This window comes from Micromonospora sp. WMMD714, assembly GCF_029581315.1.
Classification (GTDB): Bacteria; Actinomycetota; Actinomycetes; order Mycobacteriales; family Micromonosporaceae; genus Micromonospora; species Micromonospora rifamycinica.
The window spans coordinates 574,348-689,690 of sequence record NZ_CP120744.1 but is presented as its reverse complement, the minus strand read 5'-3'; the positions used below and the strand labels follow the sequence as shown (position 1 = coordinate 689,690).

Sequence of the window (115,343 nt, the reverse complement as noted above, 5' to 3'; positions counted from 1 at the left end):
TCGGCCATGCCAGGTCCGGGGTCGGCTGCACTCCGCCCGGAGCCGGCCTCACTCCACCCGGAGCCGGTAGCCGCGCTTGACGACGGTCTGCACCACCCGGGGTGCCCGCAGCCCCACCCGCAGCCGGGCCACCGCCATCTCCACCGCGTGCTCGTCGGCCCCCCGGGGCAGCGTGCGCAGCAGTTCGGTCCGGGACAGCACCCGGCCGGGCTGGGCGGCGAGCGCCCGCAGCACCGCCATCGGCGCGGGGGCCAGGGGCCGCAACTCCCCGTCGATGACGGCCGCGTGCCCGCGCAGGGTCAGCAGGTGCCCGGCCGCCTTGACGGTGAGGGTACGGCGCGGCAACTCGTCCACGATGGTGCGGACCAGCGCGCCGAGCCGCGCCCGGCTCGGCGCGCTGACCGGCACCCCCCGGCGCACCAGCGGTTCGGCGGTGACCGCGCCGACGCAGCTGACCAGCACGTCCCCGCGCAGGGCGGCGAGCACCGTCTCGGTGCGGTCGCCCGCGGCGCGCAGCAGCGCCTCCGCCGCCGGGGCCGAGGTGAAGGTGACGGCGTCGACCAGCCGGCCGGCGACCAGGTCGATCAGCCGGTGCAGCGGGGCCGGGTCGGTCGGCGGGGCCCACCGGTAGACGGGCACCTCGATCACGGTGGCTCCGGCGGCCTCCAGCGCCTCGGTGCACTTCGGCTGCCGGTCGCCGTGCAGCTGCATGGCGATCACCTGCCCGGCCACCCCACGCCGGCACAGGTGCTCGACCACCTCCTCGCAACTCTCCGAGACGGGCGACCACTGGTCGTGCAGGCCGGCGGCGCGGATCGCGCCGCGCGCCTTGGGACCGCGGGCCACCACGTACGCCCGGGACAGCACGGCCTTCAGCGGCTCGGCCAGCCCCCAGCCCTCGGCGGCCTCCAACCAGCCGCGCATCCCGATGCCGGTGTTGGCCATCAGCACGTCCGGTGGCCGGTCCAGGCAGGCCCGGGTGGCGTCCCGCAGGTCGGTGTCGTCGGCCAGCGGCACGATCCGCAGGGCCGGGGCGAGCACCACCCGGGCACCGCGTCGTTCCAGCAACGCGGCCAGTTCGTCGCGTCGCCGGTCGGCGGTCACCCCGATGGTGAAGCCGGCCAGTTCGTCCCGCATCACTCCTCCTGTCGCAGCCGCACCTCGACCAGGCCGTCCCGGCAGCGGACGTCGTACCGGGGCAGGGTCACCCCGGGCAGGTCCAGGCAGAGCCCGGTTCGCAGGTCGTACACCTGCTTGTGCAGGGGGGAGGCGACGGTGGGCACCCCGCCCCGGCTGCCGACGATGCCCCGCGACATCACGTACGCGCCGCTGAGCGGATCGAGGTTGTCGACCGCGAACAGCTCGTCGTCGAGCCGGAAGAGCGCCACCTGCACCCCGTCGACCAGGGCGGCGACGCCCCGCTCGGGCTCCAGCCGGTCCAGTGGGCAGACCGGGGTCCAGCTGACGGTGGCCGTGTCGCTCATCGCCGTACCTCCGGCAGACCGAGGGCGACCGGCTGGCGACGCCGGGCGGGCGCCCCGTCGGGTGGCGCGGCTCCCCCGGGTGGCGCGATGCCGACGGTGGCGCGGGTGTCGCGCGCCGGCACCGGCTGGCCGCGTTCCACCGCGAAGGTGATCGACGGGTCGGGCACGTCGGGGGCGTTGACGAAGGAGGTGAAGCGGCGCAGCCGTTCCGGGTCGTCCAGCACGTCGCGCCACTCGTCGGAGTAGGACGTGACGTGCCGGGCCATCGCCGCGTCGAGTTCGGCGCAGAGCCCGAGCGAGTCGTCGACGATCACCGACCGGAGATGTTCCAGCCCGCCGTCCATCGCCTCGATCCAGGCGGCGGTGCGTTGCAACCGGTCGGCGGTGCGGACGTAGAACATCAGGAACCGGTCGATCAGTGTGATCAGCTCGTCGGTGGACAGGTCGGTGGCGAACAGGTCGGCGTGCCGGGGGCGGAAGCCGCCGTTGCCGCCGAGGTAGAGGTTCCACCCGGTGTCGGTGGCGATGATGCCGAAGTCCTTGCTGCGGGCCTCGGCGCACTCCCGGGCACAGCCGGAGACCGCCGACTTGAGCTTGTGCGGGGCACGCAGCCCCCGGTAGCGCAGCTCCAGCGCGACGGCCAGGCCGACCGAGTCCTGCACCCCGTACCGGCACCAGGTCTCGCCGACGCAGGACTTCACCGTGCGCAGCGCCTTGCCGTACGCGTGGCCGGACTCGAAGCCGGCGTCGACCAGCCGCCGCCAGATCTGCGGCAACTGCTCGACCCGCGCGCCGAACAGGTCGATCCGCTGCCCGCCGGTGATCTTGGTGTAGAGCTGGAAGTCGCGGGCCACCTCCCCGATCACGATCAGCTTGTCCGGGGTGATCTCGCCCCCCGGGATCCGGGGCACCACCGAGTAGCTGCCGTCGCGTTGCAGGTTGGCCAGGAAGTGGTCGTTGGTGTCCTGCAACGACGCCTGCTCGCCGTCGAGCACGTGGCCGGCACCCAGCGAGGCGAGGATCGAGGCCACCACCGGCTTGCAGACGTCGCAGCCCCGGCCCCGGCCGTGCTCGGCGACGAGCTGCGAGAACGTCCGGATGCCGCGCACCCGGACGATGTCGAACAGCTCCTGGCGGCTGGCGTCGAAGTGCTCACAGAGGGCGGTGGACTGCTGCACCCCGGCCGCGTCGAGCAGTTGCTTGAGCATCGGCACGCAGGAGCCGCAGCTCGTCCCGGCCCGGGTGCACGCCTTCAGCGCCGGCACGTCGCACGCCCCGCCGGCGATCGCCGCGTCGATGTCGTCCCGGGTCACCGCGTTGCAGGAGCAGACCTGCGCCGCCCCCGGCAACGCCGCCGCCCCGGCACCCGCCCCACCGGCCGGCGCCAGCAGCGCCAGCGGGGGAGCGGGCAGCGGCCCGCCGACACTGGCCCGCAGCGTCGGGTAGGCGCTCGCGTCCCCGACCAGCACCCCACCGAGCAGCGTCCGCGCGTCGTCGGAGAGGACCAGCTTCGCGTACGAGCGGGTGACCGGGTCGGTGAACGTGACGTCCAGGCAGCCCGGCGTGGTGCCGTGGGCGTCCCCGAACGAGGCCACGTCCACACCGAGCAGCTTGAGCTTGGTGGCGCTGTCCGCGCCCGGGAAGGTGGCCGCGCCACCGAGCAGCCGGTCGGCCACCACCTCGGCCATCGCGTACCCGGGGGCGACCAGCCCGTGGCAGGCGCCGTCGACGGCCGCGCACTCGCCGACCGCCCAGATCCGCTCGTCGTCGCTGCGGCAGCTCCCGTCGACCAGCACCCCGCCGCGCGGGCCGAGCGGCAGCCCGGCGGCGCGGGCCAGCTCGTCGCGGGGACGGATGCCGGCGGCCACCACCACCAGGTCGGCGGCGACCGTGCCGCCGTCGGAGAGGTCCAACGCGGCGACCGTGCCGTCCGGGCCGGGCCGCAGCGCGGTGGTGCCCACCCCGAGGTGGGTGGTGACGCCCAGCTCCTCGACGTAGCGCCGCAGCATCGCGCCGCCCGCCTCGTCGACCTGCACCGGCATCAGCCGGGGGGCGAACTCCACCACGTGGGTCCGCAGCCCCAGCAGCCGCAGCGCGTTGGCGGCCTCCAGGCCGAGCAGGCCACCTCCGATCACCGCGCCGGTCACCCGGCCGCGGGCGTGCGCCCGGATCGCCTCCAGGTCGTCCAGGGTGCGGTAGACGAAGACCCCGGGCAGGTCGGTGCCGGTCACCGGGGGCACGAACGGGTACGACCCGGTGGCCAGCACCAGCGCGTCGTACGGGTGCTCCCCGGCTGCGGTGGTCACCACCCGCCGGTCCCGGTCGATCCCGGTCACCGGGTCGCCGAGGCGCAGCTGCACCCCGTCGTCCGGGGTGTGCAGGTTCAGCTCCTCGGCGGTCACCCCGTCGAAGAAAGCGGACAGCCGCACCCGGTCGTACGCCGGGCGGGGCTCCTCGGCGAGCACCGTCACCTGCCAGCGCCGGTCGTGGTCGCGGGCGCGCAGCGCCTCGACGAACCGCTGGCCGACCATGCCGTTGCCGACGACGACCAATCGTCCACCGGTCATCGGGTCACCTCCTCGTGGTGTCATCACGGTCATCGGGTCGTCCCCACCGAGTCCACCTCGGACAGCCAGTCGACGATCCCGCCGACGGCCGGCCGGCAGCCTCCGCAGCCGGTGCCCGCCCGGGTCGCGGCGACCACCTCGTCGACCGTCCGGGCACCGGCCCGCCAGCAGCGGACCAGGGTGCCCTTGTCGACGTCGTTGCACTGGCAGACGGTCGCCGCGTCGGGCATCAGCGCCGGGGAGGCGGCGGGCGTCGCGGGGGCGACCCCGAGCGACCGGCCGAGCAGCAGCGCCCGCCGGTCGGTGGGGACCGGGCCACCCCGGTCGAAGAGCTGCACGACCGTGCCGACCGACGGGTTGTCACCGAGCAGGATCGCCCCGGTCAGCCGGTCGTGGTCGATCCGCAGCCGGGCGTACGTCCCCCGGGCCGGGTCGGCGAAGGTCAACTCCTCACCCGGCCCGCCGGTCGGGTCGCCCATCGCGGCCAGGTCGATCCCGGCGGCCTTGAGCCGGGTCACCACCGGCCGGGGCCGGTAGCGGGCCGTGTCGTCCTCGCCGGTGAGCAGCCGGGCCACCACCCGGGCCTGGGCCCAGGCCGGGGCGACCAGGCCGGTCGGACCGCCGGCGGGGCGGGCGCAGTCGCCGATCGCCGAGATCGCCTCGTCACCGGTGCGCAGCCGGTCGTCGACCAGCACCCCCCGGTCGACGGCCAGTCCGGCGGCGGCGGCCAGCCCGGTGTCGGGGCGGACCCCGCAGGAGAGCACCAGCAGGTCGGCGTCCAGGTGGGTGCCGTCGGCCAGGTGCAGCCGGACCCGGTCGGCGTCGGTGGCCAGCCCGGTGGCCGGCACGCCCAGCCGGCTGGTGACGCCGAGCCCGGCCAGGGTGTCGGCGAGCACCGCGCCGGCGGCCGGGTCGAGCTGCCGTTCCATCAGGTGCGGGTGGGGGTGGACCACGGTCACCGTCAGCCCCCGGGCGGCCAGCCCGCGGGCCGCCTCCAGGCCGAGCAGACCGCCCCCGAGCACCAGCGCGGTGCGGGCGGTGCGGGCGGCGGCGAGAATGCGGCGGCAGTCGGCCAGGGTGCGGAAGACGGCCACCCGGGCCGGCAGGGCGGCCGGGTCGAGGCCGGGCAGCGGCGGCACCACGGCCCGGCTGCCGGTGGCGAGGACCAGGTGGTCGTAGTCGATCCGCTCGCCGTCGGTGGTGCGGACCGTCCGGGCCGCCCGGTCGATCGCGGCGGCTGCCACGCCGGTCCGCACGTCGGTGCCCTGCCCGGCGACCTCGGCCAGCTCCACGTCGGGCTCGTCGATCTTGCCGGCCAGCAGCGTGGAGAGCATGATCCGGTTGTACGCCCGGTGCGGTTCCGCCCCCAGCACGGTGACCTTCCGGTCGCCGTTGCGCGCGTGCAGCTCGGTGGCGAGCCGGGAGCCGGCCATCCCGTACCCGACGATCACGATCCGCCCGGTCATGCCCGCTCCACCCGGACCGCGCAGATCTTGAACTCGGGCATCCCGGAGATCGGGTCGACGGCGTCGTTGGTGACCGAGTTGGCGCGGGCCGCTCCGGGCCAGTGGAACGGCGCGAAGACGGTGTCCGGCCGGATCGTCGGGCTGAGCCGGGCCGGTGCCAGCAGCTCACCCCGGCGGGAGGCGACCCGGACCTCGTCACCCTCGGCGACCCCGAGCCGGGCGGCCAGGTCGGGGTGCAGCTCGACGAAGCCCCGTGGGGCGGCCCGGCGCAGCGCGGCGACCCGCCGGGTCTGCGTGCCCGACTGGTACTGGGCCAGCACCCGCCCGGTGGTGAAGTGCAGCGGGTAGTCGGCGCAGACCTCCTCGGCCGCCGGCCGGTGCTGGACCGGGTGGAACCGGGCCCGGCCGGACGGGGTGGGGAAGGTGTCGGCGAAGAGCCGGGGGGTGTCCGGCCCCGCCGGGTCGGGGCACGGCCAGAAGACGCCGTCGGACGACTCGATCCGGTCCCAGGTGACCCCGGCGTAGTCGGCGACGCCCCCGGCGGAGGCCCGCCGCAGCTCGGCGAAGACCGCCCTCGGGTCGGTCGGGAAGCGGTCCGGGACGGTGCCGTCCGCCACCCCCGCCGGATCACCGCCGGTCGGGGCGGTCCCGTCCGGCATCCCCGCCGGACCGCTGCTCGTCGGCTCGCCGCCGGTCGGGCCGGCCGCGCCCACCGGGGCGGGGTCGTCGAGGCGGGCGGCGAGGTCGGCGAGGACCGCCAGGTCGGTGCGGACGCCGGGCGGTGGCTCGCGCAGCGCGCGGCGACGCAGCACCCTACCCTCCAGGTTGGTCATCGTGCCGTCCTCTTCGGCCCACTGGGCCACCGGTAGCACCACGTCGGCCAGCTCGGCCGTCTCGGAGCGCAGGAAGTCGGCCACCACCAGCAGGTCCAGCCCGCGCAGCCGGGACTCGATCCGGGCCGCCCGGGGCGCGGAGACCACCGGATTGGAGCCGAAGACCAGCAGCGCGCGGGGGCCGCCGGGGGTGCCGAGCGAATCGAGGAGCTGGTAGGCCGGCACGCCGGGACCGGGCAGCTCGGCGGGGTCCACCCCCCAGACCGCGGCGACGTGGGCACGGGCCGCCGGATCGTCGATCTTGCGGTAGCCGGGGAGCTGGTCGGCCTTCTGGCCGTGCTCGCGTCCACCCTGGCCGTTGCCCTGGCCGGTGAGGCAGCCGTACCCGGAGTGGGGGCGGCCGGGCAGGCCGAGGGCGAGGGCGAGGTTGACGTACGCGCTGACCGTGTCGACGCCCTTGGCGTGCTGTTCGGCGCCCCGGGCGGTGAGGATGACCGCCGAGCCGGCGGTGCCGAGCGCGCGGGCGGTCTCCTCCAGGTCGGCCACCGGCACCCCGGAGAGCCGTTCCACCTCGGCCGGCCAGTACCCGGCGACGGTACGGCGTACCGCGTCGAAGCCCTCGGTGCGGGCGGCGACGTACTCCCGGTCGACCAGGCCCTCGGTGAGCGCGATGTGCAGCAGCGCGTTGGCGACCGCCAGGTCGGTGCCGGGCAGCGGTTGCAGGTGCAGGTCGGCCTGGCGGGCGGTGGCGGTCAGCCGGGGGTCGACCACGATCAGCCGGCCGCCCCGGGCCTGCTGGTCGGCCAGGTGCCGCATCAGCGGCGGCATGGTCTCGGCCGGGTTCGCGCCCACCAGCAGCAGGGTCTCCGTGCGGCCCAGGTCGGTCAGCGGGAAGGGCAGCCCCCGGTCGACGCCGAAGGCGCGCAGCCCGGCCGCGGCGGCCGAGGACATGCACCACCGGCCGTTGTAGTCGATGTGCCGGGTCCGCAGCGCCACCCGGGCGAACTTGCCGAGGGCGTACGCCTTCTCGTTGGTGAGCCCGCCGCCGCCGAAGACCGCGACCGCGTCGCGCCCGTGGTCACGTCGGACGGTGCGCAGCCCGGTGGCGATCCGGTCCAGCGCGACGTCCCAGTCGGCGGGGCGCAGTTCGCCGGACGGGTCACGGACCAGGGGGGTGGTCAGCCGGTCGGGGTGGTCGAGCAGCTCGGCGGCGGTCCAGCCCTTCTGGCACAGCCCGCCCCGGTTGGTGGGGAACTCCCGGGGCCGGACCTCGATCCCGCCGCCCCCGTCGTCCCGCAGGACCATGCCGCACTGGAGGGCGCAGTACGGGCAGTGCGTCTCCGCCTCCCGGGGAGGTGGCCCCGTTCGCGTCGCGGCGCGTGCACCGTCTGTCATGTCGGGAAAGCGTGCCGCCGGGCGGTTTCCGACCCGCGTCCCTTCTGTTTCGGTCCTGTCAAGAGCGGCTCACACCGCACAGGGGAAACGTGTCGGCCGGTAGGGTCTATAATGTGAGACAGTTTTCCCATGATGCGAGAGGAGCTGAGTATGGACGTGACGGCGGCCTTCGATGCGGTGGCGGGCTCGTACGATCAGGCCCGTCGCCGGCTCGTCCCCTGCTTCGACGACTTCTACGCCGCCGCCATCGAGGTGGCCGCCCCACCGCTGCGGGCCGCGCTCGCCGCCGGGCGTACCCCCGAGGTGCTCGACCTGGGCGCCGGCACCGGGCTGCTCTCGCTGCTGCTCACCGCCGCGCTGCCCGGCGTGCGGGTGACCCTGGTCGACGGGGCCGCGCGGATGCTCGCGGTGGCCGCCGAGGGGCTGGCCGCCCGGGGGGTGGCGCACCGCACCGTGCTGGCCGACCTGGCCGACCCGCTCCCCGCCGGCCGGTACGACGCGGTGGTCTCCGCGCTGGCCGTGCACCACCTCGACGACGACGGCAAGCGGGCGCTCTACCGCCGGGCGGCCGACGCGCTGCGGCCCGGCGGGGTGTTCGTCAACGCCGAGCAGGTGGCCGGTCCCACCCCGGCCCTGGACCGCCGGTACGACGAGGTCTGGCTGGCGCAGACCGCCGCGCGCGGCTCGGACGACGCCGAGATCGCCGCCGCCCGGGAGCGGATGCGGCACGACCGTCCGGCGGCGGTGGCCGACCAGTGCCGTTGGCTGGCCGACGCCGGCCTGGTCGACGTGGACTGCTTCTACAAGGCGTGGCGGTTCGCCGTCTTCGGCGGCCACCGCCCGGCCGCCTGACCCGCCCGGCCGCCTGACCCGACCGGCCGCCTGACCCGACCCGCCCGCTGGCCCGCCCGGCTGGCTGAGCCGCTCGGTCGGCCGGGTGGAATGACCGGTGGTCATACCAGGGGTAGGATCGGTGGCATGACCGCGAAGGTGACTCTCTCGTTCTCGGACGAGACGATCGAGCAGGCCCGCCGGTTCGCCAAGCGGGAAGGCCTCTCCCTGTCCGCCTGGATGGACCAGGCCGCCCGGGAGAAGGCGCTACGGGAGGTCTTCACCGCCCACGCCGAGGCGGTCGGCCGGGCCGGGCTCGACCTGGAGTCCGCCGCCCTCGCCGACGCCCGCGAGGTGGGGATGGTCGCCGACGTGCTCTTCGGTGGTCGCCCACGTGCTGCGTAGGGGAGAGGTCTGGCGCATCGAGGGCGCCCGGGAACGGCTCGGGCTGGTGATCAGCTCCGACGTCTACAACTCCACCGACGTGCCGATCGTGATCGTCGCCGAGGTGGTCGAGACCGCGCTGCTGCGCGACTCTCCGCTCGCCGTGCCGATGGGCGCGAACGTGGTGATGCCCGACCGGCTGTCGGCGCCGATGAAGAAGTGGTTCACCGAGTGCGTGGACGTCGCCGACACCGAGACCATGCGCCGGGTCACCCGGGCACTGCGTATCCTCCAGGAACTCTGACCGTCGCTCCGCCGGGCCGTTCGACCGCCGTCCGGTCGGCCATCGCGTCGCGCGACGGCCGTCCGGTACGGCGATCGTGTCGCTCGGCCGCCGTCCGGTCCGGCCACCGTGTCGTCCGGCGGCTGCTCCGTCCGGTCGCCGGGCCGTTGCGTTCCGCGGGCCGTCTCACCACCGGATCCGGGCCGAGGTGCGATCTCCGTTTCCGGAACGACCCGGAGGAGGCACCCTCCGGGAAATCAGGCCTGCCTAGCGTTCGGCTCACCACGACCAGCAGGAGGAGTCGCCGTGAGCACGCTCGCCCGCAGCACCGCCGCCGATCCACCGGCCACCGGCACCGACCCGCAGGCCCCGGCCACCGACCCGCAGGCCCCGGCCACCGACCCGCAGGCCACCGCCACCGCCTCCGCCTCCGACGGGGCCGCCGTGACCGGGGCGGCCGTGACCGGGGCGGGTCGGCGGCACCGGATCGACGACTGGCGTCCCGAGGATCCCACCTTCTGGCGGACCACCGGAGCCCCGATCGCCCGGCGCAACCTCTGGGTGTCGATCTTCGCCGAGCACGTCGGGTTCTCGGTGTGGAGCCTCTGGTCGGTCACCGTGCTCTTCCTCGGCCCGGCGTACGGCATCGACCCGGCCGGGAAGTTCCTGCTCACCGCCGTGCCGGCCGCGCTGGGGGCGGTGCTGCGGCTGCCGTACACCCTGGCGGTGGCCCGGTTCGGGGGGCGGAACTGGACGATAGTCAGCGCGCTGCTGCTGCTGGTACCGGCGGTGCCGATGGCGATGCTGCTGGAGCCGGGGGTGTCGTACTCGACGCTGATGGTGCTGGCCTGCCTGACCGGGGTCGGCGGCGGCAACTTCGCCTCGTCGATGGCGAACATCAACCTGTTCTTCCCGGACCGGCTCAAGGGCCGGGCGCTCGGGCTCAACGCGGGTGGCGGCAACCTCGGCGTGCCGGCCGTGCAGCTGGTCGGGCTGGCGGTGCTGGCCACCGCCGGGGCGGCGTACCCCCGGTTGGTGCCGGCGGTCTACCTGCCGCTGATCGTGCTGGCCGCGCTCGCCGCGGCCCGCTGGCTGGACAACATCCCGGACGCCCACAACGAGCCGGGCGCGCTGCGCGAGGCCGCCCGCGACCGGCACACCTGGGTGATGTCGCTGCTCTACGTGGGCACCTTCGGCTCGTTCATCGGCTTCGGCTTCGCCTTCGGTCAGGTGCTCCAGCTCCAGTTCGCCGAGCGGTTCCCCACCCCGGTCGACGCGGCCTGGCTGACCTTCCTCGGGCCGCTGATCGGCTCGCTGATCCGGCCGCTCGGCGGGCAGCTCGCCGACCGGCTGGGCGGGGCGCGGGTGACCTTCTGGAACTTCGTCGCGATGGCCGCCGGGGCCGGACTGGTGCTCTACGCCGCCCGGGAGCGGTCGTTCCCGCTCTACCTGGCCGGGTTCCTGGCGCTGTTCGTCTTCTCCGGCATCGGCAACGGGTCGACGTACAAGATGATCCCGGCGATCTTCCGGGTCCGGGCGGTGGCCGAGGCGGAGCTGACCGGCGACCCGGCCGCGGCGCAGCGCCGGGCGCGACGGCGCTCCGGGGCGCTGATCGGCATCGCCGGCGCGGTCGGCGCCTCGGGTGGGGTGCTGGTGAACGTGGCCTTCCGGCAGTCCTTCCTCACCTCGGGCAACGCGGATGCCGCCTACCTGGCCTTCATCGGCTGGTACGCGCTCTGTTTCGTGGTCACCTGGGCGGTCTACCTGCGGCCCGGCCCCGGGAAGCTGGTCGGTGTGTGACCCTTGTCATGCGGTGGAATCGTCGGCCACGCCGGCCGACCCCCCGTTTTGACCAGCCGCTGGGGTGCCGGGTATCGTTGCCTGCTGTTGTACGACATCCAGAGGCGTGCCGCTCAGGTACGCTTGGTCGTTCGTGCGCGCTGGTCCGGCCGGGAAGCCTCTGGTCACCTCGGCGCGCGACCCCAGACCGACGACGAGACAAGGTAGACCTGTGCGTACGTACAGCCCGAAGCCGGGTGAGATCGAGCGTCAGTGGCACGTTATCGACGCCTCTGATGTCGTGCTGGGCCGCCTGGCCACCCACGCCGCCACGCTGCTGCGCGGCAAGCACAAGCCGACTTTCGCGCCGCACGTCGACACGGGCGACTTCGTCGTCATCGTGAACGCGGGCAAGGTGGCGCTGACCGGCAACAAGCGGCAGACCAAGGTCGCCTACCGGCACTCCGGTTACCCGGGTGGCCTCAAGCAGGTCGGCTACGACGAGCTGCTGACCAAGCGGCCCGAGCGGGCCATCGAGCTGGCTGTCAAGGGGATGCTCCCGCACAACAAGCTCGGCCGTCAGCTGATCAAGAAGCTGAAGGTCTACGCCGGTGCCGAGCACCCGCACCTGGCGCAGCAGCCGGTGCCGTTCGAGATCAAGCAGATCGCGCAGTGAGCGAGGGCGAAGGAAACAGCATGACCGACATCATCGAGACCGAGGTCGCCCCCGAGGCCACCGAAGCGCCCGCGCCCGTCGCCCGCGCGCCGCATGGTGACCGGCCGATCCAGACCGTCGGCCGCCGCAAGGAGGCCATCGTCCGGGTCCGTATCGTCCCGGGCAGCGGCAAGATCACCTGCAACGGCCGCGACCTCGAGGCCTACTTCCCGAGCAAGGTGCACCAGCAGCTCATCAAGGACCCGCTGGTCACCGCCGAGAAGCCCGAGATGTTCGACGTCATCGCCAACCTGCGGGGCGGCGGCACCACCGGCCAGGCCGGTGCGCTGCGGCTGGCCATCGCCCGCGCGCTGATCGTCAGCGAGCCGGACGACCGCCCGGCCCTGAAGAAGGCCGGCTTCCTCACCCGGGACGCCCGGGTCAAGGAGAGCAAGAAGTACGGTCTCAAGAAGGCCCGTAAGGCTCCGCAGTACTCGAAGCGCTGATCACCAACGGCGCGTTGTACTTCTGACGAACGGCCGGGTCCGCCTCCCCTCCGCGGGAGGTGGCCCGGCCGTCGCGCTTTCTCCACTCATCGCAGTTGCACCGGAGGTTGGCGGGTATGGGGCGGTTGTTCGGCACGGACGGCGTACGCGGGCGGGCGAACGTCGATCTCACCCCGGAGTTGGCGCTCGCCGTGGCGGTGGCCGCCGCGCACACGCTGGCCGAGTCGGACCGCAGCCACCCGCCGCTGGCGGTGGTCGGGCGGGACACCCGGGCCAGCGGCGAGATGCTGGAGGCCGCCGTGGTCGCCGGCCTGACCAGCGCCGGAGCGAGCGTGGTCCGGGTCGGCGTGCTGCCCACCCCCGCCGTGGCGTTCCTGACCGCCGAGGCCAAGGCGGACCTGGGTGTGATGCTCTCCGCGTCGCACAACCCGATGCCGGACAACGGGATCAAGCTGTTCGCCGCCGGAGGGCACAAGCTGCCCGACGAGATCGAGCTGCGGATCGAGGCGGCCGTCGAGGCGAACGCCACCACGGCCTGGGACCGCCCGGTCGGCGCGGGGGTCGGCCGGGTGCACGACCTGCTCGACGGAGCCGACCACTACGTGCAGCACCTGGTCGGCACCGTGCCGCACCGCCTCGACGGCATCAAGGTCGTGGTCGACTGCGCCAACGGCGCCGCCGCCGAGGTCGCCCCGGTCGCCTACCGGGAGGCCGGCGCCGAGGTGATCGCGATCCACGCCGAGCCGGACGGCCTCAACATCAACGACGAGTGCGGTTCCAACCACCTCGACGGGCTGCGGGCCGCCGTGGTCGAGCACGGCGCGCACCTGGGCCTCGCCCACGACGGCGACGCCGACCGGTGCGTGGCGGTCGACGCCGACGGCGCGGAGGTCGACGGTGACGAGCTGATGGCGATCCTCGCCCTGGCCCTGCGGGATGCCGGCGAGCTGACCCGGGACACCCTGGTCGCCACCGTGATGAGCAACCTCGGCCTGCGGCTGGCCATGTCCGCGCAGGGCATCCGGCTGGTCGAGACCAAGGTCGGCGACCGGTACGTGCTGGAGGAGCTGCGCGCCTCCGGCCTCGCCCTCGGCGGCGAGCAGAGCGGTCACCTGGTGATGCCCGCGCACGCCACCACCGGGGACGGTGTCCTCACCGGCCTGCACCTGATGGCCCGGATGGCGGCCACCGGCCGGTCCCTGGCCGAGCTGGCCTCGGTGGTCACCAAGCTGCCCCAGGTGCTGATCAATGTGCCGGTCGGCGACCGGACGGTCGGGGCCGCCGCGCCCGCCGTGCGGGCCGAGGTCGAGCGGGCCGAGGCCGAGCTGGGGGAGACCGGCCGGGTGCTGCTCCGCCCGTCCGGCACCGAACCGCTGGTACGGGTGATGGTCGAGGCCGGCACCGAGGAGACGGCCCGGTCGGTGGCCGAGCGGATCGCCGAACACGTCCGCACCGCCAGCCCCGTCACCTGAGCCGGCACCGGTCAGGCCTGCCGGTGCCGGTGTGCCGGCCGCCGGGTGATCGCCACCGCGCGGCCCGCCGCCGTCGACGGGCGACCAGGGTGCTGGTCAGTGCGGGTCGGCCGGGGTGACCAGGGTGCTGGTCAGTGCGGGTCGGCCAGCGTGCGCAGCCGGGTGACCGCCTCGCTCAGCACCTCGGGACGCTTGCAGAAGGCGAACCGGACCAACCGGCGACCGGCCTCGGCGTCGTCGTAGAAGACCTGGGTGGGTACGCCGACCACGCCGCAGCGCTCCGGCAGGGAGCGGCAGAACTCCAGCCCGTCGCGACCACCGAGACCGGTGATGTCGGCGGTGACGAAGTACGTCCCCTCCGGGGTGAGCACCGCGAAACCGGCGTCGGTCAGACCGTCGATCAGCAGGTCCCGCTGCCGCTGGAGGGCGTCCCGGAAGCCGGTGTAGTAGTCGTCGGGCAGGGCCAGTGCCACGGCGACCGCCGGTTGCAGCGGTGCCGCGTTGACGAAGGTGAGGAACTGCTTGACCCGCAGCACCGCCGAGACCAGCGCGGCGGGGCCACTGACCCAGCCCACCTTCCACCCGGTGCAGGAGAACGTCTTGCCGGCCGACGAGATGCGCAGGGTGCGTTCCCGCATCCCGGGCAGGGTGGCCAGCGGCAGATGAGCGGCGGCGGCGTCGGTGAAGACGAGGTGCTCGTACACCTCGTCGGTGACCGCGTACACGTCGTGCTCCCGACAGAGGTCGGCGACCAGCGCCAACTCCGGCGCGGTGAAGACCTTCCCGGTCGGGTTGTGCGGGGAGTTCAGCAGCACCAGCCGGGTACGCGGCCCGAACGCGGCCCGCAACTCGGCCGGGTCGAAGGCGTACCGGCCGTCGTCGCCGGGGCGCAACGTCACCGGTCGCCGTACCGCGCCGGCCAACGCGATCGACGCCGCGTACGAGTCGTAGTACGGCTCGAAGCAGACCACCTCGTCGCCCGCCTCGCAGAGCGCCAGGATGCTCGCGGCGACCGCCTCGGTGGCCCCGGCGGTGACGATCACCTCGCCGTCCGGGTCGTACGTCAGGCCGTGGAAACGGTGCTGGTGCTCGGCGACGGCCCGGCGCAGCACGGGGATCCCCGGTCCGGGCGGGTACTGGTTCTGCCCGGAGCGCAGCGCCTCGGCGGCGGCGGCCAGCATCTCCGGCGGCCCGTCGGTGTCCGGGAAGCCCTGGCCCAGGTTGACCGCCCCGGTCCGGACGGCGAGCGCGGACATCTCGGCGAAGACGGTCGTCCCGAACGGGCGCATCCGGGCCACCAGCGGGTCGACATCGGTCGGCGTCGTCACGCCCGTCAGCCTACGGCTCGGGCACGCCCGGTCCGCACGGCGCGGGGTCGCCATTTCCGGGACGGTCGCGGGGCTGCGCCCGTCCGGCGTGCCTCGAGGCGGTGGGCGGGCCGGCGGACCGGGCCGGCGTGACGTGGCACCGGTCAGCCGGCGGAACCCACCGCACGGTGTGCCCCGCCGGACCGCGGGTGGGCACGGCGACGGGCGTGGCCGGTCGGTGCGGCTGCGGTGGCCAATCGGGCTCGGGATCGTCGTAGTCGTAGTCGTCCCCGGTCGTCGACTCCGGCACGAGTTGACCCAGCAGCGCACCGCCCCCGCAGGCGCAGGCACAGAAGCCGAGGACGAGCACCACGACGACCGCCACCACGATCGCCACCACCTGACCGGTGGAACTCCGGCCGCCCGGCGGCGGGTACCCGGGGTGGGCGAACGGCGGCGGGTAACCCGAGGGTGGCCACCCGTGGCCGGGTAGTCCGCCGGGCATCGCGCCGGGCCTGGTCGGGTCCACGCCGGCCCAGCCCACGGCAGGTGGCCCGCCGGGCATGCCGCCGGGTGAGGCCGGGGCCGTGCCCGCCCAGCCCCCGGCGGGCATGCCGGGAGGAGCCGGGGCGGCCCGACCACCGGTCGACGGCGGCCCGGGCCACGGGTCGGGGGCCGCCCAGGGTGGTGGCACCGCGAGCGGATCCGGCGCAGGCCAGGCGGACGCGTCAGCCGGTGCGCCAGCTGTCGGGTTGGGCGTCGGGTCCGAGCCGGAGCGCTCCGGCTGAGCCGGGGCTGGGCTCCCGCCAGGGCTCGCGGTGCCCGCCGCGTCGGCGGGGGATGGCGTGTCGCCGGCTGCGGGTGAGGGGTCGCCGGGTGGGGGCGCGTCGGACATGGTCGCTCCGGGGACGCGAGGGTGGGAAAGGGGCGAGCGGGCCGTCCCTGGGCCGTCCCAGGGTCGCCGAGAGACTGTCGTACGGTCGGGCGGTCCGCAAGCCCGCGTCGTCGAACGGGTGGGGCGGGCGTCCGGTTGTCGCCGGTCACCGTCCGTTCGCTCAATTTCGGTGATTGTTTACCCGGCTTCTGCGCACGCGCGATGAGCGAAACTGGGTTAGGCTGCGGACCATGTGTGGAATCGTGGGTTACGCCGGCTCGCGCCCGGCGCTCGGCATCGTGCTCGACGGGCTGCGCCGGCTGGAGTACCGGGGGTACGACTCGGCCGGGGTCGCGATCGTGTGCGACGACGAGCTGCTCACCGAGAAGAAGGCCGGCAAGCTGGCCAACCTGGAGAAGGTGCTCTCCGAGCGGGCCGCCAGCAACCCGGAGGACTGCGCCGCCAGCCCGGTCGGCATCGGCGACGGCACCACCGGCATCGGGCACACCCGGTGGGCGACCCACGGTGGGCCGACCGACCGTAACGCCCATCCGCACGTCGCCCCCGACGGCCGGGTCGCCGTGATCCACAACGGCATCATCGAGAACTTCGCCAAGCTCCGCGCCGAGCTGGAGGACGACGGGGTCCAGTTCACCAGCGACACCGACACCGAGTGCGCCGCGCACCTGCTCGCCCGTGCGCTCGCCGAGCTGCGCGCGGCGGGTGGCACCGACGGCCCCCAGCTGCTCGCCGCCGGGATGCGGGTGGTCTGCCGGCGGCTGGAGGGCGCCTTCACCCTGCTCGCCGTGGACGCCGCCATCCCCGGTGCGGTGGTCGGCGCGCGGCGCAACTCGCCGCTGGTGGTCGGCCGGGGTGACGGCGAGAACTACCTGGCCAGCGACGTGGCGGCGTTCATCGAGCACACCCGCGAGGCGGTCGAGCTGGGCCAGGACCAGCTCGTCCTGATCACCGCCGACAGCATCGAGATCACCGACTTCGACGGGGAGCCGGCCACCGGCAAGGACTTCCACATCGACTGGGACTCCTCGGCCGCCGAGAAGGGCGGTTACGACTGGTTCATGCTCAAGGAGATCGAGGAGCAGCCGCAGGCCATCGCGGACACCCTGCTCGGCCGGCTCACCGAGAGCGGCGAGATCGCCCTGGACGAGGTCCGCCTCAGCGACCAGGACCTGCGCGACGTCGACAAGATCTTCATCGTCGCCTGCGGTACCGCGTACCACTCCGGCATGGTCGCCAAGTACGCCATCGAGCACTGGACCCGGATCCCCTGCGAGGTGGAGCTGGCCAGCGAGTTCCGTTACCGCGACCCGGTGCTCGACCGGTCCACCCTGATCGTGGTGATCTCGCAGTCCGGCGAGACGATGGACACCCTGATGGCGTTGCGGCACGCCAAGGAGCAGAAGGCCCGGGTGCTGGCGATCTGCAACACCAACGGCTCCACCATCCCGCGTGAGTCCGACGCGGTGCTCTACACCCACGGCGGCCCGGAGATCGCGGTCGCTTCCACCAAGGCGTTCCTCACCCAGCTGGTCGCCTGCTACCTGATCGGCCTGCACCTGGCCCAGGTGCGCGGGATCAAGTTCGCCGACGAGGTCGGCGCGGTGGTGGCCCAGCTCCAGGAGATGCCGGGCAAGCTGCGGGAGCTGCTGGGCCGGATCGAGCCGGTGCGGGAACTGGCCCGGGAGCTGAAGTCCGAGCCGACGGTGCTCTTCATCGGCCGGCACGTCGGCTACCCGGTCGCCCTGGAGGGTGCGCTCAAGCTCAAGGAGCTGGCGTACATGCACGCCGAGGGGTTCGCCGCCGGTGAGCTGAAGCACGGGCCGATCGCCCTGATCGACAAGGGCACCCCGGTGATCTGCGTGGTGCCGTCGCCGGTCGGCCGGGGCATGCTGCACGACAAGGTCGTCTCCAACATCCAGGAGGTCCGGGCCCGGGGTGCGCGGACCATCGTGATCGCCGAGGAGGGCGACCAGGCGGTGGTCCGCTACGCCGACCACCTGATCTACGTGCCGCGTACGCCGACCCTGCTCGCGCCGCTGGTCACCACCGTGCCGTTGCAGGTGCTCGCGGCCGAGATCGCCGCCGCCCGGGGGCACGACGTCGACCAGCCGCGCAACCTGGCGAAGTCGGTCACCGTCGAGTAGGACACCGGTCATCGGCCGAGCACGATCCGGGCCATCCCGTCCAGAGCGGGGTTGCCGGGCTCCCAGTAGCCGGTGTGACCGTACCGGCCACTGGGGAAGGTCCGGCCGCCGAAGCCCGGATCGCTCGGGTCGTGCCCGAACCACAGCTGGTGGTCGTCCGGGCGGAGCAGCCAGGCGGCGCTGGCCAGCGGCGAGGTGGCCAGCACCGCCCGGCCGGCCAGGTCGCGGGGCGGCTCGACCAGCGCGATCACGTCGTCGCGGGCGGTGCTGGCCCAGACCCGGTCCGGCGGTAGACCGAGCGCGTCGGCCCGGTCCACCCCGACGCCGGGTGAGCCGACGAAGGCCAACGCGTCGGCGGCCAGCCCGTGGTCCCGGGCGGCACTGCCCACCACCAGCGAGCCGTAGCTGTGCCCGAGCACGGTCTGCCGGGCCGCCGGCCCGTCGTGGGTGGCGCGCAGCCCCTCCTGGAACCGGTGCAGCGCCGACCCGGCGTCCCGGGCCTGGGCCGGCGATGAGGCCTCGGGCAGGAAGTCGGGGGCGTCGTAGTCCAGCCAGAGCACCGCCGCCGTCTCCTCACCCGGGGCGATGGCGGTGCACCTGGCCTGCACCCGGGCGGCCCGGCCCAGCTCACCGGGGACGTCGGCGAGGTCGCTGGTCATCCCCGGCACGTAGGTCAGCACCCGGGCGGCCCGGTCCGGGTTGCCCAGCGCGACGATGGCCCGTCCGTCGCCGGCCGGATCGAGGCCGAGCAGGTACGCCCGGGGTGTCCCCGTCGAGGCCAGCCGACCGGCGAGCCGGTCCAGGACGGCCAACGCCCGGTCGATCCGCCGCAGCGCGGCCCGCTCGCCCGGCCGGCGGGCCGCCAGCGACAGTCGTTCGGCCAGCAGCGCCTCCCGGTGTCCCGCCAGCAGCAACCGGTTCGCCTGGTCGCGCGCTGCCGCCGGCACCCCGTCACGCGGCCCGGCCCAGGTCGGTTCGTGGAGCACCAGCCACCGGCGCTGGGCCGGGGTGAGGCCGGCCCACCAGGCGCGGACCGTCGCCGGGGTGGCGTCGTGGGCCGGTCGCCCCGGCGGCGGCTGCTCGACCCAGCCGGTGCGGGCCGCCCCGGCCAGCTCGGCCAACCGGGCGGCGGCCTCCCGGTCGGCCGCGTCGGCCAGGGTGAGCGCCCCCCGCAGGGCCGCCGCCACCTGACCCACCGCCGCCGGGGAGACCGTCCCCGCCCCGGCGGGTCGTGGGTCGGGGTGGCCCGGCAGCGCGCCGGACTCCGGGCCGCGCCAGGCCTGCGGGGCCGCCCGTGCCCCGCCGTGCCGGTCGACCGCCACTCCGGTGCGGTCGGCGACCGCCACCGCCTCGGCGAGGCGGGCCTTCGCCACCCGGAGCCGACCGGCGAACTCGGCGAGCGCCTGCTCGGTCTCGACCAGCGCCGGCAGGATGGTCGTCAACTCCGCCCGCAGCCCGCCGAGCCGGACGTCGGCCGCCGTGGCCGCCGTGCCGCGCCAGCCCGTGCGGAGCGCCGCCGCCCGGTCGGCCAGCCCGGCCCGCCGCCGCCTGACGGGCGCGTCCACCCCGCGCCAGGCCACCCCCGCGGCGTCCCAGTCACCGGGAGAAGCGGTCCAGAGCTGGGCGTACCCGATCATCGGGGTCGGCCGACCAGTCGCCCGGCGGCCCGGTCGTCGGCCGCCGCGTACGCCTCGGCGGCGGCGCGCAGGGCGGCGCCGGTCTCCGCCACCCGGACGCCGAGCGCCCCGTGCCAGGCGTGCACCGCCGACTCCAGCCCGGCCAGCGCCGTGCCGGCCCGCCACCCCGGCGCGGACGGCACCAACCCGGGCCGGCCCACCAGCCCCTGCGCCAACGCGTGCGCCTCGTCGGCCAGCCCGCCGGCCGCGACCCGCAGCACCGACACGTCGACCTCCACCGGTTCGTTCGTCATCGCCCGCCTCCCGTGCCCACCTCGTCGGCCCCTACCGGTGACCGTGCCCAGACGCTAGGTGACCCGGCGGCTGCCGGCGTGGCCCTGTGGACGACGGGCGGCGGTCGCACCCGGGGGGTCGTCCACAGGCCTTGCCTGCCGCGCCGCCGATGGCTAACCTGCCGCCCCCACCGTCGGTAGGGTGATCCCGGCCAGGACGGGCGCGCGTCGACCGCGACGGGCGGGTCGTCCGGGTGATCGACGGGCCGCCGGTGCGGACGGACCGGCCGACGGGAGGACGGGGCGGGATGAAACCGGTGTGGCGGGTGGCGGACGTACGCGCGGCGGAGGCCGGTCTGATGGCCACCGTGCCGCCCGGGACGCTGATGCAGCGGGCGGCGGCGGGGCTGGCCCGGCGCTGCGCCCTGCTGCTCGCCGACCGGGGCGGGGTGTACGGCGCGCGGGTGCTGCTGCTGGTCGGCTCCGGCGACAACGGCGGCGACGCGCTGTACGCGGGCGAGCGGCTGGCCCGGCGCGGCGCGCAGGTCGCCGTGTTGCCGACCAGCCCCGGCCGGGCGCACGCCGAGGGCCTGGCCGCGCTGCGGGCCGCCGGGGGACGGTTGGTCGACGCCCCGCCCGCCGTGGTCGACCTGGTGCTCGACGGGATCGTCGGGATCGGGGGCACCGGCGGCCTGCGGGAGAATGCCGACCGGATCGTCGCCGACCTGCCCGCGCTGCGGGGTCGCGACGGTGGCCGGGCGACCGTGGTCGCGGTGGACGTGCCCAGCGGGGTGGCGGTGGACACCGGGGACGTGCCGACGGACGACACGGGTCGGCCCCGCGCCGTGCGGGCGGACGTCACGGTGGCGTTCGGCGCGCTGAAGCCGGCCCTGGTGGTCGGCCCGGCGGCCCCGCTCGCCGGTCAGGTGGAGCTGGTCGACATCGGGCTCGGCCCGTGGCTGCGCGGGGATCCCGCACTGCGGGTCACCGAGTGGTCGGACGTGCGGGCCTGGTGGCCCCGCACCGGGGCGTCGGCGGAGAAGTACAGCCGGGGCGTGGTCGGGGTGGCCACCGGGTCGCGCACCTACCCGGGGGCGGCGGTGCTCTCGGTGGGTGGCGCGCTGGCCGGCCCCACCGGCCTGGTCCGGTACGCCGGTGGCGCCCGGGACGAGGTGGTCCGCCAGCACCCGTCGGTGATCGCCACCGACCGGGTGGCCGGGGCTGGCCGGGTGCAGACCTGGGTCTGCGGCTCCGGCCTGGGCACCGACGAACAGGCCGGTGCGGAGCTGCGCGCGGTGCTGGCCGCGCCGGTGCCGGTGGTGCTCGACGCGGACGCGCTGACCCTGCTGGTGGACGGCTCGCTCGCCGACCGGCTGCGCCACCGGGACGCCCCGATCGTGGTCACCCCGCACGACCGGGAGTTCACCCGGCTGTGCGGCGAGGAGCCGGGGGCCGACCGGGTCGCCGCCGCGCTGCGGCTGGCCGCCTGGATGAACGCGACGGTGCTGCTCAAGGGGGACCGCACGGTCGTCGGCACGCCGGACGGCCGGGCGTACGTCAACCCCACCGGCAGTCCCGCGCTGGCCACCGGGGGTACCGGGGACGTGCTGGCCGGGCTGCTCGGCGCGCTGCTCGCCGCCGGGTTGGCCCCGGAGCGGGCGGCGGCCGTCGCGGCGTACCTGCACGGGCTGGCCGGTCGGGAGGCGGCCCGGGGCGGCCCGGTGACCGCGCCGGACGTGGTGGCCGCGCTGCGCCCGGTGGTCGCTCCGCTGCTCTGACGGCACGGGTGCGGCGGTCGGGGTCGGCGTCCGGCGACCGGGTGATCACCGACGCCAGTAGGCTGGGCTCATGTGGCAGGCCGAGGTACGCGTCGATCTGGACGCGATCCGTGCGAACGTGGCCCGGCTCCGGTCGGGCACCAGCGCCGAGCTGATGGCGGTGGTGAAGGCCGACGGGTACGGCCACGGCATGGTCCCGTCGGCGCGGGCCGCGCTCGACGCGGGGGCGGACTGGCTGGGGGTGTGCACCCTCGACGAGGCGTTGACCCTGCGCCGGGCCGGGATCACCGTGCCGGTGCTCGCCTGGCTGCTCACCCCGGGGCTGCCGCTGCACGAGGGGGTGGCGGCCGGGGTGGACCTGGCCGCCGCGAGCCTGGCCCAGCTCGACGAGATGGTCGAGGCGGGTCGGGTCGCCGACCGGCCGGCCCGGCTGCACCTCAAGATCGACACCGGGTTGTCCCGGGGCGGGGCCACCGTCGCCGACTGGCCCGCCCTGCTGGAGGCCGCCGCGAAGGCCCAGGCCGACGGCCTGGTCGAGGTGGTCGGCGTGTGGAGCCACTTCGTGTACGCGGACTCGCCCGGCCACCCCACCACCGACCGGCAGTTGGCGGTCTTCCACGAGGGGCTGGCCATGGCCGAGCGGGCCGGACTGCGCCCCCGGTACCGGCACCTGGCCAACTCGGCGGCCACCCTGACCCGGCCGGACACCCACTTCGACCTGGTCCGGCCCGGGCTCGCCGTGTACGGGCTGTCGCCGATCGCCGGGCAGCAGTTCGGGCTGCGCCGGGCGATGACCGCGCGGGCCCGGGTGATGCTCGCCAAGCGGGTTCCCGCCGGCACCGGTGTGTCGTACGGTCACACCTACACCACGGCCGAGGAGGCGAACCTGGCGGTGGTGCCGCTCGGCTACGCCGACGGGGTGCCCCGGCACGCCTCCAACGTCGGCCCGGTGCAGCTCGGCGGGAAGCGGCGGACCATCTCCGGCCGGGTCTGCATGGACCAGTTCGTCCTCGACTGCGGTGCCGACGAGGTGGCCGCCGGTGACGTGGCGACCCTCTTCGGCAGCGGCGACGACGGGATGCCGACCGCCGACGACTGGGCCGAGGCGGTCGGCACGATCAACTACGAGATCGTCACCCGGTTCGGCGGGGTCCGGGTGCCCCGGGTCTACGACGGCGAGCGACGGTGAGCGCGGTCAGCCGGTTCCGGGTGCCCCGGCCGAGGACCGCCGCCGGGCGGGTGGCCGGCGTGGTCGGGGCCGCGGTGGGGGTGGCCGCCGCCGGGCTGGCCGCCGGGGTGGCCACCGAGCGCGCCCTGGTCCGCCGGCTCAAGGCCGACCCCGCCGATCCGTACGCCGGGGAGGACTTCGGCGCGCAGCGCTACGACGAGGCGTACCGGCTGCAGTTGCCGGACGGCACCGACATCCACGTCGAGGTGGTCGAGCCGACCCGACCGGTGCCGGGGCACCCGACGGTGGTGCTGGTGCACGGCTTCTGCCTGGACATGGGGACGTTCCACTTCCAGCGTCAGCTGCTGGCCGAGCGGGGCGACTACCGGATCGTCGCGTACGACCAGCCGGGGCACGGCCGGTCGGGCCGGTTGGAGACCGGTGAGTACGACCTCGCCGCGCTCGGCCACACCCTGCGCCGGGTGATCGACCGGACCGCCCCGGAGGGGCCGTTGGTGCTGGTCGGGCACTCGATGGGTGGGATGACCATCATGGCGTTCGCCGAGGCGTACCCGGAGCTGTTCGGTGACCGGGTGGTCGGCACGGTGCTGATGGCCACGTCGGGCGGGTTGCTCGCCGAGACGAAGCTGGTCGCGCCGGCCCTGCTCGGTCGGGTCGGCTCGCCGGTGCTGTTCATGATGAACAACGCCACCCGGTACGGCGGGATCGTGATCGACCGGGCCCGCAGGTCCACCTCCAACGTGGCCTGGCTGCTGACCCGCCGGTACGGCTTCGGCACCCCGAAACCGAGCCCGGCGCTGGTGTCGTACGTGGAGCGGATGAACTCCCGGACGTCGGCCGACACGGTGACCCGCTACCTGCGGACCCTGGCCACCCACTCCCGGTTCCCGGCACTGGCCGCGCTGAGCGGCACACCGGTGCTGGTCGTGGTGGGCGACAAGGACATGATCACGCCGGTGGTGCACTCGGAGGAGATCGTCCGCCGGCTGCCGCACGCCGAGTACATCAAGATCCAAGACAGTGGGCACGTGGTGATGCTGGAACACGCCGACGAGGTCAACGCCGCGCTGGAACGTTTCCTGGAGGCGCTGTGACGGTGCGCGTCACGTTGCCCACCGTCGAGGACACTCGGGATTTCGGCCGGCGACTGGCTGCTGTGCTGCGCGCCGGTGATTTGCTGCTGCTCACCGGCCCGCTGGGGGCCGGCAAGACCGCGCTCACCCAGGGCCTCGGCACCGGCCTGGGGGTACGCGGCGACGTCACCTCGCCGACCTTCGTGATCGCCCGGGTGCACCGGCCGGATCCGGCGCGCGGCGGCGCGGTGGCCATGGTGCACGCCGACGCGTACCGGTTGGGCGACGCGACCGACCCGCGCGCCGAGATCGACGACCTGGACCTGGACGCCTCGGTGGACGACTCGGTGACCGTGGTCGAGTGGGGCGAGGGGCTGGTCGAGCAGCTCGTCGACGCCCACCTGCGGGTCCGCATCGACCGCCGCGACGACGACACCCGGGTGGTCGAGTTGGAGCCGGTGGGCGGGGACTGGGCGCGGCGGCTGGCCGCCCTGGGCTGAGGGGTGTCGTACCCGCTGCCTAGAGTTCCGGGGACTTCGTTGCGAAAGGTTGCCGATGCCCGACGACACCCCCACCCTCGACCTGCTGGCACTGCTGCCGCCGGCGTGGCGTGCCGTGCTCACCCCGCACCTGGACCCGGCCCGGACGGCGGCGCTGGCCGACTTCGTCGCCCGCGAGTACGCCACCCAGACCGTCTTCCCGCCGGTGGAGGATCTCTTCTCCGCCTACCGGTTGTGCGAGCCCGAGCAGTGCCGGGTGCTGATCCTAGGTCAGGACCCTTACCACAAGGCGGGGCAGGCGCACGGGCTGAGTTTCAGCGTGCGCGAGGGGGTCGCGGTGCCGCCGTCGCTGCGTAACGTCTTCAAGGAGCTGAGCGAGGACCTGGGGGTGCCGAAGCCGCGCAGCGGCAACCTGGACGGTTGGGCGGCGCAGGGGGTGCTGCTGCTCAACGCGGTGCTCACCGTCCGGCAGGCCAGCCCCGGCTCGCACGGCAACAAGGGGTGGGAGGAGTTCACCGACGCGACCATCCGCGCCCTGGACGCCCGGGACGAGCCGGTGGTCTTCCTGCTCTGGGGCGGCTACGCCCGCAAGAAGGCTGCCCTGGTCACCAACCCCCGGCACGTCGTGCTGGAGGCCGGTCACCCGAGCCCGATGAACCCGCGTGGCTTCCTCGGCAGCCGCCCGTTCAGCGCCACCAACAAGGCCCTCGCCGATGCCGGTCTGCCCCCGATCGACTGGGAGCGCTCGGCCGGCTGACCCACCCGCCGCCTCACCCTCACCACTCGCCGCCTCGCCACCCACCTCTCACCCCTCACTCCCCAGCTCTCGCCACCGCACATCGCCGGCTGACGTCGGCGGTGTGCGGTGGCGGAGCCCCCGCACTGGGCAGCAGCGTCGACGCCTACCGCCCGGTTCGCGCGCCGGGGCCGACGGCCGAGGCCGGGTCGCGGGCCGACTTGCGGTCGTGGGCCGAGGCCGGGTCGTGGGCCGAATCGCGGTCGTGGGCCGAGGCCGGGTCGTCGGTCGAATCGCGGTCGTGGGCCGAGGCGGGGTCGTCGGTCGAGTTGCGGTCGTGGGTCGAGTTGCGGTCGCCGGTCGAATCGCGATCGTTGGTCGCGGCGGGGTGGTCGGGTGTGGCGCGGTGGTCGGCCGATCGGCGGCGGTGTCGGCGCAGCAGGGCGGCGGCCTGCGGGTCGGTCAGCTCCACCGTGACCAGCGGCACCACCCGGTAACTGCGCTCCCCGTGCCGTACCTCGATCGCTGCGGGAAGCTCGTCGCACATCTGGGCGCGGATCTCGCCGTACCGGGTCGACCAGTAGTGCTCGCCCGGCTCCTCCGGGGCCAGGTACAGCCCGCCGAACTCACGCCACCGGGCGTTCCACCGCTGCCCGTAGGCGGCCTGCAGCCAGGCGGTGAACCGGGCGGAGTCGCGCCACCGCACAGCGATCTCGACCGCGTCGGCCGGGACCGGGGCACCCTGGAGCAGGGCGGCGGTGCCGCCGGTCAGCAGGTGGGGCAGGTCGCCCAGCCGGTCCAGCAGCCGATCCAGCCCCAGTTCGTCGATCCGGTCGGCGAGCGACCGCGTGGCGAGGGCGTCGATCCGGGCGTCGAGGTGGCTGTCCAGCTCCTCGACGGTCACGGCGAGCTGCCGACCCAGGGCGGCGAAGAGGCGTTCCACCAGCGGCATGCCCGGCACCCGTTCCCCGCGCTCGATCCGGGCCACCGCGCTCTGACTGGTCCCGGCCCGATCCGCGAGTTGCTGCTGGGTGAGCCGTTGGGCGCTGCGCTCCCAGCGCAGCATGGCGGCGATCTCCGTGGTGAGGCGACTACTCTCAGGCATCCCCGCATGATGCTGTGATGGGAGTGAGTGGTATGCCTGGCTGTCATATTTATGACGGACAGGCATACCCCTGAACATCGGATATAACTTCCCGCCGCCCGTCGCCCGTCGCCCGTCGCCCGTCGCCCGTCGCCCGTCGCCCGTCGCCCGTCGCCCGTCGCCCGTCGCCCGTCGCCCGTCGCCCGTCGCCCGTCGCCCGTCGCCCGTCGCCCGTCGCCCGTCGCCCGTCGCCCGTCGCCCGTCGCCCGTCGCCCGTCGCCCGTCGCCCGTCGCCCGTCGCCCGTCGCCCGTCGCCCGTCGCCCGTCGGGGCCGGCGGCCGAGGGGCGGGGCGGGCTGTGACCGGGTGGCCCAGGTGGACGGCTAGGCTGGCTTACCGTGCTCGTACTGGTGGTGGACTCCTCGACTCCCGCGGTCACCGCGGCCCTGGCCGAGGTCACGGCGGATGGCGTCGCGCTGCGGGCGCACCGGTGCACGGTCGACGCCCGCGCCCACGGTGAACTGCTCGCCCCGCAGGTGGAGGCGGTGCTCGCCGACGTCGGCGCGCGGCCGGCCGACCTCGGCGCGATCGTCGCCGGGCTCGGCCCCGGCCCTTTCACCGGGCTGCGGGTCGGGCTGGTCACCGCCGCCACCATGGGCCAGGTGCTCGGCATCCCCACCTACGGCGTCTGCTCCCTCGACGGCATCGGCCACCCGACCGCACCCGCGACCGAGGCATCCGGGACCGAGGCATCCGGGACCGCCGTACTCGGGATCGAGGCACCCGCGACCGCCGCCCCCGGGACCGAAGCACCCGGGACGGAGGCATCTCCGGCCACGGCACGCGCGGCCGCCGCACGCGGGACCACCGCACCCGCGACCGAGGCAGGCCCGGTGGCGTCCGGGGACGCTCCCGCCGGCCGGACCACAGCGGGGGTGGGGCGGGTGCTGGTCGCCGCCGACGCCCGGCGGAAGGAGGTCTACTGGGCGGTCTACGACGAGAGCGGCCAGCGGATCGCCGGGCCGGCGGTGGACGCCCCGGTGGTCGCCGCCGCCCAGGCCCGGGAGCTGGCGGTCACCGTGGCAGCCGGGGACGGCGCCCACCGCTACGCCGACGTGCTCGGGCTGCCGCTGCGCGTCGTACCCCGGTATCCGGACGCCGCCGCCCTGGTCGCCCTGGCCGCCGAACGGATCCGGGCGGGTGCCCCTGGTGAGGCGCTCACCCCGCTCTACCTGCGCCGGCCGGACGCGGTGGCGGCGACCAGCCGTAAGTCGGTGCTGCCGTGACGGTACGACTCGACCGGTTCCGCTGGTGGCACATCGGCGAGGTGCTGCTGATCGAGGCGGACCTGTTCGGCGCGGAGCAGTGGTCGCCGGCGATGTTCTGGAACGAACTGGCCAGCGGCCACCACTACCGGGTGGCCCTGGACGCCGACGGGTCGCTGGTGGGCTACGCGGGCCTCACCGTCGATCCGGCCGGTGAGTCGTGGGTGCAGAACATCGCGGTCCGCCGGGACGCCCAGCGGCGCGGGATCGGCCGGGCGCTGCTGGAGGACCTGCTGGCCGAGGCCGCCCGCCGCAGGATCGACAGTGTCCTGCTGGAGGTGGCCGTCGACAACGCCCCCGCCCAACGGCTCTACGCGACGTACGGGTTCGAGCCGATCGGCGTACGACGGGGCTACTACCAACCGAGCAACACCGACGCGCTGGTCATGCGGCGCGACGCGGCACCGGTCGCAGACGGGACGGACCATGGGTGACGAACCGCTGATCCTCGGCATCGAGACCTCCTGCGACGAGACCGGGGTGGGCATCGTCCGTGGACACACCCTGCTCGCCGACGCACTGGCCTCCAGCGTGGACGAACACGCCCGGTTCGGTGGCGTGGTGCCGGAGGTGGCCAGCCGGGCACACCTGGAGGCCATCGTGCCGACCATGGACCGGGCGCTGCGCGAGGCGGGGGTGACCATCGCCGACATCGACGCGATCGCGGTCACCGCCGGTCCCGGTCTGGCCGGGGCACTGCTGGTCGGGGTGGCCGCCGCCAAGGGCTACGCGGTGGCCGCCGAGAAGCCGGTGTACGGGGTGAACCACCTGGCCGCGCACGTCGCGGTGGACACCCTGGAACACGGCCCGCTGCCGGCGCCGGCGATCGCCATGCTGGTCTCCGGCGGGCACTCCTCGCTGCTGCTCGTCGACGACCTGGCCCGGGGGGTCACCCCGTTGGGCGCGACCATCGACGACGCGGCCGGGGAGGCGTTCGACAAGGTGGCCCGGCTGCTCGGGCTGCCGTTCCCGGGCGGCCCGTACATCGACCGGGAGGCGCGGGCCGGCGACCCGGCGTCGATCGGCTTCCCGCGCGGCCTCACCGCGGCCAGGGATCTCGCCGCCCACCGGTACGACTTCTCCTTCTCCGGGCTGAAGACGGCGGTGGCCCGCTGGGTGGAGGGCCGGCGGCGCGCCGGTGAGCCGGTGCCGGTGGCCGACGTGGCCGCCTCCTTCCAGGAGGCGGTCTGCGACGTGCTCACCGGCAAGGCGCTGGCCGCCTGTCGGGCGCACGGGGTGGACACCCTGGTCATCGGTGGGGGAGTGGCGGCCAACTCCCGGCTGCGGGCGATGGCCGAGCAGCGGGCGCAGCGGTACGGCATCCGGGTCCGGGTGCCCCGCCCGGGGCTGTGCACCGACAACGGGGCGATGGTCGCCGCGCTCGGGGCGCACCTGGTGGCCGCCGGGGTGGCACCGAGCCGGCTGGACCTGCCGGCCGACTCGGCGCTGCCGTTGACCACTGTCAGCGTGTGACGGAGGGGAGCCGACATGATCGTCCGGATGTGGGAGGCGCGGGCAGAGGCGTACGGCGTCGCCGACCTGATCACCTGGGTGTGCGACACGGCGCTGCCCGAGTTCGAACACGACCCGCTGCACGTGTCCAGTGAGGTCTTCTCGTCCACCGACCACCGGGTGGTGGTCGTCTCGAAGTGGCGCAGCAGCCCCCGGGCGCTGCCGGAGCCACCGGCCATCCTGGTCGCCCGGCCCCCGCACTCCTGGGACTTCACCCAGGTCGACCGCTGACCGCACGCCGCCGGACAGCCGACCGCCGCCGCCCGGCAGCCGCGCCCGCCGCCGCCCGGCAGCCGACCGTCGACCGCCCGCCGCCGGACAGCCGAACGGCCCGCCTGCGGTGGGCCGGCGGGCCGTTGGTCGCGCGTGCACGGGTCAACTGCGGCGCATGACCCGCCAGGTGGCGTAACCGCCCGCGCCGAGCGCGAGCAGGAAGACCGCCCAGACCACTGTGGTGCTGACCCCGACCGACGGGCCGGAGGCGGCCCCGGCCTGGGCGGCGGCGACCAGCGAGTCGTTCTGCGCGGCCGGGATCGCGGCCGGCGGCATCTGCTGCCAGCGGACCAGCCCGGTGCTCTCCAGCATGGCCATGTGGTCGCCCACGAACTTGTTGGCCTCGTCGGCGAGCTTGCGCACGGTGTTGTCCCGGGTGCTGGCCCGTACCGCGCCGATCACCGGGAAGATCTTGCCGTGCGCCAGCCGGAGCCGGGTCACGAAGATCTGGTCGAACTGAGCGCCGGAGGCGTTCTGCATCTCGGTCAGCCACCCCTTCTGCTCGGTGGTGGGATCGGTCGGCAGCGTCGCGCCCAGCTTGTTGGCGGCCTGCACCACCAGCTCGTCGAGGACGCCGTGCTGACGGGCGATCTCCGCGCCGACCTCCCGTACCCGCGCGGACTGGCCCTTCTCGGCGGCCATCGTGCCGGCCGGCATCTCCCACAGGCCGGCCAACCGGACGCCGTTGAGCAGCGTCATGTCGGCGGCGTTCAACTGGACGCCGGGTGCGGCGACCGCCATGCCGGGTAGCACGACCAGACCGGTCAGGAAGGTGACGAGCAGCACCGCCACCCGGTGGGTCCGGTGCCCTCGCCGACGACGTACGGAATCCAGCGGTGCCATGCTGCGGTGCCTCCTCGATCCGGGCCGACCTGTCCTGCCGGGCAGCGAACCGCCCGGCTGCCCTCCGCCCACTGGTACGGACCGTCGGGCCGATCGGTTCATCCGGCCGGTCAACTCGCCCGGACGGGGCCGGACCAGGGCGGCGGGGAAGGCCGGCGGGACGCCGCGCGGCGGCAGCTCAGCCCACGTCGAGGGGGTCGGCGAGGAGCCGTTCGAAGGCGAGTTCGGCCGCGCCGATCAGCGCCGCGTCGTCACCGAGCTTGGGGGTGCGCAGCCGGACGTGTTCCAGGCAGGCGGGCAGCCCGGTCTCGTTGAGCCGGCTGCGGACCTGGGCGGCGGCGGCCAGGTAGAGGTCCCGCATGGTGCCGCCGAAGATGACCATCTCGGGGTTGAAGATGTTGACCAGGTTCGCCACCCCGAAGCCGAGCCAGTCCCCGGCGTGTCGTACCGCGGTCTGGGCGCGGGCGTCGCCCCGGTCGGCGGCGTCGAAGACGGCCAGCAGCGCCTCGCGGCCCCGGGCGTCGGACCGGCCGGCGGCCCGGAGCAGCCCGTACTCGCCGATCTGGGTTTCCCAGCAGCCCCGCGAGCCGCACTCGCAGGGGGTTCCGTCGCGCACCACCACCATGTGCCCGACCTCGCCGCCGTACCCGCCGTGACCGGTCAGCCGCCGGCCCCCGGCGATGATGCCGGCACCGACGCCGACGTCCCCGTAGAGGTAGATGACGTTGTCGCAGCCGGCGGCGACACCCCGGGCGTGTTCGGCGAAGGCGGCGACGTCGGCCACGTTGCCGACGGTGACCGGCAACTCCACGCCCACCTCGGCGGCGAGCGCCGCGCCGATCGGCTCGTCCACCCATCCGGTGGTGGGGCCGAGCCGGACCAGCCCGTCGGCCTTGCGGACCATGCCGCAGACGGCGACGCCGGCGCCGACGCAGATGGACCCGGCGGGCACCCGTTCCCGCATCTGCTTGAGCGCGCCCGCCAGCATCGGGGTGGTCTCCGCAGCGTCCAGGTCGCGCGGCCGGTCCAGCTCACGGCGGTCGAGCACCTCGCCGCCGAGTCCGACCCGCGCGGCCCGCAGCCGGTCCACCTCGATCGAGTACGCGTACGCGTAGACCCGGGCCGACTCGGGCCGGACGACCAGCGACGGTCGTCCGGCCCGGCCGGTCTCCTTCGGTGTCCCCTCGCTGACCAGCCCGGCGCCGGCCAGGTCGGCGGTGAGCGCGCCGATGGTGCTGCGGTTGAGCCCGAGGGCGGTGGTGAGTTCCGCGCGGGAGGTGGCGCCGTGCACGTGGACGTGCCGGAGCAGCGCCCCGAGGTTCTGCCGCCGGATCTCGTCCTGGCTCGGTCCTACCCGCATCGTCGCTGGCACCCCATGTCCCGCCGGTGGCGTCCGCGGATCAGCGGGTGCCGGAGGCGGCGGCCCGGCGGCGCGACAGCGCGTCCACGCTGGCGGCGAGGAGCAGCACCACGCCGGTGACCACGTACTTCACCCCGGCGCTGTAACCCATCAGGCCCATCCCGTTGTCGATGACGGCGACCACCGCACCACCGAGTACGGCGTCGAGGACCCGGCCCTTGCCGCCGAAGAGGCTGGTGCCGCCGATCACCGCCGCGCCGACGGCGTAGAGCAGCACGTTGCTGCCGCCGGTGTTCGGGTCCACCGAGTTGGCCCGGCTCGCCGCGACGATGCCGCCGATGGCCGCCATGGACGAGCAGATCACGAAGACCGAGATCCGGATCCGGTCGACGTTGATGCCGGCCCGGCGGGCGGCCTCCTTGTTGCCGCCGACGGCGTAGACGTGCCGGCCGTAGCTGGTGCGCTGGAGCACGAAGGTCCAGACGATCAGCAGCACCGCGATGACCGGCACCACGATCGGCACGCCCTTGAGCGAGTTGATCAGGACGTTGCGGCTGCGCTCCTGGTTGAGGATGTAGACCGCGATGCCGAGGATCAGGGTCAGCCCGCCGATCCGGGCGAGCACCACCGCCATCGGGTCGGCGGTGAGGCCCCGGGCCAGCCGCTTGCGGTGCCGCAGCAGCTGCACGGCCGCGTACCCGCCGATCGCGATGGCGGCCAGCGCCCAGCCGAGGGTGGGCGGGAGGTTGCGGTTGGCGATGGCCACCAGCACCTCGTCGTTGACCGGGATGTTGGAGCCTCCGCTGATCAGCATCAGCACGATGCCCTGGAAGGCGAGGAACCCGGCCAGGGTGACCACGAAGGACGGGATGCCGATCTTGGCGACCAGGAAGCCGAGCACGGTGCCGATGACCACACCGGTGAGGATCGCGGCGAGCACCGCCACGTACCAGGGGTAGCCGGCCTTGGTGGCGACGTTGGCCAGGACGGCCGCGCAGACCCCGCTGGCGAAGCCGGCCGAGAGGTCGATCTCGCCGAGCAGCAGGACGAAGACCAGCCCCATGGCGATCAGGGTGACCGCCGCGCCCTGGGTGAACAGGTTGGCGAAGTTGCCGGCGGTGAGGAACGACGGCCGCATGACCGAGAAGACCGTGCAGAGCACGATCAGTCCGAGTACGGCGGGCAGCGCGCCGATGTCGCCGCCGCGTACCCGGCCCCAGTAGCCGCGGAGGTGGCTGCCGACGGTCGGCGACGGCGTGACCGCCGCCGGGCCTTCCTTGCGCACGGCGGTGGTGGTCATCGAACGCCTCCTGGAGTGGTGTCGGCGGGGGCCGCGCCGGTGCCGTTACCGGCGGTGACCGGCTCGCCGGTGAGGCCGAGGTTGCCGGAGCGGCCGGCGGTGATCAGCTCGACGACCTGCGAGTGGGTGATGTCGGTGGTCTTCACCTGGGCCACCATCTGGCCGAGGTAGAGCGCGGCGATCCGGTCGGAGACCGCGAAGACGTCGTTCATGTTGTGCGAGATCAGGACCACGGCCAGGCCGTTGTCGGCCAGCCGGCGGACCAGTTCGAGGACCTGGGCGGTCTGGGCCACGCCCAGCGCGGCGGTCGGCTCGTCGAGGATGACCAGCTTGCTGTTCCAGAGCACCGCCTTGGCGATGGCGACGGTCTGCCGCTGGCCGCCGGAGAGGCTGGATACGTGCTGGCGCAGCGACTTCACCGTCCGTACGGAGAGCCCGGCCAGGGTCTCCGCCGCCATCTGCTCCATGGTCGGCTCGTCGAGCACCAGCCCGCTGTGCTTCTCCCGGCCGAGGAACATGTTCTGCACGATGTCGAGGTTGTCGCAGAGCGCGAGGTCCTGGTAGACGACCTCGATGCCGAGCGTGGCGGCGTCCCGGGGGCTGTTGATGCTCACCGGGCGGCCGTCGAAGAGGAACTCGCCGGCGTCGGCCGGATAGATGCCACTGATGCACTTGACCAGGGTGGACTTGCCGGCGCCGTTGTCGCCGACCAGTGCGGTCACCTCTCCGGCGTGGGCGGCGAGGGCGACGTCGCGCAGGACCTGGACGGGACCGAAGCTCTTGTCGATCCCGCGCAGTTCCAGCAGGGGGGTCGCGGACACGGGGGTCTCCTTCGGACGGAGGGAAGGTCTCGGAGCCCGTCCGGCGGCGAGCGCCGCCCGGCACGAGGTTCCGTGCCGGGCGGCGTCGCGTCGACGGGGTACGACGCTCGTCGTACGGGTCAGCTGATGCCGTTAGCGGTGCAGAGCGCGGCGTACGCGCCGGTGCAGAGCTTGGCCTTGTCGACGTAGCCGTCGGCCACCACGTCCTTGACGGTCGACTTGTCGATCGCCTTCGGCTCCAGCAGGACGGACGGGACGTCCCGGCCGCTCTCCGGGTCCTTGACCGTCTGACCGGTCTCCTTGCGCTCGCCCTTCGCCACCGCGATGGCCAGCTCGGCGGCCGCGTCGGCCTCCTTCTTGACGGCCTTGTAGACGGTCATGCACTGGTCACCGGCGAGGATGTTCTGCAGGCCGGTCACGTCGGCGTCCTGGCCGGTCACCGGGACCTTGCCGTTGAGCTTGTTCTTCTTCAGCACCGAGATGGCCGCGTTGCCGAGGCCGTCGTTGGCGGAGAGCACACCGTCGATCTTGCCGCCGGTCTGGGTGAGCATCTGCTCGAAGATCGTGGCACCCTGCGCCGGGTCCCAGTCCGGCACCGACTGGTCCGGGCCCTTGGTGTACTCCTTCGACTCGAACTTCGGCTTGAGCACCGAGTCGTAGCCGTTCTTGAACAGGGTGGCGTTGTTGTCGGTCGGCGAGCCGTTGAGGTAGGCGACCGTCGGGTTCTTGACGCCCTTCTCGGTCAGGCACTTCGCCAGGCCCTCGCCCTGGAGCTTGCCGACGGCCTCGTTGTCGAAGCTGACGTAGTACTGGGCCGAGCCGCCCAGGGTGAGCCGGTCGTAGTCGATCGTCGCGACACCCTGCGACTTCGCCTTGTCCAGCACGGCCTTGCCGGTGCCGGAGTCCAGGTTGACGATCATCAGGGTGGTGACCCCACCGGTGATCATCTGGTCGGCGATGGTCTGGAAGGCGTTCTTGTCGTTCTGGGCGTTCTGGATGTCCGATTCGACACCGGCGGCGTCGAACGCCTCCTTGAGGAACCTGCGGTCAGCGGTCTCCCAGCGGGCGGAGGACTTGCTGTCCGGCAGGATCACGCCGATCTTCGGCTTCTTGTCGGTGCTGCCGCCGGCCTCGTTGCTCTTGGAGTCGTCGCCACAGGCGGCCATGCTGCCGGTGGCCAGCAGGCCGACGGCGGCGAAGGTGAGGAAGCCCTTGCGCATGTCTGCACGGGTCCTTTCGAGGGTGGGGGAAGGAGTGGTCGGTGTTTTGTTGTGTCCGGCAACGTATTCCCGCTCACATCCCGGGCGCAAGGGTGCCGAGGTCAGAAGTTTGTTGGCGGCGGTAACAATTCAGCAACGCGGTTGTCACCTCCGGGACACCCGTCCGGTAATCACGCTCCGTGTCCGGTCTGCGACCGCTGTCGCCGGCCCGGTCAGCCGGCGGCGATCCGCGCGGTGCCGGCCCCGCTCAGGGCGACCAGGTCGGCCGGGGCGAGTTCGAGCTGCAACCCCCGGCGACCGGCCGAGACGTAGACGGTCCCGTGGGCCAGCGCGGAGACGTCCACCACCGTCGGCAACCGGCGTCGCTGACCGAGCGGGCTGATCCCACCCCGCACGTATCCGGTGCTCCGCTCGGCCACGGCCCGGTCGGCCAGCGCGGCCCGCTTGCCGCCCAGCGCCGCCGCCAGCGCCTTGAGGTCCAGCTCGCCGGTGACCGGGACGACCGCCACCGCCAGCGCCCCGTCCACCTCGACGACCAGCGTCTTGAACACCCGCTCCGGCGGCACCCCGAGCGCCGCCGCGACCAGTGCGCCGTAGTCGGGCGCGTCCGGTGAGACGTCGTACGGATGGGTGCGGTGCGCGATCTTCCGTTTGGTCAGCAGCGCCGTCGCCGCGGTGGCCCGTCCCGCCATGCCGGTCACGCTAGCCGGGCGCACCCGCATCCGCACCCGCGTCCACGCCCGCGTCCACGCCCGCTCCGGCACCCGCGTCCACGCCGGCACCCGCGTCCACGCCCACTCGCGCAGCCGCATCGACGCCCGCGCCCGCATCCGCGACCGGTCTGCCGATCAGCACCGTCGGCGCCCCGGCCACCCGGGTCAGCACCAGGCTGGCCGGGTTCTCCCCGGCCAGCCTGAGGTCCCGGCGCAGCTGTTCGGGCACCAGCGCCGAGCCCCGCTTGAGGATCTCCACCCGGCCGATCCGCCGCTCCCGCAGCAGCGCCCGCAGCCGCTTCAGCGAGAACGGCAGCACGTCGACGATCTCCAGGCAGCGGCCGAACGGGGTCGGCCGCGGGGTGTCGGCGTACAGGTAGGCGATGCTCGGGTCGGCCAGGGTCGCGTCCAGCGTGCCGGCCAGCTCGGCGACCAGGTGCGCCCGGACCACCGCCGGATCCGGGTCGTAGAGGTAGCGGCGCACCGGTCCGACCGTCGCCTCCGCGTCGCCCGCGCCGGTCACCTGGAGGCTGCGCGTCGCCGGTTCGCCCGGGCCGTCCGACGCGCGCTGCCGGGCGGCGGGCCGCTCCGACCGCAGCACGGTCGCCCGGCGGGGCACCCCGGCGAGCGGGCCACCCCAGAGGGCCGCCTCGACCAGGTCGCCGTCGACGCTGACCCACTCCGCTTCGGTCCCGGCCGGGATCCGCGCGTGGTCGAGGCCGGGGGCCACCTTGACCACCGTGTGCGGCACCCGCCCGGCCAGCCCGGTGACGAAGTCCCACGATGGCGAGTAGGCGTCCGGGTCGAAGATCCGTCGTCCGGTGCCGGCCCGCCGGCGGGCCGGGTCGCAGAAGACCGCGTCGACCCGGGTCACGTCGAACGCGGTCGCGTCGCCGCACTCCACGGTGAACATCGCGGCCAGCCCGGCCGCCTCGGCGTTCGCGGCGGCCAGCGCGGCGGTGACCGGGTCGGCCTCCACCCCGTACACCCGGATTCCGGCGCGGGCGGCGGCGAGTGCGTCGGCGCCGAGGCCGCAGCCCAGGTCGGCGAGGGTGTGCACCCCGGCGGCGGCGAGCCGGGCGGCCCGCCGGTCGGCGACCACGCGGCGGGTGGCCTGCTCCAGGCCGGGGCGGGTGAGGAACATCCCGGCGGCCTCCGGACCGAACTTGCCGACCGCCCGGCGGCGCAGCTCGGCCTGGGTCAGCGCGGCGGCGGCCAGCCCGGCCGGCACCCCGCGCGAGCGCAGCGCCGCCGCCGCGACCAGCGGGTCGCCGCCGGCCACCTCGGTCGCCGCAGCGAGCACGGCCGACCCCTCGGGGGTACGCAGGGCGGCGAACTGGTCCAGATCCACCCGCCCATTGTCCGCTCCGGTGCCGGACCGGGGCGACACGGGGAGGTGTCTCGTTGGCACTCTCCTTGACGGAGTGCTAGCCGAGGAATAACCTGCGATTAGCACTCTCACCCCGAGGGTGCCAGCGTCCGGGCCATCCGGTCCGGGTGCTGAACGCCAGGCGGACCGGCACCCGCGACGACGGCCCCGCCCGGTGGCATGTGGCAATTGACGCTGGTCGGACTCTCGGCCGGCAACGAAACCAAGTACCCCAGGAGGGTATGCCCGTGACTACCGCGACCAAGGTTGCGATCAAGCCGCTCGAGGACCGCATCGTGGTCCAGGCGAACGAGGCTGAGACCACCACGGCGTCGGGCATCGTGATCCCCGACACCGCCAAGGAGAAGCCGCAGGAGGGCACCGTCCTCGCCGTCGGCCCCGGCCGGATCGACGACAAGGGCAACCGCGTGCCGCTCGACGTCAAGGTCGGCGACACCGTTCTCTACTCGAAGTACGGCGGCACCGAGATCAAGTACGCCGGCGAGGAGTACCTGGTGCTCTCCGCCCGCGACGTTCTCGCGGTCATCGAGAAGTAACCAACCGATTCCAGTGTCGTCGCCCCGGTCCGGCTCGCCGGGCCGGGGCGACGTCGCTTCGAAGGGACATTCATGGCGAAGATCCTGAGCTTCTCGGACGACGCCCGGCACCTGCTGGAGCACGGTGTCAACGCCCTCGCGGACGCGGTCAAGGTCACCCTCGGCCCGCGCGGGCGCAACGTCGTCCTGGACAAGAAATTCGGTGCGCCCACGATCACCAACGATGGTGTGACCATCGCCAAGGAGATCGAGCTCACCAACCCGTACGAGAACCTCGGCGCGCAGCTGGTCAAGGAGGTGGCGACGAAGACCAACGACGTCGCCGGCGACGGGACCACCACCGCGACCGTGCTGGCCCAGGCCATGGTCCGCGAGGGCCTGCGCAACGTGGCCGCCGGGGCCAACCCGACCGGCCTCAAGCGGGGCGTCGACGCGGCGGCCACCAAGGTCTCCGAGGCGCTGCTCGGCCGGGCCGTGGAGGTGGCCGACAAGGAGTCGATCGCGCACGTCGCGACGATCTCCGCGCAGGACGCCACCATCGGCGAGCTGATCGCCGAGGCGATGGAGAAGGTCGGCCGTGACGGTGTCATCACCGTCGAGGAGGGCTCCACCCTCACCACCGAGCTGGAGGTGACCGAGGGTCTCCAGTTCGACAAGGGCTTCATCTCGCCGAACTTCGTCACCGACGCGGAGTCGCAGGAGTCGGTGCTGGACGACCCGTACATCCTCATCACCACGCAGAAGATCTCGGCGATCGAGGAGCTGCTGCCGCTGCTGGAGAAGGTCCTCCAGAACAGCAAGCCGCTGCTGATCGTCGCCGAGGACGTCGAGGGCCAGGCGCTGTCCACCCTGGTGGTCAACGCGCTCCGCAAGACCATCAAGGTCTGCGCGGTCAAGGCCCCCGGCTTCGGCGACCGGCGCAAGGCGATGCTCCAGGACATGGCGATCCTGACCGGAGCCGAGCTGGTCGCCCCGGAGCTGGGCTACCGGCTCGACCAGGTGGGCCTGGAGGCGCTCGGCACCGCCCGGCGGGTCGTGGTCGACAAGGAGAACACCACCGTCGTCGACGGCGGCGGCAAGTCCGCCGAGGTCACCGACCGGGTCGCCCAGATCCGCAAGGAGATCGAGGCGTCCGACTCCGACTGGGACCGGGAGAAGCTGGCCGAGCGGCTGGCCAAGCTCTCCGGTGGCATCGCGGTCATCAAGGCCGGCGCGGCGACCGAGGTCGAGATGAAGGAGCGCAAGCACCGCATCGAGGACGCGATCGCCGCGACCAAGGCCGCGGTCGAGGAGGGTACGGTCCCCGGCGGCGGCGCCGCGCTGGCCCAGATCCGCTCGGTGCTCGACGACGACCTCGGCCTGACCGGTGACGAGAAGGTCGGCGTCTCGATCGTGCGCAAGGCGCTGGTCGAGCCGCTGCGCTGGATCGCCCAGAACGCCGGCCACGACGGTTACGTGGTGGTGGAGAAGGTCGCCGGCCAGGACTGGGGCCACGGCCTCGACGCCGCCAAGGGCGAGTACGTCGACCTGGTGAAGTCCGGCATCATCGACCCGGTGAAGGTGACCCGCAACGCGGTCACCAACGCCGCGTCGATCGCCGGCCTGCTGCTGACCACCGAGAGCCTGGTGGTCGAGAAGCCGGAGCAGCCGGAGCCGGCCGCCGCCGGTGGGCACGGCCACGGGCACGGCCACGGCCACCAGCACGGCCCGGGTTTCTGACCCCGCGCCAGATCCGGTTCAGGGCGCACCGTCGTACGTCGGCGGTGCGCCCTGACGTATGCGGGGCACCTGCTTACGGAACGGTGACGTGGTTGGCGGCCGGGGCGGTCGATCGACGACACTTGCCCGATGAGCACCCCCCGCGGCTTCGCCGCGCTGGCCGGGGTCACCGCCGCCGTGGTGGCTATCGGTGTCGCCGAGCCGGTCGCCGTCCTCACCGGTCCTCGTTCCGCGCCGCTGATCGCGGTCGGCGGGGTGGTGGTCGACGTGGTGCCCGAGCCGCTCAAACAGTTCGCCATCGACGTCTTCGGCCGGTACGACAAGATCGCCCTGCTGGTCGGCACGGCGGTGCTGCTGGCGGCGTTCGCCGCCGGGATCGGCGTGCTGGCCGCGCGCCGGCTCGCCGTCGGGCTGGCCGGTATCGCGGCGTTCGCCGGCATCGGTGCCGCCGCCGCGCTCACCCGGGCCGGCGCGGATGCCGCCGACGCGCTCCCCGCCCTGGTCGGCGGGGGGTTGGGCGGGCTGGTGCTCTGGGCCTTCGTGGCCGGTCCCTGGCAGCTCGACCCGTGGCCCTGGCAGCCGCCCACCCCGCTACCGGCCGCCCACCCCGGGTCGCTTCCGGCTGGCGGGCCGCCCGTCGGGTCGGAGCCGTCGGAGTCGACCGACCCGGAGTCCCGGCGGCGGTTCCTGCGCGGGGCCGGCCTGCTCGCGGGCACGGCGACGGTGGTGGGGCTGGGTGGGCACTGGCTCGCCGGCCGGCGGGGTGTCTCGGCGGCCCGGGAGGCGGTCGCCCTGCCCACCCCGGCGGTGGCGGCGCCGCCGGTGCCGCCCGGCGCGGACCTGTCCCTGGCCCAGCTCGCCCCCTACACCACCCCGAACGGCGGGTTCTACCGGATCGACACGGCGCTGGTGGTGCCGCAGGTCGACCCGCAGACCTGGCGGTTGCGCATCCACGGTCGGGTGCGTAACCCGATCGAGCTGACCTTCGCCGAGCTGCTGGCCCGGCCGATGGTCGAGCGGTACGTGACCCTGGCCTGCGTCTCCAACGAGGTGGGTGGGGACCTGATCGGCAATGCCCGCTGGCTGGGGGTGCCGATCAGGGCGCTGCTCGACGAGGCCGAGCCGGAGGAGGGGGCCGACCAGGTGGTCGGCCGTTCGGTCGACGGCTGGACCTGCGGCACCCCGACGGCGGTGCTGCGCGACGGCCGGGACGCCCTGCTGGCGGTGGGGATGAACGGCGAGCCGCTGCCGGTCGAGCACGGGTTCCCGGTGCGGATGGTGGTGCCCGGCCTCTACGGGTACGTGTCGGCCTGCAAGTGGGTCACCGAGCTGGAGCTGACCAGCTTCGCCGACTTCGACGCGTACTGGGTGCCGCGGGGCTGGTCGGCGCAGGGGCCGGTGAAGACGCAGTCGAGGATCGACACCCCGCGTCCGCGCAACCGGCTGACCGCGGGTGAGGTGGTGGTGGCGGGGGTGGCCTGGGCACAGCACCGGGGGATCAGCCGGGTGGAGGTGCGGGTGGACGGCGGCCCCTGGCAGGAGGCGACCCTCGCCCCGGCGGTGTCGGTGGACACCTGGGTGCAGTGGTCGTGGCGCTGGGCGGCGACTCCGGGTGAGCACATCCTCCAGGTGCGGGCGACCGACCGCGAGGGGGCGACCCAGACCGTGCTGGCCGCGCCGGTGGCTCCGGACGGGGCGACCGGCTGGCACCGGGTCACGGTCACTGTCCGCTGATTACCCACCATCCGTCGGTCATCAGGCATGATCAATATGTTGATGGATGGAAAATCCTCCGTGGTATCGAGGGTTGAGGCTGTGGGAGCGCTCCCGTAACATCGCTGATGCGACTGTTAACGTTCACCTAACAACGACCACCACCAATGTGCACGTCCCGTCCCATCAGGAGGGTGTTTTATGTCCAGATCCAGATCGGCCAATGTCGGCCTGGTCTCGGCCGGTGTCGCGTTGCTGGCATCGGCGTCGATCGTCACCGCGTTGCCGGCGGGTGCCGCGGCGGCGGGTTGTTCGGTGAACTACACCGTCTCGTCGGAGTGGGGCGGCGGCTTCGGCGCCAACGTCGCGATCACCAACCTGGGCGACGCGCTGAGCAGCTGGACGCTGACCTGGTCCTTCGGCTCCGGCCAGTCGGTGACGCAGGCATGGAACGCCACCGTGACGCAGAGCGGTTCGGCGGTGACCGCCAAGAACGTCAGCTACAACGGCGCCATCCCGACCAACGGCTCGGTGTCGTTCGGCTTCAACGGCGCGTGGACGTCCAGCAACCCCGTCCCGACGAGCTTCGCGCTCAACGGGGTGGCCTGCAACGGGGGGCCGAACCCGACCACCCCGCCGCCGACCACGCCTCCGCCGACCACCCCGCCCCCCACCACCCCGCCGCCGACCACGCCCCCGCCGACCACCCCGCCGCCGACGGGCAACTGCGCCCTGCCGACGTCCTACCGCTGGTCGTCGACCGGCCCGCTGGCGCAGCCGAAGTCCGGCTGGGCGTCGCTCAAGGACTTCACCATCGCCCCCTACCAGGGCAAGCAGCTGGTGTACGCCACCACCCACAGCAGCAGCGCCACCGGCGGCTGGGGTTCGATGAACTTCGGCCTGGTCGACAACCTCAACCAGCTCGCCACGGCGCCCCAGAACACCATGAGCCAGAGCACCGTCGCGCCGTCGCTGTTCTACTTCGCGCCGAAGAACATCTGGATCCTGGCCCACCAGTGGGGCCCGACGTCGTTCTCGTACCGCACGTCGACCAACCCGGCCAACGCCAACGGCTGGTCGGCCGCGCAGACCCTGTCGACCGCGAAGATCACCGACTCCGGCACCGGCGTGATCGACCAGACGATCATCGGCGACGACCAGAACATGTACCTGTTCTTCGCCGGTGACAACGGCAAGATCTACCGCCAGATCATGCCGATCGGGAACTTCCCGGGCAGCTTCGGCTCCAACTACACGACCATCATGAGCGACACCTCGGAGAACATCTTCGAGGCGCCGCAGGTCTACAAGGTCGCGGGCCGCAACCAGTACCTGATGATCATCGAGGCCCGGACCAGCTCCTGGGAGCGCTACTTCCGCTCGTTCACGGCGACCAGCCTGGGCGGCACCTGGACGCCGAACGCGACGACCTACAGCAACCCGTTCGCGGGCAAGGCCAACAGCGGTGCCACCTGGACCAACGACATCAGCCACGGCGAGCTGCTGCGCACCAGCGCGGACCAGACCAACACGATCGACCCGTGCAACCTGCAGCTGCTCTACCAGGGCCGCGCCACGAACTCGGGCGGTGACTACGGCCTCCTGCCGTACCGGCCGGGTCTGCTGACCCTGCAGCGCTGATGGCGTGACGCAGGTGCGACCCCGCTGTTCCTGACCTCCGCGACCGGCGGCGAACGCCGCACCGGGTGAGCCGCACGACGGCTCGGAGCGGGATCGGGTGGCATGAAGGGGCGGGTCCGGCTGTGCCGGACCCGCCCCGCTTCTCGTGCATGTCGGCCCGGCGGCGGACCATGACCGGGAAACGACGAGGCCGCGCTCCGGAGATCGGAGTGCGGCCTCGTCGAGGTGTGCTGGGTCGGTCAGGCGATCTTGCGCTGGGCCGGCACGGCGGTCTTGTGCGGAGCGCCGAGGCGGGCCTCCATCCGGGCGATGTCGACCCGGGTCTGCCGGCGGTCGGCCAGGTCCTCCCAGCCGAGGGCGAGCAGCCGCAGCCGCTCCGACTCGCTGAGCCCGCCCCAGACGCCGTACGGCTCGCGGACGGACAGGGCGTGGGCGGCGCACTCGGCCCGGACCGGGCAACCCCCGCAGACGGACTTGGCGCTGGACTCCCGGCGCAGGCGGGACGACCCCCGCTCACCGTCCGGGTGGAAGAACTGGGCGCTGTCCCGGCCCCGGCAGGCACCGAGACGCTGCCAGTCCCACAGGTCGACGATGGGACCGGGCAGTCTGCGTACGTTCGACATCAGCACCCCTCCTCCCGCGCGGCACCGCGGAGATCCTCGTTGAACCGGCGTCCGGGCTGTGGTCCGCGCTGGCGTACCGCGCTTCCGGCGTGCAGCCTCGGTACCCGAACCCTCGCCGACTCACACGTGTTGAGATCGAAAAGCCGAGCAGCTTGCGTCAGATGCCCCAAATGTCGGAAAAGTTCGGAGGATTGCCGGGAACCTCCTCCCCGGTGGAGCCCGTCATGGTCTGCTCGTGTCCGGAGAGGAGAACACCGTGCGTACCGTTCTCGTATGCGTTCGGACACCGCTCGCCGCGCAGCAGTTGGCGAACGCGGCGGCTCGACTCGGCCTGGCCGCGGTCGTCCGGACGGCTGTCTCCGATCCCGAGGTGATGCTGCGGCTCGCCGAGCGCCCGGCCGACGTGGTGCTCGCCGACACGGCGCTCACCCGGCCGGACAGCGCCGGCTTCGTCCGCCGGGTGCTGGCCCGTGCGCCCCAGGCCTCGGTGCTGCTGCTCGGCACCGAGGAGTCGGAGGCGGCGGCGGCCACCATCAGCGCCGGGGCGCGGGGCCTGATCCAGGGCGCCGACCACGACCTGACCAGCGCGGTGGCCAAGGCCCTGCTGCTGCTCTCCGCGCCCGGCCGGCCCGCCCGGCACCGGGTCGCCGACCCGGCCCGGGACACCGCCGCGGTCGGCGCGCCACCCCGGCCCGCCGCCGGTCGACCGCCGGCATCGGGCTGGTCGCCGCCGGCCGCCGAGGGGCCACCCGGAGCGCCGTCGGTGGTGCCCGTGCAGCGCGGGGACGACGAGGTCGAGGGGGAGTCGGACGCCGGCGCGGCCGAGCCGCCACCGACCGGCACCCTGCCGCGCCCTACCTCCGGCGCCCGTGGCGGCCGCAGCTCCGTCGGGCTGACCGAACGCGAACTTCAGGTGCTGCTCGGCATGGCCGAGGGCAAGAGCAACGCCGAGATCGGTCGGGAGCTGTTCGTCTCGGAGGACACCGTCAAGACGCACGCCCGCCGGCTGTTCCGCAAGCTCGGTGCCCGCGACCGGGCGCACGCCGTGGCCGCCGGCTTCCGCGCCGGCCTGGTGGCCTGAACGCCCCGGCGACCGACCCGGCCCCGACCGGACGGCCGTCCGCGGACCGGCCCGTTCGCGGACGGCCCGGTGGACGCGGCCCGGTGGATGCAATCCGGTGGACGCGGTGCGGTGGGTCAGTCGTCCGGGTCGGCCTCGTCGCCGGTGGACTCGGTCAGCGTGTCGTGCACCCCGTCGGCGTAGCCCCGCGCGTAGTCCCAGGTGACGTAGTGGTCGGGGTCGGGGTCGTAGGCGGGCTCGTGCACCCGGGGCCGACCGGAGCTGAGCAGGTGCCGCAGGTTGCCCCGGAGCAGGTCCCAGTCGAAGTAGTGCGGCTCGCGGCAGTCCTCGCACTCGATGACCAGGCCACGGACCCCGATCGGGGCCAACAGGGCCTGGTAGATCTCCAGGTCGGCGAGGTCTTCCAGCACGTCCTGCCGCTCGACCTCGGTCAGCGGGTCGAGCGGGGCGTCGTCGCCCGGGTCGTCCAGCCCCGCAGCCGGATCGGCCGGGTCGCCGTTGAACGGGTCGATGGGCTCGTCGTGCACCCCCTCACCGTAGACCCAACGCCCGCGGCACGCGCCCCCCGGCGGTCGCGGGGGCCGCGCCGGCCTCGGCCGGTCGCCGACGAGGGCGGCCCAGGTCACTGGGTACGATGAGACGACTCGCCGTCACCCCGGCGTGCGCCGGTCGCCGCGTGCGCCGCCTCGCTGAATCCCGTTCGAGCAGCTCAGGGGAGCAATCGTGGAGAATTCGCCCAGCACCGATCTTCCGGCCGGCGTCGACAACGGCGAGTTTGCGGGCCATCTGCCGGAGCTGCCCGCCGGGTCGGCCCGGGTGGTGCCGCTCGGTCTGACCTTCGACGACGTGCTGCTCCAGCCGGGCGAGTCGGACGTGGTGCCCAGCCGGGTGAACACCCGCACCCGGCTCACCCGCAACGTCGAGCTGACCATCCCGCTGCTGTCCAGCGCGATGGACACCGTCACCGAGGCCCGGATGGCGATCGCCATGGCCCGCCAGGGCGGTATCGGCGTGCTGCACCGCAACCTCTCCCTGGAGGACCAGGCGCTCCAGGTCGACCTGGTCAAGCGCTCCGAGTCCGGCATGATCACCAACCCGGTGACGGCCAGCCCCGAGGACACCCTCCGCGAGGTCGACGAGCTGTGCGGTCGCTACCGCATCTCCGGCGTCCCGGTGGTCGACGGCGACGGCCAGCTGGTCGGCATCGTCACCAACCGGGACATGCGCTTCGTCTCCGACCCGACCACCCCGGTCCACGCGATCATGACCCGGACGCCCCTGGTCACCGCCCCGGTGGGGGTCAGCAAGGACGACGCGCTGGCGCTGCTGCGTCAGCACAAGGTCGAGAAGCTGCCGATCGTGGACGACTCGGGCCGGCTGCGCGGCCTGATCACCGTGAAGGACTTCACCAAGAGCGAGCAGTACCCGGAGGCGACCAAGGACGACGCCGGCCGGCTGCGGGTCGCCGCCGCCATCGGCGTGGGCGAGGACGCCTACAAGCGGGCCCGCACCCTGGTCGACGCGGGCGTCGACGTGCTGATCGTGGACACCGCGCACGGCCACCAGCGGGCCGTGCTGGACATGGTCCGCCGGCTCAAGGCCGACGTCACGATCGACATCGTGGGCGGCAACGTGGCCACCTACGCCGGGGCGAAGGCCCTGGTCGACGCCGGTGCCGACGGGGTGAAGGTCGGGGTCGGCCCGGGTGCCATCTGCACCACCCGGATCGTGGCCGGGGTCGGTGTGCCGCAGGTGACCGCGATCATGGAGGCGGCCCGCGCGGCCCGCCCGGCCGGTGTCCCGGTGATCGGTGACGGCGGCATCCAGTACTCCGGCGACATCGCCAAGGCCCTGGTGGCCGGTGCCGACACGGTGATGCTCGGCAGCCTGCTGGCCGGCTGCGAGGAGAGCCCCGGCGAGCTGATCTTCGTCAACGGTAAGCAGTTCAAGGCGTACCGGGGGATGGGGTCGCTGGGCGCGATGCAGTCCCGGGGCCAGGCCAAGTCGTACAGCAAGGACCGCTACTTCCAGCAGGACGTGCTCAGCGACGACAAGCTGGTCCCGGAGGGCGTGGAGGGCCAGGTGCCCTACCGGGGGCCGCTGTCCCGGGTGGCCCACCAGCTCGTCGGCGGGCTGCGGCTGGCGATGGGGTACGCCGGCGCGGAGAACATCGTCGACCTGCACCACCGGGGCCAGCTCATCCGGATCACCGCGGCCGGGCTCAAGGAGAGCCACCCGCACGACATCCAGATGACCGTCGAGGCGCCCAACTACCACACCCGCTGACCCACCACCCCCAACCATCTGGAGTCCCTCATGCGTGACGTGGTCGAGATCGGGCTGGGCAAGACCGCGCAGCGCGGTTACCACCTGGACGACATCGCCATCGTGCCCAGCCGGCGGACCAGGGACGTCGACGACGTCTCCACCGGCTGGCAGCTCGACGCCTACCAGTTCGACATCCCCTGTGTCGGTCACCCGTCGGACGCCACCATGAGCCCCGCCTCCGCGGTGCGGCTCGGCCAGCTCGGCGGCCTCGGCGTGCTCAACGTCGAGGGCCTCTGGACCCGGTACGAGAACCCGGTCAAGATCCTGGAGGAGCTGGCCGGTCTGGGCGAGGACGCCCGCGCGACCAAGCGGCTCCAGGAGGTCTACGCCGAGCCGATCCGCCCCGACCTGATCGCCGAGCGGGTCCGCGAGCTGCGGGCCGGTGGCAGCACGGTGGCCGTCCGGGTCTCCCCGCAGCACACCCTGGCGCTGGCCCCGGTGATCCTGGACGCAGGCGTCGACATCCTGGTCATCCAGGGCACCATCGTCTCGGCCGAGCACGTCTCGACCACCGACGAACCGCTGAACCTCAAGGAGTTCATCGCCGACCTCGACCTCCCGGTGGTCGTCGGCGGTTGCACCGACTACAAGACGGCGCTGCACCTGATGCGGACCGGGGCGGCCGGGGTGATCGTCGGTATCGGCGGCGACGACTGGTCGACCACCGAGTCGGTGCTCGGCATCCGGGTGCCGATGGCCACCGCAATCGCCGACGCCGCCGCGGCCCGCCGCGACTACCTCGACGAGACGGGCGGACGCTACGTCCACCTGATCGCCGACGGCGACATCCAGACCTCCGGCGACATCGCCAAGGCGCTCGGCTGCGGCGCGGACGCGGTGATGCTCGGCGAGCCGCTGTCGCTCTGCGACCAGGCCCCGGCCGGCGGCGCGTGGTGGCACTCGGCGGCCAGCCACCCGTCGCTGCCGCGCGGCGCGTTCGAGGTGGCCGGCGAGTCGCTCGGTTCGATGGAGCGGCTGCTCTTCGGCCCGGCCGACGAGCCGGACGGCCAGCTCAACCTCTTCGGCGGGCTGCGTCGGGCGATGGCCAAGTGCGGCTACCGCGACCTGAAGGAGTTCCAGCGGGTCGGTCTGGTCCTGGACCGCTGATCCGCCCCGGTGACCGGCCGGTCCCGCCCGGGTCCGGCCGGCCACCACAGGTCCCGCCCGCCGGTCCGCTGTTCGGGGTACGTGGGGCCGGAGCGCTCGGTAGGCTGCGCGCACGACGGGGTGGGCGAACGGGGGTGTGCAGGGTGGCCATGAGCCGGCACCGGCGCGGCCTCGCGCTGCTGGTGGCCGTGTCGCTGGCGCTGGCCGGCTGCACCGCCGACCGCAGGCCGGGGGCGGGCTCCCGGTCGACGCCGACGTCCAGCCCGAGCCCGACCCCCGGCCCGGCCGGCGTCGGTGACCCCTACTTCCCGACCGCCGGCAACAGCGGGTACGACGTCGACCGGTACACCCTCAGGGTCCGCTACGACCCGGCCACCGACGAGCTGCGCGGCACCACCACCGTGCGGGCCACCGCCACCGCCGAGCTTCCCCTGTTCCACCTCGACCTGGCCGGCCTGACGGTGCGGCGGGTGACCGTGGACGGCACGCCGGCTCGGCACGCCCGCGACGGAGCCGAGCTGGTGGTCACCCCGGCCGCGCCGGTCCGCGCCGGGGCGGTCTTCACCGTCGAGGTCGGCTACGACGGTCGGCCGGTGCCGCTGCGCAACGAGACGATCGGCGAGGGCGGTTGGCTGCACACCGCCGACGGGGCGGTCGCGCTCGGCCAACCCGAGTCGGCGAGCACCTGGTTCCCGGTCAACGACCACCCCTCCGACAAGGCCACCTACGACGTCGAGATCACCGTGCCGCAGGGGCTGGTGGCGGTCGCCAACGGCGTGCCGCAGGGGCAGCGTCCCGCGGCCGGCGGCTGGACCACGTGGCGCTGGTCCGAAGCCACCCCGATGGCGAGCTACCTGAGCACGGTGGTGATCGGGAAGTACCGCACCACCACCGGCGAGCACCGGGGCCGACCGGTGTTCAGCGCGGTGGCCAGCAGCCTGCCCCGGGGGGCCGCCGACGCGTCGGTCGCCCGCACCCTGGAGGTCGCCGACCACCTGGAGAGCATCTTCGGGCGGTACCCGTTCGGGGCGTACGGCGGGGTGGTGGTCGACGAGCCCCGGATCCGGTACGCGCTGGAGACCCAGAGCCGGCCGGTCTACTCGGCCAACTTCTTCCGGGCCGGCGAGAACACCGGGGTGGTGGCGCACGAACTGGCCCACCAGTGGTTCGGCGACAGCATCACGGTGGCCCGCTGGGAGGACATCTGGCTCAACGAGGGGCTGGCCACGTACGCCGAGTGGCTCTGGGCCGAGCACCAGGGCGGGGACACCACGCAGGCCGCCTTCGACCAGGAGTACGTCTCCTCCGACGACCAGCTCTGGCGGGTGCCGCCCGGTGCGCCCGGGGTGGCGAACCTGTTCAGCAGCTCGGTCTACCAGCGGGGTGCGATGACCGTGCACGCGCTGCGGGTGACGGTCGGCGACGACGCCTTCTTCCGCATCCTGCGGACCTGGGTGGCGGAGAAGCGCGACGGCAACGCCACCACCGCCGAGTTCGTGGCCACCGCCGAGCGGGTCTCCGGGCAACAGCTCGACGGCCTCTTCGCCGCTTGGCTGTACGGCACCGAACGCCCCCCGACCCCCACCCGGGCCGGCTGAGCCGCCACCCTGCGCCGGCCTGCCACTCCGCGCCGACCTGCCACCCTGCGCCGGCCCGCCGCCCGGTGACCGCCGGGCCGGGTCGAGTGGCCGGACCGGTCAGTTCTTGACCCGCAGCTCGGGGTGGGCGTCCAGGTAGCTCTCGGCCCGGCCGGCCTTGAGCGCGGGCAGGAAGTCCTTGCCGACCTTGGTGAGCTGCTCGCCCCGGTAGCTGCTGCCCTTGCCCACCCCGTCGCCGGGCAGCCCGACCAGGGTGATCCGGTCGGCGCTCAGCCCGCCCAGCGCGTACGCCAGGTCGACGATGCGCGGCCCGCCCGCGTAGACCAGGGTGTCGCCGAGCGCCGCCACCACCTGGTCCACCCGCTCGGGTTCGCGGGCCAGGTTCTCGCCGAGGATCTTGGCGGCCAGCGCCCGGAGGAGCTGCTGCTGGTGCCGCTGCCGGGCGTAGTCGCCGCCGGTGATGTAGCGCTGCCGGGAGTAGTCCAGCGCCTGCCAGCCGTTGAGGTGCCGCTCGCCCTTCTCGTAGACCATCTGCGGGCCGGTGTACCCGCCACCGCCGGGGGCCGGGTCGCGGTACCTGCCGTCCGGCCGGCGGTGCAGCGAGGGAACCCGCTGGTCGACGTAGAGGTCCACCCCGCCGAGGGTGTCGACCAGCCGGTCGAAGCCGTTGAAGGTGATCACCGCACCGGCGTCGAAGCGCAGCCCGGTGTACCCGGCGACGGTGCTGCGCAGCAGCTCGTACCCCTGGGCGGCGCTGGGGTTCTTGGGCTTGCCCGGCACCCGGCTGCCGTAGCTCATCGCGTGGGTGAGCTTCGTCCGACCGCCCCGGTAGCCCGACTTGGGGAACGCCGGGATGTCGACGACCAGGTCGCGGGGGAGCGAGAAGAGGTACGCCCGGTCCAGCCCGGCCGGCACGTGCAGGATCAGCACCGCGTCGCCGTGCGGTTCCCAACCGGGCACGCTGACCCGGGTGTCCACCCCGACCAGGAGCAGGTTGAGCGGGCCGGTGATGGCCGCGCCGGGGGGCGGGGTCGGGCTGGGGGTGGGGCTCGGCGTGGGGCTGGCGGTCGTGGCGACCGGCCCGGCCGTACGCCGTGGCCCGTCGTCGCGGACCTGCCGGGTCACCACCAGGGCGACCACCGCCACCAGTACGACACCGACCAGGGCGGCCAGCCCCCACACCCATCGTGGACGTCCCGTTCCGGTTTCCTGAGTCATCGCTCGCCACCCCCGTCTGCACAACGCTCCGACCGGCCCTGCGGGTTGCGATCGGCGACGGTCAGCATGATCGCGCGAAATCCGGCACTGGCGCGATGGCTACCCGCCGGTAATGATGCGGTCATGCGGTACGACGTGCTCGTCATCGGCTCCGGCTTCGGCGGCAGCGTCGCCGCGCTGCGGCTGGCCGAGAAGGGCTACACCGTCGGGGTGCTGGAGGCGGGCCGACGGTTCGCCGACGACGAGTTCCCGCAGACCTCCTGGCGGCTGCGCCGGTTCCTCTGGGCGCCCCGGCTCGGCTGTTACGGGCTGCAACGGATCACCCTGCTCCGCCCGGCCCACCGCAGGGCCGGCGGCGGCGTGCTGGTGCTCTCCGGGGCCGGGGTGGGCGGCGGCTCACTGGTCTACGCCAACACCCTCTACGAGCCGCCGGAGGCCTTCTACACCGACCCGCAGTGGCGCGACGTCACCGACTGGCGGGCCGAGCTCGCCCCGCACTACGACCAGGCCAGCCGGATGCTCGGGGTGACGAGATACCCCCGGCACACCGCGGCGGACCGGGCGATGCGGGCGGTCGCCGAGCGGATGGGGGTCGGGCACACCTTCGGGCCGACCCCGGTGGGGGTGCACCTGGGCCGTCCCGGCCAGCGGGTGGCGGACCCGTACTTCGGTGGCGCGGGGCCGGCGCGCACCGGCTGCACACACTGCGGCTCGTGCCTGACCGGCTGTCGGCACGGCGCCAAGAACACCCTGGTCAAGAACTACCTGTGGCTGGCCGAACGGCTCGGCGCGCGGGTCCACCCGCTGACCACGGTCACCGCCGTCCAGCCGGCCGACGGCGGGGGCTACCGGGTGCACGCCGTACGCACCGGGGGCTGGTCGCGGCGTCGTCAGGTGTTCCACGCCGACCAGGTGGTCTTCGCGGCCGGTGCGCTCGGCACCCAGCGGCTGCTGCACGAGATGCGGCAGACCGGCGCGCTGCCCCACCTGTCGGAGCGCCTCGGCGCGTTGACCCGGACCAACTCGGAGGCGATCCTCGGCGCGTCGGTGGGCCGCCGGCAGGCCCGGCGGCGCGGCCTGGACTTCACCGACGGGGTGGCGATCACCAGCTCGTTCCACCCCGACCCGCAGACCCACGTCGAGCCGGTCCGCTACGGCCGGGGCGCCAACGCGATGGGGCTGCTCCAGTCGCTGCTGGTCGACGGCGGCCCGCACCGGTTCCGGCGCTGGCTGGGGGCGATCGTGCGGCAGCCCCGGCTGGCCGTCCGGCTGCTCTCGGTACGCCGCTGGTCGGAGCGGACGGTGATCGCGCTGGTGATGCAGTCGGCGGACAACTCGCTGACCACCCACTGGCGGCGGGGGTGGCTGGGCCGGCGGCGGCTGGTCGCCGGCCCCGGGCACGGCGCACCCAGCCCGACCTGGATCCCGGCCGGCAACGAGGCGGTCCGGCTGCTCGCCGAGGAGATCGACGGCACTCCCGGCGGGGCGCTGACCGAGCCGTTCGACATCCCGCTGACCGCGCACATCCTCGGCGGGGCGGTGATCGGTGTCACCCCGGCCGACGGGGTGATCGACCCGTGGCACCGGGTGCACGGGCATCCGGGGCTGCACGTGGTCGACGGAGCGGCGGTCTCGGCCAACCTCGGGGTGAACCCGTCGCTGACGATCACCGCGCAGGCGGAACGGGCGATGTCGTACTGGCCGAACAAGGGTGAACCGGACCCCCGGCCGCCGCTCGGGTCGGCGTACACCCGGGTGGTGGCGGTGCCGCCGCGGCACCCGGCTGTCCCGGCGGACGCCCCCGGCGCGCTACGCGGTCGACCACGGTGACGTGGCCCGGCGGGCCCGGGGCGGCCCGCGCCCGGGCCGGGGAGTGACTGTCGGTAGGCTTTGCGCGCATGAGCACGCCTCGCCCCGTCCTCGTGGTGGACTTCGGAGCCCAGTACGCCCAGCTCATCGCGCGCCGGGTGCGCGAGGCGAAGGTCTACTCGGAGATCGTCCCGCACTCCATGCCGGTCGCCGAGATGCTGGCGAAGGACCCGGCCGCGATCATCCTGTCCGGCGGCCCGTCCAGCGTCTACGCCCCGGACGCCCCGCAGATCGACGCCGGGCTGTTCGACGCGGGCGTGCCGGTCTTCGGCATCTGCTACGGCTTCCAGGCGATGGCCCAGGCGCTCGGCGGCACGGTCGCCCGGACCGGCAACCGGGAGTACGGCGGCACCCCGCTGCGGCCCCGGCTGCTCGACCCGGGGGTGCTGCTGCGGGACCTGCCGGCGGACCTGCCGGTCTGGATGAGCCACGGCGACGCGGTGACCGAGGCCCCGGCCGGTTTCACGGTGACCGCCGAGTCGGCGGGCGCCCCGGTCGCCGCCTTCGAGGACCTGGCCGGTCGCCGGGCCGGTGTGCAGTTCCACCCCGAGGTGGGGCACACCGCGCAGGGGCAGGAGATGCTGCGCCGCTTCCTCTACGACATCGCCGGCATCGAGCCCACCTGGACGCCGCAGAACATCATCGACGAGCAGGTGGCCCGGATCCGCGCCCAGGTCGGCGACAAGGAGGTCATCTGCGGCCTGTCCGGCGGGGTCGACTCGGCGGTCGCCGCCGCGCTGGTCCACCGGGCGGTGGGGGACCAGCTCACCTGTGTCTTCGTCGACCACGGCCTGCTGCGCGCCGGTGAGGCCGAGCAGGTGGAGAAGGACTACGTGGCGGCCACCGGCATCAAGCTCAAGGTGGTCGACGCGGCCGACCGGTTCCTCGGCGCGCTGGCCGGGGTGACCGACCCCGAGCAGAAGCGGAAGATCATCGGCCGGGAGTTCATCCGGGTCTTCGAGGCCGCCGCCCGTGAGGTCGCCGCGCACGGCGACGTCGAGTTCCTGGTGCAGGGCACCCTCTACCCGGACGTGGTGGAGTCCGGCGGCGGCACCGGCACCGCCAACATCAAGAGCCACCACAACGTCGGCGGCCTCCCGGACGACCTGAAGTTCGCCCTGGTCGAGCCGCTGCGCACGCTGTTCAAGGACGAGGTCCGGGCGCTCGGGCTCCAGCTGGGCCTGCCCGAGGCGATGGTCTGGCGGCACCCGTTCCCGGGGCCGGGCCTGGCCATCCGGATCATCGGCGCGGTCGACCGGGAGCGGCTGGCCCTGCTGCGTCAGGCCGACCTGATCGCCCGCGAGGAGCTGACGGCCGCCGGCCTGGACCGGGGCGTCTGGCAGTTCCCGGTGGTGCTCCTGGCCGACGTGCGCAGCGTCGGGGTGCAGGGTGACGGGCGCAGCTACGGGCATCCCGTGGTGCTGCGCCCGGTCTCCAGCGAGGACGCGATGACCGCCGACTGGTCCCGGCTGCCCTACGAGGTGGTGGCCCGGATCTCCACCCGGATCACCAACGAGGTCGCCGAGGTCAACCGGGTGGTCCTGGACGTGACCAGCAAGCCGCCGGGCACCATCGAGTGGGAGTGAGCCGGGCTCAGCCGGCCGTCGGCGGGGTCGTCGGCGGCTGCGGCCCGGTCGCCGGCCCGCCCGGCTGGACCCCGGTGGTCGGGGCCGCCGGCTGCGGCCAGGTGGTGGCCGTCTCCGCCGGCTGCGGCCAGGCGGTCGGCGCGGCTTCCTGCGGCCAGGCGGTCGGAGCCGTCCCCTGCGGCCAGGTGGTCGGACCCGTCGGCGGCTGTGCCGCCGGGTCCGTCGGGTGCGGCCAGGCCGGTGCGCCCGCCGGCTCCTCGGGCATCAGGAACCACATGATCGGGTACGCCAGCGCGGCGAGACCGCCGGTGACCAGGGTCGCCACCGCGAACAGCACCCGGACCAGGGTGGGGTCGACGGCGAAGTAGCGGCCGAGGCCGCTGGCGACGCCGGCCACCATCCGGTCGGTGGTCGGCCTGCGGAGTTGTTTGTACGGGGCGTGGGAGGTGCTCGTCGAGGTCATGTCTCCACGGTCCGCGCCGGCCGCCCCGCCGACCTCGGTGACCGCCCGGAGGCTTACCCTGATCGGTCCCTGAGTAGCCAGCCCTGAGTCAGGAATCCGACTCTTTTCCGCGTCGGTAACGCGACCCGGGGAGAATTTGGCTCCGTGACCACCTTGCTGGAGCCGCTCCGCAGGATCGCGGCATATGCAGTCTGTGCAGATTCAGTCGGCCGAGTGTTGCTGGTCCGCGCATCGGAGCGCTCCGGCACCCCCGGCGTATGGTCCCTGCCCGGTGGGGCGGTAGACCACGGCGAGGACCCGAACCACACCGTCGTCCGGGAGACCGCCGCCGAGACGGGCCTCTCGGTAGCCGTCAACGGTCTGGCGGACGTCCTGGCCGACATGCGCGCCCTGCCCGAGCGGCGCATCACCATCCACACCGACCGCCTGATCTACCAGGTCTCGGTGCGCGGGGGCACCCTCACCGACCGGGTGGACCGCTCCACCGACCTGGCCCGCTGGCACACCCTCGACGAGGCGCGGCAGCTGCCGTTGCGGGCGTTCACCGCCCGCGCCCTCGGGCTGCCGGCCTCCTCGGCCGACGTGGTCCCCGACGAGGCCCCCGAGTTCCCCTCCTTCTACGCCGTGCCCGGCCCGGACGGGCTGCACCGGGCGCAGCGCTTCGCCGCGTACGCGGTGGCCACCGACCCGGCGGGCCGGGTGCTGCTGACCCGGGTCTCCGACGGCTACCCGGGCGCGGGCTGCTGGCACCTGCCCGGCGGCGGCACCGACTACGGCGAGCAGCCGGGCGCGGCGCTGATCCGTGAGCTGGTCGAGGAGACCGGGCAGACCGGCCGGCTGGTCGAGCTGCTCGGGGTGGCCAGCCACCGGGACGCCGCCTCGCTCGGCCCCGAGGGCTACCCGATCGACTGGCACGGCGTACGGGCCTTCTACCGGGTGATGGTCGACCAGCCCGCCCCGCCGACCGTCACCGACGTGGGCGGCTCCACCTGTGAGGCCCGCTGGTTCGCCCGGGAGGAGCTGGGTGCCCTGCCCACCGACCGGCTCACCGAGGTCACCGCCGAGGCGGTGCAGGCCGCCCGCCTCACCTGACCTGACGGCTCCCGCACCTGACCTGACGCCCGGCCGGTGCCGAACCGGCTCCCGCCCTGGGCGGTGCCGAGCCGGTCGCCGCCGCGGTCGCCGTCCCGGTCGGTGGCCCGGGCGGCGCCGCGGTCGGTGGCCCGGTCGGCGACCGCCGGTCGCCTCCACGCCGTCCGATCCGGGCCGGCGACCGCTAGCCTCATGATCGACGGGGCGGCCGGGACGGGGAGCACGACATGCGGGAACGGCGACGGATCGCGGCGTACGGCCGGGGTGTGGACGACACCGGCCGGGTGCTGCTGGCGCGCGGGGCGGCGGCCGACCCGTACCCGGGGATCTGGCGGCTGCCGGGCGCGGTCGTGCGGCATGCGGAGCACCCGGCCGACGCCGTGGCCCGCGGGTTCACCCACCGCGCCGGGCTGGACGTGACGGTGGGCGGGGTGCGCGCCGCGGTCGCCGACGTGACCGTGCACCGGGCCGGGGATGCCGAGGTGTCGGTGCACACCGACCGGTTGGTCTTCGACGTCACGGTGCGGGACGACCGTCCGCGCTCCCGGGCGGGCGGGGACGCCGACGGGCTGGTCTGGTGCACCCCGGAGCAGGCGGCGGCGCTGCCGCTGCTGCCGTTCACCGCCGAACTGCTCGGCCTGCCGGTCACGTCGCCGCCCGTCGCCCCGCCGCCCCTTGTCGCCCCGCCCGGCGAACCGCCGGCCGGGTCGGCGGAGGCGACAGCTCCACCGGTCGGATCGGCGGGCGCGACGGTTGCGCCGACCCGACCGGCGGATACGACAGATCTGGGCGGCGGATCGGCGGACGCGACGGAACCGGCACCCGGATCGGTCGATGCGCCGGATCCGGCCGGCCCGGCGGTTGACCGCAGGCAGCGGTTCGCCGCGTACGGCCTGGTCACCGCGCCCGACGAGCGGTTGTTGCTCACCCGGATCGCCCCCGGTTATCCGGGGGCCGGCAAGTGGCACCTGCCCGGCGGCGGCACCGATCACGGTGAGCGGCCGGTCGACGGGCTGTTACGGGAATTGGTCGAGGAGTCCGGCCAACGGGGTCGGGTCGATCGGCTGCTCCTGGTCGACAATCTCCACAATGCGGCCGCAATGGGTCCGGAGGGGCGACCGCTGGACTGGCACGGAGTACGGGTGATCTACCGGGTGCTGGTCGACGAGCCCGGTGAGCCGGTGGTCACCGAGCAGCCGGGTGGATCGACGGCGAGCGCCGCATGGTTTGCATTTTCCCAGCTCAGCGGCCTTGATCTGACTGATGTCGCCATTCTGGCAACCGGACGTACGGTCGGATGACGGTCGCTCGACGAGCCGGTCGGGGCGGGCTCCGGTAAAGTCAGGCCTGCGGTTGGCGAAGAAAACAGGTGATGAAGCCCGAGATGGGAATAAGAGGGCGGTTCGCGCGGTTTAAGGGATATAGAACACCGCCGGCAGCTATCGCCAATCACCACGCCCCTGTGCAATGGTGTACTCCGCTTGAACGGCTGCCGGGCCAAGAGCGGTCCGGCACGAGACAGCCGGACACCCGCCCGTACGGGCGGCCAGCCGATCCGGTGATGGAGGAAATCGTGCCGAGAGCCCCATGGCGCCGGCGTCGTACGACCGACAGTCCGCGCCCCGCAGGACGTCGCTGGGCGGGCCGGTTGCGCCGCAGCAGCACATTCGCCCGCCAGGTTCTGCTGGTGCGGGTGGGGCGTCGCGACGGCGACCAGCTCAACGGCACCGACCTGGTCCTGCCCGAGCACCGCGTCGACCGTCAGCGTCGCCGGTACGGGTTCGACCGTCGGGGGATCGGCCTCGACCGCGCCGAGATCGAGGCGGTCGTGCCGGTCAGCCCGGCGCTCGCCCCGGCCACCCCGGTCGACGACGCGCCGGCGATGGCGGTCCCGCTGCTCCCCGGCGCGCGTACCCCCGCCCGCCGGATGAAGTTCGCGCTGGTCAACGCCTGCACCCTGGCCAGCCTGGTGCTCGGCATCAACGCCATCTTCGTCGCCATGAACGGCCAGGCCCGGATCGCGGCCCTGCTGCTGATCGCCTGTGTCGTCTTCGACGGTCTCGACGGCGCGCTGGCCCGCAAGTTCGGCGTGTCCAGCCCCTTCGGCGCGCAGATGGACTCGCTGGCCGACATGTGCTCCTTCGGCCTCGCCGCCCCGGTGGTGGTCTACGCCTCGCTGGCCGGGGCGGCCCCCACCGCCGCCGCGGCGGTCGCGGCGGCCCTCGTGGCGTCCTGCGCCGCGATCCGGCTCGCCCGGTTCAACGTCTCGCCCAAGGACGGCCGGTTCTTCTGCGGCGTGCCCACCACCATGGCGGCGGCGGTGCTCGCGCTCACCGTGGCCATCGGGCTGCCGCTGCCGGCGACCGTGCAGATCGGCGGGGTGGCGCTGCTGGCCTTCGCGATGGTCTCCAGCTTCCCGTACGCCAAGCTGGCCCGGCTGGTCAAGCTGCCGCCGTGGCTCTGGCTGGCCCCGGCCGTCGGCGCGCTGGTCGACATCCGGCTCACCTTCGCCCTCGTGGTGGTGGGCTACCTGGTCAGCGGGCCGCTGCTCTGGCTGCACCAGCGTCGGGCCGCCTGACCGTCCCCCGCTACGAACAGGGGCGCCGCGATCCGCGGCGCCCCTGTTCGCGTGGGTGTCGGCTCAGCTCCAGCGGGCGATGACCGTGGACCCGCCGACCACCTTGTCGCCCGGGCCGACCAGCGGCTCGGCGGCGTCGGCCGGCAGGTAGACGTCGGTACGGGAGCCGAACCGGATCAGCCCGAACCGCTCACCCCGGGCCAGCAGCGCCCCCACGGGTGCCCGCTGCACGATCCGGCGGGCGATCAGCCCGGTCCGCTGCGCCACCACCACGGTGCCGTGCGCGGTGTCCAGCACCGTGTAGGCGGCGACGTTGTGCTCGGCGTCCGGCTTCATCGCGTTGACGAAACCGCCGTCGGCGACGAAGTAGTCCACCACCTTGCCGGCCACCGGCGTGCGGTTGACGTGCACGTCCAGCACCGACAGGAAGACCGCGATCCGCAGCCACTCACCGTCGCCGAACCGCTCGTCGTGCAGCCGCTGCACCGACAGCACCCGGCCGTCCGCGGCGGCGACCACCGCCGAGGGGTCCTCCGGCACGTCCCGCTGCGGATCCCGGAAGAAGGCGGCCACCGGTGCGGCGGCGAGCGCCGGCACCAGCCACAGCTTCGACTTGGGCCGGACGACCCGGGCGACCGCCGCCAGACCCAGCGCGATGCCGGCCGCCGCGACCCCGTTCGAGTCGATGTGCATCCCCCGGGTCAGCGGCACGCTCGACGGCCGGTACGCCGGGGCGAGCTGGGCGGCCGAGGCGGCGCCGGCCGGGGTGAACCGCAGGTGGTGCACCCGCACCGGCGGGGAGTTGCGCAGCACCAGGTCGGTGCGGACACCGTGCAGCACCCCGTACCGGTCGAGTTCGGCGGCGGACCCGTCGGTGCGGAACACCGGTGCGGCCACGCTCAGCACCGCGCCCCCGGTCAGGTACTTGGTGAGGCCGTCGATCGCGTCGCGGGTCTCCTCACCGGTGCCGGTGAACGGCTCGGCGGCGATGACCAGCTCGGCGGCGTCCGCCTCGACGAGGGAGTCGACCACCCGTACCCGGTCGGCGACCCAGCGGCCCTGGGCCGTCACGTGCTCGCGCAGCGCGGCGGCGTCGGTCGTCGGGGCGGGCACGACGGTCAGTGTGTCCCCGGGCAGCAGCGCGTCGATCGCCGCGGCGAGGACCGCGGCCCCGGGGGCCGCGCCCACCAGCAGGGCGGCCTTCGGGTCGTTGCGTCGGGCGAGTTCGGCGACGAGGGTACGGGCGGCACGCTCGCCGATGCGGACCGGACCGGTGGGACCGGAGGGGCGCACGGCGGGGGACTGGGTCATGTCGGGCGGACTCCTGACGGGGTAGGGACGGACGTCGCGGCGGGACCGCCTCGGGTGCGCCCCGGGCCGGGCGCCCCGGCGCAGCCACCGGCGGACCCGACAACAGGGCGGCCGGGCGGAGGCGGGATCTCCCCGGCCAGCATACGAGCCGGCGGACGCCACCCGCACCGGTGCGGGTGGCGTCCGCCGGCTCGTCCGTTCAGCGGGACGGCGGTGGCGGGTCCAGCCGGTCCGGGGTCGAACCCGGGCCGGTGGCCGGTGCGCCGGGGTCCGGCCGGGCCACCGCGTCACCCACCGAGAGTCGACCGTCGCCCGGCCCGGGGGTCTCGGCTGCCTCGCCCCGGTCGTCCGGCCCGCCCGGCCGGTCGGGGCGGAAACTGTCGTGCAGCTCGGCCGTCTCCCGGCTGCCCAGGTGCAGCTCGGCCGTGTCCCGGGTGCCGGGGCTCGGCTCGGCCGTCTCGCGGGTGCCGAGGTGCAGCTCGGCCGTGGGGGAGCTGGTCGTGGGGGCGGCGTCGGCCGCGGGCTGCCGGTCCTGGTTGCGGGCCGACCGTACGGCCCCGACCAGTCCGAGCAGCCCGATCAGCACCAGCGCGCCGGCCAGGAACCAGCCCACCGCCGGCAGGGCCAACCCGAGGATCTGGGCCAGCAGCCACCAGAGGGCGAGCCCGACGAAGATCAGTCCGAACACGAACGAGACCAGATCGGTGCGGTGGGCCTTCACCGGGTCACCTCCAGGTTGCCCGCGTTGACCTGGACGGTGAGCCGCAGCGTGCCGCCGCCGGGTCCGTCCTGCCCCAGGTCGGTGAGCTGCCGGGCCCGCCCCTCCAGGCCACCGGTACGCCGTCCGAACACGGTGGCCTCCCCGGCCTTGACGTTGGTCACCGCGGTGACGTCCACGTTCGGCGGCACCACGATGAGGGCCTCGCCGAAGTTCACCACCACGGTGAGGTCGGTGTCCTGCTTGTCGAAGTCCACCGCGCGCAGGTCCAGGGTCGCGTCGCCGAAACTGTTCTCGTAGCGGTCGGCGAGTTCCCGGTAACTGGTCGGCGCCCAGGTGACCGCTCCGTCGACGCCCCGGACCCGGTCGTAGGACTCGGCGACGGTGGCGACGCCGAGGGCGGCGGCGGCGACCAGGCCGAGGGCGATCAGCCAGCGGGCCCGGCCGAACCAGGTGCCCACCAGCAGGCCGAGCCCGATGGTGGCGAGCACTGCGGCGAAGTAGCCGGCCGCGCCGATCGGGAAGACGTCGAGCAGGTCCAGGATGGCGACCACGCCGACGACCAGGAAGATCAGCGAGAAGGTCGCGGCACCCAGCGCCGACCGTTCCTTCGGCTTCTTCGGTGGCTTGACCCGGGGCGCGGGCGGTGCCACCGGTGCGCCTCCGCCGGCGTACGGGCCGTGCGGGGCGAACGGCGGCCGGTAACCCGCGCCGGGGGACGGGGGGACCACCACCGGCGGGGCGGTGGGGCCGCCGGGCTGTGGCGGGCGGGGCGGCCAGTTCGGCGCGTCCGCCCGGGTCGCGGTGATCTCCATCGGGGGGGCCGCCGGCCAGGCCGGCAGGGGGGCGGTACGGGCCTGCGCGGGCCAGCCCTCCGACTTCCCGGTACGCGCCGCCGGCCACACCGCCGGTGCCCCGGCACGCGACGGGAACGGCGCGGTGGGTGCCGCCGGGGTGGCCGGGGCGGGTGCCGGGTAGCCGACCGGGATGACCGGCCCGGTGGGGGTGACCGGCCCGGGTGGTGGCCCGCCCGGCCCGGCGGCCGGGACGGCGTCCCGGCTCTCCCGGTTGAGCAGCAGCGCGCCGCCGATGAGGATGGCCGCTCCCAGCAGCACCGCCCGGAACGCGTCGGTGACGATGTACCCGAAGCTGACCGCGACCAGGATGGTCAACACGATCACCGTGATCGGGGACATGCTCGACCGGCCCCGGCCGAGCATCGACTCCAGCGGCGAGGCGCTGTCGCCCTCACCCGGGATGATCAGCCAGGCGGCCACGTAGACCAGGATGCCGACCCCGCCGAAGAACCCGAGCACGGCGAGCAGCACCCGCCACAGCACCGGGTCGGTGTTGGTGGCCCGGCCGATCGCCGCGCAGACCCCGGCGAGGTAGCGGCCGTCGCGGGGCCGGACCAGGCCGTACCGTGAGGTGAAGCCGGCACCGCCGGACGGCGGGGGATAGCCTCCGGGCGGTCTCGGCGCGTCGTCGCCCCCCGTGGGCGGCGTGGGCGCCGTCGGCGGTGGCCCGGCGGCGGAGCCGGGCGGTGGCGTGCCACCCGGTGCGGCCACCGGAGGGTACGGCGGCGGGGCGGGGTCCTCGGTCATGACTCGATCCTGCGGCGTCCCCGGGCCGAGTTGCCTCCGGAACCGACCCTGACCCCACCCTGAGATCCCGGCGGGCGGATGTCCGGGGCGTCCCCGTGGCCGGTGCCGTCCCCCACGTGTGACGATCGGAGCGGCACCGCACCGCACGGTGTCCGTCCGCCACCCACCGTGACCAGGGAGCCTCTGATCAGCGTCGTGACTCCGCCACCGCGTCTGTACCGGGCGCCCGAGCACCGGCTGGCCGCCGGTGTGGCCGCCGGCATCGCCGACCACCTCGGCATCTCGGTGCTGCGGGTCCGCGTCGCGTTCATGGTGCTGCTCGGGCTCAGCGGCCTGGGCCTGCTGCTGTACGCGGCGTTCTGGGCGGTGGTGCCGCTGCGGCCCGGGGACACCGCCTCCCCGCCCCGGCGCGATCCCGGGCAGCTCCTGCCGTTCGTGGCGATCGGCCTCGGTGTGCTGCTGGTCCAGGTGCTGGTCTTCGACTCGGTCGGCGCGGCGGGCACCGCCGGCTGGCTGGTGGCGATCATCGCGGTCGGGGCCGGGGTGATCTGGCACCAGTCCGCGCCGGAGCGTCGCCGGCAGTGGAGCGGGTCGATGCCGGTGCCGTGGCTCGGGGCGGTGGTGGAGGAGAGCGACCGACGGGCCTTCCTGCTCCGCTTCGCCGGCGGTGCGGTGCTGGTCGCCGTCGGCATCATCGGCGTCGCCGCGGTCTACTCCCCGGTGCAGAACCTCGACGCGGTGGTCAACGGTGTGATCTTCGCGCTGGTCGGGCTGGTCGGTGTCGGGGTGGTGGCCGCCCCGCTGCTGTGGCGCACCTGGAACCAGCTCCGTTCGGAGCGGGAGGGGCGCATCCGGGAGCAGGAGCGTGCCGAACTGGCCGCCATGGTGCACGACCAGGTGCTGCACACCCTCGCCCTGATCCAGCGCAACGCCAGCGACGTCAAGACGGTGCAGCGACTCGCCCGGGGTCAGGAGCGGTCGTTGCGCAACTGGCTCTACAAGCCGACCGCCTCACCGACCGAGCGGTTCGCGGCGGCGCTGGAACAGGCCGCCGCCGAGGTGGAGGACACCTTCGCGATCACCGTCGAGGCGGTGGTGGTGGGTGACCGGGAGACCGACGAGCGGGTCGGCGCGCTGGTGGCGGCGGCCCGGGAGGCGCTGGTCAACGCCGCCCGCCATGCCGGGGTGCAGACCGTGTCGCTCTATGCCGAGGTGGAGCCGGAGCAGGTGAGCGTCTTCGTCCGGGACCGGGGGAAGGGCTTCGACCCGGCTACCGTGGAGGATCACCGGCACGGGGTCCGGGGGTCGATCATCGGGCGGATGAAGCGGCACGGTGGCCGGGCGGAGATCCGTTCCGAGCCCGGGGAGGGCACGGAGGTCCGGTTGATGCTGCCCATCACCAACACCGGTACCGGCACCAACGCCGGCACGGGCACCGGCACCACGGCGGAAAGGGACAGCTGAGATGGCGGAGCAGTCGATGGATCCGGGCGCGGACGCCCCGGCCCGGGTGGAGCGGTTGCGGGTCTTCCTCGTCGACGACCACGCGATGTTCCGGGCCGGTGTCCGGGCCGAGCTGGGCCGGCACGTCGAGGTGGTGGGAGAGGCGAGCACGGTGGCCGAGGCGGTCACCCGGATCGCGGTGACCGGGCCGGACGTGGTGCTGCTCGACGTGCACATGCCCGACGGCGGCGGCCGGGCGGTGCTGGACGCGATGCGTCGCAGCCACCCGCAGGTGAAGTTCCTGGCGCTGAGCGTGTCCGACGCCGCCGAGGACGTGATCGGGCTGATCCGGGCGGGTGCCCGGGGGTACGTCACCAAGACCATCTCCCCGGACGAGCTGACCGACGCGATCCGCCGGGTCGCCGACGGGGACGCCGTGTTCAGCCCCCGGTTGGCCGGTTTCGTGTTGGACGCCTTCGCGGCCCGGCCGGACACCCCGGTCGCCGACCCCGAGCTGGACCAGCTCACCAACCGTGAGCGCGAGGTGCTGCGCCTGCTCGCCCGGGGGTACGCGTACAAGGAGATCGCCAAGGAGCTGTTCATCTCGATCAAGACGGTCGAGACGCACGTGTCCAACGTGCTGCGCAAGCTCCAGATGTCCAACCGGTACGAGCTGTCCCGCTGGGCGGCGGACCGACGACTCGTCTGACACCCCTCATTCCGGGAGTATCGCCCCAGGGGCTGACAAGAGATCAATTCGTGTCGGATAATGCCCCGTCGCCTTCGCGCGTGCGGTGCCCACGGCCCCGCGGGACGGCGACGCACGCCGGCCCGCCGGGAGCGGGCCGGCCCACCCCTGGGGAGAGGTGCACGGAACTGATGTTCGTTGAACGAGGACGACGCTGGGCGGGTCTCGCCGCGGCGCTCGTCACCGGTGGCGCGCTGGTGCTCGCCGTAGCCGGTCCGGCCGCCGCCGAGCCGACCGTCAAGGGTGTGGCGCGGGCGGTGCCGGGCACCAGCGTCACGCTGAAGCTGGACGGCCGGGCGCAGAAGACCTCGGCGCTGGCCCTGGAGCTGAAGGACGGCACGGTGCCGGTCTTCTGCATCGACTTCCACACCCCGGTGGCCCGCGACGGTGAGTACGCCGAGGGCACCTGGAGCCAGTCGGAGGTCAAGAACCTCGGCCGGGTGCAGTGGGTGCTCACCCACGGTTACCCCAACGCCGACCGGGCGAAGCTGCTCGCCGCCGCCGGGGCCACCATGCCCGCCGGGCTGTCCGACACCCGGCGCGACACCCTGCTCTACTTCGGCACCCAGACGGCCGTCTGGCACTTCAGCGACGGCGTCGCCCTGGGCGAGTGGACGCGCGGGCTGACCGCCGCCGCCGAGTACGACGTGATCCGGCGGGTCCACGACTACCTGGTGCGCAACGCCACCGACCAGCCGGAGCCGAAGGCCGAGCTGAGCCTGGACCCGGCGTCCGCCACCGCGACCACCGGCGGGCGGGCCGGGCCGTTCACCGTGCACGGGCCGTCCGGGGAGATCGCGCTGAAGGTCGACGGTGGGACGGCCGTCGACGCCGACGGTCGTACGGTCGGCACGACCACCAACGGTGGCCGGTTCTGGCTGACCGCCACCGCTGTCGGCCGGGTCACGGTGACCGTCTCCGCGCCGGACTCGGTCTCCTTCGGGCGGGTCTTCCTCTTCTCCGGCGGCAAGAACGCCAAGCAGAAGCTGATCCTGGGCGGGAGCACCGGCACCTCGGTCACCGCCGCCGCGGCGGCGAGCTTCGCCGCCGCCCCCGCCTCGCCGTCGCCGTCGGCCACCCCGTCCGGGTCGCCGTCGCCGTCGCCCTCCCCGTCGGCCTCGGTGGAGTCGCCGTCGCCGTCCGCCCCGGCGGAGTCCTCGTCGCCGGCGAGTCCGGCCCCGTCGACCTCGCCGGCCAGCAACGGAGGCGGGCTGCCGTTGACCGGTTCGCCGATCGCGATGGCCGCCCTGGCCGGGCTGGCGCTGCTCGCCTTCGGCGCGGTGGCGGTGCTGCTGGTCCGCCGTCGCAAGGTCCGCTTCACGGTCTGACGTACCGGTACGGTCGGCCCCGGCACCCGGTGGTGTCGGGGCCGGCCCGTTTCCGGCTCCCCGCGCCGGGTGTGCCGGGGTGTCCCCGCTGTCCCGGTAGCGCGGGCCGGAAGGGGGAGGGGCGGGGGACCGGAAGGTGCTGGCCGGCTGGCCGGCAGCCGTCTCCGCCCGGCCACGTCGGCATCATCCGGATGGGCAAAAACGGCCAACGCTCGGTGGACGTCGGGACGCCCCAACCGGGACGCGGGAAAGCTCACACCGCTCGTCCCCTGGTCGCGGCCTGTCGGAGCTGACTTGCTGTCTTTCCTGCTCAGAGCGGTACGACCAGGGCATCTCATGATCTTTTCTCAAGTATCGGCAACGCGGCACCCGATTAACGGCTTGATAACGGCACCTTCACGTCATGGGCCGGTTGGTGTCACAGTTGCAGCACCTCACCCTTGAAGCGAGGCGCCCCGCACGTCCCGCCTGCCACGCTGCCGTACCCGCGCGTGGTCGTCGGTCCTGCGCGGCGTCGCGTGTGAGAGGTGGGGTGGCCCGGCGGATCGGCCCCCCTGGGGTGTCCCGATTTCTCTGCGGTAAACCGGTGACCTGCGACAACGGGGTCGTCGGCGGCGTCACCCCCCATACGTGCGTGAAACCCACGACGGAACTGGTTAGAAAGAGGAGGCCCCTCGGAATGAGAGTCTCGAAGCGGGCAACCGGCGTCATCGCGGCCGGCATGGCCGCCGCGCTGGTCGCCAGCGGTTGCTCCAGCAGTGAGGGCGGCGGTGAGAGCGACTCCGGCGCGACCGCCGACGGTTCGATCACCATCCACGGCGTCCAGCCCGAGAACCCGCTGGTTCCGGCGAACACCACCGAGACCGGTGGCGGCAAGATCATCGACGACCTGTGGACCGGCCTGGTCGAGTACCCGAACGACGGTGGGGCTCCGCGTAACGCGCTGGCCGAGTCGATCGAGACCAAGGACTCCAAGGTCTTCACCATCAAGATCAAGAAGGGTACCAAGTTCCACGACGGTACCGAGGTGAAGGCGGAGAGCTTCGTCAAGGCCTGGAACTGGGCCGCCTACTCCCCGAACGGTGCGGCGAACGGCAGCTTCTTCGCCGACATCGCGGGCTACGACCAGGTGACCGCGGTGGACCCGGACGACGACGGCCCGAAGAAGGCCCCGGAGCCGGCCGCCAAGGAGATGTCCGGCCTCAAGGTCGTCGACGACCAGACCTTCGAGGTCACCCTGTCCGCCCCGACCGCGGTCTTCCCGACCAAGCTCGGCTACAGCGCGTTCATGCCGCTGCCGGACGTGTTCTTCACCCAGAAGCCCGAGGAGTTCGGCAAGAAGCCGATCGCCAACGGCCCGGTGAAGTTCGTGTCCTGGGAGGACAACGTCTCGATCAAGCTGACGCGGTTCGACGACTACAACCTGCGCGACAAGGTCAAGGTCAAGGACGTCAACGTCAAGCTGTACCAGGACGAGAACGCCGCCTACGCGGACCTGCTCTCGGGCAACCTGGACTTCCTGGAGTCGATCCCCACCTCGGCGCTGGCCGGCGAGAAGTACAAGGCCGACCTGGGTGCGCGGGCGCTGAACACGGTCACCCCGACGACCGCGTTCATCGCGTTCCCGATCTACGACAAGCGCTTCCAGGACCCGAAGCTGCGTCGTGCCGTCTCGCTGGCGATCAACCGGCAGGACATCTCGGACAAGATCTTCTTCGGCACCCGCAAGCCGGCCGACAGCTGGGCCAACCCGCTCACCCCGGGTGCCCCGGCCGGTAACTGCTCCTCCTGCAAGTTCGACCCGACGCAGGCGAAGCAGCTGCTGACCGAGGCCGGTGGCTTCACCGGCGAGATGGTCTTCTACTACAACGCCGACTCCAGCCACAAGGACTGGATGGAGGCCGTTGCCCAGCAGGTCAAGACCAACCTGGGTATCGAGGCACGGGCCGAGGGTGTCCCCACCTTCGCGGTGTTCCGTCAGAACATCAACGCCCACAGCATGAAGGGCCCGTACCGCGCTGCCTGGCAGCAGGACTACCCGGACATCGAGAACTGGGTGAACCCGCTCTTCGTCAAGGGTGGCTCCTCCAACGACGGCCTCTACAGCAACCCCGAGGTCGACGCCGGCGCCAAGGCCGCCAGCGGCGCACCGAGCCTGGAGGCCTCGCACCAGCAGTTCGCCGAGGTGCTCAAGAAGGTCGACGCTGACGTCCCGACCATCCCGATCTACTTCTACGGCCAGCAGTCCGGCCACTCGGAGAAGATCAAGAAGATGGAGCCGAACAACGTCGGTGAGCTGGACCTCTCCTCGGTCGAGCTCTGATCGATCCGCGCTGACCCCGGGTCGGGCCCGCCACATCCGGCGGGCCCGGCTCGGGGCAGTTCCGCGAGCAGGGTGTCACCACATCCGCCTCGCACGTCGTCGCCACCGTGTCGGCCGTCCGACGCGCCCCCTGTCTGGAGGACCACCCCATGGGCCGCTATCTCTTGAGACGGCTGCTCCAACTCGTGCCGGTGTTCATCGGCACCACATTCATGATCTACGCACTCGTCTGGGCCGTGCCGGGCGACCCTTTCGCGGGCAAGTGCGGTGAGCGGAAGTGTCCGCAGGCCTACGTCGACTTCATGACGGAGAAGTACAGCCTCGACGAGAACGTGTTCGTCCAGTACGCGATCTACATGCAGAACCTCCTCAAGGGCGACTTCGGGCAGACGTACAGCGGCCAGTCGATCAACGACATCATCGCGACGGCGTACCCCAACACGATGAAGCTGGCCCTGGTCGCGCTGGTCATCGAGGCGGTCATCGGCCTCACCGCCGGCGTGCTGACCGGTCTGCGTCGCAACGGCTTCCTGGACAACCTGGTGCTGGTCTCCACGCTGTTCCTGATCGCACTGCCGGTCTTCGTGGTCGGTTTCGTGCTCCAGTGGCTCTTCGGCGTGCAGTGGGGCCTCGTCAAGCCGACCGTCTCCAGCGAGATGCTGCTCTCCGAACTGATCATCCCCGGCTTCGTGCTGGGTAGCGCGTCGACGGCGTACATCGCCCGGGTGGCGCGGACGAGCATCGCCGAGAACCGGCGGGCCGACTACGTGCGTACCGCGATCGCCAAGGGTCTGCCGATGCGCCGGGTGGTCGGGGTGCACCTGCTGCGCAACTCGCTGATCCCGGTGGTCACCCTGCTCGGCACCGACCTCGGTGCGCTGATGGGCGGTGCGATCGTCACCGAGGGCATCTTCGGCATCAACGGGATCGGCCGGCAGGTCTACCGGTCGATCGTCACCAAGGAGAGCGCTACCGTTGTCTCCATCGTGGTGGTGCTGGTGCTGGTCTACCTGCTGATGAACCTGCTGGTCGACCTGCTCTACGCCGCCCTGGACCCGAGGATCCGCTATGAGTGACCCCTCTACCGCCTCGATCGTCAGCACCCCCCGTGCCGAACAGCCCGGCCAGATCGGCGCCCCCGCGGACGCCGGCCTGCCGGAGAGCGCCCGCAAGGAGAAGCCCCGCGGTCTGCTCGGCGACGCCTGGCGTGACCTGCGCCGCAAGCCGCTGTTCTGGATCTCGGCCTTCTTCATCCTGTTGTTCATCGCGATGGCGGCCGTCCCGTCGCTGTTCAGCTCCGGCGACGCGGTGAACGGCACCCTCGACAACAGCCTGGGCAAGCCCTCCTCGACGGCCTGGTTCGGCTACGACGTGCAGGGCCGCGACGTCTACGCCCGGGTCATCTACGGCGCCCGCGCCTCCGTCGTGGTGGCGCTGCTGTCCGTGGCCGGCACGCTGCTCTTCGGTGGCCTGATGGGGGTCGTCTCCGGCTACCGCGGCGGCTGGGTGGACGCGCTGCTCTCCCGGATCGCCGACGTCTTCTTCGGCCTGCCGTTCGTACTCGGTGCGATCGTCATCCTGACCACGTTCAACGGGTCCGGGACGAGCAACAGCAAGTGGCAGATCATGGGCCTGGTGATCGCCTCGCTGGTGCTGCTGAGCTGGCCGGTCGTGATGCGACTGATGCGCTCCTCGGTGCTGTCCACCAAGGAGGCCGACTACATCATGGCGGCCCGCGCGCTGGGTGCGGGGACGGGCCGGATCATCCTCAAGCACCTGCTGCCGAACTGTCTGGCTCCGCTGCTGGTGTACGGGACGATCATGGTCGGCTCCTTCATCGGCGCCGAGGCGACGCTCTCCTTCCTGGGTGTCGGCCTGAAGAGCCCGGTGGTGTCCTGGGGCATCATGATCAGTGAGGCGCAGAACTACATCCGCGTCGCGCCCTACCTGCTCTTCTTCCCCGCCGCGTTCCTCGTCACCGCCGTGCTGAGCTTCGTCATGCTCGGTGAGGCCGTCCGCGAGGCCCTCGACCCGAAGCTCCGATAGGGGAACTGAGTTGTCCGAGATTCTCGTTTCCGAGCAGTCCGCGCCGGGCGCCGACGGACCCGGTCGCCCCTCGGGCCGACTGCTCGAGGTCGACGACCTGCGGGTGGAGTTCCGCACCCGGGACGGCGTCGCCAAGGTCATCAACGGGGTCACGTACCACGTCGACGCGGGGGAAACCCTCGCCGTGCTCGGCGAGTCCGGCTCCGGCAAGAGCGTCACCGCGCAGACCGTCATGGGCATCCTGGACATGCCGCCCGGCTTCGTCACCGGTGGTCAGGTCCGCTTCCACGGCAAGGACATGCTCACCATGTCCGCCGAGGAACGCCGCCGCATCCGCGGCGAGGGCATCGCGATGATCTTCCAGGACTCGCTCTCCGCGTTGAACCCGGTCTTCACCGTCGGTTTCCAGATCGCCGAGCAGTTCCGGGTACGGCGCGGGATGAGCCGCTCGGACGCCAAGAAGCGGGCGATCGAGATGCTCGACCAGGTCAAGATCCCGAATGCCAAGGGCCGGTTCAGCAACTTCCCGCACCAGTTCTCCGGCGGTATGCGGCAGCGCGCGATGATCGCCATGTCGCTGGCGCTGGACCCGGAGGTGCTGATCGCGGACGAGCCGACCACCGCGCTGGACGTGACCGTGCAGGCCCAGATCATGGACCTGCTCGGCGAACTCCAGCGGGAGCGCCGGATGGGCATGGTCCTGATCACCCACGACCTCGGCGTGGTGGCCGACGTCGCGGACCGGATCGCGGTCATGTACGCCGGCCGGATCGTCGAGGAAGCCGACGTCTACGACCTGTACGCCAAGCCTGCGCACCCGTACACCCACGGCCTGCTCAACTCGATCCCCCGGCTCGACGAGAAGGGCCAGCAGCTCCGGACCATCAAGGGCCTGCCGCCGAACCTGATGAACATCCCGCCGGGCTGCCCGTTCAACCCGCGTTGCCCGATGGCGCAGCCGGTGTGCCGGGAGAAGCTCCCCCCGCTGCTGCAGATCCGCCCCGGCCGGGCCAGCGCCTGCCACTTCGCCGAGGAGCTGGTGAACCGTGACTGATCCCATCATCGAAGTCCGTGACCTGGTCAAGCACTACCCGGTCACCCGGGGCATCGTGCTCAAGAAGACCATCGGCCAGGTCAAGGCGGTCGACGGCGTCTCGTTCGAGCTGAAGGCCGGCGAGACGCTGGGCGTGGTCGGCGAGTCGGGCTGCGGCAAGTCGACGCTGAGCCGGGTCCTGATGAACCTGGAGAAGCCGACCTCCGGCAGCGTGTACTACAAGGGTCAGGACATCTCCAAGCTCTCCGGTGGCGCGCTGCGGCGGCTGCGCCGGCAGATCCAGCTGGTGATGCAGGACCCGTACACCTCGTTGAACCCGCGGATGACGGTCGGTGACCTGATCGGGGAGCCGTTCGAGATCCACCCGGAGGTGGCGCCGAAGGGCAGCCGCCGGGACAAGGTCCGGGAACTGCTCGACCTGGTGGGCCTCAACCCGGAGCACATCCACCGGTACCCGCACCAGTTCTCCGGTGGCCAGCGGCAGCGCATCGGCATCGCCCGCGCGCTCGCCCTGCGTCCCGAGGTGATTGTCTGCGACGAGCCGGTCTCCGCCCTGGACGTCTCGATCCAGGCCCAGGTGATGAACCTGCTGGAGCAGCTCCAGAACGAGTTGGGCCTGTCCTACGTCTTCATCGCGCACGACCTGTCGGTGGTCCGGCACCTCTCCGACCGGGTCGCGGTGATGTACCTCGGCAAGATCGTGGAGATCGGCACCGAGGACGAGATCTACGAGCGGCCGACCCACCCGTACACCCAGGCGCTGCTGTCGGCGGTGCCGGTGCCGGACCCGACGCTGCGGGACAACAAGGCGATCATCCGGCTCACCGGTGACGTGCCGTCGCCGATCAGTCCGCCCTCGGGCTGCCGGTTCCGCACCCGGTGCTGGAAGGCGCAGGACCTCTGTGCCGAGCAGCCGCCGCTGCTGGAGATCCGCTCCGGCTCGGACCACCCGAGCGCCTGCCACTTCGCCGAGAAGCGCGAGATCGTCGCCACCCACGAGGCATGAGACACCCGGGCCGCCTGCCACCGTCAGCCCGATGGTGGCAGGCGGTTCGTCATGCCCCGTCCGGGGGGCTACAGCGGTCCGCGTCCGGCCCGCAGCAGCAGCAGCGCGAGCTGGGTGCCGTCGGCCCCCAGTTCGCTGCGGAAGCGCTCCAGGATCTCCCGTTCCCGGGAGAGCACCAGCCGGGTGCCCCCGGAGGCCATCCGGGTCACCCCGACCTCCTGGGAGAGCGCCGCACGCTCCTGCCAGAGCGCGATGAGCGTACGGTCGATCTCGTCGATCCGTTGCCGGATCGCCACGATCCGTTCGGCCGCCGCCGTGTCACCGGTACCGGTGCGGGCCGCGACGTCGCCCGGATCGGCACCCGCCGGGCCGGCGCCGATCGGGCCGACGTCACCTGGGCCGGCGTCTCCCGGGCCGGTGCCGATCAGGTCGGCGTCTCCCGGGTCGGTGCCGATCGGGTCGGCCGGAGCCGGGTCGTCGTGCCGCGCGGGGACACCGCTGGACTCCACCACGTCAGTCATCATCGTCGTACCCCTCGGGTCTCGGGCCCGGTGTTCGGATCCCGGGACGAAAAAGCCCCGGGCTCTCCGAGCCCGGGGCTTTCGTAGGTCCTGTCGATCAGGCGCGACCCACGGCAGCCGGACTCCCGGTGCCGTAGTAAAAGTAGGAACGCCGATCGGACACGCCGTCGAGTATGCCGACCGGTGGCCGTTGCGCGCAAGCACATCCCGGCCACCGGTGGGAGGGATCCCTGGTCGGCGCGTACGCGCGATGACCAGGGATCCCTCCCGTCCGGTCAGCCGAGGCGGGTGATGCGGTCGGCCGCGGTGGGGGCCACCGGCTCCCCGGCGGCCAGGTACGCCACCAGGGCGTCCACGTCGAAGCCGGGCGCTGTGGTCCGGCCCGCGCCGCCCGCCAGCTCGGAGAACCCGTCTCCGCCGTTGGCGAGGAAGTCGTTCGTGGTGACCCGGTAGCTGCCCGCCGGGTCGACCGGGGTGCCGTTGAGGGCCAGCGCGCTGACCCGGGAGCCGGCCGGGGCGGTGCTGTCGTACGAGTAGGTCAGCCCCGCCGACGGCTGGAGGATGCGCTGGGTGGTCTGCCCGTTGAAGCCGACGAACTGCTGCTCCAGCACGTTCTTGAGCTGAGTACCGGTGAACGTCTGGGTGACCACCAGGTTGTTGAACGGCTGCACGGTGAACGCCTCGCCGTAGGTCACCTCACCCGGTGCCTCGCCACCGATCGACGCCCCGTACGACAGGGAGGCCCGGACGCCGCCGGGGTTCATCAGCGCGAGCTGCGCCCCGTCGCCCTTCGTGTACGCCAGCTGCGCGTCGGCGATCACGTCGCCCATCGGGCTCTCCCCGTTGGGCCGGGCGTCCCGGACGATGTCCGCGCTGATCTTCCCGACCACCCGGTTGGCGATCGGGGCGACCGCCGTGCGGTACTTGTCGGCCAGCGTCTTCGCGCCCGGGTCGACCAGGGCCGGGTTCTTGGCGAACACGCCCCCGGTCTGCTGCCAGGTGCCGTCGGCGTTGCGCACGCCGTTCTCCACGACCACGTTCTTCGCGGTGATGCCGGTGAACCGGCCGGTACGCCGGTCCAGCGAGTAGTCGATGTCGGTGACCAGCTGGCCGTTGTTGCCGGCGCTGGTGACCACGCTCGGCTTGCCCGAGGAGTTCGGCAGCGAGCAGGAGTAGAAGCGGTGGGTGTGCCCGGAGACCACCACGCCGAACTCCGGCCGCAGGCCCTTGACGATGTCGACGATCGGGCCGGAGAAGTTGGCGCAGTCGGAGACCCCCGGGGTGGTCGGCGGCGCGGACTGGGTGCCGCCCTCGTGCACCAGCAGGACCATCGCCTTGACCCCGAAGAGCTTGAGCACGGCGCCCCACTTGTTGGCGGTCTGCACCTCGTCGGCGAAGGTGACGTCCTTGATGCCGGCCGGGTTGACGATGCCCGGGGTGCCCTCCAGGGTGACCCCGACGAAACCGACCGGCACGCCGCCGACGAACTTCACGTCGATCGGGGGCAGGATCGGCAGCTTGGTCTTCTTGTTGATGGTGTTGGCGGCGAGGTAGGTGAACTTCGCCCCGGCGAAGCCGTCGCCGTCCTGGCAGCCGTCGACCGGGTGGCAGCCGCCCTTGTTGATCCGGAGCAGCTCCTTGACGCCCTCGTCGAACTCGTGGTTGCCGACCGAGCTGACGTCCAGGCCGATCTGGTCCATCAGCTCGATGGTGGGTTCGTCGTGGAACGCGGCGCTGACCAGCGGGGAGGCCCCGATCAGGTCACCGGCGCCGACGGTGGTGGTGACCCGGCCCTCGGCCTTGGCCTCGGCGCGCAGCTTCTTGAGCCAGGTGGCGAGGTACTCCACCCCACCGGCCGGGGTGCCGTTGACGGTGGCGCCACTTCCACCGGGCGGGTCGATCGCCCCGTGGAAGTCGTTGTAGCTGAGGAACTGGCCCTTGACCTCGCCACCGGTCGTGGTGGCGTACGAGACGGCGACCGGGGCGAGACCGGCCCCGGACGCGGCGTCGGCCGGCGGCGTGGTGGTGCGGCCGGTGCTGGGCAGGCTGGCCACGACAGCCAGGGCGAGGGCCGGCGCGGCGAGGTGACGCAGCACGGCCCGACCGCGCGAGCGCGGTTGACTCATGGTTGTTCTCCCAAGTCGTCTTCGGGGGAGCAGATGGGGATTTCCCGCGTCATCGTCGCGCCTCGGGGACGAAGATGCCAGTGGGGCCACCGTGACAGCTTCGTCTCAGTCCGGGTCGGTGCCGTCGTCGGGCGGCGGCGGTGGCGCTCCGGCCGGTGGGCGGTGTCCCCGCGGGTCACCGAACCAGGTTTCCACCGCGCCGAGCAGATCGTCGTCACCGTCCGGGCCGCGCGCCCACGCGACGTAGCCGTCCGGTCGGACGAGCAGGGCGTCGGCGGGTGGCGCCGGTGCGTGGCCGGCGACGAATGCGATGCGGTCGCGCCACGGTTCGGTCAGTTCGGCGAGGCCACCGACGCCGGTGAGGTCGACCAGCAGCGGCCGGCCCGGCCGCAGGAGCTCGGCCAGCCGGGTGTCGCGGGAGCCGATCCGGAGCGCGAGGTCGGGAGCGAACCGTCCGGTCAGCGCATGGGGGGTGCCGGGGTGTATCCGGTAGCGGACGTCCGAGCCGGCCAGCAGGTCGGCGAGTTGTCCGGTGACGACGGGGTTGTCCAGCAGTTCGGCGACGACCTGACGCAGGGCGGTGACCGCCGATCCGGGAGCCATGAGCGCCAACTGGGCCCGGGTCTGCATGGTGACCCGCTCGGCGGCGGGACGGCGCTCGGCCTGGTAGCTGTCGAGCAATCCGGATGGCGCCCAACCGTGCACCTGCGCGGCGAGTTTCCAGCCGAGGTTGGCCGCGTCCTGGAGCCCGAGGTTGAGGCCGGGTGCACCGACTGCGGGATGCACGTGGGCGGCATCTCCGGCGAGGAACACCCGGTCGCGCCGGTACTGGTCCGCGACCCGGGCGTTGGCGGCGTACCTGCGGCGCAGTAGGTGCGGCCCCGGGGTGGCCGGCGCAGCGAGGGGCAGGTCCCGGCCGAGGACCCGGTGCAGGCTGGCGCGTACCTCCTCGATGCTGACCGGGATGTCGTCGGTGGCCGGGGGACCGTCCCACTCGATCACCGAGACCATCGACACGCCGGGTCCGTGCGGCACCACGACGTAGGCACCGCGCTCGGTGCGGTGCCAGGCGTACATGCCGATCCGGTCACCGTCGGGCAGCACGATCGCGGCGGTGGCGGTGTCGATCGACGAACCCGGCACGGTGACGTGCGCGGCGCGTGAGACGACGCTCGGATCGATGGAACCGGAGAACGGCACACCGATCCTGTGGCGTACCTCGCTGCGGGCGCCGTCGCATCCGACGAGATACCTGGCGCGTACCTGGTAACCGCCGTCGGGTCCCTGCACCTGCACGGTCACCGCGGTGTCGTCCTGGTGCAGCTCCCGCAGCCGGTGCCCGCGTCGGACATCCACCCCGAGATCGCGCGCCCACTGTTCCAGTGACGATTCGAGGCGTTCCTGAGGGATCTGCAGGCCGTACAGGGGGTTCTCGGCGATCCCGGACAGTCTCAACGGCAGCGCGCCGAACAGGAACGCCGCGGCCGGTTGCGGCCGGTCGCCACGGCCACCGAGCGACCGGTACAACCCTCGGTGGTCGAGGAACCGGACCACCTGGCCGATCAGGGCGTTGGCCCGGTAGGCGGTGCTGCGCTCGGGCAACTGTTCGAGCACCACCGGCTGGACACCGGCGAGCACCAGTTCGGCGGCGAGCAGCAACCCGACCGGGCCGCCGCCGACGATCAGCACATCGACGTTCTCCTGGACATCGGCAAGCATGCCGGGAACCTAGCGACGACCGGGCCGGCCGGTCGCCGCAACCCCTGATGATCCACGACGACGCCGGTGGGATAATGGGCAGGACACCGGGTCTGCGGTGAACCGGGTGGCGGGCTCGACGACCTTCCGGGTGTGCGTGGCGGGAAGTGTCCGGCCCACGGCATAGACTCGCCGGGCGATGCATCCTCTCTTCGACATCCCCGCGTCCCCCGCCGAGCCCGAGCCCGCGTCGGTCCCGCCGCGCCGCCCCGGTCCGGCCCGCCGTCTCGACCCGCAGGAACTGGTGGAGGGCCTGAACAGCCCGCAGCGGGACGCGGTCACCCATGCCGGCTCGCCGCTGCTGATCGTGGCCGGGGCCGGCTCCGGCAAGACCCGGGTGCTCACCCACCGGATCGCCTACCTGCTCGCCGCGCGGGACGTCCACCCCGGCGAGATCATCGCGATCACCTTCACCAACAAGGCCGCCGGTGAGATGAAGGAGCGGGTGGCCCACCTGGTCGGGCCGCGCGCCCGGCTGATGTGGGTGTCGACGTTCCACTCCGCCTGTGTCCGCATCCTGCGGGCCGAGCACGAGCACGCCGGCCTCAAGTCGACCTTCTCCATCTACGACGCCGACGACTCCCGCCGGTTGATGCAGCTGGTCACCCGGGAGCTGGATCTCGACCCGAAGCGCTACCCGGCCCGGGGGCTGGCCGCCCAGGTGTCCAACCTCAAGAACGAGCTGGTCGATCCGGAGGAGTTCGCCGGCCGGGCCAAGGGGCCCAACGAGCGGGCGCTGGCCGAGGCGTACACCCTCTACCAGCGGCGGCTGCGCGAGTCGCACGCGTTGGACTTCGACGACCTGATCATGACGACGGTGCACCTGCTCCAGTCGCACCCCCACGTCGCGGAGAGCTACCGTCGCCGGTTCCGGCACGTCCTGGTCGACGAGTACCAGGACACCAACCACGCGCAGTACACCCTGATCAAGGAGCTGGTCGCCGGCACCGAGGGGATCGCGCCGGCCGAGCTGTGCGTGGTCGGCGACGCCGACCAGTCGATCTACGCGTTCCGGGGCGCCACGATCCGCAACATCCTGGAGTTCGAGCGGGACTTCACCGACGCCCGGACGATCCTGCTGGAGCAGAACTACCGTTCCACCCAGACCATCCTCAACGCGGCCAACGCGGTGATCGACCGGAACACCTCCCGCAAGCCCAAGCGGCTGTGGAGCGACGCCGGGGCGGGCGAGCAGATCGTCGGCTACGTCGCCGACACCGAGCACGCCGAGGCCGACTGGGTGGGCCGGGAGGTCGACCGGCTGGTCGACGCGGGGGAGACCCGCCCCGGTGACGTGGCCGTCTTCTACCGCACCAACGCCCAGTCCCGGGTCTTCGAGGAGGTGTTCATCCGGGTCGGCCTGCCCTACAAGGTGGTCGGCGGGGTGCGCTTCTACGAGCGCAAGGAGGTCCGGGACGCGCTGGCCTACCTGCGCGCGGTGGTCAACGAGGACGACACGGTCAGCCTCCGCCGGGTGCTGAACACCCCCCGCCGGGGCATCGGCGACCGGGCCGAGGCGTGCGTCGAGGCGCTCTCCGGCCGGGACCGGATCTCCTTCGGCGCGGCGCTGCGCCGGGCACGGGAGGCGCCGGGCATCTCCACCCGGGCCGCCAACTCCATCGGCGAGTTCGTCGCGCTGCTCGACGGTGCCCGCGAGCTGGCCGAGGAGGGCACCCCGGAGGAGGTGCTGGAGGCGCTGCTGACCCGTTCGGGCTACCTGACCGAGCTGGAGGAGAGCCTCGACCCGCAGGACGCCGGCCGGGTCGACAACCTCCAGGAGCTGGTCAGCGTCGCCCGGGAGTACACCGAGCGGATCGAGGCGCTGGGTGCCGACGACGAGCGGGCCACCCTGGCCGGCTTCCTGGAGCAGGTGGCGCTGGTCGCCGACGCCGACCAGATCCCGGTCCAACCGGGCTCGTCACCTGACGGCGCCGAGGCGGACGACGCCGTGCCCCACCAGGGCGTGGTCACCCTGATGACCCTGCACACCGCCAAGGGGCTGGAGTTCCCGGTGGTCTTCCTGACCGGCCTGGAGGACGGTGTCTTCCCGCACCTGCGTTCGCTGGGCGACACCCGGGAGCTGGAGGAGGAGCGCCGGCTGGCGTACGTGGGGATCACCCGGGCCCGGCAGCGGCTCTACCTCTCCCGGGCGGTGACCCGTTCGGCCTGGGGGCAGCCGTCCTACAACCCGCCGTCCCGGTTCCTGGAGGAGCTGCCGCCGGAGCTGGTCCGCTGGGAGCGCACCGAGGGCACGTACACCTCGTGGGCCGGTGGAGGCGGTGGCGTCGGCGGCCGGGCGGACCGTGCGCCCGGCGGGCGCGGCGGTTTCACCGGGGGTACGCCGAGAGCCGCCGAACTGGCGAAGCGACTCGGGGTGGACGCCAGCCGGCTGGCCACCGCCAGCGAGCTGCCACAGGGGCCGAAGGTGTCGGCCGGCGACCGGGTCAACCACCAGCGCTACGGGCTGGGCCGGGTGCTCGCGGTGGAGGGGCACGGACCGAGCGCCCGGGCGCAGATCGACTTCGGCGACCAGACCATGTGGCTGGTGCTGCGGCACGCCCCGCTCGACAAGCTCTGAGCGGTCGGCCCCGCCCCCGACCGGGGCGGGGCCGACCACCTCGGCGGGCCGGCTCAGCAGGCCACGTCGATGCCCCGGGCGCGCAGGAACGGCGCCGGGTCAATCTGGTTCCACATCTGCCCCTGGTGCACCTCGAAGTGCAGGTGCGGGCCGGTGGAGTCGCCGGTGGAGCCCTCGTAGCCGATCACCTCGCCGACGCCGACGCGGTCCCCGACGGCGACCTTCACGCTGCTCTGGTGGGCGTAGTGGGTCAGGTAGCCGTTGCCGTGGTCGAGGAAGACCGAGATGCCGTAGCCGTCCCCCGCGTCACCGGCCTTGACCACGGTGCCCGCCGCGGCGGCGTGGATCGGCGTGCCGGCCGGCATGGCGAAGTCGATGCCGGCGTGCAGCGCGCCGCCCCGTTGCCCGTAGCAGGAGGTGATCGCGGCACCGGCCATCGGGATCACCCAGGACGGCTTCGGCTTAGGCGTGGTCGCCTGCCTGGCGGTGACCTTCGGCTTCGTGGTGACCTTCGGCTTCGCGGTGACCTTCGGCTTCGCGACGGCCTTCCGGGTCGCCGTGGCCGTCGGGGTGGGGCTGGCGGTGGTGGGGGTCGGCCCGGCGGTGGGGCTGGCCGGGGCGGCCGACTCGCGGGCGGACCGGTCGGCGCGGGCGGCGGCCTCGGCCCGCTCCCGGGCGTCGAGCGCGACGGCCGCCGGTTCGGGGGTGCCGTCCCGGTCGAGGGTGGTGACCGTGGCGACCCCGGCCAGGCCGAGGCCGACCAGTGCGGCGACGCCGACGGCCAGGGTGCGTACGCCCCGCGGGTGACGCCGTCGGTGCCGGACCACGGCGGCCGAGATCCGGGCTCCGGGGCCGGTGCGGGTGGGCTTCTGGTCGCGGGTGGTGCCGTCGTCCGGGCGGTTGTTGTCTTCCTGCACGGTGGACCTTCAACTACTCAGGGGGTTTCGGACCCGGACCATCCTGGGTGTCGAAGTGCGCCGGGCCGGGTAGGGGTACCAACTGGTAACCCGGGTGCCGCGGCGGCCTGCCCGGCTATGTCCCGCCCGGGTGGCGTCTGACCTGTTGCACGGTAGGACCCTGACGTGCCCTCGGTCACACCGCGGCGTGTGACGCAGCAGACTTGGCCACAAACAGAACCGCCCGGATCCGCAGATCCGGGCGGTGAACAGGCGTTACCGAGCGTCAGGAGGCGGCTGCTTCGGTGTAGTACGCCTCGACTTGCAGCTTGATGTCCACTCCGCGCTCCTGGAGCCACGGCACCGGGTCGAGGGGCTGCCCCTTGACATGGACCTCCAGGTGCAGGTGGGCGCCGTACGAGTGACCGGTGTTGCCGACCAGGCCGAGCTGGTCACCGGCCTTGACCTGCTGGCCCTCGTGCACGCTCACCGCCGAGGAGTGCCCGTAGATGGCCTCGCTGCCGTCGGCGTGCTGCACGATCACCGCGTTGCCGTAGCCGCCGAACCAGCCGGCCTTGGTGACCGTGCCGGCGTGGATGGCCACGTACGGGGTGCCCTCCGGGGCGACCAGGTCGATGCCGGTGTGCAGCTTGCCCCACCGCACGCCGTACGGGGAGTTGAAGTCGTAGCCCTGCATGGGCAGCAGCCACGGGTCCTGCGCGGTGGTGCCCGCCTCGGCGCCCCGGGCGTCGCTCCGGGTGGCCCGGTCGGCGGCGTCGGCCCGCGCGGCGGCGTCCTGGCTGGTGATCGAGGCCTGTCGGAGCTCGTCGAGCACCGAGGGGCTGACGCTCTTGGCGTCCGGCATCGCCCCCGCGCCGAGCGCGACGATGCCGGCACCGACGAACGCGCTGGTGACGACCGCCGCGTAGCGGCTCCGTGGCGGGGTGGGTACACGGCGACGGCCGCGATATCTATCGGGCTCAGACGACAGGCGCTGGCGCACGCACACCCTCCGTTGTCGGGGATCCGATGCGATCTCCGTCCGTTCGGTGTTGCCGGTCGAACGGTCGGCGGTCGCGTCATCACCCGTCCGTGGACCTGATGACAACCGTGGACACGTTAGCCCTCCGCCGCTTCGGTCACAAGCGGCAGCGCCGGGGCGTCGATGCAAAATGTCCGCTTCCGTGCTGCATTGTCATAGCCCGAGGCACCGGACGGCCGTCCCTCTTCCTGCCCGTTCGTCGCGCACTGTGACCGTTCGGCGGAGGCGTCCGGCTTCCGGTCGACGCGCCCGGACGGTAGGCGTCCCGGCCCAGCTCCGGTGCCCCCGTGGGGTGGGTTACCGTTCGTTCAGCTGGTAGCCGCGAAGCCGGGAAAGGTGTGCGCCTGATGAGCTCTCGCATTCGGGTAGTCGTCGCGAAGCCGGGCCTCGACGGGCACGACCGGGGCGCCAAGGTGGTGGCCCGGGCGCTGCGCGACGCCGGCATGGAGGTCATCTACACCGGGCTGCACCAGACCCCGGAGCAGATCGTCGAGACCGCCATCCAGGAGGACGCCGACGCGGTCGGCCTCTCCGTGCTCTCCGGCGCACACATGACGCTCTTCCGCCGGGTGCTGGAACTGCTCGCCGAGCGCGACGCGCGGGACATCGTCGTCTTCGGTGGCGGCATCATCCCCGACGCCGACATTCCCGAGCTGGTGGAGCTCGGCGTCGCGAAGATCTTCACCCCGGGCGCCACCACCCAGGCGATCGTCGAGTGGGTCCGGGCCAACGTGGCGCAGCCGGTCTCCTGACGAACCCGGGTGTCCGGGTCGTACCGGAGGGCTTCCGGGTCGTACCGGACCGGTGGGGTGCGTGCGGGTGTCGCCGGGTGGTCGGCCGACTACGGCGCGGTGGCGATTCCGGGCAGGGTGAAGGGCCGGACGCACCCCTCACACGCCCGGCCCTTCTATGCACGATGCCCCGCCGCCACCCCTCGACCGACAGGGCATCGGCCGCTCCCGTCTTCGCGCTGATCAGCGCTCCGACATCAGACTCAACGACGCCCGTACGGTGGGGTTACGCATCACACGGGACAACCTGTGGACGGTTCTGTGCCGTCGGCGAGTCGCCCACGGCGCGCTGTGCATTACCGCACACCGCGCACCCGCTCGGTTGCCGCCGGTGCCCACCTCGCTAGGCTGCGGCCAATGGCCTGTTTCAACTGATGACAGGCGTCAACGGAGTTTCACAACGCTGGCGGCGGCGCGACGGCGCGCCGCGGAGACGGGACGGGACGCGCAATCGTGGACCTGTACGAGTACCAGGGGCGGGACCTGTTCGAGCGGCACGGCTTGCCCGTGCTCGCCGGCGGCGTCGCCACGACCCCGGAGGAGGCCCGCGCGATCGCCGAACGCCTCGGCGGTCGGGTGGTCGTCAAGGCGCAGGTGAAGGTCGGTGGCCGAGGCAAGGCCGGCGGCGTCAAGCTGGCCGAGGGCGCCGACGAGACGGTGGCCAGGGCCACCGACATCCTCGGCATGGACATCAAGGGTCACACCGTCCACAAGGTCATGATCACGGTGACCGCGGACGTGGCCGAGGAGTACTACTTCTCCTACCTGCTCGACCGGGCGAACCGCACCTTCCTCTGCATCGCCAGCGTGGCCGGCGGCATGGACATCGAGCAGGTCGCCGCCGAGACCCCCGACAAGGTGGTCAAGGCCCCGATCGACGCGGTCGAGGGCGTCGACGAGGCGAAGGCCCGGGAGATCGTCGACGCGGCCGGTTTCCCGGCCGAGGTCGCCGACCAGGTGGTGTCGGTCGCGGTGGGGCTGTGGAAGGCGTTCGTCGCCGAGGACGCCACCCTGGTCGAGGTGAACCCGTTGGCCAAGACGGGTGACGGCACGCTGCTGCTGCTCGACGCCAAGATCACCCTGGACGAGAACGCCGGCTTCCGGCACCCGGACCACGAGGCCCTGGTCGACCAGGCCGCGGTGGACCCGCTGGAGCAGGCCGCCAAGGAGAAGGACCTCAACTACGTCAAGCTCGACGGCGAGGTCGGCATCATCGGCAACGGCGCGGGTCTGGTCATGTCCACCCTCGACGTGGTGGCCTACGCGGGCGAGCGGCACGGCAACGTCAAGCCGGCCAACTTCCTCGACATCGGCGGCGGCGCGAGCGCCGCGGTGATGGCCAACGGCCTGGAGATCGTGCTCTCCGACCCGTCGGTGCGCAGCGTCTTCGTCAACGTCTTCGGCGGCATCACCGCCTGCGACGAGGTCGCCAACGGCATCATCCAGGCGCTGGCCCTGTTGGAGGAGCGCGGCGAGAAGGTCACCAAGCCGCTCGTGGTCCGGCTCGACGGCAACAACGCGGAGGCCGGTCGGGCGATCCTCGACGGCGCCGAGAACCCGCTCGTGCAGCGGGTCGACACCATGGACGGCGCGGCCGAGCGGGCCGCCGAGCTGGCAGCTGCGGGGGTCTGACGATGGCGATCTGGCTGACCAAGGAGTCCAAGGTCATCGTGCAGGGGATGACCGGCTCCGAGGGTTCCAAGCACACCCGGCGGATGCTCGCCGCCGGCACCTCGGTCGTCGGCGGGGTGAACCCGCGCAAGGCCGGCACCACCGTCGACTTCGACGGCACCGAGCTGCCGGTGTTCGCCTCCGTGGCGGACGCGATGCGGGAGACCGGGGCGGACGTCACGGTGATCTTCGTACCGCCGCAGTTCACCAAGGGGGCGGTGGTCGAGGCGATCGACGCCGGCATCCCGCTCGCCGTGGTGATCACCGAGGGCGTGCCGGTGCACGACACCGCCTCGTTCTGGGCGTACAACGTGGCCAAGGGTGAGCAGACCCGGATCATCGGGCCGAACTGCCCCGGCATCGCCTCGCCGGGCGCCGCCAACGCGGGCATCATCCCGGCCGACATCACCGGCTCCGGCCGGATCGGCCTGGTCAGCAAGAGCGGCACGCTGACCTACCAGATGATGTACGAGCTGCGCGACATCGGCTTCTCCACCTGCGTCGGCATCGGCGGTGACCCGATCATCGGGACCACCCACATCGACGCCCTCGCCGCGTTCGAGGCCGACCCGGACACCGACGCGATCGTGATGATCGGCGAGATCGGCGGCGACGCCGAGGAGCGGGCCGCCGACTTCATCAAGGACAACGTCACCAAGCCGGTGGTCGGCTACATCGCCGGCTTCACCGCGCCCCCCGGCAAGACCATGGGGCACGCCGGCGCGATCATCTCCGGTTCGGCGGGCACCGCCGAGGCCAAGCAGCAGGCGCTGGAGGCGGTCGGCGTCAAGGTCGGCAAGACCCCGACCGAGACCGCCAGGCTGATGCGGGAGCTGATGTCCGGCCGCTGAGCCGCCGACCACACCGCCCGGCCGAACCGGCCACCCCGACCGGCCGGGCGGCCCGACGGTGACCGGGCTGTCCGCCCGGCCGGGGTCGGGCACACCACCGAGGCCGGTCCGGGACCGGGGCGCACCATCGAGGGGGCCGACCGTCGACGGTCGGCCCTCAGTCGTTCCAGAGCGGGTACGTCCCGCTGGCCCGCCAGATCGCCGTACCGATGATGTTGATCACGCCGAACGCGATGGCCAGGTAGCCGAGGACCGGCGACTGGCCGTACCGCTTGGCGTCCCGGATCGACAGGTAGCCGAAGATGATGCCCAGGATGCCGCAGCAGATCAGGCCGAGGACGATGCCGAGCACCCCCCAGAGCGTGGTGCGGTCCCGCCCGGCCGCAGCCGGCGGCGGGGGAGGTGGGTACGAGGCGTTCACGGCTTCCTCCGGGCGATCGGTGCCCCGACTTCGGTCGAGTCCCTGCGCCGAGGCTAGACCGGATCGGCGGCCGGGGGCGGTGGATCACGGAACTCGCCGGCTCCGCGCGGCCCGGACGGGCAGCCGCCACCGGTCCAACGTGCCAGAGTAGACCCGATGTCCCCGACCACCCCTGATCAGCCACGCCGTCCCGCCGGTGTCCGTGCCGGCGGGCGGCCGCCCGGTCGTGCCGGCGGGCCGCCCCGGGCGTCCGCCGCCCGTGCGCCGGAGCGGTCCGGGCGTTCCCGGGCACCGCTGCCGGTCGCCGCCGGGGTGGCCGCCGCCGGAGCCGCCGTCACCTCCTACCTGCCGGTGGCGCTGGTGCTGGGGTCGGCCCAGCTCAGCGAGGACGCCGGCTCGGTGCCGGGTGCGCTGCGCGCCGGGCTGGCCGGCTGGCTGCTCGGCCACGGGGTGCCGTTGCAGACCACCGCCGGCCCGCTCGGTCTCGTCCCGCTGACGCTCGCCGTGTTCGCGTTCTGGCGGCTGTGCCGGGCCGGGGTGCACGCCAGCCGGGCGGTGGGCGCCCGGGGCGGCCGGTCCCCCCGGCAGGCGATCGCCGTCGCGGTCGCCGTCGGCACCGGGTACGCCCTGCTCGGCGTGCTGGCCGCGCTGCTGGTCGACGATGCCGGCCTGCGGGTGTCCCCGGTGCGGGCCGGGTCGACCCTGCTGTTCTTCGGCACGCTGGCGGCCCTGCTCGGGGCGGCGCGCACCACCGGAGTGGCCACCCTGGTCGCGGCCCGTGCGCCCACGGTGCTGCGCGAGGGCGTCCGCACCGGCCTGGTCACGGGTCTGCTACTGCTCGGGGCCGGGGCCGGGGCGGCCGGGTTGGCGGTGGTGAGCGCCGGGGGAGACGCCGCCGACCTGATCGGGGCCTACCGGACCGGGGTCGCCGGCCAGGCCGGGATCACCCTGGTCAGCCTCGCCTACGTGCCGAACGCCGCCGTCTGGTCGACCGCCTACCTGCTCGGTCCCGGGTTCGCCGTCGGCACCGACACGGCGGTACGGCTCAGCGAGGTCTCCGTCGGGTCGTTGCCGGCCGTGCCGCTGCTCGCCGGACTGCCCAGTGGCCCGGTCGACGGGCTCGGGGCGGCGCTGCTGGCGGTGCCAGTACTGGCCGGCATGGCGGCCGGTTGGCTGCTCGGCCGCCGGCTGCTCCGCCCCGACGCCGCGGACGGCCCCACCGCGGGCTGGGCCGCGCTGCTCGTCCCGGCGGCGCTCGCCGGCCCGGTGGCCGGCCTGGTCCTCGGACTGGCCGCGGCGGCCTCCGGTGGCCCGCTCGGTGGCGGCCGGCTGGCCGAGATCGGCCCGGTGCCCTGGCAGGTGGCGGCGGTGGCGGCCGCCGTGGTCACGGTCGGCGCGCTGCTCGGGGCCGCCGCCGCCAAGGCGCTCGACCGCCCGTCGACCGCGCCCCGCCCACCCGCCCGGCCACGGCCGCCTGTCGGCCGCCCCCGGCCACCCCAGGACCGGCCCGACGCGACCGGCGACCGACGCCATCCGCCGGGGGACCGACGCCACCCGACCGGGGACCGACCGGCACGCCCGGTGCCAGACTGAGCGGCCCGCCGGGCGGCTGAGTCGCCGCGCCCGATGTCCGGCCGGGCGGCCGAGTCGCCGCGCCCGTGTCCCGCCGGGGCGGCTGAGTCGCCACGCCCGTGTCCCGCCGGGGCGGCTGAGTCGCCGCGCCCGTGTCCCGCCGGGGGCCGAGTCGCCGTGCCCGGTGCGAGACCCTCGACCGGGCCGATCCGTGCACCGACCCCCCGTGGTCCCGTGGCGCCCGCACCGTGGTCCCGCAGCGCCGGCCGACACGGCGAGGGGCGCCCCGGACGGTGCCGGGACGCCCCTCGATGTCGCGCCCGGTCAGGGCGAGGTGGGCAGCGTGAAGGAGCCGACGATGTTGAGGAGCACCAGCAGGAGGCCCAGCCCGACCGCCACCGCGCCGCAGATCAGACCGGCCTTGGCCTGGCCGCCGTTGCTGGCCAGACCCTGGTTCGCCTTCTGCATGCCCAGCCAGCCGGTGACCGCCGCGCCGATGCCGACCGGAATGCCGAGGAAGGCGCAGCAGACCAGCGGGATCGAGGCGATGCCGAGGATCAACGACACCAGGCCGAGGGTGTTCTGCTGCCCCTGGGGCGCCGGGTAGCCGGCCCCCGGGTACGAGGCCGCGCCGTACGGTTGCGGCCCGTACGGGTCCTTTCCGACGGGCTGGCCGTACGGGTCGGGTTGGCCGTACGGCTGGCCCGACGTGGGCTGGGGGCCGTACGGGTCGTGCGGCTGCTGCCCGTACGGCGCCGGCGGCTGCTGACCGTATGGAGCCGGCGGCTGCTGACCGTACGGCGCCTGTGGCGCGGCGTACGGGTCCTGCGGCTGGCCCGGGGCAGGCTGCTGCCCGTACGGGTCGTGCGGGGGTTGCTGGCCGTACGGGTCCTGGCCGGGGTTTCCGGGCTGCATGGCGGGTGCTCCTCAGTCGTGGTCCGTCAGTAGCTGCTCGTGCTGGTGCTGCCGTCGATTGCGCCCATCACACCACCGAAGATGCAGCAGAGCAGCACGATGACGAGCCAGACCCCACCGATGATGAAGGCCAGCTTCGACCACTTCTTGGATTCCCGGGCGGCGGCCTCGGCGCCCGCGTAGTCGCCCTGCTGGAGGGCCGGGTTGACCTTCGAGGCGTTGATGATGGCGGGGATGGCCAGCGGCCAGAAGAAGAAGATGGCCACGATCGACGCGGTCATGTTGTTGTTGATCGGCTGCTGCGGGTTGGGGTAGCCGGGCTGCATCGTGGTGCTCCTCGTTAACGTCGGTACGGCGTCCGTACCTGATCATTGGTAAGAGTGCGGCGGCCGGACGTGGCCCGGCCACCGGGCGACCGGCAGCGTATCGTGCCGGAGCGACATGCGTGATCACCCGAAACGTCGCTGCCCGCCAGATGGGCGTCCCGACCTGCCCGCTAGGGTGGCCCGGTGACCGAGCCCGCGTCCGTCGCCCGCCTCGTCGTCCTCGTCTCCGGCTCCGGCAGCAACCTCCAGGCGCTGCTGGACGCCGCCGCCGACCCCGCCTACGGTGCCCGGGTGGTGGCCGTCGGCGCCGACCGGGACGGCATCGCCGGCCTGGACCGGGCCGCCGCGGCCGGGGTGCCGACCTTCGTCGAGCGGGTGAAGGACCACCCGACCCGCGCGGACTGGGACGGCGCCCTCACCGCCCGGGTCGCCGCGCACCGGCCCGACCTGGTCATCTCCGCCGGCTTCCTCAAGCTGGTCGGGCCGGAGTTCCTGGCGGCCTTCGGCGACCGCTACCTGAACACGCACAACACCCTGTTGCCGGCGTTCCCCGGCATCCACGGTCCCCGGGACGCGCTGGCCTACGGCGTCAAGATCACCGGGGCCACCCTCTTCTTCGTCGACGCCGGGATGGACACCGGCCCGATCGTCGCGCAGGTCGCCGTGCCGGTCCGCGACGACGACGACGAGGAGACGCTCACCGAGCGCATCAAGGAAGCCGAGCGCCGCCAGCTCGTCGAGCAGGTCGGTCGGCTGGTTCGTGCAGGTTGGACGATCACCGGAAGAAAGGTCACCGTTCCGTGAGTGCCCCGCAGGACTCCCGTCGCCCGATCAGGCGGGCGCTGGTCAGCGTCTACGACAAGAGTGGTCTGGTCGAGCTGGCCCGTGCGCTGCACGAGGCCGGGGTGGAGATCGTCTCGACCGGCTCCACCGCGTCGACGATCTCCGGCGCGGGCGTGCCGGTGACCCCGGTCGAGCAGGTGACCGGCTTCCCCGAGATCCTCGACGGCCGGGTCAAGACCCTGCACCCCAGGATCCACGGCGGGCTCCTGGCCGACCTGCGCAAGGAGTCGCACGCCGCGCAGCTCGACGAGCACGGCATCGCCGGGATCGACGTCCTGGTCTCCAACCTCTACCCGTTCCAGGCCACCGTCGCCTCCGGCGCGTCCCCGGACGAGTGCGTCGAGCAGATCGACATCGGCGGGCCGGCGATGGTCCGGGCCGCCGCCAAGAACCACGCATCGGTCGCCGTGGTGACCGACCCGGCCGCGTACCCGGCGCTGGTCGCCGCGCTGGCCGAGGGCGGTTTCACGCTGGCCCAGCGCCGGGCGCTGGCGGCCCGCGCGTTCGCCGACATCGCCGAGTACGACGTGGCGGTCGCCGACTGGTTCGCCACCACCCTGGCCCCGGCCGCCGAGGGCTGGCCGGACTTCGCCGGGCTGGCCCTGCGTCGGCAGGCGACGCTGCGCTACGGCGAGAACCCGCACCAGGGCGCCGCCGTCTACGCCGACCCGGCCAGCCCGGCCGGGCTGGCCCAGGCCGAGCAGCTGCACGGCAAGGAGATGTCCTACAACAACTACGTCGACGCGGACGCCGCCTGGCGGGCCGCGAACGACTTCCCCGACCAGCCGGCGGTGGCGATCATCAAGCACGCCAACCCGTGCGGCATCGCCGTCGGCGCGGACGTGGCCGAGGCGCACCGCAGGGCGCACGCCTGCGACCCGGTCTCCGCCTTCGGCGGCGTGATCGCCGTCAACCGGCCGGTCTCGGTGGAGCTGGCCGGGCAGGTCGCGGAGATCTTCACCGAGGTGCTGGTGGCACCGGAGTTCGAGCCCGGCGCGGTGGAGATCCTCCAGGGCAAGAAGAACATCCGGCTGCTGCGCGCCCCGGCCTTCGCGCCGCTGCCGGCCGAGTGGCGGCAGGTCACCGGCGGCGTCCTGGTGCAGCAGCGGGACCAGCTCGACGCCGCGGGCGACGACCCGGCCAACTGGAAGCTCGCCACCGGCGAGGCGGCCGACGAGGCGACCCTGCGGGACCTGGCCCTGGCCTGGCGGGCGGTCCGCGCGGTCAAGAGCAACGCGATCCTGCTGGCGAAGGACGGCGCCTCGGTCGGGGTCGGGATGGGTCAGGTCAACCGGGTCGACTCGGCCCGGCTGGCGGTCAGCCGGGCCGGTGCGGAGCGCGCCCGGGGCTCCGTCGCCGCCTCCGACGCCTTCTTCCCGTTCGCCGACGGCGCGCAGATCCTGATCGACGCCGGGGTGAAGGCGATCGTCCAGCCCGGCGGCTCGATCCGCGACGAGGACACCGTCGCCGCCTGCCAGCAGGCCGGCGTCACCATGTACCTGACCGGCACCCGGCACTTCTTCCACTGATCCACCCCGGTCGGGCGGGCCGCCAGAGCCCGACCCGGCGCACCGCCCGCGTGACCACCTGCGGCCGAGCGGCACCCCTGGTGTGCCCGGCCGCAGGTGTGTCCGCCGGCGGTGAACCGACGCCCCGGTCACCGCCCGGGCCGGCCCAGGCGTGTCCGCCCGCGGCGACCGTCGGTCAGCCCCCGTCCGGCGGCTCGCGCAGCGCGGCGAAGTGGCAGGCGCTGGGGTGCGGGTCGGCGGGGCGGGGGACGGTCGGCGGGTCCTCGCGGGCGCAGATCTCCTCGGCCTTCCAGCAGCGGGTGCGGAAGTGGCAGCCCGACGGCGGGTCGGCCGGGCTGGGCACGTCGCCGGTCAGCCGGATGATGCCGGTGGCGTCGCGCGCGTCCGGGTCGGGCACCGGCACCGCCGACAGCAGCGCCTGGGTGTACGGGTGGGTGGCCCGTTCGTAGACCTCCTCCTCGGTGCCGGTCTCGACGATCCGGCCCAGGTACATCACCGCCACCCGGTCGCAGATGTGCCGGACCACCGACAGGTCGTGCGCGATGAAGATGTAGGAGAGCCCGAACTCGTCCTGGAGCTGCTCCAAGAGGTTGATCACCTGGGCCTGGATCGAGACGTCCAGGGCGGAGACCGGCTCGTCGCAGACGATCACCTCGGGGCGCAGCGCGAGCGCGCGGGCGATGCCGATGCGCTGCCGCTGGCCGCCGGAGAACTGGTGCGGGTACCGGTTGACGTGTTCGGGGTTGAGCCCGACCACGTCCAGCAGCTCCTGGACCCGGCCGCGCTTGCTGCCCTTCGGGGCGGCGTCCGGGTGGATGTCGAACGGCTCCCCGATGATGTCGCCCACCGTCATCCGCGGGTTCAGCGACGTGTACGGGTCCTGCATCACCATCTGCATGTTGCGCCGCAGCCGGCGCAGCTCGCCCCCGGAGGCGGAGAGCAGGTCCCGGCCCTCCAGGGTGGCCCGGCCGGAGGTCGGCGTCTCCAGCCGCATCAGCACCCGGGCGAGGGTCGACTTGCCGCACCCGGACTCGCCGACGATGCCGAGCGTCTCGCCCCGACGCAGCGTGAAGCTGACCCCGTCGACGGCCCGGACCGCGCCGACCTGCCGGGGGAAGAGCACGCCCCGGGTGATGGGGAAGTGCTTGACCAGGTCGTCGACGGCGAGGATGGTCTCCCCCCGGACCTTGGCGGGGCTAGCGTGCCCGGTCATCGTGCACCTCCTGGGCGAAGTGGCACGCGCTGGTCCGGCCGTCGGCGAGCACCAGGTCGTCCGGCACCACGTCCACGCAGACCTGCCGGGCGTACGGGCAGCGCGGGTGGAACGGGCAGCCGGTGGGGATCCGCATCAGGTTCGGTGGCAGTCCCCGGATGGTGGCCAGTTCCCGGCCGCGCACGTCCAGCCGGGGGATCGAGGCCAGCAGCCCCTTGGTGTACGGGTGGGCGGGCGCCCGGTACAGCGCGCGGACGTCGGCGTGCTCGACGATCCGGCCGGCGTACATGACGGCGATCCGGTCCGCCACGCCGGCCACCACGCCCAGGTCGTGGGTGATCAGGATCATCGCCATGTCGAGGTCGCGCCGCAGGTCGGCCAGCAGGTCCATGATCTGGGCCTGCACGGTGACGTCGAGGGCGGTGGTCGGCTCGTCGGCGATCAGCACCTTCGGGTCCAGCGCCAGCGCCATGGCGATCATGACCCGTTGCCGCATGCCGCCGGAGAACTGGTGCGGGTGGTCGCCGAGCCGGCCGGCCGCCCCGGGGATCCGCACCAGGTCCATCAGCTCGACGGTCCGCCGTCGGGCGTCGGCGCGGGACATCCCGTCCCGGTGCCGCAGCGTCTCGCCGATCTGCCAGCCGACCGGGAAGACCGGGTTCAACGCCGACAGGGCGTCCTGGAAGATGATCGCGATCTCCTTGCCGCGCACCTGCCGGCGCTGTTCCTCGGGCAGGGTGAGCAGGTCGCGGCCCCGGTAGCGGATCTGACCGGAACGGATCACCGCCGGCGGGGTGTCCAGGATGCCCATGATCGCCTGGGCGGTGACCGACTTTCCGGAGCCGGACTCGCCGAGCACGGCCAGCGTCTCGCCCGGATCCAGGTGGTAGGAGACCCCGTTGATCACCCTGGCCACCCCCTCACCGGTGCGGAACTCGACGTGCAGGTTTCGTACCTCCAGCAGGTGACCGCCGGGCGGGGTGGGGGAGGCCGGCGTGGGCCGGGCCGCGGATTCGGTCACCGGAGCCGCCTCTCAGCCGCGACCGCGGGACACGCCGTGCCCGGCCGGGGCGCGCGGGGGACTCGTCCTCCGCCCAGGGTGGTGGTCATGGCGCTCACCGGAGCTTCGGGTCGAAGGCGTCACGGATGGCGTCGCCCAGCATGATGAAGGCCAGCACGGTCAGCGCGAGGAAGGCGGACGGGACGACCAGCGGAACGGCCGACTCGCGCATGTGCACCCGGCCGGCGTCGATCTCGATGCCCCAGGAGATGGTGGGGGCCTTCAGGCCGATGCCGAGGAAGCTCAGGGTCGCCTCGGCGGCGATGAACGACCCGAGCGCGATGGTCAGCACCACGATCGCCGGGGCGAGCGCGTTGGGCAGGATGTGCCGCCACATGATCCGCCCGTGGCCCGCGCCGAGCATCCGGGCGGCGGCCACGTAGTCCTGCTCCTTGGCGGTGATCACCGAGGAGCGGACCACCCGGGCGGCGGTGGTCCAGCCGAGCACCGCCAACACGAAGATCACCGCGAACAGCCGGACCGTGTCGCTGCCGGTGCTGACCCGCTTGAGCAGCACGATCGCGGCGAGCAGCAGCGGGATGCCGAGCACGATGTCGATCACCCGGGAGAGCACCGCGTCGACCCAGCGGCCGAAGTACCCGGCCAGCATCCCGACCACCAGCGCGATGATCCCGGTGAGCAGCGCGGAGAGCGCGCCGACCAGCAGCGAGGCGCGGGCCCCGTAGACGGCGCGGGCGTACGTGTCGCAGCCCTGGAAGTCGTACCCGAAGACGGCCCCGCCGGACGCGGCGGCGTGCTGGCGGGAGAGCACGCAGTCGCGCGGGTCGTTCGCGGTGAACAGCGACGGCACGGCGGCCATCGCGGCGACCAGCACGACCAGCACCAGACTGATCCAGAAGACCGGCTTGCGGCGCAGGTCGCGCCAGGCGTCCCCGGCCAGGCTGCGGGGCTTCTGGGGTACGCCCACCCGGTCGGGGGTGCCGGGCTCGCCGGAGACCCCCCGTCGGGCGGACTGGTCCTCCGTCGCCGCCACCGTCTCGAAGTCGCTCATGCCGGCACCCCGTCGCGTTCACTCATAGCGGATCCTCGGGTCGAGGACGGCGTACAGCACGTCGACCACCAGGTTGGCGACCAGGTAGACCACGACGAGGACGCTGACGATGCCCACCACCAGCGGGCCGTCCTCGGTGCGGATGCCTCGGAACAGGTTGAAGCCCACCCCCGGGATGTTGAACACGCCCTCGGTGATGATCGCGCCGCTCATCAGGTTGCCCAGTTCGACGCCGAGGAAGGTGATCACGGGGATGAGCGAGTTGCGCAGCACGTGCACCCCGATGATCCGGCGCCGGGCCAGGCCCTTGGACCGGGCGGTGCGGACGTAGTCGGCGCGCAGGTTCTCGGCGACCGAGGTGCGGGTCAGCCGCAGCGCGGTGGCCAGCGACAGCGAGCCGAGCACGATGCCGGGCAGCAGCAGGGCGTACAGGTCGGGGTCGGCCCCGGCAGTGGGTGGGAAGACCGCCCACCGGACGCCGAGCAGGTACTGCGCGAGCGGGGCCAGCACGATGGTGGGGATGCCCAGCACCAGCAGGGTGAGCACCAGCGTGGCGTTGTCGAAGACGCCGGTCCGGCGGATGCCGGCGAGCACCCCGGCGGTGACCCCGAACAGGATCGTCACCGCCATCGCGATCACGGCGAGCTTGACGGTGACCGGCCAGGCGGCGGCGAGGACGTCCCCGATCGACCGGCCGGTCAGCGACTGCCCGAGGTCACCCTGGAGCAGGTTCTTGAGGTAGTCGAGGTAGCGGTAGAAGAAGCCGCCGACGCCGGTCCGGTCGAGGTGGAACTTCTCCGTCAGGTACGCCCGCTGGGCCGGGGTGACCGGCCGTTCGCCGGCCAGCGCCTGGATCGGGTCGCCCTGGCCGGCGAACATCAGGGCGTACACGATCAGCGTGGTCCCGAAGAAGGCGAGGACCATCTGGAGCAGACGCCGCAGAACGAAGCGGAACATACTGTGCAGTCTTGCCCAAAAGTAGCGGAGACGGAGGCGGGTCGGGCCACCGTCCACCGATGACCCGACCCGTCGCCCCCGCCGACGGCTCCGTTGCCGCCGACGCGCCCGGACGTGCCGACGGCCCGCTCGCCGCCGACGTCCTCACGGACTTAGCTGACCGCCTCGATCTTCAGCAGGTCGACCCGGTCGAAGAGGTCCATCTGGACGTTCTTCACCTTGGTCGAGTGGCCGAAGTTGTTCTGGCCGTAGCGCAGCGGGATCACCGGCATGTCCTTGGCCAGCAGGTCCTCGGCCGCCTGGTACTTGGCGATCGCGGCCTCCTCGTTCGGCGCCTTGGCACCCTCGGCGAGGAGCTTGTCGAACTCGGGGTTGCTGTAGCCGTAGTAGTTCGACGAGCCGTTGGTGCTGTACAGCGGGCCGAGGTAGTTCTCCATCGACGGGTAGTCCATCACCCAGCCCATCCGGAACAGGCCCACCGGCTGCTTCGCCTTGACCTTGGTCAGCAGGTCGGCGAACTTGGGCTCGGCGGTGCCGACGCACTCCACGCCCAGGTTGGCCTTGAGCTGGTTGCAGGTCGCGTCGATCCAGTCCTTGTGCCCGCCGTCGCCGTTGTACGACAGCTCGATCTTCTTCGGGCCGCCGGCCGCCTCGTATGCCGCCTTCGCCTTGGCCGGGTCGAACTCGCCGGCCGCGCCGATGGTGTTCTCCCGGTAGCCCGCGACCACCGGCGAGACGAACGAGCGGGCCGGCTGCTGCGAGTCCTTGAAGATCGACTTGGTGATCTCGTCCCGGTCGATCGCCATCGAGATCGCCTTGCGCACCTCGGGCTTGCTGAACTCCTTCTGGAAGGTCGGGAAGGCCAGCACCTGCAACGACGAGGCGGGGCTCTGCCGGAACCGGTCACCCAGGTCGGTGCCGGCGGTGGACAGGTTCTCGGTCGGGATCGTCTTGATCACGTCGAGGTTGTCCGACAGCACGTCCGCGTACGCCGCGGTGAGCTGCTGGTAGATCCGGAACTCGACCCCGCCCACCTTCGGCCGCTCGCCGGGGAAGGCGTCGTAGCGCTCCACCTCGACCTTGGCGTCGTGCTGCCAGGAGCCCTTCATCCGGAACGGGCCCTGCCCGATCGGGGCCTGCTCGTAGCCCTCCCGCAGCACGCCCGGCCCGGAGAAGGCGGCCTTGGGCAGCGGGTAGAAGGCGGTGTAGCCGAGCATCGTCTTGAACTCGCTGTACGGCTCGGTCAGCGTGACGGTGAAGGTGAGGTCGTCGACCTTCTTCAGCCCGGACAACCGCTCGGCCTGCGGCTTCTCGCCCTGGAGGTCGGCGTACCCGGCGATCTTCTCGAAGAAGTAGCTGGAGTTCTGCCCGTTCGGGGCGTACGCGCCGTAGTTCCAGGCGTCGAGGTAGTTGTCGGCGGTGACCTTCTCGCCGTTGTGGAAGGTGTAGCCGTCCTTGAGCTTCACCGTCCAGACCTTGTTGTCCGACGAGGTGACCGACTCGGCGGCCACCTCGTACGGCTTGTTGGCCTCGTCGTAGTCGACCAGCGGGCTGAACAGGGCGGCGAGCACCTGGGAGCCGCTGGTCTCGTTGGTGTTGGTCGGCACCAGGTGCTGCGGCTCGGCGATCTCGATCCGCACGGCCGCGTCGGGGTCGGACTGGCCGGAACCACTGCCGCCGCCCGAGCCGCAGGCCGCCAGGCCCAGGGTCACCGCGAGCGGGAGGGCGGTCCAGGCAGCGAGCCTGCGTACACGCATGGGGGTCTCCTCATCTCATCACGAAGCGCAGCCGGACCCGACGCTGGGTCACTCTGAGCAACGTTCGGCAACGGTAGGTCAGGGTCGGTCCATCGACAACGCGCGGGTTGCGAACGCGTAACGGATCGCGCCCGTGCCACTTGTCGCCGGCGCTCTCCGGTGGTAGTGACTTCGGCCTTATCTACTGCTCATGGCGGGTGTGCCGGGGGTTCTCCGTGGGGTGGTGTGGTCGGAAGGGTGCTGCCGTCCGGTAGGGGCACCGGTCGTCCGGTTCGTGCCCGATGGGGTGCCACCCTCCGGGGCGGGGGGTGACCCGCTCCACAATCTGTTACTCAGAGTGACCAATGGCACGTCACGGAAAGTCACGGTTCCCCGTCGACGGTCCGCCGTCCGCGCGCCATGAGACGATCAGGTCGTGACGGCGATCATCCTGGACGGCAAGGCGACCGCAGCCCAGATCAAGGACGAGCTGCGGGTACGGGTCAAGGCGTTGGCGGAGCGAGGTGTCACCCCCGGCCTGGGCACCGTCCTGGTCGGGGCGGACCCCGGCTCGGAGGCGTACGTCAACGGCAAGCACCGCGACTGCGCCGAGGTGGGCATCGCCTCGATCCGCCGGGAGCTGCCCGCCGACGCCACCCAGCAGCAGCTGGACGACGTGCTCGCCGAGCTGAACGCCGACCCGGGCTGCCACGGCTACATCGTCCAGCTGCCGCTGCCGGCGCACCTGGACACCCAGCGTGCCCTGGAGCTGATCGACCCCGAGAAGGACGCCGACGGCCTGCACCCGGTCAACCTGGGCCGGCTGGTGCTCGGCTACGACGGCCCGCTGCCCTGCACCCCACGCGGCATCGTCGAGCTGCTCCGCCGGTACGACGTGCCGCTGCGCGGCGCCAACGTCGCCCTGGTCGGCCGGGGCAACACCGTCGGCCGACCGCTCGGCCTGCTGCTCAACCGGCGCAGCGAGAACGCCACCGTCACCCTCTGCCACACCGGCACCCTGGACCTCGCCGCGCACACCCGCGCCGCCGACATCGTCGTCGTCGCCGCCGGGGTACCCGGCCTGCTCACCGCCGATATGGTCACCCCGGGCACCACCGTGGTGGACGTCGGCATCACCCGGGTGATCGGCGACGACGGCAAGGGCCGCTACACCGGCGACGTGGACCCGGAGGTGGCCCAGGTCGCCGGTCGGCTGGCGCCGATGCCGGGCGGCGTCGGGCCGATGACCCGGGCCATGCTGCTCACCAACGTCGTCGAACGCGCCGAGCGGGGCTGAGTCGACCGGTCAGGCCCGGCCCCCCCCGCGCAGGGCGGAGCGCGACGCGGCGGGGCCGGTCCGTCCGAGCCGGCCTGCGTCGGCGGGTCACCCTGGCAGACCCCGCTGCTCGGCGGTGTCCACGGTGGTGCGGTCCGGCCGTTGCGCCCCGGGGAACCGTGCGGTGGTGACGTTGGCCCCATCCCGGGGATGCTCGCCGCCCCTGGCCTGAACAGTGCCAGGTTGACTGTTACGGTCTGGAAAACCGACTGGTAGCAGGGAGTGGGACGACCATGGGTAAGAAGGTCACTGTCGTCGGGGCCGGCTTCTACGGCTCCACCACCGCACAGCGCCTGGCCGAGTACGACGTCTTCGACACCGTCGTCATCACCGACATCGTGGAGGGCAAGCCGGCGGGCCTCGCGCTGGACCTCAACCAGTCCCGCGCCATCGAGGGCTTCGAGACCAAGATCGTCGGCGTCACCACCGGCCCCAACGGCGAGGGCTACGAGGCCATCGAAGGCTCGGACGTCGTGGTGATCACCGCCGGTCTGCCCCGCAAGCCGGGCATGAGCCGGATGGACCTGCTGGGGACCAACGCCAAGATCGTGCGGCAGGTCGCCGAGAACGTCGCCAAGTACGCCCCGAACGCCGTCGTCATCGTGGTGTCCAACCCGCTCGACGAGATGACCGCGCTGGCCCAGCTCGCCACCCAGTTCCCCAAGAACCGGGTGCTCGGCCAGGCCGGCATGCTCGACACCGCCCGGTTCACCAACTTCGTCGCCGAGGCCCTGGACGTGCCGGTGAGGTCGGTGACGACGCTCACCCTCGGCTCGCACGGTGACACGATGGTGCCGGTGCCGTCCAAGAGCACGGTCGACGGCAAGCCGCTGCGTGAGGCCATGCCGGCCGCGCAGATCGAGGAACTGGTCGTCAAGACCCGCAACGGCGGCGCCGAGGTCGTCGCGCTGCTCAAGACCGGCTCGGCGTACTTCGCCCCGTCGGCCGCCGCCGCCCGGATGGCGAGGGCGGTCGCCGAGGACTCCGGTGCGGTCATGCCGGTCTGCGCCTGGGTGGACGGCGAGTTCGGCATCTCCGGGGTCTACCTGGGTGTCGAGGCCGAGATCGGCGCGGAGGGCGTCAAGCGGGTTGTCGAGACCGAGCTGGACGCCGACGAGCTGGCCAGCCTCAAGGAGGCCGCCGAGGCCGTCCGCGCCAAGCAGGCCGACGTAGCCAACATGTGATCCGCTGAACCATCCGCCGCAGGGGCGGGACGGCTCCCGCCGTCCCGCCCCTGCGGCGTCCCCGCCCGCCCCGCCCGTCCCTGCACCCCACCCCGCCCGTCCCCGCATCCCGCCCGCCCTTCGCCCACCTCACCCGGCCCCGCCCCGCCGTCCGCCCCGGTGATCAAGAGCTTTCGGTCAAGAGACCGCCCTGACGCGACCAAAACCTCTTGATCACCGCCGGAACCGGGGCGCTGACGGCGGTGATCAAGAGGTTCAGGTCAGGAGATCGGCCTGGCGTGACCTGAACTTCTTGATCACCCGGGGCGGGTGCGATCAGCGGGGCCGGTGCGATCACCCGGGCGAGGCGCGGTCACCCGGGCGGACGTTTTGATCACCGGGGCGGGGCGCGATCAGTGGGGCGAGGCGCTTCGGGGCGGGGCGGCGCTGATCAGCGTTGGGGGCGGCGTGGGGGCGGGCGGGGAGAGCGAGGGGGTGGACGACGGGGGAGTGGAGAGCGGGTGGGGGGTGAAGGGGTGGGTGAGGTGGGGGTGGCCAGGAGGGTGGGGGTGCCGGCGAGCTGGTCGAGCAGGGTGGTGCGCGAGTGGCGGGCGGTCGCCGGGTCCGCCTCGTGGGCGTACGCCAGGTCCGGGTCGACCAGCTGCACCACGTGCACCAGCAGGTCGCCGGTGAACAGCACCCGCTCGTCGCCGGTGTCGACCAGCACGGACTGGTGGCCCGGGGTGTGCCCGGGGGTGGGCAGCAGCCGTATCCCGGGGGTGAGGGCGGTGTCGCCGTCGACCAGGCGGAGCTGGCCGGCGGCGCGTAACGGGGCGATCAGCCCGGCCGGCAGCCCGGGGTTGATGCTCTCCACGGCGGCCAGCTCGGCCCGCTGGAGCAGGTAGACGGCGTTGCGGAAGTAGGGGCGGCCCGGGGTGCCGGTGACCGCCCAGCCGATGTGGTCGCTGTGCAGGTGGGTGAGGATCACGGTATGCACGTCCGCCGGGTCGATGCCGGCGGCGGCCAGTTCGGCCGGCAGCCGGCCGGGGACCGGTGCCCAGCTCGCGGCGGGGGAGCCGGCCGGTCCGATACCGGCGTCGACCAGGGTGACCGGCCCGTCCCCGACGCGCAGCGCGAAGGCGCGGAACGGCAGCCACCACCCGCCGTCGGCGGTGACCGAGCCGGGTTCGCGCCGGTCCGCCTCGTGCCAGTGTGCGGTGGTCGCCCCGGGGAATGCCTCTGCCCGGGGCTGGAAGAATGGTCCCTCACCGTCGGTGAGGGCGGTGACCGTGATAGACCCGAGGATGCGGCTCAGCGGCATCCGGTGATGGTGCCAGGGTCCGCCGTGGCCCGGGCGGTGATTTCGGCCGTCCGGGGCTGCCGGGTCGAGGCCGGCTCGGTGTCGCGAACCGGTTTCCAGTACGCTCGTACTGCTAGAGCACGTGTCCCCCGAGAGGAGCGCCGGCCGATGGCGAAGATCAAGGTAAACAACCCGGTCGTGGAGCTCGACGGCGACGAGATGACCCGGATCATCTGGAAGCAGATCCGGGAGCAGTTGATCCTGCCCTACCTCGACGTCGACCTGCACTACTACGACCTGTCGATCCAGCACCGGGACGCCACCGACGACCAGGTGACCATCGACGCCGCGAACGCCATCTCCGAGCACGGCGTCGGCGTCAAGTGCGCGACCATCACCCCGGACGAGGCCCGGGTGGAGGAGTTCGGCCTCAAGAAGATGTGGCGGTCGCCGAACGGCACCATCCGCAACATCCTCGGCGGCGTCGTCTTCCGCGAGCCGATCATCATGTCCAACGTGCCGCGGCTGGTCCCCGGCTGGACCAAGCCGATCATCATCGGCCGGCACGCCCACGGTGACCAGTACAAGGCCACCGACTTCGTGGTCCCCGGGCCGGGCACCGTCACCATCAGCTACACCCCGGCCGACGGTGGCGCCCCGATGGAGCTGGAGGTCGCCAACTTCCCGGGCGGCGGCATCGCCATGGGCATGTACAACTACGACGAGTCGATCCGGGACTTCGCCCGCGCCTCGTTCCGGTACGGCCTGGACCGGGGCTACCCGGTCTACCTGTCCACCAAGAACACCATCCTCAAGGCGTACGACGGCCGGTTCAAGGACCTCTTCGCCGAGGTGTTCGAGACCGAGTTCGCCAGTGAGTTCGCCGCCGCCGGCATCACCTACGAGCACCGGCTCATCGACGACATGGTCGCCGCCGCGCTCAAGTGGGAGGGCGGCTACGTCTGGGCCTGCAAGAACTACGACGGCGACGTGCAGTCCGACACCGTCGCGCAGGGCTTCGGCTCGCTCGGCCTGATGACCTCCGTGCTGCTCTCCCCGGACGGCCGTACCGTCGAGGCGGAGGCCGCGCACGGCACGGTCACCCGGCACTACCGGCAGTACCAGAAGGGCGAGAAGACCTCGACCAACCCGATCGCGTCGATCTACGCCTGGACCCGGGGCCTGGCCCACCGGGGCAAGCTGGACGGCACCCCGGCGGTCACCGAGTTCGCCGACACCCTGGAGCAGGTCATCGTCGACACCGTCGAGAGCGGCAAGATGACCAAGGACCTCGCGCTGCTCATCTCGCGGGACGCCCCGTGGCAGACCACCGACGAGTTCATGAACACCCTCGACGAGAACCTGGCGCGCAAGCTCGGCGCCTGACCCTCGCCCGCATCCACGGAACCCGCCGGCAGTCCGCCGGCGGGTTCCGTCGTACCACCCCCGGGGTCCGGGCGTCCCTGCCAAGGTTCCGCGCGGCCCCTGCCAAGAATTCCGTGCGGCCCGTGCGAGGGCTTCGTGCGGCCCGTGCGGGAGCCGGGCGATCGGGGTGGGCCGGTGGCGGCCGTTGCCCCGATCGGGTGAGTGCGGGTCGCGCTCGTCACGGAGGGCGGCGACAGGTCGTTGAACGGGGTGGACGTGGTGCCAGTCGCGTCCAGGAGAGGTCGCCCCCGGTCGCCGTGGCACGACCACCGGCCGGCCGGCCCTTCCCGGCTGCTCGCCCAGCCAGCCGTCCCTTCCCCGCGGGGGGCCCGTACCGGGCCCCCCGCGCCGCGTTCCCGGTCCGTACCGGCGCGCAGGGCCACCCCCGAGGGGGTCCGGGTCAGCCGGGCGGTGAGGGTTCGCCCCGGCGGGTCGACCGGGTCGACCGGCGCGCGGGATTCGTGGGTCGACCGGCGCGCGGAGGGGTGCTGGTCAGCCGGCGTACGGGGCGGCCCCGGAGGGCGCAGGGGTCAGCCGGCGCGCAGGAGTTCGGCGGCCCGCTCGGGGGCGATGTCGTTGATGAACACACCCATCCCCGACTCGGAGCCGGCCAGGTACTTGAGCTTGTCCCTGGCCCGGCGCACGGTGAACAACTGCAGGTGCAGGTGGCCCAGTTCCCGGTCGATCCGTACCGGTGCCTGGTGCCAGGCCGAGATGTACGGCATCGGCAGGTCGAACAGCCCGTCGAAGCGGCGCAGCACGTCCAGGTAGAGCGGGCCGAAGGCGTCCCGTTCGGCGTCGTCGAGCGCCGGGATGTCCGGCACCGGCCGGTGCGGTGCGACGTGCACCTCGAACGGCCAGCGGGCCGCCGCCGGGACGAACGCCGTCCAGTGGTCGTTGGCCGCGACCACCCGGTCGCCGGTGGCCCGTTCGGCGGCGAGCACGTCGGCGTAGAGGTTGCCCCCGCCGGTACGGTCAGCGTGCCGGCGTGCCGCCGCCAGCAGTGACCGGGTGCGTGGCGTGACGAACGGGTACGCGTAGATCTGGCCGTGCGGGTGGTGCAGGGTGACCCCGATCTCCACCCCCCGGTTCTCGAAGCAGAACACCTGTTCCACGCCGGGCAGCGCGCCGACGGCCTCGGTCCGGTCGGCCAGCGCGTCCAGGACCAGCCGGACCCGGCGGGGGGAGAGGCTGGCGAAGGAGGCCTGGTGGTCGTCGGTGAAGCAGACCACCTCGCAGCGGCCCTGACCGGGGCGGACCGGGGTGAACGGGGTGATCTCGGCCGGTTCGTCGGCGATCCGTTGGCTGAGCGAGGGGAACCGGTTCTCGAAGACCGCCACGTCGTAGTCGGGCGCGGGGATCTCGCTCTGCCGGTCGCCCCGGGACGGGCACAGCGGGCACTGGTCGGCCGGGGGGAGGAAGGTCCTGGTCTGCCGGTGTACCGCCACCGCGACCCACTCGTCGGTGAGCGGGTCGTACCGGAGCTGGGAGGCCGGTGGGGGCGGGGGGAGTTCCCGCTGGTCCGGTTGGTCCCGGACGGCGTCGTCCCGCTCGTCGAAGTAGATCAGCTCGCGGCCGTCGGCCAGCTCGATCGCCGTACGCTTCACCGCGTCGTCTCCTGCCCGGCCGCCCGGCCCGTGCCTGTCACGATCACCAACTCGCCCACCTTCTCGTCGATCACCTGGCGCGCTTGCGGGGCCAGCCGGTCGTCGCTGACCAGCATGTCGGCGGCGCCCAGGCCGACGATGGAGGAGATGCCCACGGTGCCCCACTTGGTGTGGTCGGCGAGGACGACCAGCCGGTCGGCGGCCTCCACCAGGGCCCGGTCGGTCTCCGCCTCCATCAGGTTGGGGGTGGTGAAGCCGGCCCGCTCGGTGATCCCGTGCACGCCGAGGAAGAGCAGGTCCAGGTGGAGCGAGCGGATGGCCTCGACGGCCAGCGGCCCGACGAGCGCGTCGGACGGGGTGCGTACCCCGCCGGTCAGCACCACGGTCTGGTCGGGGCGGCCGGCGGTGTGCAGGATCTCGGCCACCGGCAGCGAGTTGGTCACCACGGTCAGCCCCGGCACGTCGACCAGGCGGCGGGCCAGCTCGGCGGTGGTGGTGCCGGCGGAGAGGGCGATCGCGGCACCCGGGCGGACCAGGCCGGCGGCGTGGCCGGCGATGGCGGCCTTCTCGGCGGACTGCCGGACGGACTTGGCGTGGAAGCCCGGCTCGTCGGTCGAGCCGGTGGCGGTGGCGCCGCCGTGCACCTTGGCCAGCAGCCCCTGCTCGTGCAGGGTGTCCAGGTCACGCCGGATGGTCATGTCGGAGACACCGAACTCGGCGGCCAGCTCGGTGACCCGTACGCCACCGGCGGCCCGGACCCGGTCGAGGATGGTGGCCTGCCGCTGCCGCGCCAGCATCCGCCGCACCTCCCCGGTCCCCGCACCTGCACGCGCTCGAACGTGTTCCAACAAGATTGAACACTAGCGCGCAGCAGGCAACGGTGGAAGTGGAACCCCCGGGATCAGGCGGACGGCAGGCGCGGCTCCACCCAGCCGGTCTCGGTGAGGTGGTTCAGCACCGCCTGCACCGCCTCCTCGATGCTCTGGTCGGTGGTGTCGACCACCAGGTCGGCATCGGTCGGGGCCTCGTACGGGTCGTCGATCCCGGTCATCCCGGTGAGCAGGCCGGCGCGGGCGCGGGCGTACAGGCCCTTGCGGTCGCGCTGCTCGCAGACCTCCAGCGGGGTGGCCACGTGCACCAGCAGGAAGCCCGCCCCGGCGGACCGGGCCATCTCCCGGACGGCGGCCCGCGCCTGGGCGTACGGGGCGATCGGGCAGCAGATGCCCACCCCCCGGTGCCGGGCGATCTCGGCCGCCACCCAGCCGATCCGCCGGACGTTGGCGTCCCGGTCGGCCCGGCTGAAGGTCAACCCGGCCGACAGCTCCCGGCGCACCACGTCGCCGTCGAGCAGGGTGATCGTCCGCTCGCCCTGCTCGCGGAGCAGGTCGGCCAGGCCCCGGGCGATGGTCGACTTGCCGGAACCGGAGAGCCCGGTCAGGAAGACCACCAGCCCCCGGTGCCGGCGCGGCGGGCGGGCCCGGGCGAGTTCCTTGGCCACCGCCGGCGGCGTGTGCCACTCGGGTAGCGGGAACCCCCGGTCGAGCAGGTCGTCGATCTCCGCCTCGCTGAGCGCCAGCTTGCGGTTGCGCGGCGGGATGTCGTCCCGCCAGCGCCACTGGCCGTCCCGGCTGTCGTAGGCCAGCTCGCGGGGGACCAGCACCCGCAGCCCGGCCCCGGAGAGCATGCCGCCGGTGGACAGCAGGTGGGTGACCCCGTAGGCGGCGGAGATCCGGGCCCGCAGCAGGGCGTCGCTGATCTCGTCGGTACGGCGGGGCAGCGGCACCGCGACCAGGGTCGCCGGGGGCATCCGGTCCCGGGCGGCGAAGACGCTGCGGACCAGCGCCTCGGTGGGCAGCCCGCCCGCGCCGTCCTCACCGACCGGGATCATCACCAGCAGGTGTGCGCCGAGGGTACGGGCCGCGTGGGCGATCTGGGCGAGCTGCGGCCGGTGCAGCGGTCGGTCGGCGATCACCCCGAGCACCCGGCCCGGGGGCAGCAGCGGGCGTACCTCCTCCGGGCCGCGTCGGAGCCGCTGGAACGGGCCGTGCCCGCCGTCACCGAGCCGGCGGACCGGGCCACCCAATCCGGCCACGCCGTCGCGGACGGGCCAGACGTCGGTCACCTCCAGCGCGGCCACCGGGGCACCCTCGCCGTCGGTGAGCACCAGCGTCCGGCGGCCCGGATCGGCCGGGTCCAGCCCGTCGGCGACCGGGGTGGGCACCTGGAGGGTCACCGGCACCGGCCAGGACGTGCCGTCGTCCAACCGGCCACGCCGCTGCAACGACACCAGGTCGGCGCGGGTCATGAAGCCGGCCAGCGGGGTGTACGCCCCACTCAGCAGCAACTCCAGATCGGCCAGCTCACCGGGGCGTGGCGCGTACGCGGGAGCATCCCGTAGCACGTCCTCGGGCAGCACTGAACCGTTGCTCATCCGTACCCCTCACTCGCCGGCCGGCTCACAGTTTCTCAGCCGGCCGGCGATCGGTCGAGAGCGCCACTCCACCTCCCGGCCCGGAAGTGGATCAACGGTTGCTGTGCCGGCCGCCCGACAGGGCTGGTCAGCCGCCCGCGACCAGGGGCGCGGCCCCGAACGAGACGGCGAACCGTGCACACCAGATCGTGACGCTGGTCAGCCCGGTGAGGTCGGTGCCGGCCGGAATGGCGTACGCCTGGTCGCCCCGGTTGCCCTTGAGCCGGCCCAACTCCACCCGGCGACCGTCGTCGAAGACGCCCCAGCCGGCCCGGCCGGTCTGCACCGGCCGGTCGGTCAGCCAGACCTTCAGATCGGGGCCGTTGGAGGTGTCCAGCCCGACCAGCTCCAGCCGGTGCCGGCCGTCGGTGGTCCGGACGATCCGGGCGTCGCCCGAGGTGTCGTGCTCGTGGCTGACGAACGCCCCCCGGCTGACCACCACCGGCCGGCCGGTGGGGCTGCCGGCGGGAGACTGTCCGGCCGGGGCGGTCGGTGCGCTGCCGGTCGGTGCGGCACCCGTGGGTGCGCTGCCGGTCGGTGCGGCACCCGTGGGTGCGCTGCCGGTCGGGGCGGCGTCCACCTCGGAGAGTCGTTCGTCGACCCGGTTGTCGGTGACCACCTTCCAGGGCTGGAACCAGTAGAGGCCGAAGACGGCACCGACACCGAGGACGGCGACGGCGACCCAGGTCAGCGGGGCACGAAGCAGGCGACGGGACATACCGCCCAGTCTCGCCGGAGCACCGCCGTCGGGCACCGGTCGGTGGCGTTACGAAAGCCTTACCGTCCCTGGGCTGGGAATCAGGGGTGACCCCGGGCGATTCCGGATGCCCCCCAGGGTGGCGGCTCCCTAGGCTGGCGGGCGTGACACTGATCGCGACCGAGTCGCTGACCAAGACGTACGGAGGCCGGGTCACCGCGTTGGCCGACCTCACCGTCGCGGTCGAGCCGGGGATCATCGGACTGGTCGGCGCGAACGGCGCCGGCAAGTCGACCCTGATAAAGATCCTGCTGGGCCTGCTCCCGCCGACCAGCGGACGGGTCTCCGTGCTCGACCTCGACCCCACCACCGACCCGGCGGCGGTCCGCGCCCGGGTCGGCTACATGCCCGAACACGAGGCGCTCCCGCCCGACCTCTCCGCCGCCGAACTCGTCACCCACCTCGGGCAGATGAGCGGGCTGCCCCGGACGGTGGCCCGCGAGCGCGCCTCCGAGACGCTGCGCCACGTCGGCCTCTACGAGGAGCGGTACCGGCCGGTGGGCGGCTACTCCACCGGGATGAAGCAGCGGGTCAAGCTCGCCCAGGCGCTGGTGCACGATCCGGACCTGCTGCTGCTCGACGAGCCCACCAACGGGCTCGACCCTGCCGGCCGGGACGCCATGCTGGCCCTGGTCCACCGGATCGGCACCGAGTTCGGCATCTCCGTCCTGGTCTGCTCGCACCTGCTGGGCGAGGTGGAGCGGATCTGCGACACCCTGATCGCCATCGACGGCGGCCGGCTGCTGCGCGCCGACCGGATCGACGCGATGACCTCGGCCACCGACGTGCTCGCCGTCGAGGTCAGCGAGGGCACCGACGAGTTGGCCGGCCGGCTCGCCGCGCTCGACCTGCCGGTGACCCGGGACGGCCGGATGCTGCTCGTCCCGCTCGTTGACGAGCGCACCTACGACCTGATCCTCGGCGCGGTCGCCGAGCTGGACCTGCCGCTGCACCGGCTGGACCAGCGCCGGCACCGGGTGGCCGAACTCTTCGCCCCGAGGGAGCCCAGCAATGCCTGAGCCGACCGGCGTCATCCACGACATCGGCTACCAGCGCTACACCGGCCCGAGGCTGGGCCGCCGGCACGTCTTCGGCGCGCTCTACCTGCACGGCCTGCGGACCGTCTTCGGGTTGGGCCGCAGCGCCAAGGCGAAGATCTTCCCCTGGCTGGTGGTCGGCATCGTGACCGTGGTGGCCGCCGGCGTCACCGCCGTGCGCAGCCAGCTCGGCCAGGTGGTGATGACGTACGCCCAGTTCGCCGACTCGATGAGCTGGCTGGTCATCTTCTTCGTCGCGGTGGCCGCCCCCGAGCTGGTCTCCCGGGACCTGCGCAGCGGCGTGCTCCCGCTGTACTTCTCCCGGCCGCTGCCGCGCGACGACTACGCGCTGGCCAAGCTGCTCTCCCTGATCAGCGCGATCTGGCTGCTGCTGGGCGGGCCGCAGCTGGTGATGTTCCTGGGGGCGGCGTTCACCACCCCCGACGGCCTGCGCGGCACCTGGAACGAGCTGCTGGACCTGCTGCCCGGGTTGCTCTACGCCGGGCTGTGGGCGGTGGTCTTCGCCTCGATCGGCCTGTTGATCGCCTCGCTCACCGGCAAGCGGGCTTTCGCCGCCGGGGGGATCGTGGCGGTCTTCCTGATGACCACCCCGGTCGTCGGCGTGCTGTCGATCCTGCCGTCCCGCGCGGTCAACGAGCTGGCCTTCCTCGCCTCGCCGTCGACACTGGTCGGTGGGGTGGGCACCTGGGCGCTCGGCGACCTGCTGGTGCCCGCCGACCAGGGCGGCGGAATCCCGATCGGCAGCTTCGGCCCGGTCTACGCGATCGTCGCCGTGCTGCTGGTCTCCGCCTGCACCGCCCTGCTGCTGCTGCGATACCGGAAGGTGGCCGCCCGATGACCACACTCGACACCGACGCCCGGCCGGCGGTCACCACCAGCACCCTGGATCTCGCCGGGGTCTCCCGCTGGTACGGCAACGTGGTGGCGGTCAACGACGTCACCATGCGGCTCGGCCCCGGGGTGACCGGCCTGCTCGGCCCGAACGGCGCGGGCAAGACCACCCTGCTGCACATGATGGCCGGCTTCCTCGCCCCCTCCCGGGGCACGCTCACCCTCGACGGCGAGTCCACCTGGCGCAACCCGCCCGTCTACCGCCGGCTCGGGCTGGTCAGCGAGCGCGAGGCGGTGCACTCCTTCCTCACCGCCAAGGAGTTCGTGCTGGCCAGCGCCAAGCTGCACCGGCTGGCCGATCCGGAGGCCGCGACCCGCCGGGCGATCGAGCTGGTCGAGATGACCGACGCGCAGGACCGCCGGATCGGCACCTACTCCAAGGGGATGCGGCAGCGCACCCGGGTGGCCGCCGCGCTGGTGCACGACCCGCAGGTGCTGCTGCTCGACGAGCCGTTCAACGGGATGGACCCGCGCCAGCGGCTGCACATGATGGGCCTGCTGCACTCCCTCGGTGACGCCGGGCGGACGATCCTGTTCAGCTCGCACATCCTGGAGGAGGTCGAGCAGGTATCCGGCACGGTGCAGGTGATGGTGGCGGGCCGGCTGGCCGCCTCCGGCGACTTCCGGACCATCCGCCGGCTGATGACCAACCGGCCGCACGTCTTCGCGGTCCGCTCCACCGACGACCGGGCGCTGGCCGTGGCGCTGATGGCCGACCCGTCGGTCGCCGGCGTCGAGCTGGACAAGACCGGCCTGACCGTACGCGCCGGCGACTACGGCGCGTTCACCCGGGCGCTGCCCAGGATCGCGCTCGCCCGGCAGATCCGGGTCCGGCAGTTGACCCCCGAGGACGAGTCCCTGGAGAGCGTCTTCTCCTACCTGGTGGAGGCCTGATGTCGACCGTTTCCTGGATCACCGCGCGCGGACTCTTCGGCCGTCGCCGGTTCCTCATGCTGCTGCCGCTGCCGGCGGTGCTGGTGCTGCTCGCCGTACTCTGCCGGTCGCTCGGGGTGGACCCGGGCGAGTGGGCGCCGCCGGTGCTGGTCGGCCTCGGCCTGGCCGTGGTGCTGCCGGTGGTGGCGCTCATCGTCGGCACCGGCGTGCTGGGCGCGGAGATCGACGACGGCACGGTGGTGCACATCCTGACCAAGCCGCTGCCACGCTGGCAGATCGTGCTGCCGAAGCTCGCGGTGGCCGCCGGGGTCAGCGCGGTCACCGTCGCCGTGCCGCTCTACGTCGCGGGCGTGCTGGCCGACTCGGTACGCCTCGGTCTGGCCCTCGTCGTCGCCTCGGCGGTCGGCGCGCTGGCCTACTCGGCGCTGTTCCTGGCGCTCAGCCTGGTCACCCGGCGGCCGGTGCTGCTCGGCCTGGTCTACGTGCTGATCTGGGAGGGGCTGCTGGGCAACTTCGTCAGCGGCACCAGGGTGCTGTCGATCCAGCAGTGGGTGATCGCCCTGGCCGACCGGATGGCCCCCACCGCGCTGCTGTCGACCACCGTGTCGGTGCCGGTCGCGCTGGTGCTGACCGCCCTGGTGAGCGTCGGCTTCACCGTGCTGGCGATCGACCGGCTCCGCTCCTTCAGCATCGCCGGCGAAACCAGCTGACCCACCCCGCTGGGGGCGGGCCGGGTCGGTCAGCCCATGATCGACACAGTTGCGCCGATGTGGCGGTATCCAGTCACCTGGATACCGCCACATCGGCGATCTGGCCCCGACCCGCCGACCCGCCAACCCGCCGGCCCGCCAACCCGCCGGCCCGCCAACCCGCCGGCCCGCTGACCCGCCGGCCCGCCGGGCGGCCGACGGTCAGAAGGCGCTGGCGATGACGAGTTCGGGGGTGCGGTCGGGGAGCAGGTCGAGGGTGGTGATCCGGCCGGCGGCGCGCACGTCGTCGGCGATCAGGGTGAGCTGGTCGAGCAGGGCGGCCGGCCCCAGCGCCTCGGCCAGCGGGATCTCCGCCCGCATCGACAGCTTGCGGTCGGACTTGGCCCGCCGGACCTGGGCCAGCGCGTCCCCGGCCAGCCGGAGCAGGGCCGGGTCACCGGTGCCGGTGATCGCCCGGTCCACCTCGTAGGTGGTGGGCCAGGTGGCCCGGTGCACCGAGCCGTACCGCCACCACGACCAGACCTCCTCGGTCACGTACGGCAGCACCGGGGCGAAGAGCCGTAGCTGCACCGACAGGGCGGTGGCCAGTGCCGCCCGGGCCGAGTCGGCCCCCGGCCCGGTCCCGTAGGCGCGTTCCTTCACCAACTCGATGTAGTCGTCGCAGAACCGCCAGAAGAACGCCTCGGTGGCCTGCAACGCGGCGGTGTGGTCGTACCCGTCGAAGGCGGTGGTGGCGGCGGTGACCACTGTGGAGAGTTCGGCGAGCATGGCGGTGTCCAGCGGGGCGGTGGCGGGGGCGCGCAGCGCGTCGGCGGCGCCCAGCCCGAGCGCGAACTTCGACGCGTTGAGCAGCTTGGTGGCCAGCCGCCGGCCCACCCGGATCTGCGCCGGGTCGAAGGCCAGGTCCATGCCGGGCCGACCGTTGGCCGCCCAGTAGCGGACCGCGTCCGAGCCGTGCTGCTCCAGCAGCGCCATCGGGGTGACCACGTTCCCCTTGGACTTGGACATCTTCTTGCGGTCCGGGTCGAGGATCCAGCCGGAGAGCACCGCGTCCCGCCAGGGCAGCACCCCGTGTTCCAGGTGGGCGCGGACCACGGTGGCGAAGAGCCAGGTCCGGATGATCTCCTGCCCCTGCGGACGCAGGTCCATCGGGAAGACCCGGTCGAACAGCTCCGGGTCGGTCTCCCAGCCGCCGACGATCTGCGGGGTCAACGACGAGGTGGCCCAGGTGTCCAGCACGTCCGGGTCACCGACGAAACCACCGGGCACGCCGCGCTGCGACTCGTCGTAGCCGGGCGGCGGTTCGCTGGACGGGTCGATCGGCAACGACGCCTCGTCCGGTGTGAGAGGGTTGGCGTGGTCCGGCTCGCCAATGGCGTCGAGCCGGTACCACACCGGCACCGGCACCCCGAAGAAGCGCTGCCGGCTGACCAGCCAGTCGCCGGTCAGCCCGCCCACCCAGTGCGCGTAGCGGTGCGCCATGTGCTCCGGCACCCAGCGCAGCTCGTCGCCCCGGGCCAGCAGCTCCGCCCGCAGCCCGGCGTCCCGCCCGCCGTTGCGCAGATACCACTGCCGGGTCGAGACGATCTCCAACGGCCGGTCGCCACGCTCGTAGAACTTCACCGGGTGGGTGATCTCGCGCGGCTCGCCGACCAGGTCGCCGGCCTCCCGCAGCAGCTCCACCAGGGTCCGCCGGGCGGCGTTGACCGGCTGCCCGGCCAGCGCCGCGTAGGGTGCGGCCGGCACGCCGGCCGGTGGCTCGGCCAGCAGCCGACCGTCCCGGCCGATCACCACCCGGGTCTCCAGGGTGAGGTCCCGCCACCAGGTCACGTCGGTCAGGTCACCGAACGTGCAGACCATCGCGACGCCGGTGCCCTTGCCCGGGTCCGCCAGCGGATGCGCCCGCACCGGCACCTCGACCCCGAACACGGGGGTACGCACGGTCGCGCCCACCAGGTCGGCGTACCGCTCGTCGTCCGGGTGGCAGACCAGCGCCACGCAGGCCGGCAGCAGCTCAGGCCGGGTGGTGTCGATCAGCACCTCCCGCCCGCCCGGCCCGGCGAACCGCAGCCGGTGGTACGCCCCCGGGCGCTCCCGGTCCTCCAGCTCCGCCTGCGCCACGGCGGTGCCGAAGCCGACGTCCCAGAGCGTCGGCGCCTCCGCCTGGTACGCCTCGCCCCGGGCCAGGTTGCGCAGGAACATCCGCTGCGAGGCGGCCCGGGCGGCCCGCCCGATCGTGGTGTACGTCAGCGACCAGTCCACCGACAGCCCGAGCCGCCGCCAGAGCGCCTCGAAGACCTGCTCGTCGTCGGCGGTCAACCGCTCGCACAGCTCGACGAAGTTGCGGCGGGAGACCGGGGTCGGCTCCCGGCGGCGGGCCTCGGTGACCGGGGCGTCGGGCGGCTGCCACGCCGGGTCGTACGGCAGGGACGGGTCACAGCGCACCCCGTGGACGTTCTGCACCCGGCGTTCGGTGGGCAGCCCGTTGTCGTCCCAGCCCATCGGGTAGAACACGTTGCGGCCCCGCATCCGCTGGAACCGGGCCACCGTGTCGGTGTGCGTGTATGAGAAGACGTGCCCCATGTGCAGCTCGCCGGAGACGGTCGGCGGCGGGGTGTCGATGGAGTACACGTCGTCGCCCCGGCCCCGGCGACCCGGCGTCCCCGCCGTCGCCCCGCGACCCGCTACGGTCGCCCCCGCCCGGTCGAACGCGTACGTGCCCTCCTCCTGCCAGCGACGCGCCCAGCGCTCCTCGATGCCGTCCAGGGTGGGACGTTCGGGAACACCGGCGCGGGCCGTCCTCGCCGTGTCAGTCATCGGTCGATCGTAGGCAGCAGCCGGCCGCCCGCCCACCGGCTTTACCCGGTGCGGTCGGGCGGGTCCTGTCGGGTGTGCGTCCCTACCGGCGGGAGGAGGTCGTCGGCGGGGCGAGCAGCGGGCCCTTGGTGGCGATCTGGAAGTCGAGCCCGGTGCGGCCGTTGACCCGGTCGAGGATCACCGAGACCGGCGCGTAGGTGTTCTTCTCCTCCGGGTTGGTGCAGGGCCCCTCGCCGGGGTCGCCGTTGTTGAGGATGCCCAGCGCCCGCCCGTCGGACTCGGTGAACAGCGGGCCGCCGCTGTCGCCCGGCCGGGCGCACACCCGCACGTCGATGCCGCCGCTGGCCTTGCCGATGACCTCGCCGCAGCGGGTGCCCGGCAGGTAACCGGCCCCGGCCCCGGAGTCGACGTACTGCTCGCCGGCCTTCGGGGTGTACGCCGAACCGGTGGCGCAGACCACCCAGCCGGCTTGCACCGACGCGTACGGCGTGACGCCGGTGACCGGCACGTCCCGGCTGCCCCTGGTGGCGCAGGCCGGATTGTCGGCCACGCACCAGTAGTTGACCAGGCTGGGCGTGCTGCCGACGCTGCGCCTCGGGTACGCCCACCGGGTCGCCGCGCCCTCGGCGTACGGCAGCACCGCGTAGTCGTAGGGGAAGGCGTTCTCGGCCAGCACCGGGTTGGTCGACTCGACGCCCACCGGCACCTTCGGCCCCAGGAACTGGTGCCAGGTGTCGTCGACCCGCTGGTGCCGGCCGCCGACCACGCAGTGCCCGGCGGTCAGCACGTAGTACCGCCCGTTCTTCGCCCGGACGTTGAACCCGCTGGTGCAGCCGCCGACGGTGCCGTCGTCGCGGGGCACGTCCAGCCGGATGCCGCCGCGCATCGGCGGCTGCGGGCAGTAGCGCGGATCGCAGGCCTTGGGGATCGCGGCGTCGTCGAGGCGGGCCTGTGCCCGGGCCGGCACCCCGGCCGAGCCGAGCGCGCCGGCCAGCCGGGCGTCGTCGGCCCGCACCGTGTCGCCGGTGAGCACCAGCAGTTCGTTGGCCCGCTCGTCGACCAGCACGTCCCGACCGGCGGTGCCGCCCAGCGTGCCGGCCAGCCGGGTCGCCGCCGCGTCGAGGTCACGCCGCGAGTGGCGGGCCGGGACGACGGTGACGTGCCGGGCGTCCGGCAGCCCGGCGACCGCCGCGGCGACCGGCGTCGGGTCGGTCGCGGCGATGGTGAGCACCCCGCCGCCCGCCTGGTCCAGCCACATCCCCGCGTACGAGCCGGGGAAGCGGGCGGCGAGCGTGTCGGCCAGCGGCGTGGACAGCTCCTGGAGGGTGAGCCGGCGGGCGGCCTCGGCCGGGGTGACCCGGTAGCGCCCGCTCAGGTAGCTCACCGAGGCGGGCGCGGCCTGCGCCACCTGCGTCGCCGGGCGGGTCACCACCGGCGCGGGGGGCGGGGCGGCCGAAGCCGTGGCCCGGCCACCGGCGTCGGGGCGGGTCGCCGCCGGGACCTCCGCGGCGACCGGGGTCGACCCGGCGGCCCAGGCCCCGCCGGTCGACCCGGTGGCCACGGCCGGGCCGGCGGGACGGCCGACGGCCAGTGCCACCCCCGACACTCCCACCATGCCCAGCGCCACCGCTGCCGCCACCATCGTTCGTCCACGAATTCGCACGCCGCAACCTCCCCGTATGCCCGGCGATCCGACCGGCCCCACCCCGCCCGGCCGGGCGGACCGGCAGGTGGACAGGGCCGTGGCCCATCGACGAGGGCTGAGTGTAACCGTCGCCCGTCGCCCGGGCCGCCCCGCGTGGGCGCACGTCAGACCAGCGAGTCGCGCCACTGCCGGTGCAGCGCGGCGTACCGGCCGTCGGTGGTGGCGAGCCGGGCCGGCGGGCCGTCCTCCACGATCCGTCCGCAGTCGACGACCAGCACCCGGTCGGCGGTCTCCACCGTGGAGAGCCGGTGCGCGATCACCAGCGCCGTGCGGTCCCGCAGCACGGTGGCCAACGCCCGCTGGACGAGCCGCTCGGTCGGCACGTCCAGCGACGACGTGGCCTCGTCCAGGATCAGCACCCGGGGGTCGGCCAGGAACGCGCGGGCGAACGCGACGAGCTGCCGTTGCCCGGCGGAGAGCCGGCCGCCGCGCCGGTGCACCTCGGTGTCGTACCCGTCGGGCAGGGCGGCGATGAAGTCGTGTGCCCCGATCGCCCGCGCCGCCGCCTGCACCGCCGCGTCGGTGGCGTCCGGCCGGCCGAACCGGATGTTCTCCGCCACCGAGCCGCCGAACAGGTGGTTCTCCTGGGTCACCAGCACCACCGCGCGCCGCAGGTCGGCGTCGGCCAGCTCCCGCAGGTCGACGCCGTCCAGCTCGATCGTGCCGTCGTCCGGGTCGTGGAAACGGGCCAGCAGTTTCGCCACCGTCGACTTGCCCGCGCCGGTCGGGCCGATCAGGGCCACCGTCTGCCCGGCCGGCACGTCCAGGTCCAGCCCGGTCAGGATCGGCGTCTGCGGCCGGTAGCCGAAGGAGACCGAGCGGAAGGTCACCGCGCCCCGGCCCGGACCGGCCGGCAACGGCACCGGCGACGTCGGCTCGGGCACCCCGGGCCGCTCGTCCAGCACCCCGGCCAGCTTCTCCAGGGCGGCGGTCGCCGACTGGAGGGAGTTGTAGAACTGGCTCAGCTCCTGCATCGGCTCGAAGAACCGGCGCAGGTAGAGCAGGAACGCGGCGAGCACCCCCACCTCGGTGGCGCCGCCCAGCACCCGCCAGCCGCCGTACCCGAGCACCGACGCCACGGTGACGTTGCCGATCACCTTGATCCCCGGCGAGTAGGTGGCGATCAGCCGGAACCCGTGCAGGCTGGCCCCCCGGAACTCGTCGTTGACCGCACCGAAGATCTGCTGGTTGCGCGGCTCGCGGCGGAACGCCTGCACCGCGCGGATGCCGCGCAGCGACTCCACGAAGTGGACGATCACCAGGGCCATCGCCTCCCGGCTGCGCCGGTAGGCGTGCGCCGAGGAGCGGGCGAACCAGCGGGACAGCCAGAACAGGAAGGGGAACGCCAGCAGGGTCACCGCCGCCAGCGGCAGGTCCAGCCAGAGCAGGATGGCGGCGACCGACAGCACCGACAGCGCGGCGGCGACCAGGGTGTCGATCCCGCCGTCGACCAGCTCGGCGATGGAGTCCACGTCGCTGGTGAGCCGGGACACCACCCGACCCGAGGTGTAGCGCTCGTGGAAGCCGACGGAGAGGGTCAGCAGGTGGCCGTACACCCGCTGGCGGAGGTCGAGCAGGACGGCCTGGCCGATCCGGGCGGAGCGGACGAGGTAGCCGCGTCGGGCGGCGTACT

The 115,343-nt window shown here is 73.3% G+C and carries 91 protein-coding genes and 5 pseudogenes (1 of these 96 running past the window's edge); 52 read left to right on the top strand and 44 right to left on the bottom strand.

Features of this window, described 5'->3' with window-relative positions; genetic code table 11:
* Positions 1-48: 48 nt before the first annotated feature.
* From O7625_RS03065 to O7625_RS03045, 5 genes are read right to left on the bottom strand one after another with little or no spacing between them, the layout of a single operon-like run.
* Positions 49-1,137 carry a uroporphyrinogen-III synthase gene (locus O7625_RS03065; RefSeq protein ID WP_067314538.1) on the bottom strand — a complete coding sequence of 363 codons (1,089 nt, stop codon included), beginning with the start codon at positions 1,135-1,137 and terminating at the stop codon, positions 49-51.
* Entirely contained in the window at positions 1,137-1,484 is a 348-nt protein-coding gene (gene nirD / locus O7625_RS03060) for a nitrite reductase small subunit NirD (RefSeq protein ID WP_067314540.1), read from the bottom strand. The genes O7625_RS03065 and nirD overlap by 1 nt, the downstream gene beginning before the upstream one ends.
* Positions 1,481-4,051: a nitrite reductase large subunit NirB gene (gene nirB / locus O7625_RS03055; RefSeq protein WP_282344176.1), complete on the bottom strand. Its 2,571-nt coding sequence runs from the start codon at positions 4,049-4,051 to the stop codon at positions 1,481-1,483. The genes nirD and nirB overlap by 4 nt, the downstream gene beginning before the upstream one ends.
* A 29-nt stretch (positions 4,052-4,080) precedes the next feature.
* Positions 4,081-5,517, bottom strand: coding sequence for an FAD-dependent oxidoreductase (locus tag O7625_RS03050; RefSeq protein WP_282344174.1), 1,437 nt, complete (start codon positions 5,515-5,517; stop codon positions 4,081-4,083).
* On the bottom strand, positions 5,514-7,745 hold the full coding sequence (locus O7625_RS03045) for a molybdopterin oxidoreductase family protein (protein ID WP_282344172.1): 2,232 nt from the start codon (positions 7,743-7,745) through the stop codon (positions 5,514-5,516). The genes O7625_RS03050 and O7625_RS03045 overlap by 4 nt, the downstream gene beginning before the upstream one ends.
* 150 nt (positions 7,746-7,895) lie before the next feature.
* Here O7625_RS03045 and O7625_RS03040 point away from each other — a divergent pair, with 150 nt between their 5' ends.
* The 7 genes from O7625_RS03040 (at position 7,896) to glmM (ending at position 13,655) form a co-directional block, all read left to right on the top strand.
* A complete protein-coding gene (locus tag O7625_RS03040) occupies positions 7,896-8,597 on the top strand; it encodes a class I SAM-dependent methyltransferase (protein ID WP_282344171.1) in 702 nt (233 codons plus the stop codon).
* A 126-nt stretch (positions 8,598-8,723) separates the two neighbouring features.
* Entirely contained in the window at positions 8,724-8,981 is a 258-nt protein-coding gene (locus tag O7625_RS03035; RefSeq protein ID WP_067314550.1) for a DUF6364 family protein, read from the top strand.
* Positions 8,959-9,264 carry a type II toxin-antitoxin system PemK/MazF family toxin gene (locus O7625_RS03030; RefSeq protein WP_172898447.1) on the top strand — a complete coding sequence of 102 codons (306 nt, stop codon included), beginning with the start codon at positions 8,959-8,961 and terminating at the stop codon, positions 9,262-9,264. The genes O7625_RS03035 and O7625_RS03030 overlap by 23 nt, the downstream gene beginning before the upstream one ends.
* A 423-nt stretch (positions 9,265-9,687) precedes the next feature.
* A complete protein-coding gene (locus O7625_RS03025) occupies positions 9,688-11,043 on the top strand; it encodes a nitrate/nitrite transporter (protein WP_282346790.1) in 1,356 nt (451 codons plus the stop codon).
* Positions 11,044-11,254: 211 nt separating this feature from the next.
* The gene (rplM, locus tag O7625_RS03020; protein ID WP_007465158.1) at positions 11,255-11,698 is read left to right on the top strand and encodes a 50S ribosomal protein L13; all 444 of its coding nucleotides are present in this window, start codon (positions 11,255-11,257) and stop codon (positions 11,696-11,698) included.
* Positions 11,699-11,718: 20 nt separating this feature from the next.
* Positions 11,719-12,183, top strand: a complete 465-nt coding sequence (rpsI, locus tag O7625_RS03015; protein ID WP_067313518.1) for a 30S ribosomal protein S9 — start codon at positions 11,719-11,721, stop codon at positions 12,181-12,183.
* Positions 12,184-12,299: 116 nt separating this feature from the next.
* On the top strand, positions 12,300-13,655 hold the full coding sequence (glmM, locus tag O7625_RS03010) for a phosphoglucosamine mutase (RefSeq protein WP_282344165.1): 1,356 nt from the start codon (positions 12,300-12,302) through the stop codon (positions 13,653-13,655).
* A gap of 131 nt (positions 13,656-13,786) precedes the next feature.
* Here glmM and O7625_RS03005 read toward each other — a convergent pair whose 3' ends face one another.
* A complete protein-coding gene (locus tag O7625_RS03005) occupies positions 13,787-14,983 on the bottom strand; it encodes a pyridoxal phosphate-dependent aminotransferase (RefSeq protein WP_282344163.1) in 1,197 nt (398 codons plus the stop codon).
* Positions 14,984-16,087: 1,104 nt separating this feature from the next.
* On the opposite strand from O7625_RS03005, the gene glmS reads away from it, so the two are divergent.
* Complete coding sequence (gene glmS, locus O7625_RS03000) at positions 16,088-18,001, top strand: glutamine--fructose-6-phosphate transaminase (isomerizing) (protein WP_282344162.1); 1,914 nt, start codon at positions 16,088-16,090, stop codon at positions 17,999-18,001.
* Between the two features lie 8 nt (positions 18,002-18,009).
* On the opposite strand, the gene O7625_RS02995 is transcribed toward glmS, so the two are convergent.
* Entirely contained in the window at positions 18,010-19,638 is a 1,629-nt protein-coding gene (locus O7625_RS02995; RefSeq protein ID WP_282344161.1) for an alpha/beta hydrolase, read from the bottom strand.
* Positions 19,635-19,931 carry a hypothetical protein gene (locus tag O7625_RS02990; RefSeq protein ID WP_282344159.1) on the bottom strand — a complete coding sequence of 99 codons (297 nt, stop codon included), beginning with the start codon at positions 19,929-19,931 and terminating at the stop codon, positions 19,635-19,637. Before O7625_RS02990 ends, O7625_RS02995 begins: the two co-directional genes overlap by 4 nt.
* 287 nt (positions 19,932-20,218) lie before the next feature.
* On the opposite strand from O7625_RS02990, the gene O7625_RS02985 reads away from it, so the two are divergent.
* From O7625_RS02985 to ung, 5 genes are all read left to right on the top strand, one after another.
* A complete protein-coding gene (locus tag O7625_RS02985; RefSeq protein ID WP_282344158.1) occupies positions 20,219-21,688 on the top strand; it encodes an NAD(P)H-hydrate dehydratase in 1,470 nt (489 codons plus the stop codon).
* A 70-nt stretch (positions 21,689-21,758) separates the two neighbouring features.
* Positions 21,759-22,877 carry an alanine racemase gene (gene alr / locus O7625_RS02980; protein ID WP_282344157.1) on the top strand — a complete coding sequence of 373 codons (1,119 nt, stop codon included), beginning with the start codon at positions 21,759-21,761 and terminating at the stop codon, positions 22,875-22,877.
* A complete protein-coding gene (locus O7625_RS02975; protein WP_282344156.1) occupies positions 22,874-23,971 on the top strand; it encodes an alpha/beta hydrolase in 1,098 nt (365 codons plus the stop codon). The genes alr and O7625_RS02975 overlap by 4 nt, the downstream gene beginning before the upstream one ends.
* A complete protein-coding gene (gene tsaE / locus O7625_RS02970; RefSeq protein WP_067313497.1) occupies positions 23,968-24,450 on the top strand; it encodes a tRNA (adenosine(37)-N6)-threonylcarbamoyltransferase complex ATPase subunit type 1 TsaE in 483 nt (160 codons plus the stop codon). The genes O7625_RS02975 and tsaE overlap by 4 nt, the downstream gene beginning before the upstream one ends.
* A 55-nt stretch (positions 24,451-24,505) precedes the next feature.
* Positions 24,506-25,207: a uracil-DNA glycosylase gene (gene ung, locus O7625_RS02965; RefSeq protein ID WP_282344154.1), complete on the top strand. Its 702-nt coding sequence runs from the start codon at positions 24,506-24,508 to the stop codon at positions 25,205-25,207.
* Between the two features lie 145 nt (positions 25,208-25,352).
* On the opposite strand, the gene O7625_RS02960 is transcribed toward ung, so the two are convergent.
* A complete protein-coding gene (locus tag O7625_RS02960) occupies positions 25,353-26,291 on the bottom strand; it encodes a helix-turn-helix transcriptional regulator (protein WP_282344152.1) in 939 nt (312 codons plus the stop codon).
* 376 nt (positions 26,292-26,667) lie between these two features.
* Here O7625_RS02960 and tsaB point away from each other — a divergent pair, with 376 nt between their 5' ends.
* From tsaB to O7625_RS02940, 4 genes are read left to right on the top strand one after another with little or no spacing between them, the layout of a single operon-like run.
* Complete coding sequence (gene tsaB / locus O7625_RS02955) at positions 26,668-27,555, top strand: tRNA (adenosine(37)-N6)-threonylcarbamoyltransferase complex dimerization subunit type 1 TsaB (protein WP_282344150.1); 888 nt, start codon at positions 26,668-26,670, stop codon at positions 27,553-27,555.
* The gene (rimI, locus tag O7625_RS02950; RefSeq protein WP_282344148.1) at positions 27,552-28,028 is read left to right on the top strand and encodes a ribosomal protein S18-alanine N-acetyltransferase; all 477 of its coding nucleotides are present in this window, start codon (positions 27,552-27,554) and stop codon (positions 28,026-28,028) included. Before tsaB ends, rimI begins: the two co-directional genes overlap by 4 nt.
* Positions 28,021-29,067 carry a tRNA (adenosine(37)-N6)-threonylcarbamoyltransferase complex transferase subunit TsaD gene (gene tsaD, locus O7625_RS02945; protein ID WP_067313432.1) on the top strand — a complete coding sequence of 349 codons (1,047 nt, stop codon included), beginning with the start codon at positions 28,021-28,023 and terminating at the stop codon, positions 29,065-29,067. Before rimI ends, tsaD begins: the two co-directional genes overlap by 8 nt.
* A 15-nt stretch (positions 29,068-29,082) precedes the next feature.
* On the top strand, positions 29,083-29,337 hold the full coding sequence (locus O7625_RS02940; protein WP_067313435.1) for a hypothetical protein: 255 nt from the start codon (positions 29,083-29,085) through the stop codon (positions 29,335-29,337).
* A 144-nt stretch (positions 29,338-29,481) separates the two neighbouring features.
* Here O7625_RS02940 and O7625_RS02935 read toward each other — a convergent pair whose 3' ends face one another.
* The 7 genes and pseudogenes from O7625_RS02935 to O7625_RS02905 all read right to left on the bottom strand — a co-directional run.
* Entirely contained in the window at positions 29,482-30,222 is a 741-nt protein-coding gene (locus O7625_RS02935) for a DUF4142 domain-containing protein (RefSeq protein WP_282344142.1), read from the bottom strand.
* Between the two features lie 178 nt (positions 30,223-30,400).
* A complete protein-coding gene (locus O7625_RS02930; protein ID WP_067313439.1) occupies positions 30,401-31,582 on the bottom strand; it encodes an ROK family protein in 1,182 nt (393 codons plus the stop codon).
* Between the two features lie 40 nt (positions 31,583-31,622).
* Positions 31,623-32,882 carry an ABC transporter permease gene (locus O7625_RS02925; RefSeq protein WP_282344140.1) on the bottom strand — a complete coding sequence of 420 codons (1,260 nt, stop codon included), beginning with the start codon at positions 32,880-32,882 and terminating at the stop codon, positions 31,623-31,625.
* Entirely contained in the window at positions 32,879-33,703 is an 825-nt protein-coding gene (locus tag O7625_RS02920) for an ATP-binding cassette domain-containing protein (protein ID WP_067313444.1), read from the bottom strand. Before O7625_RS02920 ends, O7625_RS02925 begins: the two co-directional genes overlap by 4 nt.
* A 119-nt stretch (positions 33,704-33,822) precedes the next feature.
* A complete protein-coding gene (locus tag O7625_RS02915; RefSeq protein WP_067313446.1) occupies positions 33,823-34,923 on the bottom strand; it encodes a substrate-binding domain-containing protein in 1,101 nt (366 codons plus the stop codon).
* 212 nt (positions 34,924-35,135) lie between these two features.
* The gene (ybaK, locus tag O7625_RS02910) at positions 35,136-35,615 is read right to left on the bottom strand and encodes a Cys-tRNA(Pro) deacylase (RefSeq protein WP_067313455.1); all 480 of its coding nucleotides are present in this window, start codon (positions 35,613-35,615) and stop codon (positions 35,136-35,138) included.
* A gap of 145 nt (positions 35,616-35,760) precedes the next feature.
* Positions 35,761-36,987, bottom strand: a pseudogene (locus O7625_RS02905) (methyltransferase domain-containing protein); the annotation flags it as partial.
* 260 nt (positions 36,988-37,247) lie between these two features.
* Between O7625_RS02905 and groES the strand changes: the two are divergent.
* From groES to O7625_RS02885, 4 genes are all read left to right on the top strand, one after another.
* Positions 37,248-37,562 (top strand): co-chaperone GroES, encoded by a 315-nt coding sequence (groES, locus tag O7625_RS02900; RefSeq protein ID WP_084261531.1) that lies wholly within the window; start codon positions 37,248-37,250, stop codon positions 37,560-37,562.
* Positions 37,563-37,634: 72 nt separating this feature from the next.
* A complete protein-coding gene (gene groL, locus O7625_RS02895; protein ID WP_282344133.1) occupies positions 37,635-39,281 on the top strand; it encodes a chaperonin GroEL in 1,647 nt (548 codons plus the stop codon).
* Positions 39,282-39,410: 129 nt separating this feature from the next.
* Positions 39,411-41,015, top strand: a complete 1,605-nt coding sequence (locus O7625_RS02890; protein ID WP_282344131.1) for a molybdopterin-dependent oxidoreductase — start codon at positions 39,411-39,413, stop codon at positions 41,013-41,015.
* Between the two features lie 180 nt (positions 41,016-41,195).
* A complete protein-coding gene (locus O7625_RS02885) occupies positions 41,196-42,635 on the top strand; it encodes a non-reducing end alpha-L-arabinofuranosidase family hydrolase (protein ID WP_282344129.1) in 1,440 nt (479 codons plus the stop codon).
* A gap of 239 nt (positions 42,636-42,874) precedes the next feature.
* On the opposite strand, the gene O7625_RS02880 is transcribed toward O7625_RS02885, so the two are convergent.
* A complete protein-coding gene (locus O7625_RS02880; RefSeq protein WP_067315890.1) occupies positions 42,875-43,258 on the bottom strand; it encodes a WhiB family transcriptional regulator in 384 nt (127 codons plus the stop codon).
* 256 nt (positions 43,259-43,514) lie between these two features.
* Here O7625_RS02880 and O7625_RS02875 point away from each other — a divergent pair, with 256 nt between their 5' ends.
* The gene (locus O7625_RS02875; protein ID WP_282344127.1) at positions 43,515-44,339 is read left to right on the top strand and encodes a helix-turn-helix transcriptional regulator; all 825 of its coding nucleotides are present in this window, start codon (positions 43,515-43,517) and stop codon (positions 44,337-44,339) included.
* Positions 44,340-44,455: 116 nt separating this feature from the next.
* Here O7625_RS02875 and O7625_RS02870 read toward each other — a convergent pair whose 3' ends face one another.
* The gene (locus O7625_RS02870; protein WP_067309774.1) at positions 44,456-44,866 is read right to left on the bottom strand and encodes a DUF5319 domain-containing protein; all 411 of its coding nucleotides are present in this window, start codon (positions 44,864-44,866) and stop codon (positions 44,456-44,458) included.
* 196 nt (positions 44,867-45,062) lie between these two features.
* Here O7625_RS02870 and guaB point away from each other — a divergent pair, with 196 nt between their 5' ends.
* The 3 genes from guaB (at position 45,063) to O7625_RS02855 (ending at position 49,372) form a co-directional block, all read left to right on the top strand.
* Positions 45,063-46,625: an IMP dehydrogenase gene (gene guaB / locus O7625_RS02865; RefSeq protein WP_067309723.1), complete on the top strand. Its 1,563-nt coding sequence runs from the start codon at positions 45,063-45,065 to the stop codon at positions 46,623-46,625.
* Positions 46,626-46,655: 30 nt separating this feature from the next.
* Entirely contained in the window at positions 46,656-47,774 is a 1,119-nt protein-coding gene (locus O7625_RS02860) for a GuaB3 family IMP dehydrogenase-related protein (RefSeq protein ID WP_282344124.1), read from the top strand.
* 149 nt (positions 47,775-47,923) lie between these two features.
* Positions 47,924-49,372 (top strand): M1 family metallopeptidase, encoded by a 1,449-nt coding sequence (locus tag O7625_RS02855; protein ID WP_282344122.1) that lies wholly within the window; start codon positions 47,924-47,926, stop codon positions 49,370-49,372.
* A 99-nt stretch (positions 49,373-49,471) separates the two neighbouring features.
* On the opposite strand, the gene O7625_RS02850 is transcribed toward O7625_RS02855, so the two are convergent.
* Positions 49,472-50,590 carry an LCP family protein gene (locus tag O7625_RS02850; protein WP_282344120.1) on the bottom strand — a complete coding sequence of 373 codons (1,119 nt, stop codon included), beginning with the start codon at positions 50,588-50,590 and terminating at the stop codon, positions 49,472-49,474.
* Positions 50,591-50,713: 123 nt separating this feature from the next.
* Between O7625_RS02850 and O7625_RS02845 the strand changes: the two genes are divergently transcribed.
* Together O7625_RS02845 and guaA are read left to right on the top strand one after the other, a co-directional pair.
* Positions 50,714-52,420: a GMC family oxidoreductase gene (locus tag O7625_RS02845; protein ID WP_282344118.1), complete on the top strand. Its 1,707-nt coding sequence runs from the start codon at positions 50,714-50,716 to the stop codon at positions 52,418-52,420.
* 68 nt (positions 52,421-52,488) lie between these two features.
* Positions 52,489-54,045, top strand: coding sequence for a glutamine-hydrolyzing GMP synthase (gene guaA, locus O7625_RS02840; protein WP_282344116.1), 1,557 nt, complete (start codon positions 52,489-52,491; stop codon positions 54,043-54,045).
* 223 nt (positions 54,046-54,268) lie between these two features.
* Here the strand turns inward: guaA and O7625_RS02835 are convergent.
* Positions 54,269-54,508, bottom strand: a pseudogene (locus tag O7625_RS02835) (PspC domain-containing protein); the annotation flags it as partial.
* A 144-nt stretch (positions 54,509-54,652) separates the two neighbouring features.
* Between O7625_RS02835 and O7625_RS02830 the strand changes: the two are divergent.
* The 3 genes from O7625_RS02830 to O7625_RS02820 all read left to right on the top strand — a co-directional run bounded on the left by O7625_RS02830 (position 54,653) and on the right by O7625_RS02820 (position 58,178).
* Positions 54,653-55,600: an NUDIX hydrolase gene (locus O7625_RS02830; RefSeq protein WP_282344114.1), complete on the top strand. Its 948-nt coding sequence runs from the start codon at positions 54,653-54,655 to the stop codon at positions 55,598-55,600.
* 227 nt (positions 55,601-55,827) lie between these two features.
* On the top strand, positions 55,828-56,901 hold the full coding sequence (locus O7625_RS02825; protein ID WP_282344112.1) for an NUDIX domain-containing protein: 1,074 nt from the start codon (positions 55,828-55,830) through the stop codon (positions 56,899-56,901).
* Positions 56,902-57,248: 347 nt separating this feature from the next.
* Complete coding sequence (locus O7625_RS02820; RefSeq protein WP_067309749.1) at positions 57,249-58,178, top strand: CDP-alcohol phosphatidyltransferase family protein; 930 nt, start codon at positions 57,249-57,251, stop codon at positions 58,176-58,178.
* Positions 58,179-58,241: 63 nt separating this feature from the next.
* Here the strand turns inward: O7625_RS02820 and O7625_RS02815 are convergent, their stop codons facing one another.
* The 3 genes and pseudogenes from O7625_RS02815 to O7625_RS02805 form a co-directional block, all read right to left on the bottom strand.
* Complete coding sequence (locus O7625_RS02815; RefSeq protein ID WP_282344109.1) at positions 58,242-59,489, bottom strand: phosphatidylserine decarboxylase; 1,248 nt, start codon at positions 59,487-59,489, stop codon at positions 58,242-58,244.
* A 538-nt stretch (positions 59,490-60,027) separates the two neighbouring features.
* Positions 60,028-60,210 (bottom strand): annotated as a pseudogene (locus O7625_RS02810) (hypothetical protein); the annotation flags it as partial.
* A complete protein-coding gene (locus O7625_RS02805) occupies positions 60,207-61,811 on the bottom strand; it encodes a PspC domain-containing protein (protein ID WP_282344107.1) in 1,605 nt (534 codons plus the stop codon). The gene O7625_RS02805 and the pseudogene O7625_RS02810, both read right to left, overlap by 4 nt.
* 168 nt (positions 61,812-61,979) lie before the next feature.
* On the opposite strand from O7625_RS02805, the gene O7625_RS02800 reads away from it, so the two are divergent.
* The 8 genes from O7625_RS02800 to O7625_RS02765 all read left to right on the top strand — a co-directional run bounded on the left by O7625_RS02800 (position 61,980) and on the right by O7625_RS02765 (position 71,759).
* The gene (locus O7625_RS02800) at positions 61,980-63,275 is read left to right on the top strand and encodes an ATP-binding protein (RefSeq protein WP_067309776.1); all 1,296 of its coding nucleotides are present in this window, start codon (positions 61,980-61,982) and stop codon (positions 63,273-63,275) included.
* Between the two features lies 1 nt (position 63,276).
* Positions 63,277-63,963, top strand: a complete 687-nt coding sequence (locus O7625_RS02795; RefSeq protein WP_067309759.1) for a response regulator transcription factor — start codon at positions 63,277-63,279, stop codon at positions 63,961-63,963.
* A gap of 170 nt (positions 63,964-64,133) precedes the next feature.
* A complete protein-coding gene (locus tag O7625_RS02790) occupies positions 64,134-65,330 on the top strand; it encodes a thioester domain-containing protein (RefSeq protein WP_282344103.1) in 1,197 nt (398 codons plus the stop codon).
* 679 nt (positions 65,331-66,009) lie between these two features.
* The gene (locus O7625_RS02785; RefSeq protein ID WP_067309765.1) at positions 66,010-67,653 is read left to right on the top strand and encodes an ABC transporter substrate-binding protein; all 1,644 of its coding nucleotides are present in this window, start codon (positions 66,010-66,012) and stop codon (positions 67,651-67,653) included.
* 149 nt (positions 67,654-67,802) lie between these two features.
* Entirely contained in the window at positions 67,803-68,729 is a 927-nt protein-coding gene (locus O7625_RS02780; RefSeq protein ID WP_067309768.1) for an ABC transporter permease, read from the top strand.
* Complete coding sequence (locus O7625_RS02775) at positions 68,722-69,699, top strand: ABC transporter permease (RefSeq protein ID WP_067309771.1); 978 nt, start codon at positions 68,722-68,724, stop codon at positions 69,697-69,699. The genes O7625_RS02780 and O7625_RS02775 overlap by 8 nt, the downstream gene beginning before the upstream one ends.
* A gap of 19 nt (positions 69,700-69,718) precedes the next feature.
* Positions 69,719-70,753 (top strand): ABC transporter ATP-binding protein, encoded by a 1,035-nt coding sequence (locus tag O7625_RS02770; RefSeq protein WP_067309779.1) that lies wholly within the window; start codon positions 69,719-69,721, stop codon positions 70,751-70,753.
* Positions 70,746-71,759, top strand: coding sequence for a dipeptide ABC transporter ATP-binding protein (locus O7625_RS02765; protein ID WP_089004152.1), 1,014 nt, complete (start codon positions 70,746-70,748; stop codon positions 71,757-71,759). Before O7625_RS02770 ends, O7625_RS02765 begins: the two co-directional genes overlap by 8 nt.
* Positions 71,760-71,827: 68 nt before the next feature.
* On the opposite strand, the gene O7625_RS02760 is transcribed toward O7625_RS02765, so the two are convergent.
* From O7625_RS02760 to O7625_RS02750, 3 genes are all read right to left on the bottom strand, one after another.
* Positions 71,828-72,139 (bottom strand): chorismate mutase, encoded by a 312-nt coding sequence (locus O7625_RS02760; RefSeq protein WP_231932857.1) that lies wholly within the window; start codon positions 72,137-72,139, stop codon positions 71,828-71,830.
* A gap of 416 nt (positions 72,140-72,555) precedes the next feature.
* On the bottom strand, positions 72,556-74,406 hold the full coding sequence (locus O7625_RS02755) for a bifunctional metallophosphatase/5'-nucleotidase (RefSeq protein ID WP_282344098.1): 1,851 nt from the start codon (positions 74,404-74,406) through the stop codon (positions 72,556-72,558).
* Between the two features lie 105 nt (positions 74,407-74,511).
* Positions 74,512-76,125, bottom strand: a complete 1,614-nt coding sequence (locus O7625_RS02750) for an FAD-dependent monooxygenase (RefSeq protein ID WP_282344097.1) — start codon at positions 76,123-76,125, stop codon at positions 74,512-74,514.
* Positions 76,126-76,303: 178 nt separating this feature from the next.
* Between O7625_RS02750 and pcrA the strand changes: the two genes are divergently transcribed.
* Complete coding sequence (gene pcrA / locus O7625_RS02745; protein ID WP_282344095.1) at positions 76,304-78,742, top strand: DNA helicase PcrA; 2,439 nt, start codon at positions 76,304-76,306, stop codon at positions 78,740-78,742.
* A 53-nt stretch (positions 78,743-78,795) separates the two neighbouring features.
* Here pcrA and O7625_RS02740 read toward each other — a convergent pair whose 3' ends face one another.
* Together O7625_RS02740 and O7625_RS02735 are read right to left on the bottom strand one after the other, a co-directional pair.
* Positions 78,796-79,569 carry a peptidoglycan DD-metalloendopeptidase family protein gene (locus tag O7625_RS02740; RefSeq protein ID WP_282346787.1) on the bottom strand — a complete coding sequence of 258 codons (774 nt, stop codon included), beginning with the start codon at positions 79,567-79,569 and terminating at the stop codon, positions 78,796-78,798.
* A gap of 355 nt (positions 79,570-79,924) precedes the next feature.
* Positions 79,925-80,641 carry a M23 family metallopeptidase gene (locus O7625_RS02735; RefSeq protein WP_067312395.1) on the bottom strand — a complete coding sequence of 239 codons (717 nt, stop codon included), beginning with the start codon at positions 80,639-80,641 and terminating at the stop codon, positions 79,925-79,927.
* A 386-nt stretch (positions 80,642-81,027) separates the two neighbouring features.
* Here O7625_RS02735 and O7625_RS02730 point away from each other — a divergent pair, with 386 nt between their 5' ends.
* From O7625_RS02730 to sucD, 3 genes are all read left to right on the top strand, one after another.
* On the top strand, positions 81,028-81,432 hold the full coding sequence (locus tag O7625_RS02730; protein WP_067312423.1) for a cobalamin B12-binding domain-containing protein: 405 nt from the start codon (positions 81,028-81,030) through the stop codon (positions 81,430-81,432).
* A gap of 492 nt (positions 81,433-81,924) precedes the next feature.
* The gene (sucC, locus tag O7625_RS02725; RefSeq protein WP_067312399.1) at positions 81,925-83,103 is read left to right on the top strand and encodes an ADP-forming succinate--CoA ligase subunit beta; all 1,179 of its coding nucleotides are present in this window, start codon (positions 81,925-81,927) and stop codon (positions 83,101-83,103) included.
* A 2-nt stretch (positions 83,104-83,105) separates the two neighbouring features.
* The gene (gene sucD, locus O7625_RS02720; RefSeq protein WP_282344092.1) at positions 83,106-83,993 is read left to right on the top strand and encodes a succinate--CoA ligase subunit alpha; all 888 of its coding nucleotides are present in this window, start codon (positions 83,106-83,108) and stop codon (positions 83,991-83,993) included.
* A 157-nt stretch (positions 83,994-84,150) separates the two neighbouring features.
* Here sucD and O7625_RS02715 read toward each other — a convergent pair whose 3' ends face one another.
* Positions 84,151-84,414 (bottom strand): hypothetical protein, encoded by a 264-nt coding sequence (locus O7625_RS02715; protein ID WP_067312405.1) that lies wholly within the window; start codon positions 84,412-84,414, stop codon positions 84,151-84,153.
* A 156-nt stretch (positions 84,415-84,570) separates the two neighbouring features.
* On the opposite strand from O7625_RS02715, the pseudogene O7625_RS02710 reads away from it, so the two are divergent.
* Positions 84,571-85,848: pseudogene (locus tag O7625_RS02710) on the top strand (DUF6350 family protein); the annotation flags it as partial.
* Positions 85,849-86,310: 462 nt separating this feature from the next.
* Here O7625_RS02710 and O7625_RS02705 read toward each other — a convergent pair.
* Together O7625_RS02705 and O7625_RS02700 are read right to left on the bottom strand one after the other, a co-directional pair.
* Positions 86,311-86,901, bottom strand: coding sequence for a hypothetical protein (locus O7625_RS02705; protein WP_282344087.1), 591 nt, complete (start codon positions 86,899-86,901; stop codon positions 86,311-86,313).
* A 26-nt stretch (positions 86,902-86,927) separates the two neighbouring features.
* The gene (locus tag O7625_RS02700) at positions 86,928-87,227 is read right to left on the bottom strand and encodes a CD225/dispanin family protein (protein WP_067312412.1); all 300 of its coding nucleotides are present in this window, start codon (positions 87,225-87,227) and stop codon (positions 86,928-86,930) included.
* Positions 87,228-87,410: 183 nt separating this feature from the next.
* On the opposite strand from O7625_RS02700, the gene purN reads away from it, so the two are divergent.
* Together purN and purH are read left to right on the top strand one after the other, a co-directional pair.
* A complete protein-coding gene (purN, locus tag O7625_RS02695; protein WP_067312415.1) occupies positions 87,411-88,031 on the top strand; it encodes a phosphoribosylglycinamide formyltransferase in 621 nt (206 codons plus the stop codon).
* Positions 88,028-89,599 carry a bifunctional phosphoribosylaminoimidazolecarboxamide formyltransferase/IMP cyclohydrolase gene (gene purH / locus O7625_RS02690; RefSeq protein ID WP_282344084.1) on the top strand — a complete coding sequence of 524 codons (1,572 nt, stop codon included), beginning with the start codon at positions 88,028-88,030 and terminating at the stop codon, positions 89,597-89,599. The genes purN and purH overlap by 4 nt, the downstream gene beginning before the upstream one ends.
* 175 nt (positions 89,600-89,774) lie before the next feature.
* On the opposite strand, the gene O7625_RS02685 is transcribed toward purH, so the two are convergent.
* From O7625_RS02685 to O7625_RS02665, 5 genes are all read right to left on the bottom strand, one after another.
* Positions 89,775-90,812 (bottom strand): dipeptide ABC transporter ATP-binding protein, encoded by a 1,038-nt coding sequence (locus tag O7625_RS02685; protein WP_282344082.1) that lies wholly within the window; start codon positions 90,810-90,812, stop codon positions 89,775-89,777.
* Positions 90,796-91,833 (bottom strand): ABC transporter ATP-binding protein, encoded by a 1,038-nt coding sequence (locus O7625_RS02680; RefSeq protein ID WP_282344080.1) that lies wholly within the window; start codon positions 91,831-91,833, stop codon positions 90,796-90,798. The genes O7625_RS02685 and O7625_RS02680 overlap by 17 nt, the downstream gene beginning before the upstream one ends.
* A gap of 94 nt (positions 91,834-91,927) precedes the next feature.
* Complete coding sequence (locus O7625_RS02675; protein ID WP_067314932.1) at positions 91,928-92,884, bottom strand: ABC transporter permease; 957 nt, start codon at positions 92,882-92,884, stop codon at positions 91,928-91,930.
* 18 nt (positions 92,885-92,902) lie between these two features.
* A complete protein-coding gene (locus O7625_RS02670; RefSeq protein WP_282344057.1) occupies positions 92,903-93,841 on the bottom strand; it encodes an ABC transporter permease in 939 nt (312 codons plus the stop codon).
* Positions 93,842-93,993: 152 nt separating this feature from the next.
* Complete coding sequence (locus O7625_RS02665) at positions 93,994-95,598, bottom strand: ABC transporter substrate-binding protein (RefSeq protein WP_282344055.1); 1,605 nt, start codon at positions 95,596-95,598, stop codon at positions 93,994-93,996.
* Positions 95,599-96,013: 415 nt separating this feature from the next.
* Here O7625_RS02665 and O7625_RS02660 point away from each other — a divergent pair, with 415 nt between their 5' ends.
* Entirely contained in the window at positions 96,014-96,874 is an 861-nt protein-coding gene (locus O7625_RS02660) for a bifunctional methylenetetrahydrofolate dehydrogenase/methenyltetrahydrofolate cyclohydrolase (protein ID WP_282344053.1), read from the top strand.
* 272 nt (positions 96,875-97,146) lie between these two features.
* Complete coding sequence (locus O7625_RS02655; RefSeq protein ID WP_282344051.1) at positions 97,147-98,097, top strand: malate dehydrogenase; 951 nt, start codon at positions 97,147-97,149, stop codon at positions 98,095-98,097.
* A gap of 430 nt (positions 98,098-98,527) precedes the next feature.
* Here O7625_RS02655 and O7625_RS02650 read toward each other — a convergent pair whose 3' ends face one another.
* Entirely contained in the window at positions 98,528-99,397 is an 870-nt protein-coding gene (locus tag O7625_RS02650; RefSeq protein WP_282344049.1) for an MBL fold metallo-hydrolase, read from the bottom strand.
* Positions 99,398-99,544: 147 nt separating this feature from the next.
* Here O7625_RS02650 and O7625_RS02645 point away from each other — a divergent pair, with 147 nt between their 5' ends.
* On the top strand, positions 99,545-100,762 hold the full coding sequence (locus tag O7625_RS02645; protein WP_282344047.1) for an NADP-dependent isocitrate dehydrogenase: 1,218 nt from the start codon (positions 99,545-99,547) through the stop codon (positions 100,760-100,762).
* A gap of 569 nt (positions 100,763-101,331) precedes the next feature.
* On the opposite strand, the gene galT is transcribed toward O7625_RS02645, so the two are convergent.
* The 4 genes from galT to O7625_RS02625 all read right to left on the bottom strand — a co-directional run bounded on the left by galT (position 101,332) and on the right by O7625_RS02625 (position 105,596).
* A complete protein-coding gene (galT, locus tag O7625_RS02640) occupies positions 101,332-102,408 on the bottom strand; it encodes a galactose-1-phosphate uridylyltransferase (protein WP_282344045.1) in 1,077 nt (358 codons plus the stop codon).
* A complete protein-coding gene (locus O7625_RS02635) occupies positions 102,405-103,205 on the bottom strand; it encodes a DeoR/GlpR family DNA-binding transcription regulator (RefSeq protein WP_282344044.1) in 801 nt (266 codons plus the stop codon). The genes galT and O7625_RS02635 overlap by 4 nt, the downstream gene beginning before the upstream one ends.
* A gap of 104 nt (positions 103,206-103,309) precedes the next feature.
* On the bottom strand, positions 103,310-104,839 hold the full coding sequence (cysC, locus tag O7625_RS02630; protein ID WP_067312783.1) for an adenylyl-sulfate kinase: 1,530 nt from the start codon (positions 104,837-104,839) through the stop codon (positions 103,310-103,312).
* A 127-nt stretch (positions 104,840-104,966) separates the two neighbouring features.
* The gene (locus O7625_RS02625) at positions 104,967-105,596 is read right to left on the bottom strand and encodes a DM13 domain-containing protein (RefSeq protein ID WP_282344042.1); all 630 of its coding nucleotides are present in this window, start codon (positions 105,594-105,596) and stop codon (positions 104,967-104,969) included.
* Between the two features lie 143 nt (positions 105,597-105,739).
* On the opposite strand from O7625_RS02625, the gene O7625_RS02620 reads away from it, so the two are divergent.
* The 4 genes from O7625_RS02620 to O7625_RS02605 are packed head-to-tail and all read left to right on the top strand — an operon-like array spanning position 105,740 to position 109,188.
* A complete protein-coding gene (locus O7625_RS02620) occupies positions 105,740-106,654 on the top strand; it encodes an ABC transporter ATP-binding protein (protein ID WP_067312771.1) in 915 nt (304 codons plus the stop codon).
* Positions 106,647-107,531, top strand: a complete 885-nt coding sequence (locus tag O7625_RS02615) for an ABC transporter permease subunit (RefSeq protein WP_067312769.1) — start codon at positions 106,647-106,649, stop codon at positions 107,529-107,531. The genes O7625_RS02620 and O7625_RS02615 overlap by 8 nt, the downstream gene beginning before the upstream one ends.
* Entirely contained in the window at positions 107,528-108,478 is a 951-nt protein-coding gene (locus tag O7625_RS02610; protein WP_282344040.1) for an ABC transporter ATP-binding protein, read from the top strand. The genes O7625_RS02615 and O7625_RS02610 overlap by 4 nt, the downstream gene beginning before the upstream one ends.
* Positions 108,478-109,188, top strand: coding sequence for an ABC transporter permease (locus tag O7625_RS02605; RefSeq protein WP_067312765.1), 711 nt, complete (start codon positions 108,478-108,480; stop codon positions 109,186-109,188). The genes O7625_RS02610 and O7625_RS02605 overlap by 1 nt, the downstream gene beginning before the upstream one ends.
* Before the next feature lie 201 nt (positions 109,189-109,389).
* Here the strand turns inward: O7625_RS02605 and valS are convergent, their stop codons facing one another.
* The 3 genes and pseudogenes from valS to O7625_RS02590 all read right to left on the bottom strand — a co-directional run.
* Entirely contained in the window at positions 109,390-112,005 is a 2,616-nt protein-coding gene (gene valS / locus O7625_RS02600) for a valine--tRNA ligase (RefSeq protein WP_282344038.1), read from the bottom strand.
* Between the two features lie 82 nt (positions 112,006-112,087).
* The gene (locus tag O7625_RS02595) at positions 112,088-113,647 is read right to left on the bottom strand and encodes a trypsin-like peptidase domain-containing protein (RefSeq protein ID WP_282344036.1); all 1,560 of its coding nucleotides are present in this window, start codon (positions 113,645-113,647) and stop codon (positions 112,088-112,090) included.
* Positions 113,648-113,814: 167 nt separating this feature from the next.
* A pseudogene (locus tag O7625_RS02590) lies at positions 113,815-115,343 on the bottom strand (ABC transporter ATP-binding protein) (its annotated part continues 298 nt past the right edge of the window); the annotation flags it as partial.

What these genes read in the sequence shown, in the direction of transcription:
- O7625_RS03045 (WP_282344172.1), bottom strand. Translation starts at nt 7,745, where the DNA reads ATGACAGACGGTGCACGCGCCGCGACGCGAACGGGGCCACCTCCCCGG.
- O7625_RS02860 (WP_282344124.1), top strand. Translation starts at nt 46,656, where the DNA reads ATGCGTGACGTGGTCGAGATCGGGCTGGGCAAGACCGCGCAGCGCGGT.
- O7625_RS02930 (WP_067313439.1), bottom strand. Translation starts at nt 31,582, where the DNA reads ATGCGGGTAGGACCGAGCCAGGACGAGATCCGGCGGCAGAACCTCGGG.
- O7625_RS02655 (WP_282344051.1), top strand. Translation starts at nt 97,147, where the DNA reads ATGGGTAAGAAGGTCACTGTCGTCGGGGCCGGCTTCTACGGCTCCACC.
- O7625_RS03040 (WP_282344171.1), top strand. Translation starts at nt 7,896, where the DNA reads ATGGACGTGACGGCGGCCTTCGATGCGGTGGCGGGCTCGTACGATCAG.
- O7625_RS02645 (WP_282344047.1), top strand. Translation starts at nt 99,545, where the DNA reads ATGGCGAAGATCAAGGTAAACAACCCGGTCGTGGAGCTCGACGGCGAC.
- O7625_RS02985 (WP_282344158.1), top strand. Translation starts at nt 20,219, where the DNA reads ATGAAACCGGTGTGGCGGGTGGCGGACGTACGCGCGGCGGAGGCCGGT.
- O7625_RS02665 (WP_282344055.1), bottom strand. Translation starts at nt 95,598, where the DNA reads ATGCGTGTACGCAGGCTCGCTGCCTGGACCGCCCTCCCGCTCGCGGTG.
- O7625_RS02605 (WP_067312765.1), top strand. Translation starts at nt 108,478, where the DNA reads ATGTCGACCGTTTCCTGGATCACCGCGCGCGGACTCTTCGGCCGTCGC.
- O7625_RS02775 (WP_067309771.1), top strand. Translation starts at nt 68,722, where the DNA reads ATGAGTGACCCCTCTACCGCCTCGATCGTCAGCACCCCCCGTGCCGAA.
- ybaK (WP_067313455.1), bottom strand. Translation starts at nt 35,615, where the DNA reads ATGGCGGGACGGGCCACCGCGGCGACGGCGCTGCTGACCAAACGGAAG.
- O7625_RS02995 (WP_282344161.1), bottom strand. Translation starts at nt 19,638, where the DNA reads ATGATCGGGTACGCCCAGCTCTGGACCGCTTCTCCCGGTGACTGGGAC.
- O7625_RS02925 (WP_282344140.1), bottom strand. Translation starts at nt 32,882, where the DNA reads ATGACCACCACCGCCGTGCGCAAGGAAGGCCCGGCGGCGGTCACGCCG.
- O7625_RS02795 (WP_067309759.1), top strand. Translation starts at nt 63,277, where the DNA reads ATGGCGGAGCAGTCGATGGATCCGGGCGCGGACGCCCCGGCCCGGGTG.
- O7625_RS02815 (WP_282344109.1), bottom strand. Translation starts at nt 59,489, where the DNA reads ATGACCCAGTCCCCCGCCGTGCGCCCCTCCGGTCCCACCGGTCCGGTC.
- valS (WP_282344038.1), bottom strand. Translation starts at nt 112,005, where the DNA reads ATGACTGACACGGCGAGGACGGCCCGCGCCGGTGTTCCCGAACGTCCC.
- O7625_RS02615 (WP_067312769.1), top strand. Translation starts at nt 106,647, where the DNA reads ATGCCTGAGCCGACCGGCGTCATCCACGACATCGGCTACCAGCGCTAC.
- O7625_RS02915 (WP_067313446.1), bottom strand. Translation starts at nt 34,923, where the DNA reads ATGCGCAAGGGCTTCCTCACCTTCGCCGCCGTCGGCCTGCTGGCCACC.
- O7625_RS02755 (WP_282344098.1), bottom strand. Translation starts at nt 74,406, where the DNA reads ATGAGTCAACCGCGCTCGCGCGGTCGGGCCGTGCTGCGTCACCTCGCC.
- guaA (WP_282344116.1), top strand. Translation starts at nt 52,489, where the DNA reads ATGAGCACGCCTCGCCCCGTCCTCGTGGTGGACTTCGGAGCCCAGTAC.
- O7625_RS02935 (WP_282344142.1), bottom strand. Translation starts at nt 30,222, where the DNA reads ATGGCACCGCTGGATTCCGTACGTCGTCGGCGAGGGCACCGGACCCAC.
- O7625_RS02990 (WP_282344159.1), bottom strand. Translation starts at nt 19,931, where the DNA reads ATGACGAACGAACCGGTGGAGGTCGACGTGTCGGTGCTGCGGGTCGCG.
- sucD (WP_282344092.1), top strand. Translation starts at nt 83,106, where the DNA reads ATGGCGATCTGGCTGACCAAGGAGTCCAAGGTCATCGTGCAGGGGATG.
- O7625_RS02825 (WP_282344112.1), top strand. Translation starts at nt 55,828, where the DNA reads ATGCGGGAACGGCGACGGATCGCGGCGTACGGCCGGGGTGTGGACGAC.
- O7625_RS02805 (WP_282344107.1), bottom strand. Translation starts at nt 61,811, where the DNA reads ATGACCGAGGACCCCGCCCCGCCGCCGTACCCTCCGGTGGCCGCACCG.
- rpsI (WP_067313518.1), top strand. Translation starts at nt 11,719, where the DNA reads ATGACCGACATCATCGAGACCGAGGTCGCCCCCGAGGCCACCGAAGCG.
- O7625_RS02845 (WP_282344118.1), top strand. Translation starts at nt 50,714, where the DNA reads ATGCGGTACGACGTGCTCGTCATCGGCTCCGGCTTCGGCGGCAGCGTC.
- nirD (WP_067314540.1), bottom strand. Translation starts at nt 1,484, where the DNA reads ATGAGCGACACGGCCACCGTCAGCTGGACCCCGGTCTGCCCACTGGAC.
- O7625_RS02940 (WP_067313435.1), top strand. Translation starts at nt 29,083, where the DNA reads ATGATCGTCCGGATGTGGGAGGCGCGGGCAGAGGCGTACGGCGTCGCC.
- glmM (WP_282344165.1), top strand. Translation starts at nt 12,300, where the DNA reads ATGGGGCGGTTGTTCGGCACGGACGGCGTACGCGGGCGGGCGAACGTC.
- O7625_RS02675 (WP_067314932.1), bottom strand. Translation starts at nt 92,884, where the DNA reads ATGAGCGACTTCGAGACGGTGGCGGCGACGGAGGACCAGTCCGCCCGA.
- tsaD (WP_067313432.1), top strand. Translation starts at nt 28,021, where the DNA reads ATGGGTGACGAACCGCTGATCCTCGGCATCGAGACCTCCTGCGACGAG.
- pcrA (WP_282344095.1), top strand. Translation starts at nt 76,304, where the DNA reads ATGCATCCTCTCTTCGACATCCCCGCGTCCCCCGCCGAGCCCGAGCCC.
- alr (WP_282344157.1), top strand. Translation starts at nt 21,759, where the DNA reads ATGTGGCAGGCCGAGGTACGCGTCGATCTGGACGCGATCCGTGCGAAC.
- nirB (WP_282344176.1), bottom strand. Translation starts at nt 4,051, where the DNA reads ATGACCGGTGGACGATTGGTCGTCGTCGGCAACGGCATGGTCGGCCAG.
- O7625_RS02625 (WP_282344042.1), bottom strand. Translation starts at nt 105,596, where the DNA reads ATGTCCCGTCGCCTGCTTCGTGCCCCGCTGACCTGGGTCGCCGTCGCC.
- cysC (WP_067312783.1), bottom strand. Translation starts at nt 104,839, where the DNA reads ATGAGCAACGGTTCAGTGCTGCCCGAGGACGTGCTACGGGATGCTCCC.
- ung (WP_282344154.1), top strand. Translation starts at nt 24,506, where the DNA reads ATGCCCGACGACACCCCCACCCTCGACCTGCTGGCACTGCTGCCGCCG.
- O7625_RS02595 (WP_282344036.1), bottom strand. Translation starts at nt 113,647, where the DNA reads ATGGTGGCGGCAGCGGTGGCGCTGGGCATGGTGGGAGTGTCGGGGGTG.
- O7625_RS02780 (WP_067309768.1), top strand. Translation starts at nt 67,803, where the DNA reads ATGGGCCGCTATCTCTTGAGACGGCTGCTCCAACTCGTGCCGGTGTTC.
- glmS (WP_282344162.1), top strand. Translation starts at nt 16,088, where the DNA reads ATGTGTGGAATCGTGGGTTACGCCGGCTCGCGCCCGGCGCTCGGCATC.
- O7625_RS02635 (WP_282344044.1), bottom strand. Translation starts at nt 103,205, where the DNA reads ATGCTGGCGCGGCAGCGGCAGGCCACCATCCTCGACCGGGTCCGGGCC.
- O7625_RS02855 (WP_282344122.1), top strand. Translation starts at nt 47,924, where the DNA reads ATGAGCCGGCACCGGCGCGGCCTCGCGCTGCTGGTGGCCGTGTCGCTG.
- O7625_RS02705 (WP_282344087.1), bottom strand. Translation starts at nt 86,901, where the DNA reads ATGCAGCCCGGAAACCCCGGCCAGGACCCGTACGGCCAGCAACCCCCG.
- O7625_RS02700 (WP_067312412.1), bottom strand. Translation starts at nt 87,227, where the DNA reads ATGCAGCCCGGCTACCCCAACCCGCAGCAGCCGATCAACAACAACATG.
- O7625_RS02785 (WP_067309765.1), top strand. Translation starts at nt 66,010, where the DNA reads ATGAGAGTCTCGAAGCGGGCAACCGGCGTCATCGCGGCCGGCATGGCC.
- O7625_RS02650 (WP_282344049.1), bottom strand. Translation starts at nt 99,397, where the DNA reads ATGCCGCTGAGCCGCATCCTCGGGTCTATCACGGTCACCGCCCTCACC.
- groES (WP_084261531.1), top strand. Translation starts at nt 37,248, where the DNA reads ATGCCCGTGACTACCGCGACCAAGGTTGCGATCAAGCCGCTCGAGGAC.
- groL (WP_282344133.1), top strand. Translation starts at nt 37,635, where the DNA reads ATGGCGAAGATCCTGAGCTTCTCGGACGACGCCCGGCACCTGCTGGAG.
- O7625_RS02610 (WP_282344040.1), top strand. Translation starts at nt 107,528, where the DNA reads ATGACCACACTCGACACCGACGCCCGGCCGGCGGTCACCACCAGCACC.
- O7625_RS02790 (WP_282344103.1), top strand. Translation starts at nt 64,134, where the DNA reads ATGTTCGTTGAACGAGGACGACGCTGGGCGGGTCTCGCCGCGGCGCTC.
- O7625_RS02670 (WP_282344057.1), bottom strand. Translation starts at nt 93,841, where the DNA reads ATGTTCCGCTTCGTTCTGCGGCGTCTGCTCCAGATGGTCCTCGCCTTC.
- O7625_RS02880 (WP_067315890.1), bottom strand. Translation starts at nt 43,258, where the DNA reads ATGTCGAACGTACGCAGACTGCCCGGTCCCATCGTCGACCTGTGGGAC.
- O7625_RS03035 (WP_067314550.1), top strand. Translation starts at nt 8,724, where the DNA reads ATGACCGCGAAGGTGACTCTCTCGTTCTCGGACGAGACGATCGAGCAG.
- O7625_RS02960 (WP_282344152.1), bottom strand. Translation starts at nt 26,291, where the DNA reads ATGCCTGAGAGTAGTCGCCTCACCACGGAGATCGCCGCCATGCTGCGC.
- O7625_RS02685 (WP_282344082.1), bottom strand. Translation starts at nt 90,812, where the DNA reads ATGACCGGGCACGCTAGCCCCGCCAAGGTCCGGGGGGAGACCATCCTC.
- O7625_RS02750 (WP_282344097.1), bottom strand. Translation starts at nt 76,125, where the DNA reads ATGCTTGCCGATGTCCAGGAGAACGTCGATGTGCTGATCGTCGGCGGC.
- O7625_RS02890 (WP_282344131.1), top strand. Translation starts at nt 39,411, where the DNA reads ATGAGCACCCCCCGCGGCTTCGCCGCGCTGGCCGGGGTCACCGCCGCC.
- O7625_RS02730 (WP_067312423.1), top strand. Translation starts at nt 81,028, where the DNA reads ATGAGCTCTCGCATTCGGGTAGTCGTCGCGAAGCCGGGCCTCGACGGG.
- O7625_RS02885 (WP_282344129.1), top strand. Translation starts at nt 41,196, where the DNA reads ATGTCCAGATCCAGATCGGCCAATGTCGGCCTGGTCTCGGCCGGTGTC.
- O7625_RS02850 (WP_282344120.1), bottom strand. Translation starts at nt 50,590, where the DNA reads ATGACTCAGGAAACCGGAACGGGACGTCCACGATGGGTGTGGGGGCTG.
- O7625_RS03065 (WP_067314538.1), bottom strand. Translation starts at nt 1,137, where the DNA reads ATGCGGGACGAACTGGCCGGCTTCACCATCGGGGTGACCGCCGACCGG.
- O7625_RS03050 (WP_282344174.1), bottom strand. Translation starts at nt 5,517, where the DNA reads ATGACCGGGCGGATCGTGATCGTCGGGTACGGGATGGCCGGCTCCCGG.